The organism is Shewanella sp. 38A_GOM-205m (assembly GCF_000518445.1).
Classification (GTDB): domain Bacteria; phylum Pseudomonadota; class Gammaproteobacteria; order Enterobacterales; family Shewanellaceae; genus Shewanella; species Shewanella algae.
In genome coordinates this window covers 288,358-403,700 of sequence record NZ_JADP01000001.1, presented here as the reverse complement: position 1 = coordinate 403,700, position 115,343 = coordinate 288,358, and the positions used below count along the sequence as shown (strand labels likewise).

The following is a 115,343-nucleotide window of genomic DNA, read 5'->3' as shown; positions in this document are numbered from 1 at the left end:
TGGTCAGACTGACGTTAGGCTCCTGTGATGAAGGCATCACGAATGGGAACATAGCCGCGCCACAGGTCAGGATGATACCGGCAATGGCCAGTGAGCTGAACAGGAAGGCGAAACCGCTACGCCCCATACGGCTGGTCAGCAGCACCAAGGCCGGCGCCAACAGGCCCAAAGCAGGGAACAGCATGGTCACTGGGTACTTGTCGTAGTTGGCCATCCAAGCACCGGAAACAACTTCAACTGTCTTCATGGTTGGGTCAGATACGGCGTTAGTATCCAGAGCCGAAGTCACCACATAGCCATCAATACCGGTAGCCAGCCACACACCGGCTGCACCGAACAGTACAATCAGCAGCAGTGCGGTCAACTGTGAAGCTGCAGCGGCGCGATTGCGCAGCTCACCTTCGGTCTTCATCTGCAACCAGCAAGCACCCTGCATCATGAACATACAGGCACTGACCAGACCGGCCAACAGGCCAAAGCCATTGAGCAGACCGAACAGGCCACCATCATAGTGGGCACGCAGGTACTCGTCGAAGCTGAAAGGCACGCCTTGCAGCAGGTTACCGAAGGCAACACCTATAATCAGCGGAGGAACAAAACCTGCGACAAACAATGCCCAGTCCCAGCTCTTGCGCCAGCGTGGATCTTCTATCTTGGAGCGATAGTCGAAACCTACAGGACGCAGGTACAGCGCCAGCAACACTATGATCATGGCCACGTAAAAGCCGGAAAAAGAAACGGCATATACAGTAGGCCAAGCGGCGAACAGGGCACCGGCACCGGTGATCAACCACACCTGGTTACCATCCCAGTGAGGAGCAACCGTGTTAATCATCACCCGGCGCTCGGTATCGTCCTTACCCAAGATTGGCAGTAAGGCACCTACCCCCATGTCAAAGCCATCAGTAATAGCGAAGCCTATGAGCAAGACGCCAACTAACAACCACCAGATAAATCTTAATATTTCATAATCAAACATAATGAAATCCCTCTGCTCAGGCTTCTAGTTTTTCAAAGTGATAACGGCCGGTCTTGAGACTGCTTGGACCCAGGCGCGCAAACTTGAACATCAGGAAGAGCTCGATAACCAACAGCACAGTGTAGAACAGAGTAATGCTGATGATACTGAACCAGAGATCGGCCGCCGTCAGGCTGGAAGCAGACACAAAGGTCGGGAGAATCTCGGAGATAGTCCATGGCTGACGACCATACTCGGCCACAAACCAACCACACTCGATGGCGATCCAAGGCAGAGGCAAGCTGTAGAGCGCAGCTTTGAGTACCCACTTCTTCTCTTCAATCTGATGACGGGTGCTCTGCCAGAAGGCAGCTGCAAACACTACCAGCATAACGAAACCAAGGCCCACCATGATACGGAAGCTCCAGAACAGTGGTGCTACGCTTGGAATAGAATCCCTGGCGGCCGCCTTAATCTGCTCTTCGGTGGCATCGACCACTTTATCTGTGTAGCGCTTCAGCAACAGACCGTAACCCAGGTCAACTTTCTGCTCTTCGAAAGCCGCGCGAACCGCGGGATCTTCCTCAATAGCAGGGTCAGCCTTGGCAGCACGCAACTGCTCAAGCAGGGCATAAGCCTTCATACCGTTGCGGATGCGAACTTCGTGCTCGGCGATCAGATCCTTGATACCTGTCACTTCTTCATCAATAGAACGAGTAGCTATGATACCCATGGCATATGGGATCTTGATGGCATAGTCGGTATGCATGGTTTCCTGGTTAGGGAAACCTATCGCAGTAAAGGCTGCCGGAGCAGGCTCTGTGTGCCATTCAGCTTCAATCGCCGCCAGTTTCACCCGCTGAGCTTCACCAACTTTATAACCGGATTCGTCACCCAGTACGATAACAGACAGGATAGAGGCCATACCAAAACTCGCCGCAATGGCGAAAGAGCGGCGGGCAAATGGCAGGTCACGCTTCTTGAGGATGTAGTAAGAACTGATAGCCAGAACAAACATGGCACCGGCTACATAACCGGAAGCAACAGTGTGAACAAATTTAACCTGAGCGACTGGGTTAAATACCACTTCCGCGAAGCTGGTCATTTCCATACGCATGGTTTCATAGTTGAACACGCTACCCACAGGGTTTTGCATCCAGCCGTTGGCGACCAGGATCCACAACGCAGACAAATTACTTCCCAATGCAACCAACCAGGTCACAGCCAAGTGTTGACGCTTGGAGAATCTGTCCCAACCGAAGAAGAACATACCCACGAAAGTGGATTCCAGGAAGAAGGCCATCAAGCCCTCAATCGCAAGAGGAGCACCGAAAATGTCACCCACGTAGTGTGAGTAGTAGGACCAGTTGGTACCGAACTGGAACTCCATTGCCAGACCTGTGGTAACCCCCAGGGCAAAGTTAATACCGAAAAGTTTGCCCCAGAATTTAGTCATGTCCTTGTAGATCTGCTTATCTGTCATCACATAGAGTGATTCCATGATTGCCAGCAGGAAGGCCAAACCCAAAGTCAAAGGAACAAACAAGAAGTGATACATGGCTGTCAGCGCGAATTGTATGCGCGATAGCTCAACGACTTCTTCAACTATCATTTGTGACTCCTTACATGGTGCTCCGCCCGTTGTCTTCAGATCCCCATCAAAGACAACAGGTGGTGAGTTGGATAGCTTAGTTCATTAATTTCTTATCTACCCGGAAACCCGGATAAACCACCCAAATGATTCGCGTTGCTGCGCTTTAACTCACCAAAAGCTTAAAAATCGGTTTTTGGCGGCCTTAACGAGAGGCGAATCACGCTTTTGCAGATTTATGCGATCAGCATCAGCATTTGCCAGTGTTCCAATATTTGCAAATTATTTAATATCAGGCACTTGCGTTATTAGTTCAGCTAAGATTTGCCCTGATTTTATACCACTTGAATTTGACGCAAATCAATCAAACTCCGGGCTTTAGCTGGGTTTTGCGGAGGGGCACACAGCCACCAAGGATGAGTATTGACTTTATGGCAAAATCCTGTTAGAGCATTTGCACCAACTATAAATAATCCATCATTTTGGATGCTTTAGGTAAAAACATATACAAACAAGCTAAAATAAACTTTTTAACAATTTTCAAGGTTAAATATGCTAACTCAAATCGTGTGACTTCGATCTCATTATTTTTTAACCTTTTGATTATGGTGAAATAAATAAAAACCAATTAACCAAACATAAAAATCACCAAAAATTCAGATTAATTTTTCTAATCTCATATCATATTATTTCTCGTTTGATAAAGCCGCCAGGGTTGACTAATATGTAGCCTGTGTTAAGGAGACGCTCGGGTCGGCCGACATCAATATCTGCAGACCTTCCTCCGCGCACATTGACTGAACTTTGTGTGGAGATATCGTTATGAAAAAGTTTTTTGAACGTCTGGTTAACTGCTACAAGCCTGTTTTTGTTGAACTTTACAAGTCTCAACTGGTTTACTAATCACAGCTGAGCAACTGCTTGTCTTGAAGTTTTGTTAGCGCAAAACGGCCCCATAGGTATTCCTATGGGGCTTTTTCGTCTCTGCAGCCATTAAAGAGTGATTCCAGCCTTAGTCCGGCTTTAGCCTGTTAAGCGCTGTAAAGCCTGCATTTTGACACTTCAATACATAAGAATATATTGAACAAAGTGCAACCTATTGATGATTTAAAGTTTTTACTGTAGGGCAAAAGTTAAATAAAAAAGGCGGGTTATAAATACCCGCCTTTTTTTACCCTTTATGGGATGATTTTTAACCTTATCCCAACTTCACTCTGGCGTTACGGAACATTCTCATCCAAGGGCTGTCTTCACCCCAGTTTTCCGGATGCCAGGAGTTGGCGACTGTGCGGAACACCCGCTCAGGGTGAGGCATCATGATGGTGACTTTGCCATCCAGGCTACAGATCCCGGACAAGCCGTTGGGCGAGCCGTTGGGGTTCTGTGGATACAAGCTGGCCACCTCACCTTTACCATTGACATAACGCAGCGCCACAGTGCCGCTCTGCTCGGCAGCCGCCATGGCGGCTGCTGAAGCAAACTCGGCACGCCCTTCCCCGTGGGAAACGGCAATCGGCATTCTGGAGCCGGCCATACCGCTGAAGAACAGCGATGGGCTTTGCTGCACTTCCACCAGGCTAAAACGCGCTTCAAAGCGTTCAGAGCGGTTACGGACAAAGTGCGGCCAATGCTCGGTACCCGGAATGATCTCCTTGAGGTTGGAGAGCATCTGGCAACCGTTACAAACACCCAGAGCAAAGCTGTCGGCACGCTCGAAGAAGCGGCTGAAGTCCTCACGGGCACGGCTGTTGAACAGGATGGACTTGGCCCAACCTTCACCGGCGCCCAGTACATCACCGTAAGAGAAGCCACCACAGGCCACCAGTCCCTGGAACTCTTCCAGGCTGATACGGCCACTGAGGATATCCGACATATGCACATCACGGCTTTCAAAACCGGCACGCTCGAAGGCGGCTGCCATCTCAATATGCGAGTTGACCCCTTGCTCACGCAAAATCGCCATCTTGGGCGCAACGCCCTTGAGGATATAAGGCGCGGCAACATCTTCTGCCGGATCAAAGCTTAAGTTAACCGTCAGGCCGGGATCGGTTTCATCCAGCTTGAGGTCAAACTCTTCACGGGCACACTCAGGGTTGTCCCTGAGCGCCTGCATTCTGTAGGTGGTTTCAGACCAGAGCTTACGCAGCTCGGTACGTGAAGCACTGTAGATTTCAGCACCTTGATCCTGGATACGGATGCGGCCATCGTCGCTCAGCTCTGCTATCGGATGACAATCCACACCGGCATCAGTGTAAGCCTTGATAATCTCGGCGGCTTGGTCTTTGCTCACCTGCAGCACGGCGCCCAACTCTTCGTTGAACAGGCGCGCCAGAGCGCTGCCGGCCAGCGCAGAAATATCCACATTCAGGCCAGTGTGACCGGCGAAGGCCATTTCCACCAAGGTGGTGAACAGACCGCCGTCACTCTTGTCGTGGTAAGCCAGCAAACTCCGCTCGGCCACCAACTGCTGAGTCACCTCGAAGAAACCTTTCAATACGGCTGCCTGATCCAGATCCGGCGCGATATCGCCCAGCTCACCGAACACCTGCGCCAGGCAGGAACCGCCCAGACGAGTCTTGCCCTTGGCCAGATCGGCCAGCAGCAATACAGTTTCGCCCTTGTCGGTACGCAGCTCAGGAGTCACGGTATTGCGAATGTCGCGCACCGCACCGAAGGCAGAGATGATCAGCGACATAGGAGCGGTAACCGCCTTCTGCTCGCCCTTGTCTTCCCAGGCGGTCTTCATCGACATCGAGTCTTTGCCCACAGGGATGGTCAGTTCAAGCTCAGGGCACAGCTCTTCACCCACTGCCTTGACCGCCTCATAGAGGCCGGCATCTTCACCTGGGTGACCGGCTGCAGACATCCAGTTGGCCGACAGCTTAATGCGCTTCAGTGAGCCGATATCGGCACCGGCCATGTTCAGCAAGGATTCGGCCACGGCCATCCGCGCCGAGGCGCCAAAATCCAGCAAGGCCAGCGGAGTGCGCTCGCCCATGGACATAGCTTCGCCCACATAGCTGTCGAACGAGGCGGCGGTAACGGCGCAATCCGCCACAGGTACCTGCCAGGGGCCGACCATCTGATCGCGGTTCACCAAGCCGGTTACCGTGCGATCGCCTATGGTGATCAAGAAGCTCTTGTCGGCAACGGTTGGCAGAGTCAGCACCCGCTTAACGGCTTGTGCGAGATCGATGGAAGCTTCATCCAGCGCCGCAGACTGCGCCTTTTGACTCACTACATCACGGCTCATCTTGGGTGGTTTGCCCAGCAAGACTTCCAGCGGCAAGTCGATAGGCTTGTTGTCAAAGTGCTCGTCGCTCAGGCTCAGGTGCTGCTCGGCAACCGCCTCGCCCACCACGGCAAATGGCGCACGCTCGCGCTCACAAATGGCGGCGAAGGTATCCAGGTTTTCGGCTGCCACAGACAGCACATAACGCTCCTGGGATTCGTTACACCAGATCTCCAGCGGGCTCATGCCTGGCTCATCGGAAGGCACGTTACGCAGCTCAAACTTACCGCCGCGACCGGCATCGCTGACCAGCTCAGGGAAGGCGTTGGACAAACCACCGGCGCCCACATCGTGAATAAACTGGATAGGGTTGGCATCGCCCATCTGCCAGCAGCGGTCGATAACCTCCTGACAGCGGCGCTCCATTTCCGGGTTTTCCCGCTGCACCGAGGCAAAGTCCAAATCTTCACTGGACTGGCCGGACGCCATGGAGGAAGCCGCGCCGCCGCCAAGGCCAATGTTCATCGCCGGGCCACCCAGTACAATCAGCTTGGCGCCTAAGGAGATCTCCCCTTTCTGTACGTGCTCTTCACGAATGTTGCCAAGGCCGCCGGCCAGCATAATAGGCTTGTGATAACCGCGCACCTCGACACCGTTGTGGCTGCAAACCTGTTGCTCATAGGTGCGGAAGTAACCCAACAGGGCCGGACGACCGAATTCGTTGTTGAAAGCGGCGCCGCCCAGTGGGCCGTCGATCATGATGTCAAAGGCAGTCACAATCCGGTCCGGCTTGCCGTAGTCACCTTCCCAAGGCTGCACAAAGCCCGGGATCTTGAGGTTGGATACGCTGAAGCCGGTCAAACCCGCCTTGGGCTTGGAGCCGCGGCCGGTAGCGCCTTCGTCACGGATTTCACCGCCCGAGCCTGTGGCAGCACCAGGATAAGGACTGATGGCGGTCGGGTGGTTGTGGGTCTCCACCTTCATCAGAATATGCATCGGCTCTGTGTGATAGCGATAAACGCCGTCACTGTCGGGGAAGAAACGCCCGGCTTCAAAACCTGTCATTACCGCGGCGTTGTCTTTATAGGCCGACAACACATAGTCCGGGGTCTTCTCATAGGTATTCTTGATCATCTTGAACAGCGACTTGGGCTGCACTTCGCCGTCAATGGTCCAATCGGCGTTGAAGATCTTGTGACGACAGTGCTCTGAGTTCGCCTGGGCGAACATCATAAGTTCAATGTCGTTGGGGTTGCGCTCAAGGCGCAGGAAATTGGTGACCAGGTAGTCGATTTCATCATCGGCCAACGCCAGGCCCATTTCGCGGTTGGCGATTTCCAGCGCCCGGCGGCCTTCGCCGAGAATGTTGACGCTGACAAAAGGCTTGGGCTCAGTGCGGGCAAACAGCACATCGGCCGCTTCAAAGCTGTCCAGTACCACTTCCATCATGCGGTCGTGCAGCAGCGCCTTGAGGCTCTTGAGCTGTTCGCTGCTCAGAGCGTCGGATTCCACATAGTAAGCCAGACCGCGTTCCAAACGTTTTACCTGCTTGAGGCCGCAGTTTTGGGCGATGTCGGTGGCTTTGGAAGACCAGGGAGAAATAGTACCGGGACGGGGAGTAACAAAAAGGAGAGTGCCTTGGGGCTCGTGGGATTCGATGGCCGGACCGTAGGTTAGAATCTTACTCAACTGCGCTTGGTCATCGGGGTTGAGCGTTTCGCTCAGATAAGCCAAATGAACATATTCGGCATAGATTTGCTTTACCGGAAGCTGGGCGGCTTCACAGGCCTGCATCAGCTTTTGCACTCTGAATGCCGAGAGTGCGGGGGCTCCGCGGATGATCTCCATCACGTCTTATCACCTTATTATTTATAATTACAGGGTCAGAGGTGGCGCTATTATAGGTAAATGCGCCCTACAAATCACCTCAGACTTTGCTTAAAACAGTGTTTCCTGTGATATAAAGTAATCCTATGGGGTAATATACCCTCCGGTGCCTGACCCCATGGTTCAATCACGGGGATACCAGGCCTGCAACCAAGACGCAATTCATTGAATTTATTTACAAATTAATCAAACAAAAGGAATAACCCCTATCTCAGCGGCAAACCACAGGCTAAGGGCTTTTACCGATAGATAATGAAACGATTCACCGCGACTCTCACCCTGATAATCTTGCTGGCAGGCTGCCGGCAACCTGTCGTGGATGAAGCTCAGGTAACCCCGGCGGTGAATGAGGCCAAGGAACTCAGGGTTGGCACCCTCTATGGCCCACAAATCTATGTTTCTTCCACCCAGGGCAGTGCCGGGTTTGATTATGAGATGGCGGCGCGTTTCGCCGACTTTCTCGGCAAGCCGCTGGAAATGAAGCCCTATGGCAATATCAATGAGCTCTACCAGGCGCTGAAACAAAACGAGATAGATTTGATTGCCGCCGGGCTGTCGGATACCCGGAGCCGCAGACAGCAGTTTCGTCTCGGGCCGCCGCTTTATCGGGTCAATCAGGTGATGGTCTACCGCGCCGGCACCCCTGTCCCCAAAGATCTCAACGCCCTGGATGCGCCTGTTACTGTGATAGCCGACTCGTCGTTTGTGGAAACCCTGAACCGACTCAAGGCAGATAATCCCAACCTTGAGTGGCAACAGGTCGCAGATAAAGATAATGAAGAGCTGCTGAGCATGATAGCCAGCGGCGAACTCAGCTACACCATTTCAGATTCCACCAGCATCAATATCAATCGCCGTTTTATGCCTGAGCTTAGATCCGGCCAGGTGCTGGAGCAGCAACAGGCTGTGGTTTGGCTGTTGCCCCCCAGAGGCAGCGATCAACTGATGAGCCAACTGCTGCGTTTCTGGCACCAGGAACAAAGAGACGGCACGCTGGAACACTTGGTGGAAAAGTACTTCGGCCATGTCAAACGTTTCGACTATGTTGACACCCGCGCCTTCATCCGCGCGGTCGACAGCAAGCTGCCCAAGTACCGCCATCTGTTTGAAACCTATGCCGGTGAACTCGACTGGCGCAAGCTGGCCGCCACCAGTTATCAGGAGTCGCACTGGAACCCCATGGCCCGCTCACCGACCGGCGTGCGCGGCATGATGATGCTGACCCTGGCAACCGCCAAACAGTTGGGAGTGGAGAATCGCCTCGATCCCGAGCAGAGCATCCGCGGCGGTGCCCGCTATTTGAGCGACATTTTGGTGCGCCTGCCTGAGTCTATTCCGGAGGAGGAGCGGATGTGGTTTGCCCTCGCCTCTTATAACATAGGCTATGGCCATGTGGAGGATGCCCGTAAGTTGGCACAGGCCAGAGGCCTTAATCCCAGTGCCTGGAAAGATCTCAAGCAGGTATTACCCTTGCTGCAAAAGCGCAAATACTACCAACACACCCGCTATGGCTATGCCAGAGGCAACGAGGCGGTGCATTATGTCGACAGCATTCGCCGTTACTATGACACTCTGGTGTGGATAGACAATCAGGCCAAACTGGAAGCCCTGGCCAGGGAGCAGGCTCAGGAAGAGGCTGCACAAAGAGAAGCTGAATCCCAGGCCGGGGAAGAAACCGAACTCAGCGGTGCCCAGCCCAACTGAAAACCCCGCACACGACTCATTTTCGCGCCAAACAGTCTGGCTTTGATGCGCAGCCCGCCATTTGGGGCTGGCGCAAGCTTAAATAAGCTGTTAGCTTGTCATTGATGCCAAAAAACTAACAAAGACATCTGAATAAACTAAGGTAAGCTTATGAAAAGAAAGACCATTAACAATGCAATGGCCCGTCGCCGCAGTCTGGTTAAAACCCGTCACAAACGCATTCTCAACCGTCACAAACTCTTCTTCAGTTTTCTGCAGCAGGCGGATTAAGTTTCCTTGCCTGCTTCAATGCTTTCTGCTCCTGTCTGCGTCGCCTGAAAAAGGCGCTCAACTGTTCGCTGCACTCCTGTTCCATCACCCCGGCACTGACCGCCAACTTGTGATTGAACAGGGGATGACGCACCAGATCCAGCACTGAACCGGCCGCGCCTGTCTTGGGATCCGCAGCCCCGTACACCAGTCTCCCCACCCTGGCATGCACCATGGCACCGGCGCACATGGCGCAAGGCTCCAGCGTCACATAGAGGGTAGTATCCAGCAGACGGTAGTTTTCCAGTTGACTGCCCGCCTGCCTGAGGCAGAGAATTTCCGCGTGGGCACAGGGGTCGTTGGCGGCAATAGGCTGGTTCCAGCCGCAGGCAATAAGCTTGTCATCTTTGACCAGCACGGCCCCTACCGGCACTTCCCCGAGGGCCTCAGCCTTTTGCGCCATATCCATGGCCAACTGCATCCAATGTAAGTCGCGATTCTCTGTCATTCTATCCATCCGTTCTCAATGCGGCGCCAGTATAACTGGCATGAATACCAGTACCAAATCCGATACCCGCGGATATCGACTCTTTCGGCGCCTGCATGCGGCATAGACTCAAGGCCGCTCCAGGATCCTCGGGCCTGCTCCTTCCTGACCCAGCACATCATCTGGGTTTCTGAGTGGACATTCGGCCAGCGATAAACAACCGCAGCCTATGCAGCTGTCCAGCTCGTCCCGCAGCCGGGTCAGCTTCTTGATCCTCTCATCCAGCGAGGCCCTTAACTCGGCGGAGATGGTCCGCCACTGCGCCGCCGTCAACTTGGCGTTGGTACCGTATTTGGCCAGTGCCTGCTTTATCTCCTCCAGCGGCACTCCGGTGCGCTGCGCCACCTTGATGATGGCAATCAACCTAAGCACAGTCGAGGGAAAGCGCCGCTGGTTGCCACTGCTGCGCTGGCTGCTAATAAGCCCTTTGGACTCATAAAAGTGAATAGTGGACACCGGTACCCCACTGCGTTTGGCGACCTGGCCTATGGTCAGAGCACCGCGGGATGCCCCTTCGTCATCATTTTCAGGTTCGGCAGTAAATTTTGTGTTCATTGACTATTGACCTCAAGTTAACTTGAGGTTTTATAGTGCCGCCGAAGGAATAAATCAACCCCCGCCAAGGATGGCCCCCTTACATAAACGACAAAAAACACAGGAAACTTGTCGCTATCATGATCAACAAATCCCTATCTCTGATGCTTGGCCTTTCGCTGCTTCTCGGCCTGGGTCTTACCTACGGCCTGAAAGCCGATGATGAGGCAGACAGTGGCGGCCATGGCTATGGCCCTGTGGCTGTGTCATTGGCCAGCGTGCAACAAATCAGCCTGCCACAGCAACTCGACGCCGTCGGCGAACTGGAAGCCGCAGCCCAAATCGCCGTCGCTGCCGAGACATCTGGCCGGGTAACGGCGCTGCACTTCGACTCGGGGCAACAGGTTAAAGCCGGTGAACTCTTGGTGCAGCTCAATGATGCGGTGGAGCAAGCCGAACTGTTGCAGCAAGAGGCGCAGTTACTGGCAGCCGAGAGTGCCTATCGGCGTCTCGTTAGCCTGGCCGCCGATAATCTGGCCTCCAGGGAAGCACTGGACAATGCCCTGGCCGAGCGCGATATGGCCCGCGCCGCTGTCGCCCGAACCCAGGCTCTGATAGCCCAAAAGGCCATCAAGGCCCCCTTCTCCGGCACCTTGGGGATCCGCAAAATTCACTTGGGCCAATACCTTGGCGCCGGTGAAACCATCGCCCAATTGGTGGATGACAGCCAGCTCAAAATCAACTTTGCCATCAGCGAAGCCCAGGCCGATAAACTTGAGCTTGGGCAGACATTGCAACTCTGGACAGATTTACGCCCCGATGAAAGCTGGCCCGCCAAACTGAGCGCCATAGAGCCGATTGTCGGCAGCTCACGAATGCTGCAACTGCAGGCGATATTGCTGCCAAAACCTATTGACGGCGAGTCCGATGATAAAGAGCGAGTCGACGACAAACCTGCCGAAAAGGCGGCCAGCTATCCAAGCCAGGAGAATGGCGCTGCCAAGCTGAGAGCCGGCATGTTTGCCCGGGTAGCATTGGAAAAGTCCAGACGCCAGGCGCTGATGATCCCCGAAAGCGCCATCACCTATAACACCTGGGGCGAAACCGTGTTTCGGGTCGATGCCGGAGAGCAAAGCCTCACGGCCCACAAAGTGGCAGTTAAAACCGGCCAACGTCAGAATGGCTGGGTCGAGGTCATCTCCGGCCTGTCGCTTGATCAACTGGTGGTCACCTCCGGTCAACTCAGGCTGAGCGATGGCGTCCAGGTCAGCAGCACGGGCCAGGACAGCCTCACCGCAGCGCTGCTTTATCAGAGCAAGGGGCAATCACAATGAGATTTACCGACCGTTTTGTCGAGCGTCCGGTGCTGGCACTGGTGGTCAGCAGTCTTATCCTGTTGCTGGGGCTGTTCTCCGTCGGCAAGTTGCCGGTGCGCCAATATCCGCAGCTGGAAAACGCCACTATCAGTGTGACAACCCAATATCCCGGCGCCTCGGCCGAGCTGATGCAGGGCTTTGTGACCCAGGTGCTGACTCAGGCGCTGTCATCGGTGGAGGGCGTCGATTTTATCTCCTCATCCTCCACCCAGGGCCGCAGTCAAATTCAACTCAGGATGACACTCAACAGTGACTCCACCCAGGCTCTGACCGAAGTGATGGCCAAGGTCAGTGCCGTTCGCTACAAATTGCCCAAGGATGCCTTCGATCCTGTTATCGAGCGCTCCTCGGGTGAATCCACCGCCGTGGCTTATGTCGGTTTTGCCAGTGACAGCCTGAGCATTCCGGCCCTGACCGACTATCTGTCGCGGGTGGTCGAGCCCAGATTTGCCAGCATTACCGGTGTGGCCAAGGTCCAGCAGTTTGGCGGTCAACAACTGGCGGTGCGCCTGTGGCTCGACAGCGACAAGCTTGCCGGACGAGGCCTGACGGCCGCCGATGTGGCCGATGCGCTGCGTCGCAACAACTTTCAGGCCGCTCCCGGTGTGATCAAAGGCCAGTTTGTTGTCGCCAATATTAAGGTGAATACCGATATCACTGATGTCGCAGCCTTTCGCGATCTGGTATTGAAAAACGATGGGCGGGACTTGGTACGCCTCGGTGATGTCGGCACTGTGGAGCTGGGCGCCGCTTCCAAAGAAAGCAGCGCCTCCATGGATGGCCAGGCAGCTGTGCATCTGGGGCTATTTGCCACCCCCAAGGGCAATCCTCTGATCATAGTGGATGGCATTCGCAAGCAGTTGCCGGAGATCCGCAAAACCTTGCCGCCGGGTGTTCGGGTGGAACTTGCCTATGAAAACGCCCGCTTTATTCAGGCATCCATAGATGAAGTGCTGCGCACCTTGCTCGAAGCACTGCTGATAGTTGTACTGGTGATCCTCTTGTGTCTCGGGTCGCTGCGCTCCGTGCTGATCCCCATAGCCACCATTCCCCTATCCATGCTCGGCGCCGCTGCACTGATGCTGGCCTTTGGTTTCAGCATTAACCTGCTCACTCTCTTGGCCATGGTGCTGGCCATAGGCCTGGTGGTGGATGACGCCATTGTGGTGGTAGAAAACGTCCACCGCCATATCGAAGAGGGGAAACACCCGGTGGCGGCAGCCCTGATAGGCGCCCGCGAAGTGGCCGGCCCTGTGATAGCCATGACCATTACCCTGGCGGCGGTTTATGCCCCCATAGGCTTGATGGGCGGCCTTACCGGCAGCCTGTTTCGTGAGTTTGCCCTGACCCTGGCCGGTGCTGTACTCGTCTCCGGCATTGTCGCCCTGACCTTATCGCCGGTAATGAGCTCAATGCTGCTGCAACCTAAGCAGAGCGAAGGCCGACTGGCCCGCGCTGCCGAGCATTTTTTCGAGCGCTTGGGCGATAGCTATGGCCGTTTGCTGAAATGGTCACTCGCCCATAGAACCCTTAGCTTGGGCTTCACCCTGCTGGTGATGCTTGCTCTTCCATGGCTCTATTTGCAGCCGCAGCGGGAATTGGCCCCCACGGAAGATCAGGCCGGCGTATTAACCGCCATCAAGGCGCCGCAACATGCCAATCTCGAGTATGCCGAGCACTTCAACCGGCAGTTGGATCAAATATTTACCCGGATCCCGGAAACCCAGGGTACCTGGATAATCAATGGCACCGACGGCCCGGCGGCCAGTTTCGGCGGTATCAATCTCAGTGACTGGAGTGAACGCAGCCGCGACGCCAGTGCTATTCAGGCCGAGCTGCAGCAACTGGCGGGCACTATCCCGGGCAGCAGTATCTTTGCCTTCCAGTTGGCCCCCCTGCCCGGTTCCACCGGCGGGCTGCCGGTGCAGATGGTATTGCGCTCCCCCGGCGCTTACCCCGAGCTTTATCAAATCATGGAGCAAATCAAGCAGGCGGCGCGCCAGAGCGGTTTGTTTGTCGTGGTGGACAGCGATCTGGATTACAACAACCCAGTGGTGCAACTCAGTGTCGACAGGGCCAAGGCCAACAGCTTAGGGGTGAGGATGCAGGATATCGCCGAGTCATTGGCGCTGCTGGTGGGCGAGAACTATGTCAATCGCTTCGCCATGGATGGCCGCGCCTATGATGTGATCCCCCAAAGCCTGAGGGAACAACGCCTCTCGGCCGAAGAGCTTGGCAAACAGTATGTACGCAGCACTGATGGCACTCTGGTGCCCCTCTCCGGCCTGGTCACACTCGATCGCGGAGTCGAGCCAAACCGTCTGAGTCAGTTCGGCCAGCAAAATGCCGCCACCTTACAGGCGATTCCGGCGCCGGGAGTCAGCATGGGGCAAGCTGTGGCCTTCCTTGAGCAGCAGCTTGCAGCACTGCCCGCCGACTACAGCCATGACTGGCAGTCTGACTCGCGCCAGTATGTGCACGAAGGCAACAGTTTGGCCTTTGCCTTTATCGCGGCGCTGCTGATCATCTATCTGGTGCTGGCGGCGCAGTATGAAAGCCTGATTGACCCGCTTATCATTCTGATCACTGTGCCTTTGTCCATCTGCGGCGCCCTGCTGCCACTGGCGCTGGGGTTGACCACTCTCAATATCTACACCCAGATAGGATTGGTCACTCTGATAGGCCTTATCAGTAAACACGGTATTTTAATGGTGGAGTTTGCCAACGAGCTGCAGCAGCAAAAACAGTTGAGCCGTCAACAGGCGATACTGGAAGCCGCCAGGATCCGCCTGCGGCCGGTGCTGATGACCACAGCCGCCATGGTATTTGGGCTTATCCCCATGCTGTTTGCCAGCGGCGCCGGTGCCGCCAGTCGTTTCGGTCTGGGCCTGGTGATCGTTTCCGGCATGTTGATAGGCACGCTGTTTACCCTGTTTATATTGCCGACCATCTACACCCTGCTGGCACGGGACCATACCCGCATAGATGAAAGACAGCAGCAGTTGGCGCCTGTATTGCAGAGCCAGTAACTCGGGCTCGCTATAGAAAGACCAAACTGCCCGCGATTGCGGGCAGTTTATTATTCGCTGCGCTCCTTAAGCGACATGACGATTACTTAGTCTTGTGCTTCCTGAGGCTGGTCCGCTTTATCTTTGGCTTCCCTGCGCCGTTTCAATTCGGCGCGCATCCAGGCGGCCGATTCGGCCATATCCCGCCTGAGCTCGGCTATCTCATCATCCGTGAGCCGCCGAACCAGCGGCTCATCTCGCTGAGATATTGAGTTTGGCTTTGCCGTTTCCTGCTGTTTGCTCATGGTCATTATTCCTTTTCTGGAGCAGGTCCATGTCTCCAAGAGTTTATCTTGCAAGCCAATAAAACCAAAGGGCCCCATTCACTCGGTAAAAGTGAATGGGGCCCTCAATCAGTTCTCTTTATTCCGCTCTCTTTAACAAGCTAAGTTTGCGGCCTGGCACACAAGAGGCTGTTAGCGGAGGATCATCTGCGCCCGCTCCGGGCCGACAGAGATCATTTTTACCGGTACGCCCATCAGCTCTTCAACCCGCTGCACATACTTTTGCGCCGCCAGAGGCAGGCTTTCAAAGGTGCGGCAAGCCGTGATGTCTTCGCTCCAGCCTTCCATCTGCTCATAAACCGGCGCCAAGGCTGAGGTTTGTGGCCAAATCGGGTTTTCGCTGTGATCGCCCAGATAATCGATGCAGATTTTCAGATCCTGCATCCCACTCAAACAATCCAGCTTGGTCAGCGCCACTTCGGTAGCCGCCTGCAGCTCGACACCATTACGGGTGGCCACGGCATCGAAATAGCCCATATCACGGGGACGCCCGGTTACCGCGCCATACTCATTGGCGGCTTCGCGGAAGCTGTCCTGCTCTTCCATGGCGGTGATCAAGGTGCCGGTTCCCACTGATGAGCTGAAGGACTTGGCTACGGCAATCACCCGCTCGGGGCGCAGTGCCGGTAAGCCACTGCCGAGACCGGCATAAGCGGCGGTCACGTTGGAAGATGTGGTCCAAGGGTATTCACCGTAAACCAGGTCACGACCCGCGCCCAACTGGGCTTCAAACAGCAGGTTTTCATCTTTTGCCTGCAGCGCTTTCAGTGGCTCGCTCACGTTGCAGATGGCATCACGCCAAGGGGCGGACACTTCCAGCAACCAGGCAGTCATCTCTTCTGCGGTTTGCGAAAATTCAAAGGAGGGATACAGCGCCTTGAGCTGCGGCAGTTTCCAGTCCAGCATAAACTGGATACGTTCACGCAGTACTTCAGGCTGCTTCAACCAACCCACCAGAATGCCTTTTTTCATTACCCGGTCACCGTAAGCCGGGGCAATGCCTTGGCGGGTAGAACCGTAAGCACCGTCACCGAGACGCTCTTCTTCCAGAGTATCTTCAATGGCGTGGATTGGCAGGCACAGAGTCGCCCGGTCGGAAATGCACAGATTGACATTGACGCCGGCGGCTTTTACCACGGCAATCTCTTCGGAAAGTGGCGCCGGGCTTATCACCATGCCAGGGCCCAATACCGCCAAACAACCAGGATTGAATACGCCGCTAGGCAGTTGATGCAGTTTGAATGTACCAAAGTCATTCACAACTGTGTGGCCGGCATTGTTGCCGCCCTGAAAACGTATACTCGCCGCTGCGCTATCTGCCAGATAGTCCACGATACGGCCTTTACCTTCATCACCCCAGTTTGCACCAACTACAACGATAGACGACATTTCCAGTTCTCCTAAACAAAAACCTGTCTATCCTATGACCACGGCATAAATAAGAAAAATTAATAATCATTATTGGCTTGATAAGAAATCCATATCGGGATACTTTGCATCGAAATCGAAGATAGCGGGCAATTGCCATGACTAAGGCCATGACCAAGCCGCCAACCATAAAGCGCCTGCCCTAAAGCTGCAAAAGTACCGCTAAAAAACTCTTAAAGAGGCTGTTATGCTCGAACTCCACTGGCTTAAAACCTTTGTCACCCTGGCCCGCCTGGAACACTTCGGCAAGGCGGCCAATGAGCTGCATATGACTCAACCCAATGTCAGCTTGCATATCAAACAGTTGGAGCAAACTACCCGAGTAAAGCTGATTGAGCGTAATCCATTTCGGCTGACCCAAGCCGGTGAGCGCTTGCTAAGGAGTGCGCACAACACCCTGATGGAGCTGCAAAGTTGCCAGGCCGATCTCAACGCCATCAATGATCTGTGCCAGGGCACCATGACCATAGCCGCCAGCGATATTATTTCCAGATGGCTGCTGATAGGCCCGTTTCAGTCGTTCAAAACCGAATTCCCCGGCATCGACCTGACTCTGCTGAACACCACCTCCTCGCAGGCGGCAGACCTGGTAAAAAGTGCCAAGGCAGATCTCGGCTTTGTGATGGCGCAAAAAGAGAGTCAGCCGCTGCATTTTACCGAGCTGAAACAAGTGAAATGGTACGCCTTGGGCAATGATCTCAAGGCCTGGCAGAGAGGAAAAGTCCCCAGCCCGCAGGAAGCACCGACCTTGATACTACTGGGGCACGACACCCGCACCCGGGATCTGATTGACCCGGCACTGCCTGAGCTCAAACTGCCGGAATACCGCATCATGGAAGTGGGCAGCGTGGATGCCCAAATCGACTGGGCCGAAGCCGGCTTCGGCATCGCCATAGTGCCGGACTTCGCCCTGCACCCGAAACTCAATTTGCAGTCCAGCATTACCCCACTGCCCAGCTTCCCTTCCGCCAGCCTGGGGTACATAGTGCGTCAGAACCAGGTGCTATCCAAAGCCATCAAGAAACTGCTCCATTGGGTGGATGAAGAGATATTGCAATCGCCGAGTGTGGGTTAACTATTTAAGGATGGAGATGAAAAATCGGCGTCAGAAGGCCAGCCCCTCAATAGGCCTATTGACTATAAAGTTTCTCTGAAACATCATCGTATTGGTTACAGTAGGGATTTAACTAACTCTATAATCTATTCTTGTACCCACTCTAAATTTTAAAAGGTACAACAAGTGAACTATTTTCCCCATTAACTTTATGATTGATAATAACCATTAGGGAATTCAATATAAAAGGATCTTTTTATGAGCTACGAGCTTTCATTCTACAAAACAAATTTAGACAAGATAAAAGAGATTATTGCTTCTGAAGATCACGAAGAAATCTCCAACGGAAAAATTTCAGAAATCATCAACTCAAACTGTGAATATATTGGCGGGATCTGTCATAGTTCAGGTTGCAGTGGCTATTTTGCAGAATATGTAACTACTATTGCCGGCGACTATTTCTCAGAACCCACGTTATATGACATTTTTATGTCCCGTGATGATCTAATGCCATCTTTACCAGACACAAGTATAAGTTATATTAAGCACTCTGAAATAGAGAGATTCATTGCTGCCACCCAAAATAAACATAAAGAAATTTACTTCGAAGATAATGATGACTTTGAAGAAGATCTTGATATATTAGAAGATGTATTTAAAGATGCTCTCAGAGACAATAAAGATATCATCTGCATATATTCTTAACCGTGACAACTTTTTTGCCCTTAAAGCAATATTAAAAATATTCTCGAATCTCAAATTTGTGAATGGTTGATGAATGTGTGTGCCCCAAACATCACTTTGGGCACATACATTTGAGAACACTACCATTTTGCAGTATGGACAGCTTCAAAGCCTTCCCAGAGCGCAATGGGAAAGGTAATATTCGACATTGAGAACGGTTGGGGTTGGTCATTGTTTTTGTTTGGCGACTAAGCAATAACTCTCCAACCGTTTTCATTTCCAGTCCACGCCAATCTGCGATAAACCCAAAAAAGCTCATGATTGTCATGGGCTTATTTCTATTTACTGCGTCTTATTGCGGCTAATTACCTAATGGGCAATTATTCCCACTCGAAGATCAATGAGAAGAAAATATACCTAAATAACAGCCAGTTAGAAAGGTAGCTTTTCTCGATACCATCATCTATACCATGCGCAGATTTTTTTGATTTTTTGCGGCTCGTCGATGTTTTAGTTCGGCTTTGGCCCAGGCTGATGACTCTTGCATATTACGACGAAGCTCTTGTATCTCTTCAACACTAAGCCGCCTCAGACCCGAGGTAATTCTATCCATCTTGTGCCTCCAACTTGTCGCAGTACATTTTTAAAACGCATCAAAAAATGAGTTCCCAGCAAGAAACCTCGAGGAGGTTTACAGATGCACTATTACAATCGGCATCGCCCCCATCAATATAATGGTGGCGATGCTTCTGTTCACGCTGAGAATTGGCTTAACTTACTGTCGGGAATTAGTTGACCACTATAAAGCTCGAGATAAAATCCCCACTATCTCTCATGAGTGGGGGATTTTATGCTGTAGGCTATTTACATCGCAGGTTGAATACCGTTAGGACAGGTACCTGGCGAGCCGGTGCCAGGAATCGTGGCCGGCGCTGTTGGCACTGGGTAATCGCTCTCTGATAACTGTATTGAATTGTGGCTGACTGCCGGTACGGTTTCAACATTACACCCGCGAGCGCCACCTGAATCGAACCCACCACCGACTTTCCCTTTACAGACGAAGGAGCAACTAAAATGCGCGTCTTGTAAATCGTGCACGTTATACTTCTGACAGCCAACAGCGGGGTCAGTGCCAACCGAAGTGAGTTTACCTAGCCAAGCAGGGTTTTTTGCCCGGCTCTCCAGCTCTTTATTCACTGTTTCAGCAGTGGCACAGCGACGTGTCACATAACGTGATCCATCGATGAGGTTTTCGACATCATTGATGCAATATTGATATTTGTAAAACTCAGCGGAAGCCAATGATTCAGGATTACCAGCGGCAACAGAGCCACAGACAGCGGTCTTGTGCGAACGCTCGCAGATAAATTTAGGCCCACGACACACATCGCACGACACCGGTGATGTCGGTGTTGGGTTAACCGCATCACCCCCACGGCTGTTTTTGACAGGCAAGGTGGCGCTCACCGTTTGACCTTTAGCATCAGTGACCGTCAGCGTAATATCCCCTCCGATATAGGTGCATTCGCTCGCAGGTTTGCTAATGGTTGCCGTTGGGTTATCGGTTGTTTCACCGCTTAGCACCACGCCTTTGGCTGGCGGCGTCCAGCGATAGGAGTAGGGTGGCGTGCCGCCGGTAATTGCCGGTGCATGCAAACTCACTAACTTATCGATACCATTTAGTGAAGTCAGATCCGTGTTTATGCTTTTGAGTGCAGCTGTCAATTTGCTACTGTCTATTAGCGGTGGCGTAGTCGGGGTACCTGATTTGATCACCACTGTATAACTTTGACTGCCAGCCTGATAATGATCCGGCGTATCACCCGCGACAATATCAAGTTTATAAGTGCCAGCCGATCCAACTTGTGGGTTAATACCAATGGTAGCGGCATTTAGAGGTCCGAACGTGCCAGCAGGTGCCATATCCGGGGTAACCGACCAAGTGATCGTTGTTGGCGTCACTGGTGCGTTGCCAACGCTACTCACAAAATCGACCGTGATATCTAAAGCGGGATCGCCTTCTGTAAAGCTTAGGTTTGTTGCGCCTTTTGGCCTTACCACAATAGCCGGCTCGTAGACCACAACATTAATCGTGTCTTGTTGTGCAGCGCCACCTGCGATAGGGGTTCCCGTTACGGTAAAGGTAAGCGTGGTATCACTCGTCACATCAGGTGCGGTAAATGAAGGATTATATTTATCCGCATTATTTAACGTAACCGTTGGCGAGCCTGCGGTTTGCGCCCATTGGTAACTCGCAATGCTGATGCCAGTGGCACTTAAGTTCACGGTTTGCCCAGCGCGCACGCGCAGATCAGCCCCTGCACTAATGCTAGGCGCGGCCAATACTTCCACCATCGCCGTTTTCGATACTCTATTTCCCGTGCCTTGAGCCGTAAAGGTAAAGACGTATTGGTTGTTGGTAGCAAAAGCAGGCGCCGTAAAGGTACTGGTTAAACTGCGTACATCGCCCGTTACGCCGCTATTGCTGAGCGTAACGGGACTGGCCGCCGTAGGAAATTGGCTCCACGTTAAACTTTGCACCGTTGCAGGGCTGCTTGAGTCTGCATCGATCACCGTACCGACTAAGCTAACACTTTGTCCTTCATTGACATAAAGAGCAGGAGTAACATGTACCGATAAATCGGGCTGGCCCTGCACTGTAACTGTTACTTGGTCTTTTTTGACTATGCCATTGCTGGTAACCGACAGTTCAAATACCAAGTCTTCGCTGGTGCCCGCCGCTTTCGCAGGAGAGGTAAATGATGCATTCAAAGTGTTTGCATTTATTAAAGGGGTTACATCTATGCCAGAAATCTGTGTCCAAGCATAAACTGGTGCATTGGCATGTTGCACGCTACCGTGCAACTGCACACCACTTAAACTTTCAGCTACAGAAAAATCATTGCCAGCGCTGACTAGTAAAGGCAAAGCGGGTACGGTAACTACAATGCTATCTTTAGCTGTATTACCTAAACTGTCGGTTACCGTGAGATTATAGTTAAGCTGTGCTTCATGGGTCAGAGACGGCGCGATAAATGATGGGTTCGCATCATTGGTACTGCTCAGTACGGCATTCGTATCATCTGTCCAGCTATAGGTGTAGGGTGGTTTCCCCCCTGCAACGTTCGCGTTCAAGTGCCCCGTTTGCATCGGTGGCAAATCAAAGTCAGCACCCAAGTCGACGCTCATATGACGATCTTGAATGGTCACAGCCACCGTGGCGGTAGCCGTATTGACCGAATCCGTTGCCGTGACTTGCAGGTTAATAGTGGTATTGGCATCCACATTGGGCAGGTCCAAGCTTGCATTCGCTGAGGATGCATTGGTAATGTTTTTTGTCGTGAGAAATGTTGTGCTGGCATCTGCAATTGTCCATGCATAGCTTACCGCACCATCGGCATCTTTAACCGATGCCAGTAGTTTGAGAGTATTACCTTCTGCCAATGTACGAGTCGCTGGGCCGGCGGTGACTTGCAAGGCATCGTTAACATGGTAAGTGACACTGTCGGTCGCAGAGCCGTTAGCGGTATCATTTACCGTTACTTTAAGGGTTACAGTTGCAGGGCCACTTGGAGCAATGAAGCTTGGGGTGGCGGTGTTTGCATCTGTTAGGGTAATGCCTGAACTTGTGGTTTCTACCCAGCTATAACTGAGCGTACCAAAAGTATTGCCAACACTGACTCTTGGCTTCACCGTCTGATTTGCTGTAATGGTCGCATCATTAGAGGCGGTTACCGTTAATGGTAGTTTGGGTGGCGCGACCACGGGGTCGACGGTCACCGTCATTTGTGCTTTGGCTACGGCAGAGCCATCACTCACTTCGACTTCTATCACAATATCCTGATGGCCGCTCACGCTAGGAGCAGTAAAACTTGGTGAATCCGTTTTATCGTCTGCAATCGTAATGGTTGGGCCACTTAATTGCGTCCACTGATAGCTTAGGGGACCACTGGCGTTCATCACCGTCGTTTTTGGTTGCACCACATGACCACTATATACGCTTTCATGCCCAGCCATACTAAGCGCAAGAGTGGGTTTGCTTGGCGCATTAGCAGGCACTGCCTGAAACTGAGTATCAGTGGTTTTAGTAATCACTTTACCTTCGGTAGAGGTATAGGTAATGGTTGCCTGAAGCTTGATGTTGGTATTACTGCTTACTGATGGCGCATTGATGATGGGCTGAGCTGTATTGTCACCCACAATTATCAAGTCGCTAGGTTTCGGATTAGGCTCAATCACCGTCCACCGGTAAGAAAGAGATGCGCCGTTGTCTAAACGGGGGACATGGATATCGATACTTGGTTTAAAAGTTTTGCCGGATTCTACCTGAATGGGAGCTGCTGTACTGACTCCCGGGCCTGTTGCCAAGTGACTACCTATTTGGTTTTGGTGAGGCACCAGCTTAAATACGGGTTTAGCGGTGTAAAGTAGCGAATCGGAAACGGTACTGGTGCCATCTGTTACAGTAACATTGACTCTAATACCTGTTTCTGCATTGACATTGGGCACAACAAACGCGGGGTGCTCTGTTGTTGCATCAGTTAAGGTAACATCGCTGCTCTCCCACAATACTGATACACGACCAAGCGCACCGGTAATAGTTGCTGCAGGATACATTGAATCCCCTTCTTCAACTAAACAGTTGGTGGTGCAGCCCTTTGGTTTAATAATCTGTACCGACAAAGACGCAGTTGCCTTCACTTGAATATCGTGTGTAATACTCACTTGGTGACCATTGGCATCAGTTACTTGCACTACCCATTGGAAGTCGGTATCGGTTGCAACCGCTGGCGGCGTAACCTCGGTAGTTTTTTCATTAACACTACTAATCGTAGCGTCTGGACCTTTTGTTTGCGTCCATTTATAGGTAAAAGGCCCCGTGCCACCATTAACCTCTGCAGTCAAACTAACAGAGCCATGACCATTGTACACTTGATACTTAGCGCCTTGCTGAGGCTGAAAAGGTCCAGGCTTTATTTCTACTAGCTGTGTTTGTGATGTGCTTTTCCCGCTACTGACTTCCGTAGCTGTTACTTTAAATTCGAGTTTTCCCGGCTGCTTGGGCGCGACGAAAGACGCGGTTTGGCTGGCGCTGTCTATTAAGTTGACTGTGGTACCGCTCAATTGCTGCCATTCATAGCTGAAGCTTCCACCGCCACCGGATTTTTCGGCTTTTGCCGTTAAGTGAACTGTTTGCCCTGAAGTGCTTTGCTTAACTGTGTGTGACGATTGAGAGTTTGCGTCAACTTTGCCCGTTCCGGTATTAATCTGGTTAACAAAGCTGATGCCCTTGGGCTTAACCGTGAGAACCACAATCGTATCAAACAACAGGCCGCTGGTATCTTCAGTTTGTGCCGAGAAATATAACTCTGTGTCCTGAAAAACATCAGGTGCTGTAAACTCGACTCGATTATCTATTTGTTGCCAAGATACTGTTTGTTCACTGAACAGTTCCCAAATTACTGCCTTGTCGCTATCAACCAACCCATTAACCGTATAGGCCGCATTTAAAATGACCTTGTGTTCCGAAGTAACTTCCGTTGGGCCTGTAACCTCTAATGACTCAACATCTCCAATAACGTCAACCGGTGAGGTGATGTCTATGGTAACATCCTTGCTTACCGAGATACCTGAAAAACTAGCTGTTACACGAATGCTCGCTTGCTCAAGATTTGACGGTGCGACAAAGAAACCCTTATTACTGTTACTACCTAAGCCAATTGGTGATGCACTCTCGTCCATCCAGAGGTAACTTGCACCATCAATATTTTGTCCATTTTGTTGAAACTGAACCTCAACCACCGTAGATTGACCCACTTCAACGGATAAGGGCGCGCGGATCACCTCAATTGTAAACTCTTTATTTGTATCCGAAGACATTGAGGTTCGGTCGCAGGCAACCAGAAAGAATAGCATCAAAAGCAAACCAAAACCTTGGCTAGATAATTTCATAAGTAATAATATCCCTATCATACAAAATATCGAAAAATTTTAAGATTATTTAAACCTAAAAAGCATAATCAAACTTAAAACATCAATAACATAAAGTTATAGTAGACTCAAAATTAAAGCTGTGCAATTTGCTTAATGGGATACTTGTTTTTACTCATTTTTAACGCTCGTGGATAGGCTCCATCCCGCGGTTACCGGTCGAAAAGCTGAACTTATTTTTCTTGGATTACTATTCCCGAATTCAGATAATAAGTGCACCACTCATGGTTAAACGGTGAGGAGAGATCAACTGCCTGTTGGTGATACTCAGTAGTCGCCAAACAAACAAGAGTAGTTACCATGAATTACAAGCAGTTTATCGAGGGACAACGATACCAGATTGAGGCCTATTTACGCGAGGGTTTCAGTTATCGGGAGATAGGAAAACGTCTGAAAGTAAGTCACAGCACAATCAGCCGGGAAGTAAATCGTAATCGAATTCGGGGGAAAGGTCACCAGAAGTCGCTCAGGCGAAGGCATTAAAACGCCGTTGTCAGTCCGCGAAGTCTAGAGTGTCTGGACTGACCATCACCTTTGTTGAGTTCGGTCTCAATGAGAAGTGGAGTCCAGAACAAATAGCCGGTGTTGGTAAAATCATCGGATATAACGTCAGTCACGAGTGGATTTATGGCTATGTCCAGCGTGATAAATTATGCGGCGGCAAGTTGTACAAACAGCTACGCCAGAGTCACTATGCCACTACACTTTCACCTTCAGGCCGTATACGGTGTTGTGCAGCCACTGCCAAAAAAATAGAAAGCCAGCATCAGAATGAACATCAAAGCGAAGAAACCAAATACCTCCGCAAGGTTTTGGGGTAGAAAGCTAAACTCCATTATCAGTGTAATGCCCCAAAAAACCTATAAAAGTATTCACAAATCCCACGATCTAAGGCTGATGTAAGTACCAATAGAAAAAGGCGCCGAAGCGCCTTTTTAAAATCACTATCCCGAGAGGGCTTATTCCCACTCAATCGTTGCCGGTGGCTTGCCTGAGATGTCGTACACCACGCGGGAGATACCGTCGATTTCATTGATGATGCGGTTGGACACCCGGCCGAGGAAGTCGTACGGCAGGTGAGCCCAATGGGCTGTCATAAAGTCGATGGTTTCCACGGCGCGCAGAGACACAACCCAGTCGTACTTACGACCATCGCCCATCACGCCTACGCTGCGAACCGGCAGGAACACAGTAAAGGCCTGGCTGACACGGTCGTACAGTTCGGCTTTGCGCAGCTCTTCGATGAAGATGGCATCGGCGCGGCGCAGCAGATCGCAGTACTCTTTCTTGACTTCGCCGAGTACCCGTACGCCCAGGCCAGGGCCAGGGAATGGGTGGCGATAGAGCATGTCGTAAGGCAGGCCCAGCTCCAGGCCAATCTTGCGTACTTCGTCTTTGAACAGTTCACGCAGCGGCTCAACCAGCCCAAGCTCCATATCTTCCGGCAGGCCGCCGACGTTATGGTGTGACTTGATCACATGGGCCTTGCCTGTGGCGCTGCCGGCAGATTCGATGACATCAGGGTAGATGGTACCCTGGGCCAGCCACTTGGCGTTAACGCACTTACCGGCTTCTTCGTCGAAGATTTCCACAAATACCCGGCCGATGATCTTGCGCTTGGCTTCAGGGTCGTTTTCGCCTTTGAGGGCATTGAGGAATCTGTCTTCGGCTTCCACCTTGATGATGTTGAGACCAAAGTGGTCACCGAACATCTCCATCACTTGCTCGCCTTCGTTCAGACGCAGCAGGCCGTTGTCGACAAACACACAGGTGAGTCTGTCACCGATGGCGCGGTGCAGCAGCATGGCGGTAACAGAGGAGTCAACCCCACCGGAAAGCGCCAGGATCACTTCGTCGTCACCTATCTGCTTTTTCAGGCGCTCAACGGCGTCTTCGATGATGGAAGCGGGTTTCCACTTGGCTTCACAGCCACAGATTTCCAGCGCGAAATGCTCCAGCATACGCTTGCCCTGACGAGTATGGGTCACTTCAGGGTGGAACTGCACGCCGTAGAAACCTTTGGCTTCATTAGCCATGGCGGCGAATGGGCAGGTCTCGGTCTTGGCAACCGCAACAAAACCCTCAGGGATAGCCGAGACTTTGTCACCGTGGCTCATCCATACATCCAGCAATGGACGACCGGCTTCATTAACGGCATCTTCGATGTTTTTGAACAGTGCAGATTCGGCCAGCAGTTCGATTTGCGCATAACCGAACTCGCCCTCGCCTATGCCCTGGATAACCTTGCCGCCCAGCTGTTCGCTCATGGTCTGCATGCCGTAGCAGATACCCAGTACAGGCACGCCTGCGTTAAACACATACTCAGGGGCACGGGGAGAATTGTCGGCGGTGACACTCTCGGGACCACCGGCCAGAATAATGCCCTGAGGGGCAAACTCGCGGATCTGCTCTTCACTGACATCCCAGGCCCAGAGTTCACAGTAGACGCCAATTTCGCGGATACGACGGGCAATCAGCTGGGTATACTGGGATCCGAAATCAAGGATCAGTATCTTGTGCTCATGAATATTGCTCATTGATAACCTTTATCTCTTTAGTTTGATTGCAGTGCCTGCCGTAACAGGCACAGTTTTTATCTGCTTATAAACCAAGGGCGACACTCATGCCGCCCCGAATTTGTTAAACGCCTGAACGGTAGTTCGGCGCTTCTTTGGAGATAGTCACATCGTGAACGTGGGATTCGCCCATACCGGCAGAAGTCACCTTGACGAACTGGGCCTTATCGCCCAATTCCTGAATGGTGGCGCAGCCTGTCAGCCCCATACAGGAACGCAAACCGCCCATGTACTGATGGATAATCTCTTTGATTTTGCCTTTATAGGGAACACGGCCTTCAATACCTTCAGGTACCAGTTTGTCGGCGGCGTTGTCGCTCTGGAAGTAGCGATCGGAAGAGCCCTGAGACATGGCGCCCAGTGAGCCCATACCTCGGTAAGATTTATAAGCGCGGCCCTTGTAGAGTTCAGTTTCACCTGGAGACTCATCGGTACCGGCAAACATGGAACCTGCCATGATGCAAGATGCACCGGCGGCCAGCGCCTTGGCCAGATCGCCTGAAAAACGGATACCGCCATCGGCAATCACTGGGATACCAAGATGCTTAACGGCAGCAGCGGCATCGGAAACCGCAGTGATTTGCGGTACACCCACACCGGTAACGATACGGGTAGTACAGATGGAGCCAGGGCCAATACCGACTTTAACCGCATTCACACCAGCTTCTACCAGCGCCAGGGCGCCTTCGGCGGTCGCCACGTTGCCGCCAACGATTTGCAGATCCGGATACTTGGCACGGGTATCGCGAATACGCTGCAGTACCCCTTCAGAATGGCCGTGGGATGAATCAATCAAGAGTACATCAACACCGGCTTTGACCAGCGCATCAACACGCTCTTCGTTACCTGGACCAGCACCAACAGCGGCGCCAACACGCAGACGGCCCAGCTCATCTTTACAAGCATTGGGCTTACGCTCGGCTTTCTCGAAGTCTTTAACAGTGATCAGGCCCTTAAGCTGGAATTCATCATTCACAACCAGCACTTTTTCAATGCGGTTGGAGTGCATCAGCTTTTGTACTTCATCCAGCTTGGTGCCTTCAGGTACAGTCACCAGACGCTCTTTCGGGGTCATGATTTCAGAAACCAGGCGGTTGGTATCGGTCACGAAGCGCACGTCACGGCCGGTGATGATACCCACCAGTTCGTTGGCGTCATTGATTACCGGATAGCCGGCAAATCCGTTCTTTTCGGTTAATACCTTAAGCTCGGCCAGTGTCGTGGAAGGTGTTACTGTTACAGGCTGTTGAACCACACCTGCTTCATAGATCTTCACTTTACGAACTTCTTCGGCCTGCTGTTCAATACTCATATTCTTATGAATAAAGCCCAAGCCACCTTCTTGCGCCATGGCGATTGCCAAACGGGCTTCGGTCACTGTGTCCATTGCAGCGGACACCAGGGGGATATTCAGTTCGATTTTGTCGGTCAGACGGGTCTTGAGATTGGCGGTATTAGGGAGAACGGTCGAGTGGGCTGGAACCAGCAGCACATCGTCAAAGGTAAGCGCTTCTTTAATTAATCGTAGCATTGCAACATCTCCCCGGGGGTCAGATTTGAAGGTGAAATATTGCGGCGGCATTATACCTTGCAACCCCGGGGTGGTAAATGGGAAAATAGAGAAAAATTCCAATTTGAACGCAAATTCCATGCCAGAGCCCAAAAAACAGGTATATACCGTCTCCCGCCTCAATGCCGAAGTTCGCGCCTTGTTGGAGGGAAACCTCGGCAGAATTTGGCTCAATGGTGAAATTTCCAACTTTGCCAGCCCAAGCTCGGGCCATTGGTATCTGACGCTCAAGGACAACCACTCACAAATTCGCTGCGCCATGTTCCGTGGCCGCAACCAGAATGTGACCTTTCGCCCGACCAACGGCCAGCAAGTGCTGGTGCGGGCAGCCCTAAGTGTGTATGAGCCAAGGGGCGATTACCAACTGCTTATCGAAACCATGCTGCCTGCCGGTGATGGCCTGCTGGCGCAGCAGTATGAAGCGCTGAAGCTGAAGCTCGCGGCCGAAGGCCTGTTTGCCGCCGACACCAAGCGGCCACTGCCGGCCAATATCCAGCGCATTGGGGTGATAACCTCCCCCACAGGCGCCGCCATTCGCGATGTACTGCATGTGCTGAAACGCCGCGATCCTTCCATCGAAGTGGTGATCTACCCCTCACAGGTGCAGGGCGACACTGCCGCCAACCAGCTTATTGAGGCGCTCACCTTGGCCAACCAGAGGCTGGAGGTGGATCTGTTACTGCTGACCCGCGGCGGCGGCAGCCTGGAAGATATGTGGTGTTTCAACGATGAAAATCTAGCCCACGCCATCTACAACAGCGCCCTGCCGGTAATTTCAGCGGTGGGCCATGAAGTGGATACCTGTATCAGTGACTATGTCGCCGATCTGCGTGCCCCTACCCCATCGGCCGCCGCCGAGCTGGTATCCCAGGATGTCGACAACAAGCGGCAGAAGCTGACCACTGCCATGGCCAGGCTGCGCCAGGGCTGGCAACACTGGCACTTGGCCAAGCGCCAACAGCTGTCGCTGCTGGATCACAAGTTGCAGCGCCAGGATCCCAAGCGGAGGCTGGAGCAGCTGATACAACAGTTTGATGAGCAGCAACTGAGAATGACGGCTGCCATCAACAGTCGCCTCCACCGGCTGGAACACAGACAGTTGCAGCTCAAGAGCCGCCTCGAAGCCCAGAGTCCGGCCCACAAGCTGAGCCTGGAAGCCAGCAGGTTGAATTATCTCGGTCAACAGTTACAGGACGCCATGGCCGATAAACTGAAAGAGGCCAAGGCGCGCCTGGGTGCCAGCGCCCATTCGCTGGAGAGCGTCAGCCCGCTGTCGACCCTGTCCAGAGGCTACAGCATCAGCAAGAACGAAGCCGGGAAAGTCCTGGAAAACAGCCAGAACGCCGTGGTTGGCGAGCAGATGCGCACCCAATTGAAACAGGGCGCACTGCTCTCAAGAATAGAAGCCATTATTGAGGAATAGCATCAATCAGATAAATGCTCCTCGCTGGAGAAAGGAACCGAATTGAAAATACCTATGAGTCGTTGACAGATGTTATTCCAGTTCACAGGCCCTTCATTAAACACAACTCACTGAATTAATGTGTAATATTGGTCATCAGAAACAACAAAGCCGGGTTAAACCCGGCTTTGTTTTGCGAAAAACCTATCAGGCTTTCTTGTTCTTGATGTGCGCCATCATCCGCTTGCGGCGTCTTTCCTGGCTCAGGGTCAGTTTCTCCCCCTTGCCTTCAAAGGGGTTGGCACCTTCCTGGAAGCGCAGCTGAATGGGCGTACCCACAACCTTCAGCGAGCGGCGGTAGTAGTTCATCATATAGCGCTTGTAGGAATCCGGCAGCTTGGATACCTGGTTGCCGTGTACCACCACGATAGGCGGGTTGTAACCACCGGCGTGGGCATACTTGAGCTTGACCCGGCGACCATTGACCAGAGGCGGCTGATGGTCGTCCTGCGCCATCTGCATGATCTTGGTCAGCAGCGAAGTGGACACCCGTCTGGTAGCACTGTCGTAAGCTTCTTCGATGGACTCATACAGATGACCCACGCCAGTGCCATGCAGCGCCGAGATAAAGTGGATGCGGGCAAAGTCGATAAAGCCCAGACGACGGTCCAGCTCACTCTTGACCCTTTCCTTGACGTCATTGTCTATGCCGTCCCACTTGTTGACCGCAATCACCAGCGCGCGGCCGGCGTTGAGGGCAAAGCCCAGCAAACCAAGGTCCTGCTCGGCGATACCTTCACGGGCATCGATAACCAAGAGCACCACGTTGGCGTCTTCAACCGCTTTCAGGGTTTTAATCACTGAGAACTTTTCAACGACTTCATGTACCTTGGCGCGGCGACGCACCCCGGCTGTGTCTATGATGACGTACTCGCGGCCTTCACGCTGCATCGGAATATAGATGGAGTCGCGGGTGGTGCCCGGCTCATCATAAACCACTACCCGCTCCTCACCGAGGATACGGTTGGTCAGGGTCGACTTGCCCACGTTGGGCTTGCCGATAATAGCCAGCTTGATAGGCAAGTCCTGCAGTCTGGCCTGTTCGGCTTCGGCTTCCTCTTCTGTGTATTGACGCTCGTCAACCTTCTCTTCCTCGGGCGCATCCGGGTTAATCCCCATCGCCTCGGCAAAAGGAGCCAGCGCATACTCAATCATATTAGTAACGCCGCGGCCGTGAGCCGCCGCCATCTGATACACCTCACCCAGGCCCAGGGCCCAGAATTCGGCGCAGGCGGAGTCGGCATCGATACCGTCAATCTTGTTGGCCACCACGAAGGTGGTCTTTTGCCGGCTACGAAGATGTTGGGCTATGGCCTGATCGGCCGCGGTCAAACCGGCGCGGGCATCTGTCAGAAACAGCACCACATCCGCTTCTTCGATAGCCGCCAGCGATTGCTCGGCCATCTTGGTTTCTATGCCTTCTTCGGTGCCGTCAATACCGCCGGTATCCACCAGGATGAATTCGTAACCTGACAGATAGGCACGACCGTATTTACGATCCCGCGTCAAGCCTGGGTAATCCGCCACCAGTGCATCACGGGTGCGGGTCAGACGATTGAACAGGGTCGACTTACCGACATTGGGTCGCCCTACCAGGGCCACTACAGGAATCATCTTTTTGCCTCTTTAAAACTTCTCAATAAAAAGCCCCCGGAACGCACTCCCAGGGGCTTGGCAGTATCAAAGCCTGGGATCAGGGCAGAGTTACTGTGGCAATTTTGCCATCCCGGGTCTGCAGATAGATCTTGTCGTCAACCACCAGAGGTTGACTGAACAGGCCCGAGCTGTCGACCTGCACCCGACCCACAATTTGGCCGTTGCTGCGATCGATAAAGTGCAGATAACCTTCAAAGTCACCTACCACTACATAGTCCTGGAACACGGCCGGAGCAGTCAGATCCCTATTGGTCAAATCCGAGTTGCTCCACAGCTCCAGACCGTTACGTCTGTCCACTGAGTATACACGGCTGTGATCGTCCACCAGGAACAGGCTCAGGCCCGCAGTGTCCAGCTCATGGAAACTGGAATACTTACGCGACCACACAATACGGCCGCTGCGCATTTCCATGCTGACCAGGTTACCGTTGTAGCTCACCGCATACAGGTTGTCACCCAGCAACAGCGGCGTCATATCGACATCGGCCATACGGCTGAACTCGTTGCCACCTTTAGGGGTGTAAATCGGTTGTTCCCAAGCGGGTTGACCATTGTTCTTGATAACAACAGTGACCTTGCCATCGGCCGTACCGACAAAGAAACCGCCCTGGGCATAAGCCGGAGAGCTGGTACCGCGCAGAGTCAGGTTCGGCAGGGACGCTTCATAACTCCAAAGCTTTTCACCTGTGTCGACATTGAAGGCATCCAGCGAGCCTGAGCTGCTGTTAACCACCACCATGTCTTCGGCCACTGTGGGCAAGGACAACAGCTCGCCGTCGGCTACTGCATGCCAGAGCACTTCACCGGTTTCGGCATCAAGTGCTGCCAGCAGGCCACTTTCACCACCGACAAACACCTTGTTACGGGCCGCCGTTACGCCGGATGCCAAGCGGGCACCCTTGTTCTTTTTCAGGGCGCCATCACGAAACGCCTCGCTGAAGTCTGTGCTCCAGACCTTCTCGCCGCTGGTCTCGTCAAAGGCGGTTACTTCACCGTAACGGTCGGCAACAAAGATTTTGCCGTAACGCACTGCGGGACGCAGACGGGAGTAATAATCGCCAACACCACTGCCAACCGAAGCGCTCCAGCTAACCTGTGGGAATACGCTGGCATTGATCTCCAGCAGCGGGCTCACAGGTTCTTCTTCCACATCGCTGGAAGCACAACCTGTCAGTGCGCCTATGGCCATGCCACAAGCCAAAAGGGTTTTACACCACGACTTCATTGGCCTTCCTTATGCCTGATTCAGGTTATCGAGTTTCATCTGCAGCGCCGGACTGGTTGTCACGCCACCATTTTTAACGGCTTCCTGATAGGCCAGTCTGGCCTTGTCGGTTTCGCCCTGACGCAGCAGCAGATCGCCTTTAAATTCATCTCTTTGGGTAGAAAATGCGCTGTTCTTAACCTGATCCAGCGTGGTCAAAGCGGTAGCAACCTGGCCCTGCTCAGCCTGAATACGTGCCAAACGCAAGGTGGCAACCGCAGTCAGGGCATCGCCCGGCTTGGCGGCAATCACGGTTTTGAGTGCGGCTTCGGCCTTGGGCAGATCGCCTGACTCAACTGCGCTTTTGGCAACAATCAGTTGCATCAGCGCCGAGTAACCGGCTTGGGCGTGCTGTTTGTCAAATTCGGCAGCGGCAGCCATCACCGCGGCTTCATCACCGCTTTGCATCAAGGCCTGATTAAAAGCCTGAGAGGCGGCTTCGGCACGTTCCACTTTGACATCGGAGTAGTAGTTCCAGCCATAGAGGCCACCCAGACCTATTACGACACCTGCGACTATCGAAGTGCCATAGTCTTTCCAGAACTGCTTGATCGCTTCGACTTGTTGTTCTTCTGTAGTGTAGATTTCCATCCGCACTTCCCCTGTAAATTATTTAATCAGTTCTGCCAAATAGTCGGCCAGGGCCTGGCGTTCTACATCCTGCTGAGCCCCATCACCCCGCAGCGGTTTCACCGCCACCTTGTTATTGGCCAGTTCGGTCTCACCGATAATCAGCGCAAAACCCGCGCCGCTCTTATCGGCTCTTTTCATCTGTTTCTTGAAGTTGCCACCACCGCAGTGACTCATCACCTTGAGCTTGGGCAGCTTCTCGCGCAGTTCCTGGGCAATTTTCATCGCCTCGATTACGCAGTCATCGCCCATGGCGGTCACGTAGACATCCACTTCGGCAGCAACATCGGCGTTCAGCTCCAGGGTTTCCAGCAGCAGAACAATCCGCTCCAGTCCCATGGCAAAGCCCACTGCCGGCGTTTCTTTACCGCCAAGCTGGCTCACCAGACCATCGTAACGACCACCGGCCAGTACTGTGCCCTGAGCGCCCAGGCTGTCGGTGACCCACTCAAATACGGTGCGGTTGTAGTAATCCAATCCGCGTACCAGGCGTGGGTTAACCCTGTATTGGATGCCAACGGCCTCCAGGAGTTCACACAAGCGGGCAAAATGTGCCTTTGAGTCTTCACCCAGGTAGTCCATCAGCGCCGGAGCATCGGCCAGAAAGGCCTGAACCTGCTGATCTTTCGAGTCCAGCACCCGCAGTGGGTTGCTGTACATGCGCCGCTGGCTATCTTCGTCCAGCTTGTCTTTATGCTGTTCGAGGAAGGCCACCAACGCCTCACGATAGGCAGCACGCTCGTCGCTGTCACCCAGAGTGTTCAGCTCGAGGGAAACGTGTTCGGTCAATCCAAGCTTCTGCCACAAAGAGGCTGACAACATCAACACTTCGGCGTCAATATCGGCGCTCTTGATACCATAAACTTCAACCCCAAACTGATGGAACTGACGATAGCGCCCTTTCTGTGGCCGCTCGTGGCGGAACATGGGGCCCATATACCACAGACGCTGTTCCTGGTTGTACAGCAGGCCATGTTCGTTACCGGCACGAACTGTCGAGGCGGTGCCTTCCGGGCGCAGGGTGAGGCTGTCACCGTTGCGATCGGCGAAGGTGTACATCTCCTTCTCGACAATATCTGTCACTTCCCCTATCGAACGCTTGAACAGGTCTGTGTTCTCAACGATAGGTGTGCGGATTTCACTGTAACCGAAAGAGGCAACAGAGGCGCGCAATACCGCCTCAACTTTTTGCCATACGGGGCTTTGGGTTGGCAGAATGTCATTCATTCCGCGAATCGCTTGGATCTGTTTTGCCACTATCTCGACTCGTTTTGCTCTGGGGCTAAAAATTCAAAAATGCCAGCCATTATAGGCGCTTCACCGGCAAACGTAAAACTGGCCAGCGCTGGCCAGTTCACATTCACATCATCGGGGATTATTCGGCTTCTTTGACTGAAATACGGTTTTCCATCATTTGCGCCTTGGCGCGAATTTTGGCTTCGAGGGCATCGACCAGATTGTCGTTGTCGAAGCGTTCTTTCTGACGCTCACCTTCGTCATAGTAACCGCTCTTGCGGTTACCGCCGGTGAGGCCAATATGGGACACCAGGGCTTCGCCGGGGCCGTTGACCACACAGCCTATAATGGAGACATCCATGGCTGTGGTCACATCTTCCAGGCGCTGCTCCAGGGCGTTGACCGTGCCTATCACATCAAACTCCTGCCTTGAGCAGGATGGACAGGCGATAAAGTTAATCCCGCGGGAGCGAATGCGCAGCGACTTGAGGATATCGAAACCGACTTTGATCTCCTCTACAGGATCGGCAGCCAGCGATATTCTCAAGGTATCGCCTATGCCTTCTGCAAGCAGCATACCCAGGCCCACTGCCGATTTAACGGCGCCGGCACGGGCGCCACCGGCTTCGGTGATCCCAAGGTGCAGCGGCTGCTTAATCTGTTTCGCCAGCAAACGGTAGGACTCCACCGCCAGGAACACGTCCGATGCTTTCACCGAGACCTTGAACTGGTCGAAGTTGAGCCTATCGAGAATGTCCACATGGCGCATTGCCGATTCCAGCAAGGCTTCCGGGGTGGGCTCTTTGTATTTGTCCATCAAGTCTTTTTCGAGACTGCCGCCGTTTACCCCGATACGGATGGGGATATTTTTGTCACGGGCAGACTCAACCACGGCGCGAATGCGTTCTTCATTGCCTATGTTGCCTGGATTAATACGCAGACAGTCGGCGCCGTATTCCGCCACTTTAAGGGCGATGCGGTAGTCGAAATGGATATCGGCCACCAGCGGCACCTTGACTTGCTGTTTGATAAGCTTGAACGCTTCGGCGGCATCCATGGTAGGCACAGACACCCGCACGATATCGGCGCCTACGGTTTCCAGCGCCCGAACTTGCGCCACTGTGGCTTCTATGTCTGTAGTACGGGTATTGGTCATCGACTGCACTGCGATGGGAGCGCCATCACCAATGGGCACATTGCCAACATAGATGCGGGTGGAAGGACGGCGTTTTATGGGATTTTCACTGTACATCGTATTCTGCTCTGTTGACTCGGCGCCCTGTGGGCGCCACTTCAATTATCCTGCTTGATGCTATTATGCCTGTGGCAGGGTCAGTCTGGCTACCCGACCGTTGGGGAAATCGGCAAGGCTCACTGCCTGGCCGTTAAATGTCAGGCTAACTGTCTGCGGCGCGCCCAAGACCAGTTTAAAAGGCGCTTTACCCTGTACATTGATGCTTTGTCCTGGCGATCTCAGACCATCTATCAGAGTCTTGCCGTTGGCATCTGTGAGTTTTATCCAGCAGTCACCGTTAAGCTCAATACCGACCGAAGCCTGCGCCGGGTCAGTTACCGGCTCCAGCTCTGCCGCCTCAACGCCGGCGATAGCACCGCTGGTGTTGTTCTCGGCACTGTCTGTGTCTGTTTCAGCGCTCTCAGTATCACTCTCGTTTTCCAAGACTGGGTTTGATGCCGCAGCGGCGCCCGGCTCATTATCCGGCAGTACATCAACGGGCTGCTGCAACGCGTCCTGTTGTTCCATTTGTGCCTGACGTGATTCAAACTCTCTGGCCTGCTGCACCTCTTCTGCCGTCGGTTTGGAAAAGTCGACATCGGAAACCACAGAAGGCTTTTGCAGCCACCACACCACCAGCAGAGCCAGCAGCAGAAAACCGATTAGGTAAGTCACCAGCATCAAACGGCTGTCGGTAGCCTGACGGCTGGTCTTGCGCGAAAAGCTCTGCATCGCAGGTTCAGTCACCTTGGGGACCTGCCGCGCCAAACAAGCGTTAATGGCTTCTTTGTCTACATCCAATATGCGGGCATAGTTCTTCACGTAGCCGCGGACATAGGTGGAGGAATCGATATTGCTGAAACAATCGGCTTCAATATCGGCCACAATACAGGGACGCAAATGCAGCCTGGTAGCCGCATCTTCTATAGTGATACCTTTTTGTTCGCGTGCGCTTTTCAGTAATGACCCGAGCGTATCCTCTTGCCCGGGAACCTTTTGGCTCTCGTCTTCATCCTTGTTGACTTGGTTATTCAACTCTGTCATCAGTGCATACTTGCCCGGTATTGTTTGGCCTGGGGAGACGCTGGAAATTTGGCCTGCAGCAGTATTCCGTAACGCTTGGCGGCCGCGTCATCATTTAACCCTTGCTCAATGCTAATGCCCAACGCCAAACTCTCCGCTGTTTCGGGAATCACCCTATGAAGGCGTTCCAACTGCACTCTGGCCGCGGCGTAGTTGTGGGCGTCAAGCTCCAATTCTGTCAGTTCCAGTAATGAGACCTGTCTTCTGGGCTCATACTTTAGCGCCATCTCAAAATAGTGTCGCGCTTTTTCTATTTCCCCGGCATCCCGGCTGCAAATACCCAGGTTTTCATAGCTGGAGGCAGTGCGGGTATATCTGGGGTTGTCGATTGCCTTCAGGAACATCTTCTCTGCCTTGGCATATTTCTTCTGCTGGCAGAGAAATACCCCAAAGTTGTTCATCGAGTCGCCGCTGGCATTGCGGGTATCTATGGCGGCTTCATAGGCTTGCTCAGCCTTCACCGCTTCACCCACGGTTTGATAGTAATAGGCCATGGCAATATGCACTTCCTCAAGATGAGGGGCGTATTCCATGGCCTTGTCGAGATTAAATTTGGCTTGTTGGGAGTTACCCTTCTGCAGATAGGTCAGGCCTAACTGCGTCCGTTCCTTGGCGGCGGCAATTTTATCAAACTGGCGTTCCGAGACCGGAATGTCCGTGCCGGCATAAGTTCGCTCGGTCACACATCCGGGCAACGTGGCCCCGAGCAGTAACGCGAGCGCTAAACCTGGCAATCCGTGCTTCATTGGCAAACCTATAAATCTGGACAAACAAAGAGTTAATCCATTGTGACCGAAATTTGATTAGCTTGCATGCGTTTTTTCGCCAGACGCTTGGTTCTGTCACGTATATCCCCGGCCAACTGGCCACAGGCGGCATCGATATCATCGCCGCGGGTCTTACGCACTATCACGGTAAGGCCGTATTCCATAAGCACTTTGGCAAACCTGTCGATACGGGAATTGGAAGAACGCCCGTAAGGAGAGCCAGGATAAGGATTGAACGGGATAAGGTTGACCTTGCAGGGGGTATCCTTCATCAACTTGGCCAGCTCATGGGCTTGCTCTGTGCTGTCGTTGATATGATCCAGCATCACATATTCCAGCGTGACCCGGCCGCGGTTGGCGTTGGACTTGGCGATATAACGGCGAATAGCGGCCAAGAATTCGTTGAGCGGATACTTCTTGTTGATAGGCACCAGCTCGTTTCGCAGCTCATCATTGGGGGCATGGATACTGACCGCCAGCGCCACATCGAGGGCGTCGCCCAGTTTATCCAGCGCCGGTACTACGCCGGATGTGGAAACCGTTACCCGCCGTTTGGACAGGGCAAAACCAAAGTCATCCAGCATGATATCCATCGCCGGGATCACGTTGGCCAGGTTCAGCAAGGGCTCACCCATGCCCATCATCACCACATTGGTGACCGGGCGCTCACCGGTTTCCTTCTGGAAGCCGAGGAAATGGGATACCCGCCAGATCTGGCCGATAATTTCAGATACTGTCAGGTTACGGTTAAAGCCCTGCTGCGCAGTGGAGCAGAAAGTACATTCCAGCGCACACCCCACCTGAGATGAAATACACAGAGTCGCCCTATCATCTTCCGGAATATAGACGGTTTCCACTTCCTGACCTTCGCCGACATTGATGGCAAACTTGATGGTGCCATCGGCCGATTTCTGATAGCTGGAGATCTCCGGCGCCACCACTTCACAGCGCTCTTTCAGCTTGGCCCGCAGGTGCTTGTTGATGTTGGTCATCTGGTCAAAGTCACTGATCCCGAAGTGATACAACCACTTCATCAGCTGTTCGGCACGAAACGGCTTATCGCCCAACTCGACGAAAAGCTCACGCATTGCCTTACGATCAAGATCCAAAAGATTGATCTTTTTTTCACTCATTTGACTTACCTCAACATCAAAACCTGCAGCAGGGCGGCGAATTATACAGATAGGCCGCCACTATAGCCAGTAATTCAGCGGATCCCCTTATACCCGACTTTCGCTCTACCGAGCAGAAAATTAAGCTTCAGCTCACAAGCTCTATGATAGAATAGCGCTGGGCTAATGTTGGCCTTTGCATCGGAGTGATAATTCCCCCCTTATGCTAACGCTTATCGTTATTGTATTGGTCGCCATCGGCGTCTCTTTTCTCTGTAGTGTGTTTGAAGCCGTGCTGCTTTCGGTGACTCCCAGCTATATTGCGTCGCTGCGCCAGTCCAACCCGGATGCTGCCGAACGTCTTCAAAAACAGAAAGACAATGTCGAATCTCCCCTGGTCGCTATTTTGACACTCAACACCATAGCCCATACCGTAGGTGCGGCCGTGGCCGGTGCTCAGGCTGCCAAAGTGTTTGGCGATGAGATGTTGGGGGTATTCTCCGGGGTACTGACCTTCCTCATTCTGTTCTTTTCCGAAATCATCCCCAAAACCATAGGTGCCAACTACTGGCGAGCCATGGCCCCCAGTGTGTCTGTGGCTCTGGTGTGGATGGAACGCATCACCCTGCCGCTTATCTGGATGTCCAATAAGGTTACCCGTTTGCTCGGCAAAGGTGACTCTGGCCAGTATATCCGTCAGGAAATGAGCGCCATGGCCAAAATAGGCCATGAATCCGGTGAACTGGATGAACAGGAAAGCAAAATTCTGACTCAGATGCTGAGCGTCAAGGAGATGCCGGTTACCGCCATCATGACTCCAAGAACCGTGATGTTCACTCTGCCGGCCGCCCTGACTCAACATGAATTTGTCAGCCAGCATATCAATAAGCCTTTTACCCGGGTGCCTATTTTCGACAAGGATCACGACGACATCATAGGCTATGTGAACCGTACCGATGTGCTGCTGAGTGAGCGGGATAATCCCGATGCGCCCCTTGGGAACCTCAAGCGCAATTTGGTGATAGTGCCGGAAACCGCCCGCATCCTGCCGCTGTTTGAGCTGATGATAAAACGCAACGCTCAGATAGCCATGGTGGTGGACGAGTACGGCAGTGGTCAGGGGCTGGTGACACTGGAAGACATAATCGAATCCTTGCTGGGGCTGGAGATTGTCGATATCAATGACCCGGCCACCGACATGCAGCAACTGGCAAGGCGACTTTGGAAACGCCGCATGAAAGATAAGGGGATCCGACTCTCGGATGACAGAGAGCCGGTCACTGACTCCCAAGGGCTCTGATTTCAGAATATTAATTCAGTGCTTTAATACAGGTGTCATCCAAGTGGGAGATAGTTTGACAGGCTAACGACCCACCCATCAATACAGTCATCATTTTGGGGAAGCTTGAGCTCCCCCTTTTTCATCCGCCTCTGGAGGTGTACAATCCCCGCTCGCAGAATGAGGATGATATGCACACAGATTATGTTTTAAGACTTGCCCATCTCAACGATACTCACTCACACTTGGATCCCAGCCGGGTTCAGTTCAAGATTGACTCTCAGGGACGCGAGTTTGATCTTCACAGCCACAGTGGTGGCTATGCGCGGATCTCGGCTCAGGTCAAGGCCGCAAGAGACGCTGCCCAAGCACAAAACCAGCCTTTTATCCTGCTCCACGGCGGTGATTGTTTCCAGGGCACCTTGTATTACAGCCAGTTCAAAGGCCGGGCCAACGCCAAACTGCTGAAGATGTTGGCACCCGATGCCATGGTCATAGGCAACCATGATATTGACGATGGCAACGCTCTGCTGGCCGGCTTTATCAAAGAGGTCGGCTTCCCTGTGCTGGCGGCCAATATGGATCTCAGCGGCGAAGCTGAAGATAAGCCGGGGCGTCTTCGAGGACTGGTCAACCTCTATGATCTGGATACCGCCTCAGGTATCGGCCGCAGCCTGATAAAGCCTTTCCATGACAAACAACTGGCCATAGTCGGTATTACTCTGGATCAAATGAAAGCCATCGCCAGGCCGGATCCCGATACCGAGTTTGCCGATGCCTTTGCCACTACCAGGAAGACTGTTGAAGCCCTCAGGGCCAAAGGCATAGTGCATATCATAGTGCTTAGTCACTTAGGGTTGGAGCAAGACAGGTTACTGGCCGAAACCATCCCCGGGATCAGCATGATAGTCGGCGGTCATACCCATACCCTGATGGGTGATTTCCGTGGTTTTGGCCTGCCATGCCTGCCCTATGGTGAAAGCGTAAACGGCGTGCCTATCCTCCATGCCGGCAAACATGCCGAAACCCTGGGGCTCGCCGACATTCAGTTCGATGATGCAGGCCGGGTGACCCGGCTCGAAGGCAGTAACATCTTTATGCTGGACAGTCAGTTTCTGCTGAGCGGCCCACAGGCTGCCAGCGAAGCCGACTACCAAGCCGCCAAGGCGATATTGGAACAACACCCAGGGATCCACTGGGATGATAACGATGAAGCCATGGAGCAAGTGATTGCCAACGAGTTCCGCCCGGCGATCAGCAGCATGGAAAATCAGGTGCTGGCTCTGGTACCCAAGGCCCTGGTGCATACCCGTCTGCCAAGCCGCACCCTGCCCCACGGCAGTGAAATTGCCCCTTGGGTCAGCCGCAGCATGTTTCTGGAGTCCAGAGCCAAAGACCAAAGAGTGGACTTTGCGCTGCATAACGCCGGCGGCGTGCGTCAATCTGTGCCCCAGGGACAACTGACCAAAGCCGACGTGCTCGGGCGCCTGTTGCCGTTTGAATTGCCGCTGGTTAAATATGAAATTGCCGGTGAACACCTCTACCAGGCGCTGGAGTCGGCCATCAACGCCGCCACCAACAACGGCGTGCGTGGCACCGGCGCCGGTAGTTTCCCCTATACCTATGGGCTGAGATATTTCTATGATGGCCGCAAAGAGCAGGGAGAAAGGCTATTGCGGCTGGAGCTGTTGCGGGCCAATGGTCTGTGGCAAGCACTGGCGCCGGAGCAGCACTATATCGGGGTTTCCACCTGTTACACCACGGCCGGGAAAGAAGGCTATGAACCCCTGCTGCAAGCCCGCTGGCAGGAGTCGATGCCGTCGCTGACATTGCCGGGCGCCTTTATCAACTTCCTGAAAAAGGCCCCCAAACTGGATGAACTGCTATTGCCCCATGTGCACTATACCAGCCACAGGGCCGAGGCCGCCGGCGAATAGACCGGCCGCCATTCAGAGCGATTATGCCTCGCCCCTTTTGCTGACAAAGCACCATTCAAGGTCATCAGCCTGCATGCTAAACCCAGGTTATAAGCCATTTTATAAACCGCTTTATAAACTGCTTTATAGACCAAAGTCACTGCCTTGCAGGCGCTCGGCAAACCAGCCAAGCGCCTTTCCCATCTCCCCTTTTCGCCAGGCCATGTAGATGGGCAGAGAAGGCCTGGGCAAGGCCACTTCGCGCTGCACCAACTCACCTTTGGCCAAGGCCTCCCGGATCAAATGCAGCGGCAGAAAGCCCACCCCTATTCCCATCTTCTGTGCGGTGATCTTGGCTTCCATCGACGACACCCGGATAAGCTGGCGACTGTCAAACACCCCACTGGAGCGCTGACTCAAGGAGCGCGAGGTATCGGCCACTATGATGGATGGAAATTGCAACAAGGCTTCAGAGGCTATCTCTGTGTCAAATTGCGCCAAGGGATGCTCAGGCGCCACAACAAACACAAACTCCAGCTCACCAAGCTTTTGCAGTTCATACTGACCTCTTGGCAATTCACCCGTGACGCCTATGGCGATATCGGCGCGGTTGGAATAAAGCGCATCCCAGCCGCCGCCAAGGGCCTCATGGGTCACGCTGACGGTGAGCTGTTTACCCAGCTCGGTGAATTCCTTAATTAATGAAAGCAGCGGCGCTTGTGGCAAGACGGTATCCAGCGCCAGTGTCAGTTGAGCCTCCCAGCCGGTTTCCAATTGCCTCACGGCATCCTCAAGCCGGGCGGTGGCCGCCAGGATCTCCCGCCCCTGGGTCAACACCAAACGTCCCACTTCGGTAAGTTGAGCCCGAGTGCCCTTACGTTCAAATAATCTGCTTCCCAGCTCGCTCTCCAGCTTTTGAACCTGATAGGTCAAGGCAGATGGTACCTTGAAAAGCGCTTCGGCCGCTGCCGAAAAACTACCTTTTTTATCTATAGCATCCAATACTTTAAGCGCATCCAGGCTAATGACAGAGTGCATGATAAAACCTATGTTCAATTTTTTTGAAATTCAATATCAAAATGTTCCGATTTTCAGCCACAAAGGTCAAGGATAAACTGCACAGCAACTGGACAGGAAAGCCTATCCTCCCTATTCAAATTCATTGAGGACACCATTATGAAAGACCTGATTATTAAACTGCTCCGCACCGATGCCGGTTTCGCTCCTCTGGCGCTGCGCCTGCCTATAGGTATCACTTTTATGGCTCACGGCGCCCAGAAGCTCTTTGGCTGGTTCGGCGGTTACGGCCTGGAGGGCACAGGACAATGGATGGCCTCTATCGGCCTGACTCCCGGATATTTAATGGCGCTGATGGCCGGCTCCAGTGAATTTTTCGGTGGTCTGCTGCTTATCATAGGTTTGTTGATTCGCCCCACTTCCGCTGTGTTGGCATTCACCATGTTGATGGCGATAGTCACAGTGCACCTGGACAACGGCTTGTTTATGTCCAACAACGGTTACGAGTTTGGTCTGGCATTGCTGGCCGCCACTGTATCCCTGGCGATTTCCGGCGCCGGTAAACTGTCCATCGACAGCATGATAGCCCGCAAGACACATTAAGGAAGGTGCGAACAAGTCCCATGTGTGCTCTGCGTCGGCTTACGGGCTTGGATGCAAGGCGTGGTTCGCAGCAAATGGCCCTAGTCCTTTGCAAGAAGCACAACACAGCAGACAGGTCTGTAAGCCACGCCCTTCGGGGCTTTCACAGCAACCGGCTTTCTGCGTTATCCGACTTCGACAGGCCCCAGCATGCCTTCAGTCAGATGCCTTGAACGCCAATTGCTGTGCAAGCCAGAGTGCCACGAGGACTTATTCGCACCTTCCTTAAGGGGCCCTTCTTGCAAAGCACACATCTTGCTTTAAGCCATTCACTGCTTACAGGCCTTGCATCCTGGCCTGTAAGTCTGTGAAGAGCACACATCTTGCTTTAAGCCATTCACTGCTTACAGGCCTTGCATCCTGGCCTGTAAGTCTGTGAAGAGCACACAAAAGACTTGTCTGCACCTTCCCAGCAGGAGAACTGAATTATGATTTATGTACGTCATGCCGACGAACGCGGCCGGGCCGACTTCGGCTGGCTCAAAAGCCAACACAGTTTTTCATTCGGCAACTATTACGATCCAAGATTTATGGGGGTCTCGGCCCTGAGAGTCATCAATGATGACAGAGTCGCGCCAAGCGCCGGCTTTGATACCCACGGTCACAAGGACATGGAGATCATCAGCTATGTGATTTCCGGCACCATAGCCCATAAAGACAGCTTTGGTCACGTGAAAACCCTGCCGGCCGGTGAGTTCCAACTTATGTCTGCCGGCACGGGGATCTATCACAGTGAGTACAATGCCTCGGCAACTGAACCACTGCATTTCCTGCAGATCTGGATCCAACCTAGCAGGCAGGGTGGCACCCCGGGTTATCAGCAAAAAGCCTTTGCCCAGAGTTCGGCCCTGACCCCGGTCGTCACTCCCGATGGCCGCGATGGCACCCTGTCCATCAAACAGGACGCCAGCGTCTACCGCCTGGAGCTGACCGCAGCCGAGCAGACGAGCTTCAAGCTGGCAAAAGGACGCAACTTCTATGCTCAATTGGTGGAAGGAGAGCTGCAATTGGCAGGTGAAACCCTGCAAAGTGGCGATGGCATTCACATCAACGAACTTGAGGAGTTTGCCATCAAGGCCGGTAACAAGCGTGCCGTCGCCCTGGTGTTTGATTTGCCATAACAAGCAGCATTTCTTGACGTTTGTCCATAGGCTGCCCTTGGAACTTCATTTGGGTGATGTTCCAGGGCGGCTTGGGTTATAACTGCAGTTGCATACTGAAATTGGTCAGCACTTCCCCGTGGCGTTGATGCTGATTGCGCTTCAAGGTTGTAAAGCCCTGCTTGCCGAAAAACGCTTTGGCATAGAAAGAAGCCTCTACCCTCAAACACTGCACCCCGGAATCGACGGCGTATCTCAATAGCTGCCGGTAGAGCTCGGCGGCAACTCCCCGGCGCTGGGCATTGGGGTGAGTAAAAAGGCAGTCTATCTCGGCCTCACCCGGCGCATTCAAAGGCTTTAGGTTAATAAATCCGAGCAAATTGCGACCATCTTCGGCAACCCAGAGCGCCGTCCCCTGCAAACGATTCCGCCACTCATCTTCGCTGCGCTGTGCAGGCGACCAGGCCTGGCATTGCGCCTGGCTGTAATGCTCTGTGCTGGCGTTTACCACCAGATGAAACAGCTCGGCGATGGCCGCGCTGTCCTCGGGGCGACCTTGGCGAACAATAAAGCCGTGCTCGGCTTGAATGGGCGTTGGTGAAATCATAGGCTGCTTAGCTCTTGTGCTCCAAAGGCGGCAGTATCAGCTTCATAAAGTAGCTGCCGAACATTTGGCCGGATTTTTCCTGGTAGCTTTTGTGATGCAAACGAAACCCGGCGCGTTCAAACACAGGTTTGGACAGTGCCGAAGCATCTGTTGTCAGGTGATGATAGCCTTGGGTGAGTGCCCACTTCTTGGCGGCCTCAAGCAAGGATGAGGCAACACCCTGACGCTGGCTATCGGGCGCCACGTAAAGGCAGGCGATGTAACCTCGCTCACGGAAGGTGGTCTCCAGCAACACAAAGCCGACACATTGAGGACTTTGCTCGCTGCCCTTGAGCATCACCCAGGCCTGAGCCCGTTTGAGCCTTAGCTGCCAGTATCGCCCCGAGCGCGGCGCCGCCGACCAAGCCAGACGCTGAGCCGCGCTATAGCGGGCATCATCTATGGCAGTAACGGCACTGTGGTAGAGATTGGCTATCTGCTCCCCCAAGTGCCTGTGACGAGAATGAGAGTAAACCTCTACCCGCAACATGAGAATTGGTACCAACACAGTTGAATTGCAGGCATTTTGCCCGACATTTGTGCTCAGGCAAAGCCCTTAAGCGCAAATAAAAAAGCCGCGAACAGAGTCGCGACTTTAACAGAGAGTGGATGAAATCACTTCTTATCGATTTCACCAACAAACATCAGCTTGTCAAAAGTCCGGTTGAGGGTCTTGCTGGTGAAGTTGGTCATCCACATCTGCTCGGTAACCTGCACCTTATCACCCTTGGCCACCGCTACCTGAGGGCCTGCCGCCCAGAATGTCTTATCGGCTTCTTTAATCTGCACATAGGTATAACCGCCACTGTTCATGGTGTCGACCACTGTGCCTTCATGTACCGCACCTTGCGCCCAGGCTGAAGATATACCCAGAGCCAAAGCCGCGGTCGCCAAGATCTTTGCCAATTTTGCCATTGTCTGTTGCTTCCTGTTGTCGTTGGAAATACTGCGCCATTAAAACATGTGTTATTTCATAAATCGCTAATAGGGTTCACACTTTTGACAGCTTCACGGACGTAGCAAGGGCCGCAGCATAGACTCAAGACCATTGAGCTTCACCTCATAGATAAGCGCCAATTGCTGCCCAAGTTTGCCCTCGGGGAACCCCTTGGAGTGAAACCACACCAGATAAGGCTCGGGAAGCTCCAATAACTTGCGTCCGGCGTACTTGCCAAAGGGCATGGTTTGATTGATGGCTTCCAACAACTGCTGTTCCGGCTGCATCTTCTCTCCGTTTCGGGCTAAAGTTGCCAGTATACTCCGGAAAAGTAAACTTGAGTGGAAAGCCTGCCAATCGGCGCAGCTCATGAAAGCAGGATTAATCAATTTTGGACGAACAAAGATGAAAATTGGTGAACTGGCACAGAAAACCGGCCTGGCTCCCTCGCGGATCCGCTTCTATGAACGTATTGGGTTGCTGAAAACCGTCAACCGTAAAGCCAATGGTTATCGCAGCTATCCTCCCGAGGCCGTGATACTTCTGGATATGATAGCCACAGGCCAACAAGCCGGTTTCAGCCTGGATGAGCTCAAGGCTCTGCTGCCGAGCGAACTCGGTCAATGGGATCACCAGCAACTGCTTGGCTCTCTGCACAGGAAGATAGCCGATCTGGAGGAGATTGAACGCAAAGTGGCCGCCAGCAAGGCCAAACTCTTGCAGGTTCTGGCCGAAATAGAAGCCAAGCCCGATGACCTGGACTGCAGCAGCAATGCCAAAAGAGTCATGTCCCAGTTGGGTTGGCAGATATTGTCCCGCAGCAGTGACAAAAAGTGATTTTCCCATTCTCCAGGCTATATCCAGCAGACACTGCAGAGCCTTGCGGCCAAACCACGCGCCGATTCCAGCAGCCTGCGGCTTTCAGGTCAATCATAAAGATTCCCTCTTGACCTTAAACTTAACTTTAACCTTAGGATAGTCAGGGTAAGAGCAAGTCCAGGCTAAACTGACGCTAAAAGCCCTGCTCTGGATCAGGGGCCAGAGCCCAATAGACCACGACTTGTTCGCACTATCCTTAACCTCACAGCAAAAGGTAAGCTGAATCATGCAAACAATACTGGGTGCCAATGGGCAGATAGGCAGAGAGCTGGCCTTGAGTCTCAAACGCGAATTCACCGACACCATACGCTTGGTCAGCCGCAGACCACAGAAGGTCAATGACAGCGATGAGCTATTTCAAGCCGATCTCCGAGATCCTGAGCAAACACTCAAGGCGGTAGCAGGTTCAGAAATTGTCTATTTTACCGCGGGGTTACCTCTGGATACCCAGATTTGGCTTGAGCAATGGCCTGACATGATGCGGAATGTTATCAACGCCTGCAGTGCCCAAGGCGCCAAGTTGGTGTATTTCGATAACACTTATATGTACCCGCAAACCTCAGTGCCTCAAAGTGAAGATACACCTTTTGTGCCCAACGGTCCCAAGGGGTTAGTCAGAGGCCAAATCACCCAGATGCTGCTGGATGCGATGCAACAGGGAAAGGTAACAGCCATGATCTGCCGCGCGCCTGAATTTTATGGCCCGGGTAAAACCCAGAGCTTTACCAACACCACCGTAATAGACAGACTGATAGCGGCCAAAAGTGCCAAGGTGCTGCTGAATGACAAGGTTAAGCGCAGCCTCATTTACACCCCGGATGCCAGCCGGGCGATGGCGCTGCTGGGTAATACCCCGGATGCCTATGGCCAAACCTGGCATCTTCCCTGCGACGATAACCGTTTGACCTACCGGGAGTTCATCTTTCTGGCGGCAAAGGTTTTCGGCACTCCGGCCAAGTATAAAGTGCTCAAAAGCTGGCAGCTGTGGCTGGGCGCCAAGTTCAACCAAAAGCTCAAAGATACCACCGAACTCTTGCCGCGTTACAAGGTGGATAATCTCTTTGTGTCCGATAAATTCAAGGCGCGCTTCCCGGGCTTTCAAATCACCGGCTACGAACAGGGATTGCGTGAGATTTTCCAGGAGCGAAGCCACCGGGCGGCCAATCCTTAGCGGTCACTCAAGCAGCAACCGAATAACTTGCCTCAGGGCCAGACACAAGCAATTGATTACAAGATCCTTTCGGAGCAGAACCATGACAGACACAGGTTCAAACAAGCAGGGAAACTGGATGATTTACGGTGCCTATGGTTACACCGGTGAACTTATCGCCCGGGAAGCCGCACATCGAGGATTGCGCCCAGTACTCGCCGGGCGCAACCGTGAAAAGACCCGGGCACTGGCCAAGGAGTTGCGGCTCGAGTCAGCTGTGTTCGACTTGGATGATATCCCACGCCATATAGGTGACATGAGCTTGATACTCAACTGCGCCGGGCCTTTTTCGGCAACGGCTGGGCCCATGATGCAAGCCTGCTTGGCTGCCAAGGTGCACTACTTGGATATTACAGGGGAAATTGCGGTGTTCGAGCTGGCGCAATCACTCAAGCAGCAAGCCCAAGACACCGGGATTGTTATCTGTCCGGGTGTCGGTTTCGACGTGATCCCCACAGACTGTCTCGCCGCAGCCCTGAAAAATGCCTTGCCCGATGCCAACCACTTATCACTCGGTTTCGACTCTCGCTCGGGCTTATCTCCCGGCACAGCCAAAACCTCGGTTGAAGGCCTGGCCCAGGGCGGCAAGGTACGTAAACAGGGTAAAATCATCTCTGTGCCGCTTGCCTATAAGGTGAGAAACATAGATTTCGGCGATGGTGAGAAACCGGCTATGACAATTCCCTGGGGCGATGTAGCAACCGCTTTCTACACCACAGGGATCCCCAACATAGAGGTCTTTATCCCGGGCTCGGCCAAGATGATAGCCAACACCAAACGGGCCAACTACATCAGACCCTTGTTGAAATTCCGCTGGCTGCAGAAACTGCTCAAGGCACATATAGGCAAGACGGTGACAGGGCCCGATGGAGCAGCAAGGGCAAAGTTGCCGACCTTTATCTGGGGTGAAGTCAGTAATGCGCAAGGGGAGCGGCGCACAGCGCGGATAAAAACCGCCAATGGTTATAGTCTGACGGTTTTTGGCTCGCTGGCGGTTGTGGATTATCTGCTGCAGCATAATCATGATGGCGGCAGTTATACGCCATCACAACTCATGGGCGCCGACTTGATAACTCGATTACCGCACTCGGGTGAGCTGCAGCTGATTTAGGCTTTCAATTCAACCTACGCTTCTCAGCCAAAGATTTCCCGGCACACTGTGGCCGCCTGGCTTAAACCCCAGGCGCTGCGCCAGGACTTCGTCTCCCGGAAGCACCTCCAGCATCAGTTGCCGCTTAGGCTCTCCCAGAAGCGATAATCGCTCAATAACCGTCTCCAACAAAAAGCTGCCGAGTCCAAGATGGCGAAATTCGGGCAACACCAGAAAGTCCTGCAACAGATAGTGCTCCTGTTCCTGACTGGGTTCAGCTACAGAGCCGCTACGCACCAAAGCCAAGGCCACCAGTTGTCCCTCCTGCAGGTTTTCCCCACCGGACCTTTCCCTGATACATAAGGACAGCAGCGGCTTGGCAGGCAAACAACTGTCATCCAGTCCATGCACCGGCAGTCCTGCCCTGTCCCGGAGCAACAAGAGTTCGTGGGTTGCCAGACAATACTCCATCACTTCAAAGCGACTGGTCTGGTTGAGTACATGGCCCATAAATGCCTCCTTGCATAAATACTGATGGTCGGAACGCCAGGGTATCCCCAGCCAATACGCCAACATGGCAGAGTACTGTGGCAAGCAGATGACAGTTGCAACAACCTGGGTGACAAGATAGAGCTGAAAAAAGCCAGCACCCCAAACGACTTAAAGGCACACCAAGAGTCTGATTAATGGAACAATCGACAAAGATCACATTTATTTATACTTTTTAGGTCTAAAAAAAATATTTTTAATTCCTACAAACGGTATCTGCTGCGTCATAAAAGAAGCTCTGCTGAAACCTACCCTGTGGCAGTGCAGATTTAACAAATAAATGACGCGGAAACATTTTTTTAACAGCATAATTTTATTGATAATTTCCTCGGCCACCTCCCCTCACCGGCAACACTGCCATTATTACGGCAACCCAAGGGGCAACGCCAAAAACATGACGCAACGAAAACAATAAAAACCAATAAAAATCATCAAGTTGACCAAGAACAATTTAGCTTTTACATTTGTTTTACCGTTCACTGTTCACCTCCGTCAGCAACAACTTTTCGGAGTGCAGAAAAGCAGCGACACGGCAAACATCAGGTTGGGAACACTCCCGAACCAAGGAAAGTTGTAAGCCATCAGGGAAAGAGCAAATAACTTAATAACAGGCTTTCAGAGGGCAAGACAATGATCATACTCGTTGGCGGTGAAAAGGGGGGCAGCGGCAAGAGCTGCCTGGCACAAAACATTGCCGTTTTTCTCACGGTGGAATGTGGCGCATCGGTGATCATGGTGGATTGCGACCCTCAGCGAACCACCTCTGATTGGATCCAGGCCCGCAACAACGACAGCAAGCTAGCCGGGATCAACTGTGTTCAACTCTATGGCAAAATCCGCAACGATCTGTTGAGCCTGGAGCAACACTACGATTATGTGATAGTCGATTGCGGCGGCCAGGACAACCTGGCGCTGCGTGCCACCATGTCAGTGGCCTCCCATGTGCTCATGCCCCTCAGGCCCAAGCGCCGCGATCTTAAAACCGTCAGCCATATGGACGACATAGTCGCTACCTGCATGATGATAAACCCCAAGATGCGCGCCTCTTTTGTCATCACCCAGTGCCCTAACCTGCCCAATCAGGCCAGCCGTATTCTAGAGGCCAAGGAAGTCTGCAAAACCTACGATATCAATGTGCTGGACGCCATTACCTACAGCCGTAACATCTATGATGACAGCGAAGAGTCCGGCCGCTCGGTAATTGAATTTGAGCCGAAGGGCAAGGCCGCCGCCGAGATCCGTGCCATCGCCTGCGAAATGCTGCAGGCACAGAATGCCACTGAGATCCGCAGCCGCCTGATGACCAACCAACTCAACAGCATGAGGACTCAGTATGGGACTGGCCGATCTGAAGAAAAACGTTACGCCATCTGAGGTCGATGCCCGTAAGCGTATGTTGGCCATGCAATCCCTGGATGAGTTTATCGACGGTGCCATCTATTACGCCATGGGGCAAACACAGCAATCGGCGGCAACTATGCCGGTTGAGCAGCGGTATTCCAATACAGCTTCCGCCAAGCAGGAAGCCACTCAGCAAAAGCTGATACCCAAACGCCGCCACGAACCTTTTCGCAAGGCAACTTTCACCCTGAGTGAAGCGGCCATCAGCCACCTGGCCGAAATGGCCAGCGACTGTGATATTGCCAAGTCACGCCTGATACGTTTGCTTATCAAGCATCATCACAGCCTGACACCGCAAGAGCGCCGCGAGTTGGAGCAGAAGTTTATGCCGGACTGATTCCTTTCCCTTGAAATGTGTGGACTGTTTGACACTCCCACCCTTTGCTGACAGCCGATAACAGGTTTCAACCTCTTTGCTGTCAGCTTTTTTTTGCTTATTTTTCATGCGCCGAGCTTGAGTTATTCCCACTGAGCCCCCACAGATCTGATTAGACGCTTTAGCCATGGAGCCGGATCATGCTGGCCATTCTGATCACCCTTGCCGCCGGCGCCAGCGCCATAGGTTGGATCCTCAGCCAGTCCTGGCGGGATCGCAGACGCAGAGACAAAATACGTGCCAAGCCTTTCCCCAAGGAATGGCGCACTATCCTGAAAAAACGTATGCCCTATTTCCGTTCCCTGCCCAGTGACCTGCAACTGCAGCTCAAGAAACACATCCAGGTGTTTCTGGCGGAAAAGCAGTTTGTCGGTTGCGATGGGTTGGAGATAGATGATGAAATCCGCCTGACCATAGCCGCGCAGGCCTGTCTCTTATTACTCAATCGCCAAACCGACTATTACCCTAACCTGAGACAAATTTTAGTGTACCCATCGGCCTTTATTGTTCGCCAGCAGCAGCGGGATGCCAATGGCCTGGAATGGCACAGCCAAAGGTTATTGGCAGGAGAATCCTGGGGTCAGGGGAAGGTCGTCCTTTCCTGGCAAAATACCCTGGATGACGCCGCCGACCCGGCAGACGGCCGGAATGTCGTGATCCATGAATTTGCCCATCAACTGGATCAGGAAGCAGGCGATGCCAATGGCGCTCCCAGACTCGGCGAGTTCAACGCCTACCCTGTGTGGTCGCAGGTGCTTGGCCGAGAGTTTGCCAAACTGCAGGCTCAGGCCGCCAGTGGTGAGCCCAGCCTATTCAGTTACTACGGCGCCACCAATCCGGCCGAGTTCTTTGCCGTAATAAGCGAGGTGTTCTTCGAACAGCCGCAGCAGATGAGAGCCGATTATCCGGCACTTTACCAGGAGCTGAGCCGCTTCTATCGTCTCGATCCCCTGAGTTGGCACTAGGCCAGCTTTCAACTGCATAACTGGATAACTGCATACCTGCAAACAGAAAACCCATTTGGCTCACATCTTGTGCCCAATTGGGTTAAGCTGGGGCCGACAATAAAAATTTATAAGAGGAAACATTATGTTGCACCTTAAGCCTCTGTTGCTGACTACAGCGCTGCTGCTACCGATTTACGGCCATTCAACCTTGGCAAATAACCCGCAAGCCGGCAATCAAAACGGCCAGGAGCAAAGCGGCCAGCTCGATGATAGCCAAACTCAGGCCGCTTCGGTATTGGATAAGCTGCACCAAAGTGCTGCCAATGCCGACTGGGACAGCTACTTTAGCCTCTTCAGCCCCGATGCGGGGTTTATCGGTACAGATGCCAGTGAATACTGGAATATGGTTGAATTTGAGCAGTATGCCCGTGCCACCAAGGGCTGGACTTACCAAAGTTCCTCGCGCCGCCTGGTGCAGCACGGCGAGGTGATTGTGTTCGATGAACTGCTGGACAGCCAGTCCTATGGGCTTGGACGGGGCACAGGCACGCTTGTCAAAACCGAACAAGGCTGGCAAATACTGCAGTACAGCCTGAGTTTCCCCATTCCCAACGCCCTGGCGCCCAGAATTACCGATCAGATAAAGCTGTATCGCAAAAAGCAGAAATCAGTGCCTGAAGGCAACTGAGAAACAGATGTTGGCCAGCTGTACGAAGTGGCCAAAGCTGTCAAAATCTTCAGGATGAATGTCCCGTCCCGAACTGGCCTTGTCGGCGTAATAGACGCCAATTACCTTATTGTCCACTTTCAGCGGTGCCAACATAAAACCACTGGCGGGAACTTTTCTCGCCAGCTGTTCTCCTAATACGGCTTTGTCGGCCCCCTCGCCCTGCCAAGCCAGTTTCTGATTTTCAATACAATCCCTCAGCAAGGTGCCGCGGCCTTCCAGCTCGAGAATAAAGTCGTTTTTCATCTCCTCGGCGCCGTCCCCCAGCGCGATTCTCGGCTGCAACATACGCCTACTCGGTGACAGCAAGAGCACGGCGCAGCGGTCAAGACCAATACCCTCGAGTATCCCCTCCAATGCCGTGGTCACGACCTTATTAAAATCAGTCTTCTCGACCGCATAGCCGGTCAGCTCTCTGAGTTTTTTCAGCTGGAACGCAAGATTTGCCTCGCGCACTACAACCTCAGCTACCCTCTCCTGGGGCAGCAACTGATCTGTGTCCGGCAAATACTCGATAAGCACCTTGGCGCCATAGGCTTCGGCTAACTTGACTGTAGCGTTGGAGCAGCGAAGGACCCGGCCACGAAACTCATCTGTATCCAGCTTGAGCATATCGGCGGCTTGTTTAAGGCGCCGCTCCAGCTCCTCGGGTTTGAGTGCGGCGCCGGCCAGCGCTTCGCTGAGTTTATTGGCCAGAAAAATACTGCGAATTTCCGGCGTGCGTTCATCGGGATTGCTGAGCGACTTGCACAATAGTTCACCCAGGCCCCAACTGCGGGCCAGCCCCTGGCTGAGCTGATTGAATGAAGCCCCGAGCGCCTCACGCACCAGATTGAGCCTGTTTACGGCATCACTTTCGGCGCTGAGGGCAGAATCCAGCTCCTCGGCCAGTTCGGCTCCCGTGCTCCAAAAGGCACTCTCACCCAAGTGATAGAGCAGCGCGGCAATAAACGCCTCTTCCTGCAACTCCTCATCGTAGCCATCGAGCATCATCTTGGCCAACATGGCGGCCTGAAACGCCTGAGCCATCAGCTTAAGCAACCTTTGATAAACCGAGGGCGCCAGATTTTTGCTTTCCAGCAAACTGGAGAGGAGTTTGGCGGTAATGCAGATATTGCGGATGGTGTCGAACCCCAGTACCACGGCAGCGCGGCTGACCGTTGTAACAGGGCTTATCCCCTTGTTATAGATGGCGCTGTTGGCCACCCGCAAAATACGGGAAGTGAGCGCATTGTCGTGCATTATGCTGCGCCCCAGAATCGCCATGGAGGACACATCGTCCTTGGCGAGTTTTTCCAATGTCCTTATTGTTGAGCAAAGTGCGGGCATTTCCTGATCACTGATCCTGCGGGTCCAGTAATCCACCCCCTTGTTGGCTGATTTCAAATACGACTCAACTCTTTCAGGTATTGGCCCAGCGGTGGGCTTGAGAATGGAACTCTTGTTATGAATAAAGCACAAACTTCAAAGAAATAACACAATTACAACAAAAAAAGGCGACTCAATGAGTCGCCAAAACACAAGCAACAAGGCTCAAATGACTGGGAAGTCACAAATTACCCCCGAAAATGGCGTAGGTTCATTTCCGGGGAAGTGGCGCCCGAGGACGCCAACACAGGGGATTAAAACTGCTCTTCTTCGGTCGAACCACTCAGAGCCGTGACAGAGGACTGGCCGCCCTGGATAACATTGGTCACCTGATCAAAGTAACCTGTACCCACTTCCTGCTGATGCGCCACAAAAGTGTATCCCTTCTGCGCAGCAGCGAATTCGGCTTCCTGAACCTTCTCAACATAGTGCTTCATGCCTTCGCCGCGGGCGTAGTCGTAGGCGAGATCGAACATGTTGTACCACATGTTGTGAATACCGGCCAAAGTGATGAACTGGTACTTGTAGCCCATGTTGGCAAGCTCCTGCTGGAACTTGGCAATGGTGGCGTCATCCAGGTTCTTCTTCCAGTTGAACGAAGGTGAACAGTTATAGGCCAACAGTTGATCCGGATACTGGGCATGGATGGCTTCGGCAAAGCGGCGCGCCTCTTCCAGATCCGGCTTGGCAGTTTCACACCAGATAAGGTCGGCATAAGGTGCGTAGGCAAGCCCGCGGGAAATGGCTTGATCCAAACCTGCCTTCACCCGGTAGAAACCTTCCTGGGTACGCTCTCCGGTGATGAAGTCGCGATCATAGGGGTCGCAATCTGAGGTCAGCAGATCAGCGGCGTTGGCATCGGTACGGGCAATCACCAGAGTATCCACTCCGGATACGTCGGCTGCCAGACGGGCCGCTACCAGCTTCTGTACCGCTTCCTGAGTCGGCACCAAAACCTTACCGCCCATGTGACCACATTTTTTCACCGAGGCCAGCTGATCTTCGAAGTGCACCCCGGCGGCGCCGGCATCTATCATGGACTTCATCAGCTCATAGGCGTTCAGCACGCCACCGAATCCGGCTTCGGCATCGGCCACAATCGGCAGGAAGTAATCGACATAACCCTCATCTTCCGGGTTTTTGCCCTGATTCCACTGGATCTGATCGGCGCGGCGGAAGGAGTTATTGATCCGCCCCACCACGGCAGGCACGGAGTTGGCCGGATAGAGTGACTGATCCGGATACATGGTGCCCGCCAGGTTGGCATCGGCCGCCACCTGCCAGCCTGAAAGGTAGATGGCCTCGATACCGGCCTTGGCCTGCTGCACGGCCTGACCGCCGGTCAAAGCACCGAGAGAGTTAACATAGCCCTTCTTCGCGCCGCCGTTAACCAGTTCCCACAACTTGGCTGCGCCACGTTTAGCGATGGTGTTTTCAGGAACCACTGAACCGCGCAATGCTACAACTTCTTCTGCGGTAAATGGACGGCGAACGCCCTGCCAACGTGGATTTTCAGCCCAATCCTTTTTCAAAGCTTCTATCTGCGCCTGACGTGAATTCTGTGTTGCCTTGGTCATTTTGACTCTCCTTCGTAGGGTAATTTGGCAGCCACCCAGCCCCCGCGGGCAGCAGCCGTTAATGGTTATGGGGTTATCGGGTAAGCAGCTCGTAGCCCGGCAAGGTCAGGAAGGTCACCAGCTCATCGGCTGTGGTGATCTCTTCCAATAAGCTTGCCGCCTGCTTGAATTGGCCGTTATCGAAACGCTCGCTGCCGAGCTCTTCACGCACATTGGCCAACTCTTCTTTCAACATGGCGCTGAACAGCGCCTTGGTCACCGGCTTGCCGTTGGAAAGCTTTTGCCCGTGCTGGATCCATTGCCAGATAGAGGCGCGGCTGATTTCCGCTGTGGCTGCGTCTTCCATCAAGCCATAGATGGGCACACAACCATTACCGCCAATCCAGGCTTCTATGTACTGCAGTGCAATACGGATATTGAGTCGCATCCCCTCTTCGGTGCGTTCACCATCACAGGGTTTGAGCAGCTCGGCCGCCAGGATGGGTGCGTCCACGTCGCGGGTGATATGCAGCTGGTTGGCGTGCTCTTCACCTATATATTCGTTGAAAATCCCCATGGCGGTATCAGCCAGGCCAGGGTGTGCCACCCAGGTACCGTCATGGCCGTTTCGGGCCTCAAGCTCTTTGTCCTTGCGAACCCGCTCCAGCACCTGGGCATTGGTTTGCGGATCCTTGGCGGGAATAAAGGCTGCCATGCCGCCCATCGCCAGAGCGCCGCGCTTGTGGCAGGTCTTGATCAGCAGGCGTGAATAGGCGCTGAGAAACGGCTTATCCATGGTCACTTGCTGGCGGTCCGGCAAAATACGATCAGGATGCTTCTTCAAGGTCTTGATATAGCTGAAAATGTAATCCCAACGGCCACAATTGAGCGCCACTATGTTGGAGCGCAGCTCATAGAGGATCTCCTCCATCTCAAACACGGCCGGCAGAGTTTCAATCAGACAGGTGCACTTGATGGTGCCGCTCTGCAGGCAGAAACGCTCTTCGGCGAAGGCAAACACCTTGGCCCACCAGCGCGCCTCAAGATGGCTCTCCAACTTGGGAATATAGAAGTAAGGTCCACTGCCCTTGGCAAGCAGTTGGCGATAGTTATGATAAAAGTACAAAGCAAAGTCGAATAAGCAGCCGGGAATAGGCTTACCGTTGAATTCGACATGCGCCTCCGGCAGGTGCAACCCCCGCACTCTGGCAATCAATACCGCGGGGTTGGCCTGCAATTGATAGTGTTTGCCGGTTTCCGGCGCGGTGAAATCAATTTCACCGCGGACGGCGTCACGCAGATTGATTTGACCCTCGACCACCTTCTGCCAGCTGGGTGCCAGTGAATCTTCGAAGTCGGCCATAAAGACTTTTACATTGGCGTTGAGCGCATTGATGATCATCTTGCGATCCACAGGCCCGGTGATCTCGACCCGTCTATCTTTAAGATCCGCCGGTATACCGCGAATTTGCCAATCACCATCTCGAATGGCTCGGGTTTGCGGTAAAAAGTCCGGCAACTCGCCGCCGTCTATCCGCTGCTGACGTTGCTCACGCTTTTCCAGCAAGCTGGCCACTTCCGGAGCAAACTCCCGACACAGAGCCTCGAGGAAGTTGAGCGCACCTTCAGTAAAAAGGCTCTGCTGCTGCGGTATTTCGGCCCCCTTAATACTGAGCCCTTGCTGTGCGACTGTCTCTGCTATCATCTTGCTGTCTCCCTGGAAGGCAGATAAGGCTGCCAAACCCTGCAAATGTTCGTTTCGTACTAAAACCTATCGATAAACATTTGTATTTGCAACAGTCGATATGTCGAAAAAAACACCAAGACCTAGGCTTTAACTTGACTAGCAATTGGTATGACCAAGCCACAAAATAAGAATTAATTACTTGTTTTTAAATTAAAAATTTCTAACCATAAAGACTCGGACTGCAGATTACAGAAAAATGTCAGACAACTTGACCACACAAACGCCAAAGTAATTTATTACGTAATTAAATAACAACGAGGAAAAATTAATTTACACAAAATATCATTAAAACTTAGGTCTAATCCGCGAATATCCGTTTCGAACTCTCGTCAGGGTCAACTTCAAATAACCAACAAAAATAAATAGTTAACAATAATGCAACCATGATGAATATTAAACGAGCGTTTAACTCTAACCTTTACGTAAAGGTTAGAGTTAAATGTGATCGAGATCCGTTTTTCACGACTTGCGTATAGTGATCAACACAGGCCGACTCTTTGGTCAGCAGCAATAAAAAAACGATTTTTTTTAAATTTTTTTCAAAAACTTGCCTATTTTGCTCCCGAAACAGGATCCAAGTGACTTAGTCAAAAAATATCCATTCGGTTGACACAGTTTGAAACTTTTGTTGCAAGACAAATAAAAACCATTATCATTCGCACCCTACTTTAGAGGGGGATGATCTCAAATGCAGCAATCCGCAATATCTCTGGCGGTGACGGCTTGCCTGTCGCTGACCATGGCACAGGCCGCACAGGCAAACGAAGCGACTCAGTCACAACAGGTATCACAGGATGTGGAGCGCATTACCGTTTATGGCAAACAAAACAAGGTGGTAATGAATTCAGGGCTGGCGACAAAATCAGATATGTCGCTGATGGAAACCCCGGCGGCTTTGGTGGTGATAGATAAAGAGCTGTTTGCCGCCCAGGGGGCCGACTCTCTGCAGGATCTGGTGCGTAACATCAGTGGTGTTACCCAAGCCGGCAACAACTACGGCATAGGTGATAACCTGGTGATCCGTGGCCTGGACGCCAACTACACTTATGACGGCATGTACGGCGGCGCAGGACTCGGCAACACTTTTAATCCCACTCGCTCCATGACCAATGTGGAAGCGGTTGAGGTGCTCAAAGGCCCGGCGACCGGACTTTATGGTATGGGCAGCGCCGGCGGGATCATCAACCTTATTGAAAAGAAACCTCAATTTCAGGACAGTACAGAAGTCAGTGCCGAAGTGGGCTCCTGGAACAGTTACAGCCTGGGGCTCGACTCAACCGGAGGCTTGAGCGACACCCTGGCCTATCGTCTGGTGGCCAAACATGCCCGTAGCGATGGCTATCGTGATATCGGCAGCGACAGAGATGAAGTCTATGCCTCGTTGAAAATTCTGCCTTCAAACTCTCAAGATCTGGTGCTGTCGGCCGCCTGGATTAAAGACTCTGTGCAAGTAGACTCTGTAGGCCACCCGATACGTATCTACAACGCCGCCTCTACCGGTGGCCTGAGCGGCGCACAAGTCAGCTGGCAAGATTTGGTTAACGACCCCAATGGCGCCGGCATTCAACTGACTGAGGCGCAGCGGCAACAACTGGCTGACTCTCTGGTGGCGAGCGATGGAATCGAACCCTTCGACATAGGCGATACCAGCCTGGCCTCTCCCATCAGCAGGCCCAATGAAGGCGAAGAGTGGCGCTTCAAGCTGAACCACAACATTGCCCTCAGTGACAATCTGCAGCTCAATCAGCAGTTACAGTATAGAGACTACCAGTCCGGGTTCATCCGCCAGACTGGCGCCTATAACTATGTGTACTGGAAACGCAAGGTCAAATCCGTAGACGTGATCAATGCCGATCCCCGCGCGCCACTGGTGATTGATGATGTCCTGTATCCTTATGCCGCCAGAAGACAGGAATACCGCAAGGTAGATGCCCACGAGAAATCCTGGCAGTACTTTGCCGATATGCGCTACAACTTCAGCCTGGCAGGCATAGACAGTGAGCTGTTGCTGAATGCCAACCTGGAAGACAGAGATATCGCCTACAAGAGTTGGGCACTGTACGACAAAGATGGCGGCGGTGAACTGCCTTATATTCTGGATATCCGCAATCCCAACTGGGGTGACAAAGCCTTTGAGGACTACAACCCGGATCTCAAGGACAACTACAACAAACAAGTCCGCGCCTGGGGGCTGGGCATGCAGTATGTGGGTTACCTGAGTGAAACCTTTACTGCCAGGGTGGGTGTAGCGTTCAATGAGATTGAGCAGAAGTACAGTCATCTGGGCACCCCTAAAAAAGATCCGACCCCGGAGCAAGACACCAAAGATCACGGCATTACCTACAACCTGGGGTTAACTTATATGCCGACGGATAATCTGTCCTTCTTCGTCAATCATGCCAAAGGACGCACGGCCTACAGCGTGCTCGGTGCCGTAACGGGTGCAGAGAGCGGCGGAGCGGCGGACAGGAAGGATTCTGAATCCCTGAGCTATGATCTCGGTATGCGCTTCAAGGGCTTTGACGATCAGCTGCTCGGCTCCTTGGTCCTGTTCCAGAGCGAGCGCACTAACCTGCGCTACGGTAACCCGGAATACAATGACAAAGAAGGTGCACCTGACTACAACATCTCAGTGCCCGAGTTTTTCTATGATGGCAAGGACAAGACCACAGGTGCCGAGCTGGATCTCAACGCCCACCTCAATGAAGAATGGTTGATAAACCTCAATGGTCTGTATCAGGATGCACGCAACAAGAATGACCCCAACTCCAGCAGCTACAACAGCCGCCAGAAAGGGGTTCCTCAGGTCAGTGCCAGTGCCTGGGTCACTTACAGCCATCAGTGGCAGGCGCTGCCGCAACCCTTGTCCGTCAGCCTTGGGGTTCGTTATGTCGACGAGCGCAGCACCAACTCGGATTCCTTCGGGATCCCTGATGGCAAAGTGCCCGCCTACACAGTTTGGGACTCGGCCATTGCCTACAAGGCCGATGACTGGAGTGTGCAGCTGAACCTCAATAACCTGTTCAACACCCGCTACTACGACAAGGCGATGTTCCTTGGCGGCATGCCCGGGGCCGAACGCAACGCCAAGTTGAGTGTCAGCTACCGCTTCTAAACCACAAAAGCGCGCCAATCGGCGCGCTTTTTGTCTCAGGGCAGACCCCTTACAGACCCTGGTCTTTATCCGCCCGCATCAAAGACTCCAGCTCCGCCCTGCCCTTGTTGGACAAACGAATAAGCGCCTTGAGATCGTCCTTATGTTTGGCCCCGGCCTCAACCTGCGCCTTGTCATGCTCGGCAAATATCTTCACTCGCTCATTGGCCTGTACCTGACTCAGACCCAGCGTATGCAACACACTCTCACTGGCACTGATCGCCGAGCCAAAGGTTTCCCGAAATACCGAAGTCACCCCCAGGCTCATCAAACGATAGGCATGGTTACGGTCACGAGCCCTGGCGACTACGGCCACATGGGGGAAGTGAGTCTTCACCTGAGTCACTATTTGCAGTGAGTCTTCCACATTATTAACCGCCACCAGGATCACCCGCGCCTTGGGCAAACCGGCCGAAAACAGCATATCGAGTCGCTTGGCATCACCAAAGTACACCTCACCACCAAACTGGCGCACCACATCCACGTGGCGGGCGTCTTTATCCAGCGCCACAAACGGGATCCCGGAGGATGCCAAAATACGGCCGGTTATCTGCCCCATGCGACCAAAACCGGCGATCACCACTTCACTGTCAGCCGCTTCTATCACATCCGGCAGACGGCTGGTTTCGGCCGGTTTACCGAGTTGCTTGAACAACTTAAGCAGATAAGGGGTTATCGCCATCGACAAACCTATAGCCAACACTAACATCTGGCTGATTTTTTCAGACAAGATCCCCGACAGCTGCGCCTGGGAAAGCAGGACAAAAGCAAATTCACCGCCTTCTGCCAGGATCAAACCCAGCACCATGGCACTGCGCCAGGTATGGTGCCTAAGCTTTCCAAGCAACATCAGCACCAAAGTCTTGACCGCCAACATGCCAAAGAGGATCCCCAGCAACGCCAAAGGCTCCTTCAGCAGCAATCCAAGATCCATGGTCATGCCCACGGCCATAAAGAACAGCCCCAGCAGCAAGCCCTTGAAGGGTTCTATATCGGTTTCAAGCTGATGACGGTACCCAGAGTTGGCCAACATGATACCGGCCAAAAATGCTCCCATACCGGCCGACAGCCCGAGCCAGGCCATCAGCGCCGCACTGCCCATCACGAGTAACAGCGAAAATGCCGTCAGCACTTCACGGACACCACTGGCCGCCACCAGCTGCAATACTTTGGGAAGCAGGTACTTACCTACCAGCAAAAAGCCCAAGAGAGCCACACAGGTCCAATACCAGGGCACGGCATGATGAGCCGGATCGGCGCCGCTCGGCGACAGGTAAGCAATCAGCAGCATCATGGGGATCACCGCCAGGTCCTGCATCAGCAATACCCCAAAGGCATCACGCCCCACTGGAGTGGTAAGCAGCCGTTGTTCATTCATCAACTGCACCGCAAATGCGGTAGAAGACAATGACAGCGCCGCGCCTATAATCACCGCCGCTTCGATGGAAAGTCCGACACCGAATGCCAAGGCGCTGACCGCTGCCCAGGACAGCAGCAACTGACCACTGCCGAGGCCAAATATGGCACTGCGAAGCTCCCAGAGTTTGCCCGGGGTTAACTCCAGCCCCATCACAAACAGCATGAGGATCACCCCAAGTTCGGCAAAATGAAGCACGGCGGCAGGCTCAGACACCACGGCAATACCACCCGGCCCAAGCAAGACGCCGGCGGCGAGGTAAGAAAGAATGGGGCCAATACCAAAGCGTTTGCCCAGTGGGACCAAAACCACGGCAGCGAGCAGAAACATGAGCACTGAGGTAAAGATGCCGGCCTGTTCCATCAAGACTCCTTAACAAATGGCGATAGAGGGCTGTTGTTTGTCACTCTTATATTCCGGGATGCACTTTGCCACTAAGACCAAGTTCAGCCCTAAAAATGCATGGATACTAGAAACGGCCCAAACTAGCTTTTGCTCAGGCCTATCACGGGAGTTTCAGTATAGCCAGCTTTATAGACCTTGATAACCGAAATTTTGCGCAAATATAAAAATAAGTCTTTTAAATACAAATAGTTTTCAATGCTGCAGCAGGCTTATTGCAAGCCGGTAAAGCGATTTCAAATTTCTTGTCAGTCTGTCAATGGTGCGCTTAGCTAAACCAGGAAGAATCAGCCGCCGCCCCCGTTAACTTATTCTATTTGCCAGGTGTTAATTTGAGCCAAGACAACAATTTGGCAACAGAGAGACGAACCAAGTCACTTTTATGTTGTCGAAGCCTCAAGCGCCGAGTCAATAGCCCTTGTCAGCACGGGCTGGGCTTGGGTATTATGGCCGACAGTTTTTCATGAAGTAGCACATTCAATGTCAATTAAAAAGCAAAGTCTTACCCTGCTGAGCGTCAGTGCGCTCACCCTCTCACTCAGTGCCTGCAGTGTCTTTGACTGGCTGGTGTACAAGCCTGATATTCCACAGGGCAACTATATGGAGCCTCAGCAGGTGGAAAAGCTGCGCATCGACATGACCAAGGAACAGGTGGAATTTGTGCTTGGGCGTCCTGTGCTGCGTGACAGCTTCAAGGATGATACCTGGTACTATGTTTACCATTACAAGAGTGGTCGTGATGCCAGTATTACCCATAAGGAACTGATCCTGCATTTTACCGGTGATCAATTGGCCAAAGTCACAGGGGATTATGAACTGAGTAATGAATTCAATACCCCACTGGAGCAAAGCAGCCTGCCAATGGCCAACAGCCCAGAGCTGACGCCGCAGATCCCGCAGCAACGCGGTGATGAAAAGCCTCTGGTTGAAGAGCAAGATCCCGCCAAAATGAATAAGCACCAGCAGGACGGTAAGTAATTCCGAATTCCAAGCTTGCACAGACAAAGATATTAAAAAAGCGCCAACAGGCGCTTTTTTAATATCTTGCTTTTACTCAAGTCACTCAGCTGATTTTGGCGCCGGTCACTTTATTGATCCGCCCTTCCTCGGCTGCTTTTTCGGCGCGCTTGCGGCGCACCTCTTTGGGGTCGGCAATCAAGGGGCGATAGATTTCGATTCTCTGCCCGGGCTCAACTTCTTCATCGTGTTTGACCTGACGGCTGAAGGTGCCGAGTTTCACCGTTTCCAAATCAATCTCTGGGAAAAAGGCCTGGATGTTACTCTGACGCACAGCCTCAATAAAACTGGTACCCGGCGTCACGGAAACACTGATCACCTTCTGTTGTGTCGGTAATGCATAAATGACATCGACACTGAATTTTTCCTGTTCACTTGCCACTGTATACTTCCTTCGCCCGTTGAGTAAAAGCCGTCACCATAGAGGTAACCAACTCTTTGAACACCTTGCCGAATGCCATACCAACCAAGGAGCTGGAGAACTCAAAATTCAACTCAAACTCCACCTTACAGGCATCCTCGGCCAATTCGGTAAAATACCAATGGCCGGTCAAATGCTTGAAAGGACCATTCTCCAGTTGCAGCTCGATACTCTTGCCTTCCACCACCTGATTACGGGTGGTAAAGGTTTTGCTGATCCCGGCCTTACTGATATCCACCGATGCCAGCATGGTTTTGCCATCAAACTCCAGCACCTTACCGCCAACGCAACCGGGAAGAAACTCTTTATAAGACTCGACATCATTGACTAGCTGGTACATCTGCATCGCACTGTAACGCACCAGAACACTGCGGGAAATCTGTGGCATCCGTTGGTTGATACTCTTGGCTGACTCAAAAACAGACCCGGATTTTAGCACGCCGGCCGAAAAACGCATCCTTTGTTCCATCGCAATGGGAGCGGCCACCATAAGCGCTCAAAAAGCCAGCAACAAAACCCTAAGCTACTGCCCACAACTCAAAATATTCTTCCAGGCCAATTCCAAATTGGTGGCTGCGGCGTATAATAGCCAGCCTATGGCTAAGAAGAATGCAAAAAAATCCGCAAACGCTCCGGCAACCATTGCCCGGAACAAGCGTGCGACCTTTGAATATCGCTTCGATGAAAAATTCGAGGCTGGTCTGTCCCTGATGGGATGGGAGGTCAAATCCATCCGCGCCGGCAAGGTGAATCTGTCGGAAAGCTTTGTCATGCTGAAAAATGGTGAAGCCTTCCTGCACAACTGTAATATCACCCCACTCAGCGCGGCATCGACTCATGTGGTCTGCGACCCGACCCGCATGCGTAAACTGCTGCTCAATCGCCGTGAGCTGGACCGTCTGGCCGGCCTGGTTGAAAGACAGGGTTACGCCATAGTGCCCATCTCCATGTACTGGCGCAAAGGTGCCTGGGTCAAGGTTGAGATAGGTTTGGGTAAAGGTAAGAAAGCCCACGATAAGCGCGACGATATTAAACAACGTGACTGGGCTATCGAGAAAGCCCGGGTCATGAAAAGCAAGTAACTGATATTTTGCCGTTATTTCGCACGCAAATTGTGCGGATAACCAGCAAGTGATTGTCCTTTGCCAATTAAAGCCTTGGTAAGTCGGCGGTAAAGGGGTTACAATCAAAACATCACGGGGGCGATTCTGGATTCGACGGGATTCGCGAAACTCCGGGAGCATGCCGAGGGGCGGTTGGCCTCGTAAAAAGCCGCACAGTTATAGTTGCAAACGACGATAACTACGCTCTAGCAGCCTAAGGCCGCTAGCCATCTACCACAGGTCTCGCACATGGGCAGTGGATTTGATGGTCACCTTACATAGTGCTAGCGAGGGAACCTTGTCTGGGGGTGAACCGCGAAACAGTACCAGGCTCACCGTTTGGAATCCTGTCTTTCGGAGTTCAACCGGTTAAACAAAAGAGAGACTAAGCATGTAGCGCCTTGAGCGTAGGTTTTTCGGACGCGGGTTCAAGTCCCGCCGCCTCCACCAAATAAAACAAAGGGTTAGCAGAAATGCTAACCCTTTTTCTTGTCACCCCAAAACCACCTCCTATGGAGGTGGTGATCGTCAAGTCGGGGCTCAGCCCGAAGAGTGCCCATGCTGCATATTGACTCGGTTTGTTACCAGCAAATCAAGGAGTAAGCAGTATGAGCCGATATGAAAGTGCATCGCACGTCTTCTATCGCTGTCAGTATCACATTGTATGGAAGCCAAAGTATAGACACAGGATCTTGAAGGGCCGAGTTGGGCAGGAGGTTTGTCGGAGTATTTATATCTATAGTGGCATGAAGAGGTGTCGGATAGTAGAGCTAAATGTCCAGATAGACCATGTTCACTTACTGGTGAGACTTCCGCCAAGCTTGAGTGTCTTCAGTGGGAGCAAACGAAGAGATCATTCGTCGATATGTAAGGTATCAACAGAAAGTAGAGGCAGAGGAATCAAACGGTCAGATCAAGCTTGGTTTGGATGGGTGATTCTTTTAGCCCCCTTCTAGGGGGCTGTTCAAAGCCACCTGCTATGCAGGTGGATTTTTTACTTGCCGATTTAGTAAAAATGGTAGCAAAGTGGCAGCAGAGAAATCACCATTGTCATTTTCCCAATCTTCTCTAATAAATTAATTCGGGGCATTAATATCGGCGGGATGACCATTCCTCTGCAGGTTAACTACTGCCCAGTTGAGAGCCTCACACCAACAAATGGCCCTAGTGGCAGGATAGATAATGGTGGGAATAAGTTACTCCTGTTCAAACCGGGGATAGGTTTAACTTACTGTCCGGAATTAGTTGACAGCTACAACCGCTTCCAGCTCACGGTTTGGCAGTACTCCCGAAGGTCTGTGACCTTGGCAGTTCAATTTCCAAGTAACAAAAAAGGGCCATCCTTACGGATAGCCCTCAGGGGTTAATTGGCAGATAAGCTTACTTATAAAAAGCTTCGACTGTGCCTTTGATGGTCACCAGCAGGGGCTGGCCGCGGCGGTCGAGCGCTTTGTGAGAGGCGACTTTAATCCAGCCTTCGCTGATGCAGTATTCTTCCACGTCATTGCGCTCTTTGCCATTGATGCGAATACCCACATCGAACTCAAACACTTCGGCCACATGGTGTGGGCTGCGTGGGTTGATAGAAAGGCGATCCGGCAGAGCGGGTGGTACTTTGGTATCGGTCATAATCTTCATCTTGGGTAAATAAAACTCGCGATATTGTAGGCAATCCCCCAATCTGGCTCAATAGCGGCGAATGGCTTTATCCACACGGTTTATGCCCTTTTTATAAATCCAATCAGCCAATTTGGTTGTTTGGCCATGGGCTAAACTTTATCTGACTCGATTGCACGCTAGTTGATATGTGAATCAATAGAGTCTCGTTCCAAACAATTAACGGCGTATGCGACGAGCCGGCAGCTGAAGTTGTTCTAATGGCCGAACAGCTCATCCCCAAATCCAATAGAAATAGTACTTGGGAAAGCCCCAAGAAAAATCGGCACAAAGCCAAAGCCTGCGCCAATTTCATGGGGTGGATTATCCCCTTATCTTACTTGTTTACATCAGCCGTCAACGATTACTGCAAATCGAACCTATCCAGCTCCATCACCTTGGTCCAGGCTCTGGCAAAGTCCTCAACAAAGCGGGTCTTGCCATCGTCTGCGGCATACACTTCAGCGACGGCTCTGAGTTCTGAATGGGAACCAAACACCAAGTCGACCGGCGTAGCCGTCCATTTGAGTTTGCCGGACTGACGATCAAGGCCCTGATAGAGACCTGGCTCCTTGCCCTTTTCCCAACGAGTGGACATATCCAGCAGGTTAACGAAGAAGTCGTTGCTGAGCTTGCCAGGGCTTTGGGTGAACACCCCATGCTTGCTGCCGCCGCTGTTGGCATTCAGCACTCTGAGACCGCCGACCAGTACTGTCATTTCAGGAACCGTCAGGTTAAGGAAGTTCGCCTTTTCAATCAGAGCTTCGGCCGGTGATGCAGGGCTTTGATCACTGAAATAGTTTCTGAAGCCATCGGCCTTGGGCTCAAGCACGGCAAAGGAGTTCACATCGGTTTGGGCCTGAGTCGCGTCCATCCGCCCGGGATGGAAGGCAACATTGACTTTAACCCCGGCATCGGCCGCGGCTTTTTCTATGGCTGCACTGCCGCCCAAGACAATGAGATCGGCCAGCGACACCTTTTTACCGCCCTCGGCTTTCTTGTTGAAATTATTTTGGATTTTCTCAAGTTTACCAATGACTTTCGCCAATGCCTTGGGATCATTTGCCGCCCAATCGCTCTGGGGCTTCAGAGCGATTCTGGCACCATTGGCACCGCCACGCATATCTGTGCCACGGAAAGATGACGCCGCGGCCCAGGCCGTTTTCACCAGCTCAGGCACGCTGAGGCCTGAATCCAAAATGGCCGCTTTCAGCTGTTTGGTATCGGCCGCGTCGATCAAAACATGATCGACGGCTGGGATAGGGTCTTGCCAGATCAGATCTTCAGAAGGCGCATCTTTGCCCAGGTAGCGGGTTTTCGGCCCCATATCTCTGTGGGTCAACTTGAACCAGGCCTTGGCGAAGGCCAGCTCAAACTCGGCCGGGTTGTTGAGGAAACGGGTCGTGATCTCGCGGTAAATCGGGTCTTCCTTCAGCGCGATATCACTGGTGAACATGATGGGAGCATGACGCTTGTCGGGGATATGGGCGTCAGGCACCAAATTGGCAGCCTTGCCATCGGCAGGGATCCACTGAATGTGGCCGGCCGGACTCTTGGTTTGTACCCAATCGAAGGTGTAGAGCCAGGTTAAGTATTCCATGGTCCACTTGGTGGGGTTGGAAGACCAGGCACCTTCAAGGCCGCTGGAAACCGTATCTTCCGAGTGACCTTTACCACAGCGGTTTTTCCAGCCAAGACCCTGCTGCTCTATTCCGGCGGCAGCGGGTTCTGCGCCGACACACTTGGCTGGATCATGGGCGCCGTGAGCCTTACCGAAGGTATGACCACCGGCGATCAGCGCCACGGTTTCTTCATCATTCATGGCCATACGGCCAAAGGTATCGCGGATCTCCTGGGCGGATGCCAAGGGATCGGGCACGCCGTTGGGCCCCTCAGGGTTCACATAGATGAGCCCCATCTGGGTGGCTCCCAAGGGTTTGGCCAACTCACCCTTTTCATTGCGGCGTTTATTGTCGAGCCACTGTTTTTCGGCGCCCCAGTTAACCTTTTCGGCTTCCCAGTCATCAGTGCGGCCACCGGCAAACCCGAAGGTTTTAAAACCCATGGACTCCAGGGATACGTTACCCGCCAGTACCATGAGATCGGCCCAGGAGATCTGGCTGCCATACTTTTGTTTAATTGGCCAAAGTAGGCGGCGAGCCTTGTCGAGACTGACGTTATCGGGCCAACTGTTGAGAGGTTCAAAACGTTGCTGGCCACCACTGGCACCACCGCGACCGTCAAAGATGCGATAAACACCGGCACTGTGCCAGGCCATACGGATAAAGAAAGGGCCATAGTGACCATAATCGGCGGGCCACCAATCCTGGGAAGTGGTCAACGTAGTTTTGATGTCGGCTTTGACGGCGTCCAAATCCAAAGAGGAAAAGGCCTTGGCATAATCATAATCGGCGCCGTAGGGATTGGATTCAGCGCCGTGCTGGCGCAGTGGCGATAGATCCAGTTGCTGCGGCCACCAGTAGGCGTTGGTTGTTGCGGCCTGAGGCTGAGCTGCAGCCGATTGCGACTGCGCCGCTTGGGTGGCGGCTGCGCCAAAAACCATGGCAACAGACAGCGCCACCGCGGTCAGAGATGGGATACTTGATTTCATGTTGGAAGTCCTCTTCCTTGGTGAAGGGCGTGGGATAAGCCACTTTCCCGATTCAAGTGCCGAGAATGCCGGCGCCTTTGGTTAGCGCGCCTTAACAAACGGGCACAGTTAAACAGCGGCGAATACGGCCTGCCGCTGTTCACTCCAAGGTAGTGAGGAAACTTATTCGCGACTAACGATTAAATCAGATTGTCGTAATCTAAAAAGAAGTATTAACTAATTTAGAGAATGGTATTCTGTAGTTACCCAACTATCTCCGGTACATTCCTAACCCGGTGAGATTGACGCCATTTCAGCCATCTCAAAAACACAAACCTGCTATTAAGCCATTCTGCTTAACCATTCTCTAAGCCAAAGATTGGAAGTCAGTAACTACTATCAAGTATTCGTGTTTAAACCCACTTTTGAGCGCAAAAGGGCTTAGCCTGTCTGTCTTTGGCAGAGAGTAATGGCTCACCCTGTGCGATATTCAGCGGCCAGTCTATCGCTAAGTCAGCATCGTTCCAGACAATGGCACCTTCATCGCCGGGCTGATAATAATCGCTGCACTTGTATATCACCTCGGCCGGGCCCTTGGTCACATAAAAACCATGGGCAAACCCTGGTGGGATCCACAGCTGACAGCGGTTCTGTGCCGATAAATACAAACCGTGCCACTTTCCAAAAGTGGGAGATTGGGGACGAATGTCGACGGCGACATCGTAGATCTCACCGCTGATAACCCGAATCAACTTACCCTGGGGATATTGGCGCTGAAAATGAAGCCCCCTAAGCACTCCCGCGCCAGAGCAACTGTGATTTTCCTGCACTAAAGTGACAGCAGCCTGACCGGAATCCATCAAGGCTTTTTCAAAACCGGAGGCTCGAAAGCACTCCATAAAATAACCCCGGGTATCGCTGAAGATCTCGGGCGTAAACAATATCAGGCCGGATAAAGGGAGAGATTGAGCTTTCATCAAGAGACACAAAAAACGGTAATTGGAGGGATTGTAGCAGGAGTCGCAGTCATAGGACGATAGCCTTTCCATTGCATTGCGTAAACAAGCCGGTTACGTGACTGAATATGCTCTGAACCGTAACCCAGATGGTGTGACAAAAGCCTTACTACCGCCAAAAAGGCTGTGCTAGCCTGAAGGCCAACTTAGGTAACTTAAGGGAATAAACCATGAACAAGTCCACTATTTTTGCGTTATTGATGACGAGTGGTATGGCGCTTGGCTTGGCGGCTTGCCAAGACCAGGAGACACAATCTCCGGCCACTAACGGCCAAACAGAAACGGCTACAGCCCCCGCTGAGCAAACAGCGCAAGTACCAATGGGTGATACCAGCCAAAATGCGCTGGATTGGGAAGGAAGTTATAAAGGGCTGCTGCCCTGTGCAGATTGCTCAGGAATAGAAACCACACTGACGCTCAAGGGAGACAACAGCTATCGCCTGCAGCAAGTGTATCAAGGTAAGGACGAAAGCATATTCAGCGAAAGCGGCAAGTTCACCTGGGATGCCAGCGGCGGCAAAATCACCCTGGAGGATGGCAGTAAATATCTGGTAGGGGAAAATCAGCTGTTTATGCTGGATAGAGAAGGCAACCGCATCACCGGCAGCCTGGCAGATAACTACAGGTTGAGTAAAGAGAACTAATCAGCCAAGCCGTTTTCTGGCACCGGAAATAAGAAGAGCGCCCACAAGGCGCTCTTCTTATTCTCAGTAAATCGGCTCACGGTTTGCTTTGAGTCAGTTTACAGGCTTTCCCGCATAATATCGCTAAGGCCAGCAGCAAACGCCTTTCCAAGCTTGGGATCACGTAGCCCATACTCAACAAAGGCTTTCATATAACCAAGTTTGTCACCACAATCGTGGGACTTACCACTCATATGGAAGGCTTCTACCTGCTCCTGGGCGAGCAACATATCAATGGCGTCGGTCAACTGAATTTCACCTCCGGCACCAGCGGGAGTCTTGGCCAGCAATGGCCAGATGTTTTTGGAGAGCACATAACGGCCTACCACAGCCAAATTGGAAGGGGCCTCATCAACAGCGGGCTTTTCGACCATCCGCAGAATGGCTTTGGAATCACCGGGAGATAACTCTGCACCATTACAATCTGCAATGCCGTACTTATCTACATCTTGAGCCGGCACAGGAGCTACCATTATTTGACTCGCTTGGTGCTGCTCAAAATGCGCTTTCATCGCCGCCAGGTTTTCTGTTGTTTGATCTGCCGTATATTCATCCAAAATCACATCTGGAAGCACCACTGCAAACGGATTATCCCCAATAACAGGCTTGGCACAAAGCACTGCATGACCAAGCCCTTTAGCCTCACCTTGGCGCACATGCATTATCGTGACTCCTTTGGGGCAAATGCTCTGAACCTCATCAAGCAGTTGGCGTTTTACCCTTTTCTCGAGTTGTGCTTCCAACTCGTAAGATGTGTCGAAGTGGTTTTCAATCGAATTCTTACTGGCGTGAGTCACCAAAACTATCTCTTTAAAGCCAGCCCTGGCACACTCGTTTACTATGTACTGTATTAGCGGTTTATCAACCAGAGGTAACATCTCTTTGGGAATCGCCTTGGTGGCGGGTAACATCCGGGTTCCCAATCCGGCAACAGGAATCACTGCTTTCATATTCTACTTTTTGTAATAACACTTGAACCAATCAGCAAAAGCCTTCACCCCTTCACTGATCCCAACTTGTGGTTTGTAAGCCACAGCTTTAAATAAATCTTCTGTATCTGCCCAAGTGGCCTGGACATCACCATCTTGCATAGGCAGCATAATTTTTTCAGCCTTTTGCCCGAGCGCTGCTTCAAGCTCGCTGATAAAGTCCAATAAACGAACCGGGCTGCCATTGCCTATGTTGTACACGCGATATGGAGCACTGCTTGTTGCCGGAGTGCCCTGCTCTACCGTCCAATCACTTTGTGCCTTTGGCACTTTATCGGCCACTCTGATAATGCCTTCGACAATATCATCAATAAAGGTGAAGTCACGGCTCATATCCCCCTGATTAAACACCTTGATTGGCCTGCCAGAGGTAATGGCATCGGCAAACAGCATAGGTGCCATATCCGGGCGCCCCCATGGGCCATAGACGGTGAAAAACCTCAGTCCCGTTGTTGGCAATCCATATAGGTGCGCATAGCTATGAGCCATCATCTCATTGGCTTTTTTGGTCGCCGCATAAAAAGAAACTGGATGATCAACCGAATCCGTTGTCGCAAACGGCATCTTCTTGTTGAGGCCATAAACAGAGCTGGAAGAGGCGTACACCAAATGCTCTATGCCATGATGACGACACCCTTCCAACACAGTAAGAGTGCCGGCAAGATTACTGTCTGCATAAGCATATGGATTTTCAATCGAATAACGGACGCCGGCTTGGGCACCCAAGTGGATAACCCGCTTGAAACCACCTTTGGCAAAGAGTTCAGCCATGGCTTCCCTGTCGGCAAGATCAAGCTTTTGGAATTGGAAATGGTTAAAGTCAACCAGCTTTTGCAATCTGGCCTGTTTTAAACTGACATCGTAGTAATCATTGAGATTGTCGATACCAACAACTTCGAACCCCGCTTCACACAAACGTTCGCAAACTCGGGCACCGATAAAACCAGCTGCGCCGGTCACCAGATATTTCATTTTGTTGGTCTCATTCAACTTGCAGCCCTTCTGCGGCGTATTCAATCATTGCCAAACAGGTCCCGGGTATAGACTTTATCGGCTACATCTTTTAGCTCATCGACCATGCGATTGGAAATAATCACATCAGAGATCTGTTTAAACTCAGTAAAGTCGCTTATCACCCGTGAGCGGAAAAACTCATTCTCCTCAAGTACCGGCTCGTAAACCACCACTTCTATCCCTTTGGCCTTGATCCGCTTCATCACGCCTTGCACTGCAGAAGCGCGGAAGTTATCTGAGCCTGACTTCATTATCAACCGATATACGCCAACCAATTTGGGCTTTCTGGCAATAATAGAGTCCGCAATAAAGTCCTTACGAGTTCTATTGGCATCCACTATGGCCGCAATCAGATTGTTGGGAACCTGGTTGTAATTGGCAAGCAGTTGCTTGGTATCTTTCGGTAAACAGTAGCCACCATAACCGAATGATGGGTTGTTATAGTGACTCCCAATCCTGGGGTCCAAACACACACCATCGATTATCTGGCGGGTATCCAGCCCATGGGTTTCAGCGTAAGTATCCAGCTCATTAAAATAAGCCACACGCATGGCCAAGTATGTGTTGGCAAAAAGCTTAATGGCTTCGGCTTCTGTGCTGCCGGTAAAAAGTACCGGGATATCAGGCTTTAGCGCGGCTTCCGCTAGCAGATGAGCAAAGCGCTCTGCCCGCTCAGAACGTTCGCCGACAATGATCCTCGAAGGATAGAGGTTATCGTATAAGGCTTTGCCTTCTCTCAAAAACTCAGGTGAGAATATGATATTGGTCGAGTTGTACTTCTCACGTAATGCTCTGGTGAAACCAACTGGCACAGTTGATTTAATTACAATGCAAGCATAGGGATTTACGGCGACAATGTCCCGCGTCACCTCATCGACGGTACTGGTATCAAAGTAGTTAGTCTTGGGGTCATAATCAGTCGGTGTTGCAATGATGACATAATCTGCACCGCGATAGACTTCTTTGTCCGTTGTGGCAGTTAACTGCAACTTATTGCTCACCAAGTGCTGTTCAATAAGCTCATCGGCGATGGGCGAGCGCCCGGCATTGACCATTGCCCCCCTCTCCGAGGAGACATCCAAAGCCCACACCTGGTTATGTTGTGCCAACAACACAGCATTTGACAAGCCCACATAACCCGTACCAACAACCACTATCTTCATTTTATTCCCCAATGGCTTATGCTGTACGCTAACTTAGCACAGGAGAAAAACTACCGATACAAGACAGAATTCATAAATCGAGTAAAGAGCAAAGATAGGCTGCATATTCATTGCTTCCCATAGATATCGCGTGTTGCCTGAGTTGTTCTTTGGATATCCAATGCTGTCGCAAGGCTATTTCCTCAACACAAGCAATCTTTACTTGCTGCAATGTTTGAATACTCTGAACAAAACATGCAGCCTGGTGGAGCGACTCTACGGTACCGGTATCAAGCCAAGCAAACCCTCGACCCAAGCACTCAACATCCAGGACGTTTTCCATCAAGTAATGATTGATAAGGTCTACTATTTCGAGCTCGCCTCGCGCAGAAGGTTGCAAGCTCTTGGCAATGTCTGATGCTCTTCCATCTAAAAAATACAAACCTGTCTGCGCCCAATTAGATTTAGGCTTCAAAGGTTTTTCTTCAATCGATAGAGGCTTTCCAGAATCATCAAATGTAATGACCCCAAAGCGCTGAGGATTTTTCACTTGGCAAGCAAAAACAGTTGCGCCTTTATCTCGGGCACGTTTAGTCATTACATTATTTAACTGACCGGTGAACCCTTGGCCGTAAAAGATATTGTCGCCAAGGATTAGGCAACAAGGTTGCTGCTTCAAAAAATCATCGGCCAAAATCAGCGCTTGAGCAATCCCTTGGGGCTCATGCTGAACCAAGTACTCAAGTCTAATCCCATAAGCACTGCCATCACCAAGTAAACGCTCAAATGCGGTCCGATCCTGAGGAGTGGTTATGATGAGAACTTCACGAATACCCGCCAACATAAGAACCGATAAAGGATAATAAATCATCGGCTTATCAAATACGGGCAGTAGCTGCTTGGATATCCCACGAGTAGTAGGAAACAAACGGCTACCTGTACCGCCAGCTAATACAATACCTTTCATGGCTACCTTTTATCTGCTGAAACCGTTCCAGCACACTCGTTACGGTCACAATATTACTGTCCACCACTTTTACGACGATTGATATACCAAGCAACTGTTTTACGTAGACCTGATTCAAAAGACTCATAAGGTTGCCAACCTAATTCAGTTTGAATCTTGTTGGCGTCTATAGCGTAGCGCATATCATGACCAGGCCTATCCGCAACATAACTAATCAACTGCTCATATTGTGTCAAACCTTTGGGCTTGTTAGGGGCAAACTCTTCCAAAAGAGTACAGATAGCCCTCACAACATCAATATTTCGCCTCTCACTCTGCCCCCCTATGTTATAGGTTTCACCTATACGCCCTTGAGTTAGAACGCTATACAATGCTCGTACATGATCTTCAACATAAAGCCAATCTCTTACTTGCTCCCCTCTTCCATATATTGGCAAAGGATTACCTTCCAGCGCACAGGATATCATCCGTGGAATTAACTTTTCTGAGTGTTGATAAGGGCCATAGTTATTTGAACAATTGCTGATAACTACAGGTAAGCCGTAGGTTTTATACCACGCACGCACCAAATGATCACTGGAAGCTTTGGATGCAGAATATGGGCTGCTGGGCGCATATCGATTGTTTTCAGTAAATGGTGAATCTAACAAATCTAGCTCACCATAAACTTCATCTGTGGAAACATGAAGAAAACGAAAGTTAGCCTTTTGAACACCACAAAGACCTTGCCAATAGCTACGAGCGGCTTCTAATAAAGTGTAAGTGCCCACTATATTGGTCTGAATGAAAGCAGCTGGGCCATCGATTGAACGGTCGACATGGCTTTCCGCAGCTAGATGGACTACAACATCCGGTTTATGCTCCTCAAACACTCTATCTAATTCCGCTCGGTCACAAACGTCAACTTGCTCAAAAGCGTATCTTTTATCTTTCTCTACACTAACAAGAGACTCTAGATTACCTGCATAAGTTAACTTGTCGACATTAATCACACTATCTTGAGTATTGTTGATAATATAACGAACAACCGTAGAGCCAATGAATCCTGCTCCACCTGTGACTAAAATCTTCATTTTTCACTACCAATATTGATGAATTTGGTCATGCTATATGACTATTTCTGAGTGGTATATTCTAAGAATATTTCATTACACTTCGCTGAATCTCACCTGCTGAAAACGAAAATGCCCACTGTAGAAACGAAAGTGGACATCTATTAGCAGTAAGGTAAAGACCAACAACAGCTTAGTTTGATGGTGCTTCATTAATGGTAGACTTAATAATTGATGATTCTCCAGGGGAGACATCTACTACACCACAATCGGTAATACCATACTTATTCACCTCATCTTTAGGCACTGGATCCACTATGATTTGGCTAGCTTGAGCCACTTTATAGTGTTTGATCATAGCCGCGAAGTTTTCGGAGCTTTGATCGGCGCTATACTCTTCCAAAATCACATCAGGTAACACAACTGCGAAAGGGCTGTTGCCTATGCAAGGTTTACACAAAGCACAGCATGACCAAGCCCCTTAGCCTCCCCTGACATACATGCATAATAGTAACGTCTTTAGGACAGATTGATTGAACTTCATCAAGCAACTGACGCTTTACACGCTTTTCAAGCGTCAACTCGAGCTCATATGAAGTATCAAAGTGGTTTTCGATAGCATTTTTTACTGGCATAAGTCACCAGCACAATCTCTTTAACATCTGCTCCGGCACCTTCATTCACTATTTATTGAATAAGCTATTTATCAACAAGCGGCAACATCTCTTTCGTGATTGCATTGGTAGCCGGAAGTATACGGGCATCTACTCCCGCTATGGGAATAACAGAGTTTTTAAAAATTTGCGCTAAATAAAAAACCTTTAGAAGGATCTACGAAATAGAGAGTAAGTTAAGCTTTTCGAAGCCAAGTCAGTATTTGCCAAACATGAGCCAAAGCCCAGTTATAAGTCGTAAAAATAGCTAAAAAAGCAACAAACATAATCCATTCCGGCACTTCTAACCATTCGCCAGCGATACCAATGGTGGCTAGGACTATAGACACTATGGTTATGCGAACCAAGGTTTGCTTACGACTATAGCCCGCTCTTTCAAATATATGGTGAAGATGATCACGGTCAGGCTTAAAAGGTGACATTCCTTTCTTTACTCGGCGGTACATGATAGCAGCCATGTCCATTAACGGAATACCAATCAAATACAACGCGGTAACAGGTGCAAATACTTGAACCTCTGCTTCAACACCCAACACTAGTAGCCATACTACAGTTAACCCGATAAGCATGCTCCCAGCATCGCCCATAAAGATTTTTTGGACTGTCTCAAAAGGCCATCTCAAATTGAATATCAAGTAGCCAATTATTGCTCCTATAAAAAGTAGAGGGAGAATAAACCAGTGATTACCAGATATGTAAAACAATAATGCTAGAGATGTAAAAGTAACAAGACTCAACATACCAGCTAAACCATCAATACCATCAACCATGTTAAAGGCATTAATAGCACCAATAACTGCCAGTATTGTAACAAGAACACCTAGATAACCTAGCTTAAGCTCAAAAAAGTATGTAATGTTACCTAAAGATTTAAGATAGAAGCCTGCACCAAATATAAGTATCGAAGCAGTGATCACTTGTGCCACAATCCTGACTCGGACAGACAAATCATATTTATCATCCAACACCCCCAAAAATAATATAAGTGCGGCAGAAATCAAATAAAGATTGAAAATCTGACTCTGTTCAAAAATAATACTGGAAACAAGAAAAACACTACAATATATGGATACACCACCGATTAGTGGTATTGCACCAACATGTGTTTTTCTTTCGTTAGGCAAATCTACTAGACCAATTTTGCGCGCAACTGGTTGAAACAACTTAATTACAATACACGTTAAGCAAAAAACCGTAACAAACGGTATAAAGTATTCCATAATACTCATTTCCTTAAGCTATATAGATGATAAGGAAACCATAAAGCTTCCTATCACACTATTACTTTACAATACAACCAAGTATAAAAAGTAATAAACTTCAAATATAAACTGAAATTGAAATCAGTTGTTCTCGATATGGTTTTGCAATCTTTAAAGCATCGATGTATGGAGGCAGAAATACGCAAAACATTGCACTTGGAAAAATAATACAAAGCAAAATGTGCCGAGCACCATCGACATAAATTAAAAAATAATATTAACGGAGTCATAATAGCCACCATCCTAAAATCAATAGCAATTATACTGTAGAAAACACCATTCCTTGGCAAATATGATGTAAATCTTTCCTGTATGAATCAGTCAAAAATAGCACAATCAAACATTACTTAACATAAGACCTACAATATTAAATAACGTGTATTCAGACTAAAAGTCGTAATAAAATCATTGAACATTCAGTTATCACATTTGGACATTCAAAATGAAAATATAAAAGAATGTGTTATTAACCCCTATAAAAAAATCACCTTTTTAACAGTCTCTTCGCAGTAATAAATAGACTTAACTATAAAGAGAGTCACTAGTCTGAGCCGAACAAATCCCGAGTATAGACTTTATCAACCACATCATTGAGCTCCTTAACCATACGATTAGCTACTATCACGTCGCAGCTATACTTAAACTCAGTTAAATTCTTTATCACCTTAGAATGAAAGAACTCTAATTCATCCAAAACAGGCTCATAAACAATCACTTCTACACCTTTAGCCTTCAAACGCTTCATAATCCCCTGAATACTTGATGCTCGAAAGTTATCAGAACCAGATTTCATAATTAATCGATAAATTCCAACGACCTTTGGATCCTTCTTTAAGATAGAATCTGCGATGAAATCCTTACGAGTACGATTTGCATCAACAATAGCTGCTATGATGTTATTGGGGACATTCTGATAATTAGCTAATAATTGCTTAGTATCTTTAGGTAAACAATAACCACCATAACCGAAAGATGGATTATTATAGTGAGCACCAATTCGAGGATCTAAACCAACTCCTTCAATGATTTGGCGAGAGTCTAATCCATGAGCCTCAGCGTATGAGTCTAACTCATTGAAATAGGCTACCCGCATAGCAAGATATGTATTAGAGAACAACTTCACTGCTTCAGCTTCGGTTGATCCCGTGAAAAGTACTGGAACATCTTGCTTTTCAGCTCCTTCGACCAACAAGTCAGCAAATATTTTAGCCCGTTCAGAGCATTCACCAACAATAATTCGTGATGGATTCAGGTTATCAAATAAGGCCTTGCCTTCGCGTAGAAACTCTGGCGAGAAAATAATATTATCACAATTTAAGTCCCGTCTGATACGCTCAGTATAGCCCACAGGCACAGTAGATTTAATCACCATCACCGCACTGGGATTAATAACCATTACATCTTTAATAACTGCCTCGACAGAGGAAGTGTTGAAATAATTGGATTGAACGTCATAATCCGTCGGCGTAGCAATCACTACATAATCAGCATTTTTATAAGCCTCTTGTTTATCCAAGGTCGCCGTGAAGTTAATTTCCTTGTTAGACAAAAAATATTCGATATCAGTATCTACTATTGGGCAACGTTTATTATTAAGCATCACAACCTTCTCAGGAATGATATCAATGGCAACAACCTGGTTATGCTGTGCTAACAACATGGCATTCGAGAGACCCACGTAACCCGTTCCCGCAATGGCTATCTTCATGTAAATATCCAGTTCAAACTATACGATTAAAAAAATAGAAACGTTTCAAAATTAAAACAAACAAGAAAGAAGTAAAGAAAACAAGAAGAGTTATCACGGGAATACCAACAATTCCGTACTCCCCGAAAACCCGACTAAGAATGTCATACTTTTTCAATAAATAAACAAAAAAACTTAAAAATATAGGGTGCACCAAGTAAATTCCAAACGTCGCATCAGATACCACACGATTATAGCCCCCAAATATAATTAAACTATACTTTTTAGCTAAAAGAAAAACAGCTAACGACATGGGAACAACAGTCAAACTCAATCCATTATAAAAATAAGAAAGATTTAAGAAATAGGCTCCAAGCATTGTAAAAAAGACAGAGGTAATATAAACAAGAAGCCACCACCTGACATTTACATCAAAATTGTATAATCGTAAAAAACCACCTAAAACAAAGAAAGGGATATAAATAAGGAACTTAACAAATATAGGTATCAAATCATCCCCACCCCTTACATGAATGAAAAGAGTGTAAAGAATGGATATAGAGAACATACCTAAAACCAATGAAGTAACACTTTGCTTGCTTGAGTATTTAAATATACGAGCTAAATGAGGTGCAAAAAAATACATAAAGAAAATAGCATACAAAAACCACATATGATAGTACGGAATACCAAATACTACACTTGAAAAAAGAGTTTGGTAATCTATTACTGCTACACCTTGAATAAAGCGCAAGTTACAAAATCTAAATAATAGATAAAAAAAACTCCAAAAGAGCAAAGGATAAAATACTCTAGTCAATCTTTTTTTATAAAATTTAAAATCACTGTCGTAATCCTTTGATAACAACAGATAACCACTCAACATAAAGAATACAGGCACCGCCCATCTCACTGATGAGTCGAAAAAATTTGCAAGCCACCAATACAATGAACCTGCAACATTTTCATCAATCGCAACGGCAGAAACATGTATGAGGATTACCGCAAAAATTGATAATATTCTCGAATTATTAATCCAAACCACAATTAGCCTCCGCGAGCATTATCATAATTGACTGATAAAATCGGATATCTCATCAAATTTAAAAAAATTTTCTTTGGCAAACTTATTAGGTTTAAATTCTTTCAAACAATTGTACAAATCGGATAAATCATCCAGACACCAACATACCAACGCATAATTATTACTTTCCATATAGCTAGATATATCAGATTGATGCTTATCTACACGCTCTAAGTTTGGAACTATAATAAACCTCTTTCCCAACTCCAATAACTTGAATATTGAACCTGCACCAGCATGAGTAATAACTAAATCCGATTTCAAATAAACATCATCTATTAAATTGGAATACTCAAAAAAAGTCCCTGATGATGGTTTAAAAATCCCGTTCGATATCTGAAAAGTAAAACAATCTTCTTCGTTTTTTTTTGCAATATCATTTGCAGTGATAATAAGACTATCAAAGCATGTAGTACCAACAGTGACAAGACAATTCATAAAACCCCCGAATAAACAGCGTTCGGATATAACGTTAATAATGATCGATGCTGCACATAGAACTTATCAGCAATAAAATACATCAACTTACCTGTAAATGATCTGGTGGTAAATCTAGACCAAGTTTCGACATGAATAATTTTCGCACCGAAAACCTTAAAAAAAAGAGCAGATATTAACGAAATACCTGGCCCTGTAGAAATGACAGCTACTACTTTATATGACTTTCTAATTTCCAATAGTGACTTTAGTATTTCAATGGGCCCTTTATTGAAAAGCCAGTCTGAGTGCCTACTCTTCGAACGAAATTCACCACTAACAAAGTGTTTAGACGACCAACTTGGGTGCAATTTTGAGTCAGACAAACTTAAGAATATTTTATCGCCTACTTTATCGAAAATAAATGGTGCCAATCTATTCATTTGAGCGGCATGACCACCTTCACCATATACGAATAAAATACAACTACCTTTCAAATACATCAATTAAGTCCCTATTTACTATTTCTGAAGAATACTTATCAATTACCTTTTTAGAGTTTAACATTCTCAAATCAGCTTTTACACCAGGACTCATCGAAAGAAGATATTGAATTTCATTTGCAATATGCCGTTCATCACACTTTTTAATATAACGTGTGTAAATATCAAAGTCTCTTAACTCCAAAAAAGTTGGAATAGAAGAAAGCACAGTAAGGGTTCCACAGCACATTGCTTCTAAAGGAACCAAACCTAAACTCTCAGAATCCGAAGGATAAACAAGAATATCTATAGAACTGTACCATTCAGCCAATTCAATATGATTCTTAAAAGGAAGAATGATTACTCTGTTTGAAAGCCCCAAACTATCAATGACACTAACTAAATTCGACTTCTCGCTTCCATCACCAACGATTTCAAGCTTTACACTTTCATCCAAATACAATAAAGAAGAAATTATTTTGTCAACATTCTTCATCCTCAATAATCTTCCAGCATAACCAATAATTTTTTCGCGATGAGTTATATCGTTTCTAATCCTAAAGTTTCTTTCATCAACACCACCAGAAGGATAAACGAGATAACAAGCATTATCTAAATTGAACCTGCTAACAACCTCTCTTGCAAAAGAATTAGATGGGAAAACTATTTCTTTTGACATATTCAAAACAGACTGAGCAATCAACGTTTTTAAGTAAAAAAATAACTTATTTCGCCCCTTATGATAAACTACATCACCTCCATGCACGTGGGATATAAGCGAAAACTTAAAACCAAATAATTTTAAAATTAAAAACGGTATACCGCAATGAGAAACATAATGAATATATATGTATTCATACTTAGTAAACATACATCTAATTATAATGGAGAAGTAAAAAGTAAGATATGATAGCAATTTTAAAACAACATTCCTCCTGAGTTTATCAATAACAATTTTATCTACACTAATTCCAGCAGATTCTAGTGATACGACTGCATTATAGACGAATATTCCATAATTAGGGTTAGATTGACTGGGATACATATTGCTTACAATTAATATTCTCTTCAACTTTCTTACTCCGGAGAAAACATAACACAGTTACCATCCAAAACCCTAAGTAGAATAGTGACTGAGAAAAACCATAATTAGTTACCATTAAAAAAATTAATAATATTATAAAAACTAATCTACTCGAGAATCCAGCCAGCAACTTTGAAATAGCATAAAAATACAGGATACAAAAAAAACCCTGCTCCACAACTAAATGAGACAATGCACTGTCACTATAATCTAAATATAAGTCAAAATTCTGTAATAATGGATTTATACGCGAAGAGAAATCCCCCCAAACTCCAAAACCATATCCCATTGGTGAGCTTATAAATAACTTTATCGCCAGATACCAGCCCCAGAGACGCCCTTCTATTAGAGATGGCTTTACTTGAGAGGAACTTGCTAGCAAATCAATAAAGTGTAAGTAACTTTGAAATTTATCTGTCACGCCATAAATATTAAAATTAAATAAAACAAAACTCATAAAAATACAAAACAAACCAACAGGAACTAATCTGCGAAAGTTAACTTTCCTTAAAAAGATAAACAAAAGCAAACAAAGCATGGCTGCTTTTGATGTGGATAAAATCACCACTAGGAATGATAAGTAGCAAAGCGATTTTACAATTTTAAACTGCTGATTTCTGATCAGCTCTAGATATGAAACGGAATAAACATAACAGAAAAAGCCAAAAACACCAATTATATTGGCATTTGCAGTCAAACCTGTAGGCCTATCTCTAGACACATAATGACTCAAGTCGTGAAAAACACCGAAATATTTGACAACCCCAACACCAAATATATGCTGCAAAATAAGTGCAACTGCATTCATTGATAAAAACAAAAAAAGCAACCTATTAATATACCTACCATTGTCGCGTTTAAATAACAATAACAAAGGCACAAAGTAAAAAGGTGTCATCAGCTTATAGAGCTCGTACATCACAGAAGGTATATAAATAATACTTTGATAGTTTACAATTGAATTAACTATTACTAGAAAAATCATTGCAAGTAGAATTAAAAAAATTTTTAAATAACAAAGTTTAACTCGGCAACTTCTAAACTGATTACTTGCTACATATATAAATGTATATAATGAGAAACATAGAATCAGTACATTCTCAATATACTGAAGAAAAGGAAAAACTCCTCTTATAATATAAGAAAAAAGAATAAGAAAGAGAAATAACTTTATTATAAGCATTCAATTTACTCGCAATATTTCTTTTTTAGAGGCATATAGCAGAACCAATATACCAGCAATAGAGAAGTTATATTAGAAATAATAACAACGTAAGGCACATATTGTATCCCGTAAGGAGCGATGATATATAATGCACATAAGTGAATAACACTAGCAACTACAGTACAAAATGCCAATGACTTTGTTTTTAAAAAATATAAAACCACTGTTGACAACAGCAAGTAAACTATCTGCAATGAATTGCCAAAAAACAATATTGGAAAAAAATAAGAAGTTTCTTTGAAATCATTTCCGAATAAAAAAACATATATGTCGCTAGGTATTTTAGTAGATATGAAGCTAACTAAAACGCAAGCAATGATAATATAAGGTAGTAAATTACCTATTTTAAAAAAAACAAATTTTGGTCTATTTTTCAAATTCGAATATATCACTGGATACAAAGCCATATTTATGGCTGTAAATACCACTGGCAATATACTTACTAACTGTGCAGATAGCGAATAAACACCAAGTTCTTCAACTGTAAAAAACTTATAAACCACCACTCTATCCAATTGATTTCTGATAAAAAAGCTCAACTTATGCAAAAGCATGGGTGAACCAATAATTAAGAACATGGATAAGTAAATATTAATCCGCTTATAAAAGGATCTTCCAGACCAAAGGCTATCAAACTCTTTCACTATAAAGTAAAGGACAATAATTACATAGGAAATAAAAACTGCTAAAGCCCTAGATTGATAATTTTGCAAGTAAATTTCAAATAACACCAATGTTAATATAGTCGATAATAGCGCATTTAATATCTGCGAGGTTAAATAGTCACTTGATTTAGTTAAACTCTGAAATCTAATCAAAAATATATTATTTATAACAAAAACTAATGCACATATGAAAGAAAATACAAAGAGTTCTCCTCCCCAGTAATATATGGGGGCTATCAGTAAAGTTGAAATTACAAAATATATAATAATTAAAAAAGCAGTAAACTCATTAAAAATAAACTTGCCATACCTAAAAACCACTCGCGTCAATAATGTATCACCACCGACAGTGATTAAAACGATAAAGAGGTTGAAGTATACTTGGAATAAACTAAGCTCTCCATAACCTGATGCCCCCAATTTAGATGTAAAATACGGAATTAATAAAAATGGTAAAGCTTTAGTTATTATCTCCGCCACCAAATACTTTATAGTATGTTCACGCATTTGCTAGACCAATTTTCTAGAAAAAGATACAACAAGGCAATAACTCCCACAAGTCCAATGAAGTATACTTATATTTAAATAGCAGCCTAATGGATTGATTCTTTTATTCTCTTTACAAGGGGATCAGATTCGAACTCATATGAGTTTAGAAGGCAAAATATATCACTCCAGAGTTTCTTCGCTCTAATATCGAAATCATCTACTGGTAATATATCTTCAAAAGGTACAGCACTTGAATAAATTCTAGATGCAATTTCCAAGTATAATAAACAACTTGCGCTTATCATTTTTTCAGAGTCGACACTCTCAATATTTTTCATGGTTGAGATATGATTTATATAATTCTCTTTATTAGTGAATTGCTTCGTGATGCCAAACCCTCCATAATAGCCGGAAGCACAAGTGTATGATGGAACGCCAAAGCTCACAGCCTCTAAGGCTATGGTACCTTGACATGTAATAACCAAATCAGCGACAAACGGCACACTATTGGTATTAAAATCATCAGGTACAATGTAAACATTTGTTATTTTATTTTTCTTTAGAATAGACTCTACAACGCCATCCTCTCCCCAACAATATGATGTTGGATGGGGTTTTATAAATATATTGAAGTTGTTGTTTCTAGAAATAGACTCTAAAGTAGCTACCAACCAATCATAGTAGTCAGAAAAAATCATCTCTGTACCTACATGCGGCGAATCACTAAACGCATGCGGCATAATGAAGCATAACTTCTTCTTATTATTGATACTAAAAAAATCGAGAAGCATCTCTTTTGTGTATGTTTTTTTACCAACAAATGCCGTGAGTACATCTATATCCATATCATTTGCAGCTCCGGAAAATCGATCATTAATATATTTACGAGACTCGGAAATATGTCTTTTATCTTTAATACAGGAACTAAAATCATCTACAGATGGTTTCATTATATGTTCCTCTATATCAATATCCTTCTTATAGTTTTTAAAAAGATTCATATCTTTTAAGATGACATCACATCCCTTAAACTTTGCAACCTTACACAAAATACCATACTGAACGTATGTTTTATGGCTAGTAATAAGATATCTATAATCGCCTAACGACAACACTCTGTCATAATAGAAGTAAAAGCAGAATGACTTAAATACTAGGAAAAAATCTCTAGTCACAGCTAATTTTTCAACGGTATAAACCTTTTCATTCTCCCTTATTATTGAGTCATAAATAAGATCCCCAATACATACACCTTTAACTTTGACATTTAGAATATCATCCTTATTTTTCACGCTTAAGAACAGGTTTATTGTTTTTGCCAATGACAAAAGTATTACAATTGGATTCAAGAATGCATTTTCTAAAGAGAAAAATCTTTTGGCACCTAGAGTACGATAAAAAAAATAATTTCGATCGCTAGGCAAAAAAGAATGTTTAAGAATCACATCAAATCCATCAAATCCATGTAACTTCAAAGCGGCAGCAATAATAATCTTTTCCACATTATTTTTTGGGGTCCGCAACATCCCTTCAATCAGGACTTTAGAGTGGCCATTTGCTTCAAGAGAGGCAAGTTTAGATTTCAACAAGGTAGTTGTAGCTCTCTCACTAGCCTCAGTAACTCGAGGTAGCACCCTCAGCTTTAACAACCCAATTAATCTATTAAAAATAAACATTCAATTAGCACCAATTTCTTTTACTACTTTAGCAGGATTACCAATGGCTACAGAAAAATCAGGAACCGACTTAGTAACAATACTTCCAGCTCCTATAACAGCATTTCGACCTATTGTTACCCCGGGTAAAACTATTGTATTTGCTCCAATCCAAGCTCCAGATCTTACAATTATATCTTCTGACGGATAATAACCTTGTTCAATAAGGGGAACATCGCGCCTTTCGAACTTATGATTATTAACATAAAAATGAACACCAGCTCCCATCATGACGTTATCTTCAAATACTATCGATGCATATTCGTCAGCAAAAATCATTGTAGAAGGTCGAATAATGACATTTCTTCCTATCGAAATATTTGAACAATGTATTGCATATGCTCCTGGCCTAAAATCAGCACCATCACCAAAATATTTGAATTTGCTTTTACACAATTTCAACATTGAAGATTTAAAATGGAGTCGCCAATGATTAAATGGCATATCAGGTCCAATGCGATCAGCACTTTTACCATATGATATCTTCTTGAAAATCTCTTTTAATAACATTACAACTACTTCCATCTGGCCAGGTTTTCACCACTATTTAACATATAGCTGCGTGCATTTGGTAACCCATTACCTATAAAGTTAAATAAGTTAGCAGTGGCTACACCAGACACTCCCTCAATAGATAAACCTGAACTTAAATGGGTTTCATTCCCCGCGCCACCCATTATAACAAAGGGCATATTTACCGACTTAGCATACTTTTCAATATTCTCAATATCATAGCCAAAACCAGTTCCATCTCTATCTATAGAATTAAAGATAACCTCACCAACGCCTAATTCTTCCAAATGTAGTAAGTAATCATCTATACTGGTAGAAATTGCAGTTGTACCATTATGAATATACACAACTACTTTACCATCTATTACCTTGTAATCTACTGACGCTACAAGGCTTTGAGAACCATACCTTTCAACTATTTCTTTCGCTAGAATAGGATCGCTAAAAAGAGGAGTATTTAGAATAACTTTATCTGCGCCACTCCCAAACAAAAGTTCAGCATCTTCTAACTTTCTAATGCCACCACCCGCTGCGACGGGTATAAATACATCTTCTACTAAACTACTAACTACTGCAGAAAACTTTTCTATGTTTCTGCATTCTCTGCTAGCATCAACTACAATCAACTCATCTAATGAGAATGAAATGTCCTGAAATCTATAATTCCTTTCTAGCCAATTGATATCACCAACACGCTGCAAACGAAAATTGCGACTTTGCATAAAGCCGCCACTGTTGTATATCAGTCCAAAAATGAGTCTTTTTCGTAACATTAAAATAGCTCTATATAGTTTCTTAATAACTTAAGACCATTTGTCTGGCTTAATTCGGGATGAAACTGAACTCCAGCAATATTGTCAATTTCAAAACTAGCAACAAATTTTTCTCCATATGTACAAGTAGTTTTACCTATATCTGCGTTTGAACGCATCCTGAAACTATGAGTAAAATAGTAATCTGGCTCAGGATGTATACCAGAATATAGACGACTACCTTCAAACGGATTCACTTGGTTATACCCAACATGGGGGATCTTTAACTTTGTTGAAGCAAATGCCTCAACTATTCCATCAACCAATCCTAACCCTGAATTAAATCCACTCTCTGTACTTGAATGTCCCATAAGTTGCATACCAAGACAAATACCTAGAATTGGCTTTCCTTCCTCTAATACAAGCCTTCTAAGACAAGACTTCAGATCGAGTTCGTTGATTTTATTCATTGCACTGGCGTAGTTTCCTACGCCAGGCAATATAAGTTTATCTGCACTTTTCAATACGGAGACTTCATTAGACAAACTAATATCATTGTAACCAAGATAACGAATAGCACTAGTTACCGACTTTAGATTCCCCATGCCGTAATTGACAATGACTAATTTCATATTTCGAATTCTTCACCTACTTTGAATCGAGGTTGCCAATAACCATCAATTTTTTCAAACAAATCTTTATTTGCATATTTATCTAGTACAGAATCAAACTCTTCTTTTGACATTCCGTAGTAATCTAAATACAAATCAATAAACTCATGAGGGTATTGGTTATCGTATGCCATTACTAAATTCAGAGCTTGATCACGGGTCATTGCTCCGCGTCTAATTTCAATACCTGCATCTTGTGTTGCACGACCAAAACCGAACTTTAAGTACATTAAGTAAGCATGAAGCGAATATAATGCTTGGTCATTTTGAGCAAAATTAGTAAATGTGCCCGCAGTCCCCTCTTCTTTTTCCTTTAAACCACAATATTCTTTAGCCACTACATAATTTCGGTATGAATCCCATGCTTCATAATAAGACCAATGAGTAAATGCAAGATCATGGCTTTTAACTTGTTCATCAGTCGGGAAACGCCAAAAAGCTAAATCACCTTCACTAACATCCCTATCATTAAGTATGATATCAAAAACCTTATCATATCCTCCCTCAAAATATACTCGTTTCATATATTCAATATTGTATAGTGGGTTATTCTTACTTTCTGTAGACCCACCATACTCAACCTCACCATCTTCACCGTAAAAAATTAAAGGTATATTAAAGTTCATCGCAGTCTGAATTACAGCTGTTTTTATAGCAATCAGCCATCCATAATAAGGAAAACCTTTTTCAATAAAACCTAGCTTATTCAACTTCTGCATGACTTTAGCGTTGGGTGAAATATGAATATGATTGAATCCGGAGTTAATAAAATTAGATAAGTTTTCATCACCTAATTCAAGACTCAGAGCTGGGCGAACAGTAATGGCCAATGGGTTCATACCATATTTATGTTTTAATGTATAAGCAACATAAGAACCATCTTTACCACCACTAACCGGAACAACACAGTCAAAACCTGTACCATTAGATGATCTATATTTGTCCAATAGCATTTTTAGTTCTTGTTGTCGCGGCGTCCAATCTATATTCTTTTTCTCTCCAGACCAAACACAAGCATTACAACGCCCTTCATCATTAAATTCAATTCTTGGACGTGTCGACATATTAAGGCAAGTTTTGCACCAAAAAATCTTCTTCATTATTTTAATCTCCAAAATATTTATAATACGAAACCGTCATCGACGATTATATTCTGTCCATTGACATAGCGAGCATAATCAGACAGCAAATAAATTATTGAACCAATTACATCGCTTACATCTAACATTCCTTTGCCTAAAGTTTGGCGTTTGTATGCCACTAAAAAATCATCAGGCTGATAATCAAAGATACCTCCAGGGCTCACACTATTTACCCTGAACCGACTATCCTCAACATAAGCTGTCACATATTTACATAGATGTAATAGTGCTGATTTGATTGCAGCATATTCAACAGGCATAGTCATTTCTGTATTCTCATACACTTCAAATTTTGGTGCTACAACTCCATAAACTGACGAAATATTAACTAAAGAAAAGTTCTTTTTCTCTCGCTTAAAATATGCGGCACATTGTTGCATAAATAAAAATGATGAACCGAGATGTAATGAAAGATTCTCATTAAAGCTATCAAGATTTACATCAAAAAAATGGGCGCCGTAATTCTTATTTCTAGGATAAGTACAATTTACCGCACCTGTAAGTTCAGTTAAATTTTCAAAAAAAGACTTCACAGCTACTTCGTCTGTCACATCAAGTGACTGAAAGCTTAATGAATTACTGTTTACATCAATATTCATCTCTGTCAAGCGGCTTTTTAGTTTTTTAACATCTAAATCAACTGCAAGAACTCTACTATTGTGATGTAACAAAGATTCTACAACTTTAGAACCGAGCAGACCGGATGCACCAACAACTAAGGTATACTTATTATTCAACATGTTTTTTATTTTCCATTAGTATTGCTTCAGCGAGCATGAAATCGTAAATATCATCAATATCCACGGCGCGCTCTTTCGGTACTTCAATACTGGTGACGTTACCAGAAAAAAGACCGTAATGGTTCAAGACAAACTCGGGCGTGGTGGCATAAACAACGGTGGTGATATCAAACACAGCTGGCGCATCTTGACGGCGAGCCACTTCTCCCTGCGGCTTGATGACCAACTCGACCATGCCTGAGTCGGTCTGCTTGACCATATTGAAAAAGGGGCTGCGGCTGGCTGGGGTAACTGAGATACAGATATCTGCGCCCACGGTCATTCGCTGCTGGATGGCATTTTCGATGTCACTGACAGCCCGCAGAGGCGCTGTTGCTGGCAAGCTAATAAAGCCGTCAAAGTCGTCATAGTTCGCACGTACCCATTCAATTGCATGCCGCCAAGAAAGCCACTCTGGACTGGTATCACTCGCCAGTTCAGCAGGACGGTCGATCACGATCGCCCCGCCATTCCTCGCTACTTGCGCAATTTCGGCATCATCGGTGGAGACAAATACCTGCTCAATCGACGGAGCGGCCAACGCACTGTCAATCGAATAGTGCAGTAAGGGTTTGCCAGCAAGTGGTTTAGTGTTTTTTCCTGGCAGCCCTTTTGAGCCGCCACGAGCAAAAATAAATGCATAGTTTTTCATTGGATATGGACCCTTTACGCCATCTAGCTCACTGTGATGGGATAGCGCGTTTTGATTTGTGCAATCAGCTCAAGGCTTTTGGCCGCCTCATCAAGCGACACACACTGACTTGATTGGCGATGGATATGAGCAACGAAATCCAGCACCATCGCCGTGTACATTTGGTTTTTATCCCAAGCGGGTTCGCTGTAGAGTACTTGTGTACCTTGCGCACAAACAAAGCGGATCTCATTGCTAATCAAATCCCACTCTAACGCGCCTTGGCTGCCGACAAAGCGGCATTGGCGATACGCTTTACGCTGCAAAAAATCGAGATGCAGGTGCACAACCGCGTTTTGCTCAGTACTAAGCAGCATATCGGCACTGTCTTCAACTTCCAGACCAAGCTCTTCGCTTTGGCGTAAAATAGCATGCTGCAAAGTCAGTTCGCCCAATAACCATTGGGTATAATCAAACTCATGACTAAGCTCTAAAAGGGCGCCGCCGCCTAACGCCGCTCTGGCTGAAACACTCTCACGGTAATCTTTGCTCGGGCGCCAATCAGGCAGATACTGGCCAATCTCGACATGAGCATGATAGACCTTCCCCAACATTGCAGATGAAAGGTATTTTTTCATCTCGATCGCAGAAGACAAGTAGCGTAAGCAGTATCCTACGGCCACAGGCGTTTGGGATTGCGCGGCCGCCTCTTGCAGCGCTTTTAATTCGTCGAGCGTAGCGGTGACTGGCTTCTCAATCAGTACGGCAATACCCGCTTCAATCAAGGGGATGGCATGCACCGCGTGAAAAGGGGCCGGAGACGCAACAATCACCAGTTGAACCTGTTGCGCGATCAGCGCATCAATCGACTCCACCAGATGATCGGCGTCACTGACTATCTCGTGCGGCATACGTCCACTAGCTGACATGGCATAGAGCTGAGCATGAGGGAAAAGCTGTTTAAGGTTACGACGATGGCGAGTGGCAATATTGCCCAGTCCAACAACGGCAACGCGTTCCATTAGTCCAGCCCCAAGGTATGAATGTCGGCCTGAGCGCGGTTGAAATCGTCCATTCGACCAATATCCAGCCAATATTCGTGGATCGGGAACATCAAAATCTTATCTCGCTCTTGCATATGCTGCTCAAGCAGTGTTGGCATATCAATGCGATAATTTTCTGGTACCGATTGAATCACCCGTGGCGAAACCACATAAATGCCCGCGTTGACAAAAAAGCGCTGAATGGGCTTTTCCACCATACTCGTGATTTTATTGCCTTCGCCATTAATCACCCCATAAGGGATCTGATAGTCGTACTCACGTACGCACATGGTGGCATCGGCGTCATGACTGACGTGAAAATCCAGCAAGCGCCGAAAATCCACTTTGGTCAGTACATCACCATTCATCATGATCAGCGGTAAGCCTTCGGGCAGATCTTTCGGCAATAGACCAAGCGCTCCACCTGTACCCAGCGGGGACTGCTCATGCACGTAAGTAATATTCACCCCAAGCTCAGAGCCATCACCAAAATGCGCTTGAATCAACTCGGGCATGTAATGAGTCGAGATATAGAAATTGACGAAGCCCGCTTTGATAAAACCACGGATCACAGTTTCAAGGATCGGCTTGCTGCCTATCTTTAGCATCGGCTTTGGGCAATTATCAGTTAAAGGTTTTAATCTTGTTCCAAAGCCACCAGCCATAATAAAAACTGGATTTTGATATTTTGGTTTATCAACTAAGGCATCATGAAGAGTTTCCAATCCAACAACGCGTCTATTATCAACAATTGGTACGAATAAGATATCCAAATCTTTCATTTTTTGTAGGACAACTTCTTTACTCGTATTGGAAGAAAGTATAAATGGTTTTCGGTTAATAATCGGTCCTACATTGTCAGTCAAGCCAACCCCATCTATCAAACCTCTTCTCACATCACCATCTGTAATCACACCTATCAAGCTTCTATCTTTATCGACAACGATAGCTACTCTTAACGCTTCTGAATTAATAATCTTGAGAGCATCCAACACTGTTGAATTACTATCTAATATGGTTTTCTCCCAATTATCTGTCATTGTTAATCCGTTTTCTTATTTGACATTTACTATCGATGACCAATTGGCTTTCAGTTATATCTTTAATAATTAAAGCCCCAGCACCTATAACAGAATTATGTTTTATTTTAACATTTGGAACAATATTAACACCACCTCCAATATAAACGTTATTACCGGTGGATACATGACCGCACAGCACTGCACCTGGTGCAACATGATTAAAATCACCAATTTCACAGTCATGCTCTACGATTGCACCGGTATTAATGATGGTGTGAGATCCGATTCTAGCACCAGCTTGAACTATTGCTCCAGTGAGTACTTGACCACCAGATTCGACTTGAGCAAAATCAGAAACGTGTGCAAACTGAGATATGACAGACTCAAACATAAAACCATGACGAGAGTAATACTGGCTCAATTTTTTTCTAAAATCAGATCTAGGTAACGCTCCGATACCATTAACTAAAAGAATTTCATCTCTGGAATAATTCAAAACGTCTTCGTCATTTCGGTAATGTCTCAAACCCTCAAAAGCGGATCTGTTACTTATATCGTCTGGTGAAACAACCCCAAGAATCTCTCTACCCTGAGAACGTAAAAGGTCTACCAACACGCTTGCGTGTCCGCCTCCACCAATAATAATTAGCGGTTTTAATCGCAAATTACTCAACTATTAAATCTCCAACTTGATAACTATTGGTTGCAGACTTGTTTAATAATTCCCAGTAATCATAGGGGGATTTACCTGAACCTGGTCGTTTAACTGTCAAATTATCTTCCGTAAATGCTTCTCCTACTCGAATAGCTTTTTTAGCAACCAAACTTTTTCGTGCTACAGCTTTGTTTCGAACTTCAGAGACAGTTGGGCTTTTTACCGCGGAACCCAGTGCCACTTCCACTTGACGAATCGCTTTCACCATTGCAGCAAGTTCATCGGGTTCAAGTGAGGCTTTGTGATCGGGGCCTTCCATACTTTTATCAAGGGTAAAGTGTTTTTCAATCAACACCGCGCCGCGCGCCACTGCAGCAATGGGGATAGCGATCCCTTCGCTGTGGTCAGAATAGCCCGCAGGCAAATCAAAGGCCTTGCCGAGCGTATCCATTGCTCTAAGGTTGATTTCTGCCATCGGCGCCGGGTATTCAGTGGTACAGTGCAGAATGGTCACTTTTTCTTTAAGGGCTTTTTGCCCCACCTCAGAGGCGTAAGCTTGCTGAAAAGCCAGTACCGAGGGCACTGCGTTGTCCGCCGCCGTGTAACCAAAGGCAATAACCCCGAGCGCCATTTCGATCTCGGCCAGTGTCGCCATCCCGGTGGAGACAATCAAATCACAGCCAGTGCGTGCATGCTCAAGCACCAAAGGCGCATTGGTGAGCTCGCCTGAGGGCAATTTGAGACGCTTTAATCCGAGATCGTTGACGAGGAAGTTGAGGCTTTCAGAGTCAAACGCCGTCGAGAGAAACTCAATGCCTAGCGACTGACAATGTTTGACTAACTGGTGATGAGCGGCATAGGACAGCTCAAGACGGCTGAGCATGGCTAGCTGCGACTCTTGTTTTTGCGTATTGGCCACTTGGTAATCAGCTTGCTTGGCTTGCTCAGTGACTAAGTTCTTCGCTTTAAAGGTTTGAAACTTAACGATGTCGGCGCCGGCTAGATGCGCAACATCAACAAGCTGAAATGCCAGTGCCTCGTCGCCATTATGGTTTACGCCCGCTTCTGCAATGATTAGAGTCATGCTGCCTCACTCAATCGGTTCAAATGGTAAGTCGTAAAATGATTTACAAGGTTCAAAATGAAGTGATTTGATCATCGCAATCACTTGTGCACTGCTGTCACCCTGACCATAAGGGTTGTCGATGATGTCGTCCTCTGCCTTATAGCGTCTTGAGACCGCAATTTCGATCATCTGTTCAATATCGGCTTGGCTCACCTTGCAATGCAACACGCTTTTCGCTGCTAAACGCCCTTGCTGACGTACGCCGATATTGACCGTCGGCACATCAAAAGCGGGCACCTCGATAATACCACTGGATGAGTTGCCAATCACAGCGCTAGCATGTTTCACGGCGCTGAGATAACGCACTTGCCCCAGAGAAGGGATAGCAAGCACACGTTGTGGGTTTGCAGCCGCGTACGCTTCGAGCATTGGAATGATGCGCCTGCCGCCATCATCGGCATTCGGATAAGTGAGGATCACTTGATGCTCAGGGTAGGTGTCGAGTGCATCGAGCAAAGCCTGAAAACTGGCTTCGGGCGCTTCCTCGCCTAAGGTAACGGGATGGTAGGTCACCAAGAAGTACGGCTGAGTCAGAGGGAAGTTGAGAGATTGAGCCAGAGCAGGCACATCCATAAACCGCGCACGCTTAAGGTGGTCAAGCCCGATTGCCCCAATATTTTTTACCCGCTCTGGCGCTTCACCCAGTTGGATGACACGCTGGCGATACGCTTCGGTCGAGGTGCCATGCAGATAACTCAGCTTGGTGATTGCATGACGAATAGCGTCGTCATACGCGCCTTCAGTGATCTCCCCACCATGTAAATGAATCACCGGAATACGCAGAATCATCGCCGTTTGCGCCGCAGCGAGTGCTTCAAAACGATCGCCAAGAATCACCAGAACGTCTGGGTTAAGCCGTGCCAACGCATCGGCAAATCCTAACACACCGAGCCCCATGCTTTTGGCGGTGCCTACTGCCGAATCCGATGAAAGTAAGATTTCGATTTTCTCGTCGATATGAAAGCCATCTCGCTCAATTTGCTGATAGGTTTCGCCAAACTCAGGCGATAGATGCATACCAGAAACCAGCAGTTGAAGCTTCAGCTCCGCATCGGCTTGAATATCCTTTAGAAGCCAAAAGAGCAGACCGTATTCTGCTCTTGTTCCGGTAAAGACGGCGACTTTTTTCTGATGTTCGCTCATGCTTGCTCCCTCACCTAAGCGCCAACGGGCGTACTCGGTAAGTTAATCAGGTGTGCTTCAATAAATTCTGAATGGGTCAAATCCCCGCGCAGGGCTTGTTCGAACATCGGCAAGCGATGCATAAGCTGCCAGATTGGACGAGTCATCACTCCTGCAGCATTGGTCTGCTCCAGCAGTTCATTACGCTGCTGTGCATCAGCGCAAATGATGGCATTGAGCCAGTAGTTGGATTGTGCGTATTCTGGCTCTACTACAAACGTAACATCGCTTCCAGCAAAAAACTCTTGATATTGATGCGCCAATTGGCGTTTTTGCGCTAGATAGCACTCCAGCACTTCCATCTGCGCGCAGCCCAGCGCCGCATTTAAGTTCGGCATACGGTAGTTGAACCCTGGCTCATCGTGGAAGAACTCATACGGGTGCGGCACTTTCGCCGTCGTAGTCACGTGCTTAGTGCGTCTACCCGAATCTTCCGTGCCACACAGCACCATACCGCCGCCACCCGTGGTAATGATTTTGTTGCCGTTGAAGCTCACAGCACCAAACTCACCAAGCGTTCCAGTGTGTTTACCCTTGTAAAACGAGCCTAGACTTTCTGCTGCGTCCTCGACTAACGTGATGTGCCACTTCAAACAAACGGCAATCAGTTCATCAAGTTCGACAGGATGACCGAAGGTGTGCATCGGCACCACCGCTTTGATTCTTCTGCCCGTTTGCTTATGGATGCAACCTGCCTCAGTGACTTGCGCATGCTCTTCCAAGAAAGCACTCACCGCTTTAGGACAAAGGCCCAGACTCACAGGCGACACGTCAACAAAAATCGGCTCGGCCCCCATATGATAAAGCGCATTGCAAGTTGCAACGAACGTAAGCGCTTGGGTGATCACCAAATCGCCCCGCTCAACGCCCGCCATGTACAACGCAGCATGCAGCGCTGCGGTGCCATTAACGGTGGCAACCGCGCGGGCACTGCCAGTAAAGGCTTCCATCTTGCGCTCAAACTCATCAACAAACTTACCGACGCTGGAGACAAACGTGCTTTCAATGGTTTCCATCACATACGCTTTCTCATTGCCCGCAAACGTCGGGGCATGCAATGGAATAAACTCTTGGGTTTGGTATTGGTCGCGAACAAACTCAACCAGCCGTGGTGCTTTCATGCTTCGCCCTTACATCTTGCTATCAAGGTATTTGCCCGTTTCTTTGTGACCGAAATCAGGGATCATGGTAAAGAATAAGTCAACAATTTGCTCTTTCGTCCATTCTCGCGCCGCCTTCATTTGGCCAATCTGCGTTTCAAACAGACTCAACAACTCTGGCTGATACAGAGGGTCGTTTTTGATGATGCCCAAGTTTTCAAAGCGTGCCATATCGAGCACTTCTTTGTCAGTGAAAAACTCTTCAAAGTCTTTCTCACCTGTCGTGTCACTTTCGGTAAAAAGACAAGGCCATTTTCCTTGCACGGGTAGTGTTTTGGCGAGCTCACGCGCTTCATCTTCATTGGCACACAAGTGAGGCTCGTAACCACGTTGCTTGAGGTACTTCACTGCAATATCGGCAAAGGTGATCAGATGCAGCGCTTCACTCAGTTTCGGGAAGAAAATATCGCGGTTTTCGCCAAAAATGCACGACATGAGGCACAGCTCGCCAGATTCTTGCGGCGTTACGAAATAACGCTTGATGTCGTTTGGTGCGACAATCGGCTGATTTTTTTGAATACGTTGGTTAAAGCCGTGCAACAGAGAACCATCAGAAAAGGCCACATTGGCAAAGCGGGCTGTCGAAATAGAAATCTGTTCACTTTTGCGCATCAAAAACATTTCCATAATGCGCTTCGACGCCCCCATCATATTGACTGGGTTGGCCGCTTTATCGGTCGAGACACAGAAGTACTTTTTAACGCCAGCATCAATCGACTGTTGAATCGTCTTGTCAGTGTTGAATACATTGACATCGATCATACGCATTAAGGTAAATGGGTCTTTCTCACTGCGAACATGCTTGAGGGCAGAGAGGTTTAAGACATAATCATACTGACCATCGGCTGTGATAAAGGCATCATACTCAATCGAACCGATGTCCAAAGCGAAGGTTTGGAAGTCTCCATCGATATAACCAAATGAACTGCGAATATCGCGTACCAACTCCACCATGTTGTTTTCACTGATATCGACAACATGCAGCTTTTTAGGATTACGTTTAAAAATCTCTTTTGTTACTGCTTGACCAATCGACCCTGCACCACCTAAAACGAGAAAGCTTGATTGCGAAACAATTCGTTTTAACTGTTCATTATGAGTCGTAATATCATTTAAAAACAACTCTCTTTCACGTCCAACTAAAGGTAATAAATCGATCATTCTCTATCAATTCCCAGTCACTTTCTTTGAATTTAATTACATCTACAACTCAAAAAAATCTAACACAAATAAGACTGTTTCATTCGTTACAAAGCAGTCGATTCTTAACTATCCAATGAAGACATTAAGTTTTCCATTTCCGAAAACGGTCCCAATGGGCTTTTAATATATTAACCTTAACTACCTTTTCTAAAAAAATATCTGACAAGAACAGTCATCATGGCTAATATACCACCTAACATGGTACCCAATACGCAAATCACAGCTCGCCTTGGCTCCGCCTTTTCTTCTGGAACAAAGGCTGGGTCGATTGTTTTAAATACATATTCATCACGTACTTCGGCAAACATTATCGTTTTAGCCTGTTCTTCTACCAACTTATACAAGATAGTACGAATATCGGCGACATTGGTGAGTTCGATCTGTTTATTTAAAAACTCGGTACTACGTGTAGCCTCTACTACATCTCTCTTTTTCATGGTGAGGTTAATATCAGCTATCAGCCAATCTATCCACTGTTTAGCAATGAATGGAGATTGATGTTCAATTGATATTTTCACCATTCCTGTTTCTTTGTCTTTGTTGACAGCAAGAATACTTGAAAATACTTTGTAGGCTTCTTGTTGCGAAGGTTGTGGTTGAAAAGGCAGGTTAATATTACGAACCCATGTCTTACTTTGTTCGTTATATATATTTGAGTCAAATGATAAGCTGTTGTCAGCCATATTCCACTTATCAACTGCCATTAGTTCAGGCAAAATTTGATGTTTTTCAATAAACTCACCGATAAATTGCCTTGACTTGAGTACTTCAATAGCCAATTGCGTCTTGTCTGTGCCACCGTTGCCACCTAAATTGATCCCAGCCATACTGGCAAGGCCACCAAATTGGGAAGCAAGCCCGGCTAGCCCTCCAGCCCCCTGCTCTTCAGATGCCGGAGCTAAAAGTGCTTCCGATTTATAGATATTCGGCAGCATAAGTGCGATAACCACAGAGGCAACGGCAAATACCAGAGTGACTCCGGCAATTAACCATTTCCCTTGCCAGATTACCGAAATGAGCTCACGGATATCTATTTCGTCATCTCTCATCGTGTTCACAGCGAACTGTGCATCTGGATGCTGTTGAGGAGTAATTTGTGAAGTCATATTTATGTCTATTTTTATACTGTATTAATTCTGTTCTAGAGCCTGAAATCACGGCTCTAGAACAAGTTTGTTATTAAGAATTACAACCCTGAAATTGTCGCTACTGCCACAGCCGTGTTGTAAATGATCTGTGTGACTTGACTCCAGAGCGTCAGGTTATCCTTATACTCTGTATCCAGGGGAACTATGATGGTATCTCCTGGTTGCAGATTATCTTCACTGCTAAACCACATGGAACGTTTGGGCATCATCACAGAACCATCTGCTTTAATCACATAAGTTCTATCTTCGTCGGCACGCTTACGGGCTCCACCGGACATATTCAGATACTGGTCTAACGTGAGACCTTCCTTATACCTGTGGGTCGATGCATGTTGAACTTCTCCCATAACAGCTATGGTCTGTTTGGTTGAAGGCACGTAGAGGATATCTTGATCTTCAAGCTGAAGGTCGGCTTGGGTAATGCCCACGGAGATAGCAGGTAAGTCAACAACCAGTCGGCCAACAGCTTTAATGCCTTCAAGATCTTTAAGCATCAACTGAGCATCTGCATAGTTGACCACATTGCCATCTTTGGAAACGCCTCGAGTGGCAATATCACGCCGAAGTTGATCGGCCAGTTTTTTAATTTCCATCTGCTCTTGTTTGCGAACAGACTCACGCACAAACACGGCTGATGGAAGATAAGCGTATTCAGTAAAGCCGCCAGCTCGTTGAATAACATCCTGTAGTGTTTCGCCGCGGCGGATGTTGTATACGCCAGGGAACTTCACTTCACCGCGTATTTCAACAGTTTGATGTTCCTGCCAATCAGGCGTAGTCATTACTGTCAAAATATCCCGCCCTTCGAGAGGCAAATCAGCTGCTTTGTTACCTTGTAGAGCCGTAGTCAAATCAACTGTCTTATGCACTATCGATGAGCCAGTAGCATCTGTAATGGTGCGGGTTAACTCAGCTCTGGCTGTGTAGGCACCTTCCTTTAGGCCGCCAGCGGCTTCAATCAAAGAACTGACTGAAGCATTGACACTTAAAGGATACATACCTTCGTGGCGCACTTGGCCACTGACAGCGACTATTTTAACGCTGCTGCCTGCGCGAGCCTGGGCGTTAAGTTTGCTGATAACCGGATACAAAAGCTCGCTGCGGTTCATCATATAGCTGTACTTAACCAGATCTCTATCATCGAAAAGATTGGTAAGCATCTTGCTAACTTCTGCTGTAACAGCTTCCTGTTCAGCCTTTTGTGCTTCTTCTAATTCTGTATCACCGGTCGCTCCATCATTAACTACGACGCCTGCAAGTTCAGTACGCTTGTTGAGGCGCTTGTTTTGCAGGTCGTTGAAACCCGCCTTGAACAGATCAGAACCCAGCAACGAATCGCCGGTAAGCGAAGTGACTTTAGCAACTCTTTCTTTAACCAGCTTGTTCAGCTCATATCTGTTGATGCTGTCATCGCTAAAGTTAAAGATGATCAACTTATCTCTTGGCTGTAGTGCCAGGTTCTCACCGGCGTCCTGGTGCACTATTGCTTTGCCAGGTGCGAATTGATAGACCTCGATATTGCCATAATCATCCACTTCGCGAAGCAGGATGGCGTAATCTAGATCTGCTGAAATTTGTAAATCGGACCAAATAGACTTGAGGATGTCATTGACTTTTAAGCCTTCATGCCATTGATATTTCCCTGGCCGAACCACAGCACCAACCAAGGTAATTGCATTATCATATTGGCCCGAGGTGCCTTTAACTCGAATAACATCACCGGCCTTGGCAAGCGTTTTTTGCCCTTTAGCAGACGTCAAATCAACCGTGAGCAGCGACTTAAGCCCTTGGTCATTGTAACGCTCAACCACACTGCCTTTAGGATAGGAACCCGGTTTAGCCCCGGCAGCCATATTAACGACATCGCCAAGGGTCTCTCCTCCTTTGAGCTCATAAATTGCCGGACGGCGAACTTCACCGGCCACGCTGACCAGGCCACCTACTGGAGGAATGAAAACCACATCACCAGATTGCAGACGCATATCGCCTGAGGCATCGCCGCGCATCAATAAATCATAAAGGTCAAGAGTACCAACCAGCTTACCACCACGCTTGAGTTGCACTTTACGTAATGAACCAATTTCGTTGACGCCGCCGGAGACAAACAGCGCCTGTGTCATGGTTGACAGGCTGGATACAGTATAAGAGCCTGGTTTATAGGCATCACCGGCCACAAAGATACGGATAGAACGCAACTCTCCCATGGTGATATTGGACTCAATGCCTATCATCTGATGCTTGATGCGCTTTTGCAGCGTGTCTTTGGTTTCCGCAAAGCTCAAACCCGCCACACTAATTGGGCCAAGCTCAGGGAATTGCACTGTACCGTCACGGTTGACAGTAAGAGTAAACTCCCGATTATCTTTACCGAAGAGTTGTACATTCAGAGTGTCTCCAGGCCCCATAAGGTATTCACTGGGAACAGGGACATCTGAAACTGGGGCAAAAGTGCTGGGTTCACCTTCAAACAGAGAATAGCCAAATCGTTCTAGCTCTGCCTTGTCTGCCGCAGCGGTAAAATCCAAGCTGTGCTTATCTTGACTGCGGCGATTATTCAGCTCTCGCCCTTGGCCATTTTGATATTGCCAATTTTCTTGATCATTACCTTGAAAATTCTGCTGTCCTCTGGGGTAAACCAACTGTGGGTTTTCCAGTTTCTGACTGCCGCTGTTACTGCTACCTCTAAGCATGGCGGGATCAATACCATACTGTTTGGCTAACCTTTCCTGCTCAGCACGAGGCAAATTTTTGAATTGTTCAATCATCTGAGGAGATGGCGTAATTGCCTGAGCTTGCGAGCCAAGCAAAGCCAGTGCTCCTATACTCGCTATGATGAGTTTTTTGGTTTTCTGTAACACCAGTTGTCTCCGTAATGGTGAGTAACACTAAAAATCAAATGAACCTTGCAACAACAATAAAAACCGGCTCGGGTGTAGTAGCTCTCCCAACCAGGCCTTCATCTCAGGTCAATGTTCCCCAAAAGTGGATTCTGTATATCAAGCATTGGTAATTAGATAGGACTTGTTGCCAGCTGGAAAGTATGGAAATTGTCCATACTGATAGCTTTCAGACACAACCGTTCCGCGTGGCGCCCAGACGGCTTCGGCGTTCACTAAGAATATGAAATTATTCATATTCTTGTCTTTCAGACACGCTACCGTTCCGCGTGGCGCCCAGAGGGCTTCGGCGTTCACTAAGAATATGAAATTGTTCATATTCTTGTCTTTCAGACACGCTACCGTTCCGCGTGGCGCCCAGAGGGCTTCGGCGTTCACTAAGAATATGAAATTGTTCATATTCTTGTCTTTCAGACACGCTACCGCCCATGGATTTCGGCCTCCAAACTGCCCTTTGCAATGCAAAAATTTATATTTTTTAGTAAGTTAGGAATGCCATTCAAATAAAATAACATTCCTACCCTGTACCGGCTCTTACTTTAACCGGGGATTATACCCCACACCAAGGTGTGACACAGATCGAAAAACGCTCAACTCTCAGAGCACTGAGTAATTATTCAATTTGTATTCTAAAATAGGGATGGCTTGCCCAACCAGAATCCATAACAAGTTGATTTCCATACAAAACGAAATACGGTTTCAAGATTAACAAACGTTGGATTTGTGTAACAATGGCAAATATCTCACATACCAGATGGCTGATTACGCACATACGGCTCTGATTGCACTTTGTTCAACTGTGATGCTCTTATGCTGGCCAAGGAAGGTGAACAATACCTTGCAGCGGGTATCACCACACTTCTCTGCGAAAATTCCATCAAAGTCTGCGAATGGCCCTTCGGTGAACTGTATTTTATCACCAGACTGCAGGGGCTTTTCTGTGATCAAAGGCGTAGCCAATTCACGTTGTTTGAGCTGAATGATCAGTTGTTCATCTATTGGCAGTAGTTTCTCGCGGCAGTTGACTAAATCAGCAACACCACGAGTAGATCTGAGCTGACGAACACTGGTCTGCTCAGGATCAAACTTGATGAATATATAGTTGGGGAACAGAGGTTGCTTACGAACGACAGTCTTGTTTTTCTCTTTTTTTTCGCTCCGCACCATCGGCAAATAAGTCTCCAGCTCTTGGAGCGTTAGATTCTGTTGTGCCCTCACTTCGCTGCGAGGTTTACAGTACAAAAGGTACCAGGCCTTCATGGTGTTCTCACTACTTGGTTTCTGTCGGGTGACGTCCTATCACAGCGGGCAATCATATCAGACATGACTTTGCGATTGAAAGCGAATTTCAGACCACGCCTTCACCCCACTTTAGTCTAATTGAAATTGCGAACTATTCCAGCACAGCTCCGACCACTACTAGCCTAACAATTGTTCACAAAGCAGCCGCCTCGGGGGGCTAAAATTGACTTTGTTGCTGAATCCAGAGTATATAGGGTGGGCTTTGTTGCTTTTGATGAACAAATTACAATACAGAAAACCAAAGCCTCAATCACAGCGCATTAAAAGATATGCCCATAACACTTTACAAAACAGTGTGATGTTAACGGCAATACAGCTGGGATAAAAACAATCGCTTTCTGTGTCGACTTTTGTCACACGGCCAATTAACAATTTAAGGTGGAAGACTTCATGAGCTTAGCAAAACCCAAGGGGACGATGCTCGGGCATCCCAAGGGATTGTTCCTGCTGTTTACAACAGAGCTTTGGGAACGATTCAGTTATTATGCGATGCGAGCCATTCTGGTTCTGTATCTGGTTGATCAGGCCAACTCTCAAGGCGGTGGACTGGGTTGGACTCAGGCCGATGCACTCTCACTCTATGGTACCTTTACCGCGTTGGTTTACCTTACGCCTCTCATCGGCGGCTGGCTCGCGGACAACTACCTCGGGCAACGTAAAGCGATTTATATTGGTGGTGCGCTGATGGCTATAGGTCAGTTTACCCTGGCAACGCCTCACAGCATGACTCCCGGCCTTGAAACCATGGTGTTTTACATAGGTCTTGGCACTCTCATCATAGGTAACGGTCTGTTTAAGCCTAACATTTCAACTATGGTAGGCGATCTGTATGAAGAAGGTGATCATCGTCGCGATGGCGCCTTTACTATCTTCTACATGGGTATCAACTTAGGTGCGGCGCTTTCTGGTTTTGTCGTTGCCTGGGCCTATACCAACTTTGGCCATAAAGAAGTCATCGATGGTGTTGAAACTACCATCAACAACTGGCAAGCAGGTTTCATGTGTGCCGGTATCGGTATGGTACTGTCGCTGATTATTCAATTCCTGTTTGCCCAAAAGTTATTGGGCGACATAGGTACAGTACCTTCTGCCAAGCTTGAACGTGAAAAAGACTTGGCCCGCGGCCAGGTACGTAAAGAACCACTGACCAAGGTAGAACGTGACCGCATTAAAGTGATCATGGTGATGGGTCTGTTTACCATCATCTTCTGGGCGGGTTTTGAACAGGCCGGTGGCTTGATGAACCTATTCACCAATGAGTTTACCGACCGCTTTATCGGTGCCTGGGAAGTGCCGACAACTTACTTCCAGTCGCTGAACGCCATTTTCATCGTGGTTTTTGCCCCGGTTGTTGCTTCTATCTGGATCCGCCTGGGTGATAAGGAACCTAACTCACCGGTGAAATTTGCCCTTGGTCTGGTTCTGTTGGCTATCGGCTTCCTGTTTATGATTGGTGCCGTGCTGGAAATGGGTGGTGACGCCTCAGCCAAGTCCAGCATGTGGTGGCTGGTTGGTGCCTACTTCTTCCACACCATGGGTGAGCTTTGCCTATCCCCTATAGGCCTGTCTATGGTAACCAAACTAGCTCCCTTGCGTATCGTATCTCTGATGATGGGAGCATGGTTCCTGTTTATCGCCATGGCCAATAAGATAGCCGGTGTAGTCGGTTCCTTTATCGGCCACGGCGGCGAGAAAGAAGAACAGCTGGCCAACGCCATGTCTATCTTCTCCGGCATTGCCATCACCGCAGCTATTTCCGGTGTGATCCTTTATTTCATGGCTGACAAGCTGGTTGACTGGATGCACGGCGCTGAAAGCAAAATCCATGATCATTCTGAAGAAGAAGCTCTGGAACAGGAAATGGCTGTAACCGGCGAGCACGAAGCCATTAAACGCTAATTCTGATATATACAAAGAAGGCTGCAAAATCTGCAGCCTTTTTTATTAGAATTTTTCACAGTTTTAAGTTCAAGCCAATTAGTCGGGATTAAGGCCATTAAAAGGCCAGTTGCAGGAATCCACCTTGAGGTATTTTAGGATTAAAAGTCAGCCCCAGGAATTTATCTTGCTGAAGCAGTTGTCTGTGCTCTGCCTCACTGGTAACAATGCAGAGCCTTTCACCTGGCATTAAACTCCGGAACTGAGTCGCCGGCTTGCCCCACTCCAATAACCCCAACTGCAGTGAATCTGCCAACGCCAGAGGTGTAAGACCATCCTGGTTACGAATGTAGCATCTCAGCCCCCTGCCCGCCTGGGCAATAGCCGCGCGATAACTATCAAGCTCAATCGCGATGTAAATCATGTCGCAATAGAGATCCAGCCCCGACTTGACCAAACGATCATTCAAATAGCTGAGCATATTGAAAGGTTCTATCACCACAGAACTGACACCGTTGCGATTCAGTTTCAGCTTTTGATTGACGAAACTACGCATCAACACGCTGGCAAAGGCGGCCCTGTTGTCTTCCGGGTGAAAGTGGGCCATGTACATGATGAGGTGGTTATTCCCAACCATAGCCGAGTCGATGAAGTAAGGGCTTACCTGCTCATGTTTGAACAAGCTATAGTCCAACCTGGCCTTGGGATATTCAATACGGCTTGCGGGGAATAGCTGTTGCTGCACACACCTGGCCGCTTCAGCGTTTTGCTCCAGCAGTGCCAGGTTTTCGTTCAACTCCATAAAGGAGAGCTCTTCCACATCTCGATTAAGAGTATTTTGTTCCTGCTCAGGAGCCGTAAGACACTGATTAATGGCGTGCTCTATGCTATAGAGATCCGATACGGGTTTAACCAGATAGTCACTGGCGCCAATTCGCAGCGCCTCGACAACATCGGCCATAACCTGGTTTCCGGAAATCACAATGGAAGGAATGGCAGGATTGATACGCGACATGGCTTTAAGCATTTCCAATCCCCCCATTCTGGGCATGGAGAGATCGGCTACAACCACATCATACTTTTGGCTTTTAAAGCTTTGCAGTCCTTGTTCACCATCCTCGGCTTCAACAACATTAGCGCCTCTCCCGGTAAGAAAGGCAGCAACGATATTGCGAAAGACGGGATCATCCTCAACCAGCAGTACATTGAGACTGTTCAGCGCCATGGTCAATTCCCCGCAGGTTTCAATCGCCGGTAACGAGTGACCGTATCAACCACCTGCGGGTAAGCAAACAGATGGTGGGTTACTCCAGTTCCTGCATATATTCATCAAGCAACTCGTCTTCGTCCTCATTCGAAGGCACATTGCCATCGTACACCTTATAGTCCATGTGCTGTATATAAGCGTCTTTAACAAAAGTGTATGGATCGAGCGCGTTGTCTACTAATCTTTCTTGATCTATGGCAACAGAACGGGCGTGGAGATTCTTCAGGCCCCACTTGATAACTGACTGCCACATTGTTAATTCTGACAATGGAAAGTATAGACCATCCACCCAATCTGAAGCGAGTTCACGGGTGACGTAGGGGCCGAAGAATGGCGCCATAAAGTAAGGACCATTGGGCACTCCGTAGTAACCGAGCACTTCGTTGAAGTCATCCTGTTTACGGGGCATCCCCATCATATCGGCGACGTCAATCAAACCAAGCAAACCCACGGTCGAGTTAACGGTAAAACGGCCACCGGCATTCAACGCCCAACCCCACTTGCCCTGCAATGTGTTGTTGACCAAGCTGTGGGGCTCTTCCAGGTTGAGAACAAAATTGTTGAGACCTGACTTGACCGGCATAGGCACATAGTCGTTGTAACCATGAGCAACCGGACGATAGAGAAATCTATCCAGATACAGATAGTTGAAGTCCCACATGACACGGTTGAACCCTTCTATCGGATCCCGCGGGTCGTTATAACTGATGCGCACATCCTGTGTATTGTTGCTTTCGCCACTCCCTGCAGCCACTGCCGAATGCGCACTCAGGGCAGCCACAACCATCAGAATCCATTTAAACTTCATATTGCTCTCTTTGTAAAAGTACCGCTGTAATCCAACCGAAAAACAGTTAAAGCTTTGATTACCATAGGCCGATAACCTGAGTATACCTATGGCGACAGTCAAATTTCTGTCTAATGTCGATTTGGACGGATAAGGATACTTCGCTGTGGAAATAGATCAAATTTAAATTTACGATTGCCTACAGATAAAGCAACTTGAGGAGTGGGGTTTGCAACAATGGATCCAGTGAATGGTACAATCCCCCCCTCAGGGTCAAGCCCAACTCCTCAAGCAAATGCATCCATCCCTCTGCTTCCGGTAACCACAGTCGATGTGGGTAGCGAGCTCAGACTACAACTGCAAAATGCACAGTATCAATTGCAGCTTGCCAATCAAGAGTCCAACGCTCAAGCCAAGGCCCTGTTGCATCAGGCCAATACTACACTGCTGGAGCTGACTCGCCCCTTACCGGAAATCGTTCAGGGCAAAACAGCCCAATTGCTGTTGCTGGCCGGTGAAGTCCAAATAAAACTGCCGGACGCTTTGATGCAGCTGGCAGCCAAAAATGGTATCAGTCAAACAGCACTGCAGCAGTTGGCAGCCAGGCCGCAAGGTTATCCCTTACCCATGTTGACTGTCTCCCAGGGTGAAATGCGTTTTGCCAATGGTACAAGCATAGCCTTCCCGCCGCAGTTACAACTACCTGCCGGAGAATACGTTGCCAAAGTTGTCAGCAACAGTCAGGGGCTACAGCTGCAATTAAGCCCCATCAATGCCAGATTGGAAGTAAAACTGACACCAATAGCAAATCTGCAACCCGCTGCCCCAACACAGGAAAGTGAGCAACTGATAACCAAGCCGGAAGTCGCCCAAACCTACGCCAGGTTGATAAAACTCCTTGAGCAGCAACCCCAATCCCAAGCGCAGCAAACCCAAAGTAAAGGGGAATCAGCACCATTGAGGGAAACGGCGGTTGATCTCAAAGCAGGCTTGTCTCAAACAGTTGCCAGCGGCAGTAAGTTGCCCGCTTCTGTCTTATCTCAGTCAACACAAACAGTTGATAATGCCCAGTTGCAGCAGCCGAAAAATGCCCCGCTGCCGGGGACAGAGAAATTCAGTAACCAAGTACTTCAGCAAGCGACTCAAGCCAATGCGGATAAGCCTGTTGGCACAAGTGCATCCAATAAAGTTGCCGGCGAAACAGCCAAAGCGCCCGAGCTGAACTTTCTCCAGCGCGCCTTCAATAAAGCCGGTGCCATGCCAAGGGCCGAGGCTATGACACTGGAGGTCAAACATAACCTGGCCGCTGAACTGCTCAAGCAATTACCGGCACTGTCGCCTGTGCCCCTGAGCGAGCTGGCAGAGCCGTCCCAACTTCGAAGTGAACTGCTTGGGCTCACAGGGTTGCAACTGACCAGTCAGCAAACGCAATCCCAGCCTTCAACTCAAGCCAGTGCCATTACCACCTTGTTTCAGCTGTTGCTTGGCGTTAGGGCCGGTAACCAAAACCTGAGTGTTCCGCAACGCCTGAAGCAATACCTGGAAGGACTTCAGAGCCGGTCCGGCCTGCAAACTCATCAGTTAGCTTCACTGGAGAAGAGCGGCACTCTGGACGCGCTGCAGCAGATGTCCCAGGCTGTCGCCCTATACCAGCAAGCCAATACAGACAATAGTGGTCAATGCTGGTATTTCATGCTGCCCTACTATCTCAACCAAAGAAACGAACAGTTGGAAGGCAAATTCGAACACAACAATCAGGATAAGGACGCAGACAAAGACAAGGCCTGGCAGTTGCAACTCAAGTTTAATCTGGGCATGGGCTCCTTGCTCGTCAAGGCGCAGGTGAAGGATTCCAAGGTCGACCTGCAGTTTATCGGCAGCACCCAGGCGCTGATCAGCAGGGTCAGCAACTTCCTGCCCCCCTTGTCGCAAAAGCTGGTTCAGTTAGGACTCACTCCCAATGAATTGAACGCCCACGTTGCCCCTGTGCCGGCCACACTGCTGCCCGGCGATCACTATCTGGTGCAACTGAAAGCCTGAGGAAAGACTATGTCTATGGATTCAAACGACAAGCAAGCCAAACCTCGTCAGGCAGTGGCCCTGAGTTATGATGGCAAAACTGCGCCCAAGATAACGGCCAAGGGCCAGGATCTGCTTGCGGAAGAGATCATTGCGTTAGCACAGGAGGCCGGGGTTCATATACATCAAGACCCTTACCTGAGTGACTTTCTGCAGATGTTGGAACTGGGGGAAGAGATCCCCAAGGAGCTCTATCAGCTAATCGCCGAACTGATAGCCTTTGTCTATATGTTGGACGGGAAATTTCCCGAGCAGTGGAATAACCTGCATCAGAGAATTGTCGACAAGGTTTAGGAAATCCGACTTCGACAGGCCCCGGCATACCTTCAGCCAGATGCCTTGAGCGCCAATTGTTGTGCAAGCAACTCTCTAAACAAGAGAACCCCACGAGGACTTATTTGCTTTGCACCTTCCTCAAGTAACGGATAACACTGACAAGCCGTTACCCTGAGAGCCAAAACGACTTGAGGTTTCTCGCATTCCTTTCAAATAGAAACAGAAAGAGCGCATCTCAATGCGCTCTTTCTTTACTCAGGCAAAATATCAAGCCCGGACCGTTTTACCGTGCAGACGGATCAAGAGTTCAGCTTCCGCCTTGGGCAACTCGCACTCGCGGATCAGTTCATCGACACCGGCTCCCAACTGCACCATCTTCATGGCCCTGCTGTAAAGCTTGGCCTGAGGGTCCTGCTGCATCGATTCATCGAGACGGGCATTTTGCTGCGCGAGGCGTTTCTCAAGCTCCAACACCCGCCGGCCAACGCCTATGGTGCCACTACGCAGTTCTTGCAACTCCCGCTTGAAGGCATCTCTTTGCCTGTCGCTTTCCTTGACCAGAACAGTTAACGCCTCAACCTTGCTTCTAAGCTTGTTGCTTTGTTTTTGCAGGTACAGCACCAGTCCGAGACAGGCAATGACATATACCAGCGCAGCGATAAAAAAAACATCGCCCATCATCGGTTAAAACTCCTTTTCCCGCAAAAGCCTATCAGATTTGCGCCAACTCGGCCCATTCATCATCTGACAGCAGCTTATCCAAGTCCACCAGGATCAGCAGTTCGTCGCCACGGTTGCTGACACCCTGAATAAACTTGGCACTCTCTTCGGTTCCCACATTCGGGGCGTTATCGATTTCAGAGCGGCGCAGATAAACCACTTCGGCCACACTGTCGACCAGAATACCTATCACCTGCTTTTCTGCTTCAATAATCACGATTCGGGTAGAATCGTCCACTTCAGAGGAGGGCAAACCAAAACGTGAGCGAGTATCAATAACGGTAACCACATTACCGCGCAGATTGATGATCCCCAACACATAATGAGGAGCTCCCGGAACCGGAGCTATTTCGGTATAACGTAATACTTCCTGAACCTGCATCACATTGATGCCATAGGTCTCGTTATCCAGCCTGAAGGTTACCCACTGGAGAACGGCATCGTCCTTGCCTCCGGATACCGCTGCTACATTTCTTGAATCAGTCATATTTACCTCAGTCTATCGGATCCTGACAACCTAACCCGGCATTGAGCATTTCAATCAATGCCTGCACGTGCAAAATGCCACACATTTGTTCTTTCACTACACCGGCCAACCAGGGGCGCTTACCTTCACTGCCACGCCAGTTGACCTGTGACTTGTCAATCTTGACCGCATTGACCAAAGATTCACAAGCCAAACCCCAATTACTGTTCTCTAATACTACAAGATATTGATAATTTACGGATTGCGCCAGTTTATCATCATATTTTTCCGGCATAACCCAAGCGCAGGTATCAACGATATTCAGCTGAGAGTCCCGATAACCCTGAACCCCCATAAACCATCCTGGCCGCCCAAAGATATGATTGATGCGCTCTATTCTGACTATGCCGCCCAGGCTTATCAGAGGCACGGCCAGCGTGAGTCCCGCCACCTTGAAGAACAATACTTGAAATTCATCTTCCAGTTGTTCCTTGAGCGGTTCTATAGGTGCCGCCGGCGCGCCGACTTGTGTCTCGAGCTGAACCTGTTCCAGAACCTCAGGCTCAGTCACCTCTTGGACTTGAATCTGCTCGTGAGCAGCATCGGTCTGAGTATCCAGCTGCCCGGTTATGGCCTCGCTTTGTAGCGAGGCAGCTGTGATGGTTTCCGACAGAGTTTCTGTCGGCACCTCTGTCTGCGTTACCTCGGCAACCTGCTCTTTAAACACCGGCGCCAGTAGCTGTTCCAGCGCATTACGGTCAAGTCTCGGCTTATCTGGCTCTGCCGGGTATTGCTTGGCAGTACCGTCCGCTCGAGAAAGCGGCGCTTTCTTGGGTGCCGTATCAACTGGCACAGCGATATCGTCCCGTAACCTAGACGTTGCCGGCGGAGTCTGCTCAGTTCTTGCCTCAACTACAGCTTGCGCTTTTTGTTCAGGCTTAATCGCAGATTGCGCCTCGGATTTAACCTCGGGTGCCGGCTCAGTCAGCAGAATGCTGAAATAATCAAAAACAGTTTCATCAACCGATTTTGACATGGTCAAACTCCCCCGCCAGCAGATAATCCAGCAAACGCTCGTAGGCCTTCACTCCGCGCGAGCTTGGGGCATAGTGGGACGCCGGCAGATGGGCCAAACTGGCGTCGCGAAACTTGGTATCCACAGGGATCACATCCGGCCAAAGCGTGTCGCCGTAAACCTCACCAAGATGTTGCAGCGCCGCAGGTGAAGCTTTGGTACGTCTGTCATACATGGTTGGCACTATGGAATAACTGTAGCGGGTCTTTTTCGAGCGCCCCATCAGTTCCATGGTTTTAATCATTCTATCCAGGCCTTTAATCGCCAAAAATTCGGTCTGAACCGGGATCACTATGTGTTGGCTGGCCGCCAGTGCATTGACCATCAATACACCCAGCACCGGGGGACAGTCGACCAAGGCAACATCGTAGTCATCCTCAACCGACTTGAGAATATTACGCAGCACCAGCCCCATCCCCTCTTGATGGCCAAGGGCTCGATCCAAAGTGGCCAATGCCATGGTTGCCGCCAAAAGATCGACTCCCTCAACAAATGTGGGAACCGCGTGTTGCTTTACCAAAGAGGTATCAAGATTCTTATGAGCCAGAAAGAGATCATACAATGAGCCGGGCACCTCTTCCGAATCTATGCCCAGGTAATAACCCAGCGAAGCATGGGGATCTGTGTCTATCATCAAAACCCGCTGACCACGCTTGGCCAGTGTGCCCGCCAAACTGGCAACTGTTGTGGTTTTGCCCACTCCGCCTTTTTGGTTTGCAATGGTCCAGACTTTCACTTTCCGCCCCTTATTCTCGCCTTATCGGCCAACTAGTGTAACGAGCCACTATTATTGTCGTTCTTGTCTTGTACGGCTACTCATTACCCTCTTCACGGGTAGTGACACGGATCCCACCGTGAGGTAAACGTATTACTTTTACGCCATTTTCCAGCTCTGTCACCCTGGCATCTTCAATCTGAGCAGGCAACGGCGCTGTGGCCCCAGCCTCGCCCGGGGTTCTTTCCGGTGAAATATCACCCAACGGAACTGACAAGTTGGTTGAAGCCGGAGCCTCTGGCTCCGTCCCGGATGTCACCTTAGGTCGAATCACATCCAATAAGGATGCGGTCTGTTGTGGGTGACGACTCATCCAATCGGCAATAATCGCGGCCTGTTCATCCGGCACCATCAACAGAACCTGGGACGATTCAAGCTGGGCGACTTTCTCACTCAGTTGCCGATTTTTTTGTCGCAAGTCCCAGTAAAGCGCCGCCACTACCACCAAGGCGACCAAAAACAAAAACAGCGCCAACCGGTATCCCAGCAGGCGCGTCTCTTTGTCAGCCACGAGCCGATTCTCTCAATATCGCCTCTGCCATATTATCCAGTGAAATGGACTGGCTGGAGATACCGGCCGCCGTCACTGCCTGTGGCATGCCATAAACAACGCAAGAGGCTTCATCCTGGGCCCAAATGGTGGCGCCAACACCTTTGAGCATGCGCGCGCCTTCTCGGCCATCGGCACCCATCCCCGTCAGAATGACCGCCAGTACATCTCCGCCAAAGGCCTTGGAGGCTGAAGCAAAAGTGATATCGACACAGGGCTTGTAGTTCATCTCTTCATTGCCGGCAAGAATTTTAATCCGGCCACCGGCGCCGG

At 49.2% G+C, this 115,343-nt stretch carries 95 protein-coding genes, 1 other RNA gene and 4 pseudogenes (2 of these 100 only partly in view); 27 read left to right on the top strand and 73 right to left on the bottom strand.

Annotated elements, in window-relative coordinates; all coding sequences use genetic code 11:
• From cydB to purL, 3 genes are all read right to left on the bottom strand, one after another.
• Positions 1 to 979 carry the 5' portion of a cytochrome d ubiquinol oxidase subunit II gene (gene cydB, locus N512_RS0101800; RefSeq protein ID WP_028779211.1) on the bottom strand. It extends 161 nt beyond the left edge of the window, so only the first 979 of its 1,140 coding nucleotides appear in the window; the start codon lies at positions 977 to 979; the stop codon falls past the left edge of the window.
• Between the two features lie 16 nt (positions 980 to 995).
• Complete coding sequence (locus tag N512_RS0101795) at positions 996 to 2,570, bottom strand: cytochrome ubiquinol oxidase subunit I (RefSeq protein WP_025886552.1); 1,575 nt, start codon at positions 2,568 to 2,570, stop codon at positions 996 to 998.
• Between the two features lie 1,177 nt (positions 2,571 to 3,747).
• Positions 3,748 to 7,629: a phosphoribosylformylglycinamidine synthase gene (gene purL / locus N512_RS0101785; RefSeq protein WP_028779210.1), complete on the bottom strand. Its 3,882-nt coding sequence runs from the start codon at positions 7,627 to 7,629 to the stop codon at positions 3,748 to 3,750.
• Positions 7,630 to 7,920: 291 nt separating this feature from the next.
• Between purL and mltF the strand changes: the two genes are divergently transcribed.
• Complete coding sequence (mltF, locus tag N512_RS0101780) at positions 7,921 to 9,372, top strand: membrane-bound lytic murein transglycosylase MltF (protein WP_028779209.1); 1,452 nt, start codon at positions 7,921 to 7,923, stop codon at positions 9,370 to 9,372.
• Between the two features lie 244 nt (positions 9,373 to 9,616).
• On the opposite strand, the gene tadA is transcribed toward mltF, so the two are convergent.
• Together tadA and soxR are read right to left on the bottom strand one after the other, a co-directional pair.
• Positions 9,617 to 10,129: a tRNA adenosine(34) deaminase TadA gene (gene tadA, locus N512_RS0101770; protein WP_028779208.1), complete on the bottom strand. Its 513-nt coding sequence runs from the start codon at positions 10,127 to 10,129 to the stop codon at positions 9,617 to 9,619.
• A gap of 108 nt (positions 10,130 to 10,237) precedes the next feature.
• Positions 10,238 to 10,723, bottom strand: coding sequence for a redox-sensitive transcriptional activator SoxR (gene soxR, locus N512_RS0101765; RefSeq protein ID WP_051472593.1), 486 nt, complete (start codon positions 10,721 to 10,723; stop codon positions 10,238 to 10,240).
• A 119-nt stretch (positions 10,724 to 10,842) separates the two neighbouring features.
• On the opposite strand from soxR, the gene N512_RS0101760 reads away from it, so the two are divergent.
• Complete coding sequence (locus N512_RS0101760; RefSeq protein WP_028779207.1) at positions 10,843 to 12,036, top strand: efflux RND transporter periplasmic adaptor subunit; 1,194 nt, start codon at positions 10,843 to 10,845, stop codon at positions 12,034 to 12,036.
• Positions 12,033 to 15,107 carry a MexW/MexI family multidrug efflux RND transporter permease subunit gene (locus N512_RS0101755; protein ID WP_028779206.1) on the top strand — a complete coding sequence of 1,025 codons (3,075 nt, stop codon included), beginning with the start codon at positions 12,033 to 12,035 and terminating at the stop codon, positions 15,105 to 15,107. Before N512_RS0101760 ends, N512_RS0101755 begins: the two co-directional genes overlap by 4 nt.
• A gap of 86 nt (positions 15,108 to 15,193) precedes the next feature.
• Here the strand turns inward: N512_RS0101755 and N512_RS0101750 are convergent, their stop codons facing one another.
• Together N512_RS0101750 and N512_RS0101745 are read right to left on the bottom strand one after the other, a co-directional pair.
• Positions 15,194 to 15,391 carry a hypothetical protein gene (locus tag N512_RS0101750; RefSeq protein ID WP_028779205.1) on the bottom strand — a complete coding sequence of 66 codons (198 nt, stop codon included), beginning with the start codon at positions 15,389 to 15,391 and terminating at the stop codon, positions 15,194 to 15,196.
• A 171-nt stretch (positions 15,392 to 15,562) separates the two neighbouring features.
• A complete protein-coding gene (locus tag N512_RS0101745; RefSeq protein ID WP_028779204.1) occupies positions 15,563 to 16,819 on the bottom strand; it encodes an adenylosuccinate synthetase in 1,257 nt (418 codons plus the stop codon).
• A gap of 226 nt (positions 16,820 to 17,045) precedes the next feature.
• Between N512_RS0101745 and N512_RS0101740 the strand changes: the two genes are divergently transcribed.
• Together N512_RS0101740 and N512_RS0101735 are read left to right on the top strand one after the other, a co-directional pair.
• A complete protein-coding gene (locus tag N512_RS0101740) occupies positions 17,046 to 17,933 on the top strand; it encodes a LysR family transcriptional regulator (RefSeq protein WP_025009774.1) in 888 nt (295 codons plus the stop codon).
• Between the two features lie 237 nt (positions 17,934 to 18,170).
• Positions 18,171 to 18,617: a hypothetical protein gene (locus tag N512_RS0101735; RefSeq protein WP_028779203.1), complete on the top strand. Its 447-nt coding sequence runs from the start codon at positions 18,171 to 18,173 to the stop codon at positions 18,615 to 18,617.
• Between the two features lie 843 nt (positions 18,618 to 19,460).
• Here N512_RS0101735 and N512_RS0101730 read toward each other — a convergent pair.
• On the bottom strand, positions 19,461 to 24,569 hold the full coding sequence (locus tag N512_RS0101730; protein WP_156029021.1) for a PKD domain-containing protein: 5,109 nt from the start codon (positions 24,567 to 24,569) through the stop codon (positions 19,461 to 19,463).
• Between the two features lie 318 nt (positions 24,570 to 24,887).
• Here N512_RS0101730 and N512_RS24815 point away from each other — a divergent pair.
• A pseudogene (locus N512_RS24815) lies at positions 24,888 to 25,279 on the top strand (transposase); the annotation flags it as partial.
• A gap of 267 nt (positions 25,280 to 25,546) precedes the next feature.
• On the opposite strand, the gene guaA reads toward N512_RS24815, so the two are convergent.
• Together guaA and guaB are read right to left on the bottom strand one after the other, a co-directional pair.
• A complete protein-coding gene (guaA, locus tag N512_RS0101720; RefSeq protein WP_028779200.1) occupies positions 25,547 to 27,124 on the bottom strand; it encodes a glutamine-hydrolyzing GMP synthase in 1,578 nt (525 codons plus the stop codon).
• Between the two features lie 103 nt (positions 27,125 to 27,227).
• Complete coding sequence (gene guaB, locus N512_RS0101715) at positions 27,228 to 28,694, bottom strand: IMP dehydrogenase (protein WP_028779199.1); 1,467 nt, start codon at positions 28,692 to 28,694, stop codon at positions 27,228 to 27,230.
• Positions 28,695 to 28,812: 118 nt separating this feature from the next.
• Between guaB and xseA the strand changes: the two genes are divergently transcribed.
• Entirely contained in the window at positions 28,813 to 30,156 is a 1,344-nt protein-coding gene (gene xseA / locus N512_RS0101710; RefSeq protein WP_028779198.1) for an exodeoxyribonuclease VII large subunit, read from the top strand.
• 186 nt (positions 30,157 to 30,342) lie between these two features.
• Here xseA and der read toward each other — a convergent pair whose 3' ends face one another.
• The 8 genes from der to N512_RS0101670 form a co-directional block, all read right to left on the bottom strand.
• Positions 30,343 to 31,809: a ribosome biogenesis GTPase Der gene (gene der, locus N512_RS0101705; protein WP_025887505.1), complete on the bottom strand. Its 1,467-nt coding sequence runs from the start codon at positions 31,807 to 31,809 to the stop codon at positions 30,343 to 30,345.
• A 79-nt stretch (positions 31,810 to 31,888) separates the two neighbouring features.
• Positions 31,889 to 33,076: an outer membrane protein assembly factor BamB gene (bamB, locus tag N512_RS0101700; RefSeq protein ID WP_028779197.1), complete on the bottom strand. Its 1,188-nt coding sequence runs from the start codon at positions 33,074 to 33,076 to the stop codon at positions 31,889 to 31,891.
• A gap of 9 nt (positions 33,077 to 33,085) precedes the next feature.
• Positions 33,086 to 33,706, bottom strand: a complete 621-nt coding sequence (locus tag N512_RS0101695) for a YfgM family protein (protein ID WP_028779196.1) — start codon at positions 33,704 to 33,706, stop codon at positions 33,086 to 33,088.
• Between the two features lie 18 nt (positions 33,707 to 33,724).
• Positions 33,725 to 35,002, bottom strand: a complete 1,278-nt coding sequence (gene hisS / locus N512_RS0101690) for a histidine--tRNA ligase (protein ID WP_028779195.1) — start codon at positions 35,000 to 35,002, stop codon at positions 33,725 to 33,727.
• Positions 35,003 to 35,120: 118 nt separating this feature from the next.
• Positions 35,121 to 36,233, bottom strand: coding sequence for a flavodoxin-dependent (E)-4-hydroxy-3-methylbut-2-enyl-diphosphate synthase (gene ispG / locus N512_RS0101685; RefSeq protein ID WP_028779194.1), 1,113 nt, complete (start codon positions 36,231 to 36,233; stop codon positions 35,121 to 35,123).
• 63 nt (positions 36,234 to 36,296) lie between these two features.
• Positions 36,297 to 37,259, bottom strand: a complete 963-nt coding sequence (locus N512_RS0101680; RefSeq protein WP_028779193.1) for a RodZ domain-containing protein — start codon at positions 37,257 to 37,259, stop codon at positions 36,297 to 36,299.
• The gene (pilW, locus tag N512_RS0101675; RefSeq protein ID WP_028779192.1) at positions 37,259 to 38,044 is read right to left on the bottom strand and encodes a type IV pilus biogenesis/stability protein PilW; all 786 of its coding nucleotides are present in this window, start codon (positions 38,042 to 38,044) and stop codon (positions 37,259 to 37,261) included. The genes N512_RS0101680 and pilW overlap by 1 nt, the downstream gene beginning before the upstream one ends.
• 32 nt (positions 38,045 to 38,076) lie before the next feature.
• Positions 38,077 to 39,198: a bifunctional tRNA (adenosine(37)-C2)-methyltransferase TrmG/ribosomal RNA large subunit methyltransferase RlmN gene (locus N512_RS0101670; RefSeq protein ID WP_025009762.1), complete on the bottom strand. Its 1,122-nt coding sequence runs from the start codon at positions 39,196 to 39,198 to the stop codon at positions 38,077 to 38,079.
• A gap of 202 nt (positions 39,199 to 39,400) precedes the next feature.
• On the opposite strand from N512_RS0101670, the gene N512_RS0101665 reads away from it, so the two are divergent.
• Both N512_RS0101665 and N512_RS0101660 read left to right on the top strand, forming a co-directional pair.
• Entirely contained in the window at positions 39,401 to 40,477 is a 1,077-nt protein-coding gene (locus N512_RS0101665; RefSeq protein WP_025887502.1) for a CNNM domain-containing protein, read from the top strand.
• 170 nt (positions 40,478 to 40,647) lie between these two features.
• Positions 40,648 to 42,393 (top strand): bifunctional metallophosphatase/5'-nucleotidase, encoded by a 1,746-nt coding sequence (locus N512_RS0101660; RefSeq protein ID WP_028779191.1) that lies wholly within the window; start codon positions 40,648 to 40,650, stop codon positions 42,391 to 42,393.
• A gap of 123 nt (positions 42,394 to 42,516) precedes the next feature.
• Here N512_RS0101660 and N512_RS0101655 read toward each other — a convergent pair whose 3' ends face one another.
• The gene (locus N512_RS0101655; RefSeq protein ID WP_025887500.1) at positions 42,517 to 43,410 is read right to left on the bottom strand and encodes a LysR family transcriptional regulator; all 894 of its coding nucleotides are present in this window, start codon (positions 43,408 to 43,410) and stop codon (positions 42,517 to 42,519) included.
• A gap of 138 nt (positions 43,411 to 43,548) precedes the next feature.
• Here N512_RS0101655 and N512_RS0101650 point away from each other — a divergent pair, with 138 nt between their 5' ends.
• Entirely contained in the window at positions 43,549 to 43,992 is a 444-nt protein-coding gene (locus tag N512_RS0101650; RefSeq protein ID WP_025009758.1) for a DoxX family protein, read from the top strand.
• Between the two features lie 467 nt (positions 43,993 to 44,459).
• Positions 44,460 to 45,152, top strand: a complete 693-nt coding sequence (locus N512_RS0101645; RefSeq protein WP_028779190.1) for a pirin family protein — start codon at positions 44,460 to 44,462, stop codon at positions 45,150 to 45,152.
• A gap of 76 nt (positions 45,153 to 45,228) precedes the next feature.
• Here the strand turns inward: N512_RS0101645 and N512_RS0101640 are convergent, their stop codons facing one another.
• From N512_RS0101640 to N512_RS0101625, 4 genes are all read right to left on the bottom strand, one after another.
• Complete coding sequence (locus N512_RS0101640) at positions 45,229 to 45,738, bottom strand: GNAT family N-acetyltransferase (protein ID WP_051472592.1); 510 nt, start codon at positions 45,736 to 45,738, stop codon at positions 45,229 to 45,231.
• A 7-nt stretch (positions 45,739 to 45,745) separates the two neighbouring features.
• Positions 45,746 to 46,285, bottom strand: a complete 540-nt coding sequence (locus tag N512_RS21960) for a GNAT family N-acetyltransferase (RefSeq protein WP_231473479.1) — start codon at positions 46,283 to 46,285, stop codon at positions 45,746 to 45,748.
• 107 nt (positions 46,286 to 46,392) lie between these two features.
• Positions 46,393 to 46,692 (bottom strand): hypothetical protein, encoded by a 300-nt coding sequence (locus tag N512_RS0101630; protein WP_025009756.1) that lies wholly within the window; start codon positions 46,690 to 46,692, stop codon positions 46,393 to 46,395.
• Between the two features lie 93 nt (positions 46,693 to 46,785).
• On the bottom strand, positions 46,786 to 47,001 hold the full coding sequence (locus tag N512_RS0101625; RefSeq protein ID WP_028779188.1) for a DUF3820 family protein: 216 nt from the start codon (positions 46,999 to 47,001) through the stop codon (positions 46,786 to 46,788).
• A gap of 118 nt (positions 47,002 to 47,119) precedes the next feature.
• On the opposite strand from N512_RS0101625, the gene N512_RS0101620 reads away from it, so the two are divergent.
• From N512_RS0101620 to N512_RS0101610, 3 genes are all read left to right on the top strand, one after another.
• The gene (locus N512_RS0101620; protein WP_028779187.1) at positions 47,120 to 47,551 is read left to right on the top strand and encodes a MerR family transcriptional regulator; all 432 of its coding nucleotides are present in this window, start codon (positions 47,120 to 47,122) and stop codon (positions 47,549 to 47,551) included.
• 268 nt (positions 47,552 to 47,819) lie between these two features.
• On the top strand, positions 47,820 to 48,764 hold the full coding sequence (locus N512_RS0101615) for an NAD-dependent epimerase/dehydratase family protein (protein ID WP_028779186.1): 945 nt from the start codon (positions 47,820 to 47,822) through the stop codon (positions 48,762 to 48,764).
• A gap of 82 nt (positions 48,765 to 48,846) precedes the next feature.
• Complete coding sequence (locus tag N512_RS0101610) at positions 48,847 to 49,914, top strand: saccharopine dehydrogenase family protein (RefSeq protein ID WP_037473816.1); 1,068 nt, start codon at positions 48,847 to 48,849, stop codon at positions 49,912 to 49,914.
• Positions 49,915 to 49,923: 9 nt separating this feature from the next.
• On the opposite strand, the gene N512_RS0101605 is transcribed toward N512_RS0101610, so the two are convergent.
• A complete protein-coding gene (locus N512_RS0101605; RefSeq protein ID WP_028779184.1) occupies positions 49,924 to 50,403 on the bottom strand; it encodes a GNAT family N-acetyltransferase in 480 nt (159 codons plus the stop codon).
• Between the two features lie 669 nt (positions 50,404 to 51,072).
• Between N512_RS0101605 and N512_RS0101600 the strand changes: the two genes are divergently transcribed.
• The 4 genes from N512_RS0101600 (at position 51,073) to N512_RS21955 (ending at position 53,854) form a co-directional block, all read left to right on the top strand.
• The gene (locus N512_RS0101600; RefSeq protein ID WP_025009750.1) at positions 51,073 to 51,816 is read left to right on the top strand and encodes an AAA family ATPase; all 744 of its coding nucleotides are present in this window, start codon (positions 51,073 to 51,075) and stop codon (positions 51,814 to 51,816) included.
• The gene (locus tag N512_RS0101595) at positions 51,776 to 52,180 is read left to right on the top strand and encodes a hypothetical protein (protein WP_028779183.1); all 405 of its coding nucleotides are present in this window, start codon (positions 51,776 to 51,778) and stop codon (positions 52,178 to 52,180) included. Before N512_RS0101600 ends, N512_RS0101595 begins: the two co-directional genes overlap by 41 nt.
• 179 nt (positions 52,181 to 52,359) lie before the next feature.
• Positions 52,360 to 53,184, top strand: a complete 825-nt coding sequence (locus N512_RS0101590) for a zinc-dependent peptidase (RefSeq protein ID WP_025009748.1) — start codon at positions 52,360 to 52,362, stop codon at positions 53,182 to 53,184.
• A gap of 124 nt (positions 53,185 to 53,308) precedes the next feature.
• Positions 53,309 to 53,854 carry a nuclear transport factor 2 family protein gene (locus N512_RS21955; protein ID WP_051472590.1) on the top strand — a complete coding sequence of 182 codons (546 nt, stop codon included), beginning with the start codon at positions 53,309 to 53,311 and terminating at the stop codon, positions 53,852 to 53,854.
• Here the strand turns inward: N512_RS21955 and N512_RS0101580 are convergent.
• The 3 genes from N512_RS0101580 to aceB form a co-directional block, all read right to left on the bottom strand.
• Complete coding sequence (locus N512_RS0101580) at positions 53,834 to 55,222, bottom strand: HDOD domain-containing protein (RefSeq protein WP_156029025.1); 1,389 nt, start codon at positions 55,220 to 55,222, stop codon at positions 53,834 to 53,836. The two genes, N512_RS21955 and N512_RS0101580, sit on opposite strands and share 21 nt — an antisense overlap.
• Before the next feature lie 293 nt (positions 55,223 to 55,515).
• Positions 55,516 to 56,838 (bottom strand): isocitrate lyase, encoded by a 1,323-nt coding sequence (aceA, locus tag N512_RS0101575; RefSeq protein WP_028779181.1) that lies wholly within the window; start codon positions 56,836 to 56,838, stop codon positions 55,516 to 55,518.
• 73 nt (positions 56,839 to 56,911) lie between these two features.
• Positions 56,912 to 58,522: a malate synthase A gene (gene aceB, locus N512_RS0101570; RefSeq protein ID WP_051472589.1), complete on the bottom strand. Its 1,611-nt coding sequence runs from the start codon at positions 58,520 to 58,522 to the stop codon at positions 56,912 to 56,914.
• Positions 58,523 to 59,252: 730 nt separating this feature from the next.
• On the opposite strand from aceB, the gene N512_RS0101565 reads away from it, so the two are divergent.
• On the top strand, positions 59,253 to 61,679 hold the full coding sequence (locus N512_RS0101565) for a TonB-dependent receptor (protein WP_028779179.1): 2,427 nt from the start codon (positions 59,253 to 59,255) through the stop codon (positions 61,677 to 61,679).
• Between the two features lie 49 nt (positions 61,680 to 61,728).
• Here the strand turns inward: N512_RS0101565 and N512_RS0101560 are convergent, their stop codons facing one another.
• The gene (locus N512_RS0101560; RefSeq protein ID WP_028779178.1) at positions 61,729 to 63,498 is read right to left on the bottom strand and encodes a monovalent cation:proton antiporter-2 (CPA2) family protein; all 1,770 of its coding nucleotides are present in this window, start codon (positions 63,496 to 63,498) and stop codon (positions 61,729 to 61,731) included.
• 519 nt (positions 63,499 to 64,017) lie between these two features.
• Here N512_RS0101560 and N512_RS0101555 point away from each other — a divergent pair.
• Positions 64,018 to 64,515, top strand: coding sequence for an outer membrane protein assembly factor BamE (locus tag N512_RS0101555; RefSeq protein WP_028779177.1), 498 nt, complete (start codon positions 64,018 to 64,020; stop codon positions 64,513 to 64,515).
• A gap of 85 nt (positions 64,516 to 64,600) precedes the next feature.
• Here N512_RS0101555 and N512_RS0101550 read toward each other — a convergent pair whose 3' ends face one another.
• Together N512_RS0101550 and N512_RS0101545 are read right to left on the bottom strand one after the other, a co-directional pair.
• Complete coding sequence (locus tag N512_RS0101550) at positions 64,601 to 64,936, bottom strand: RnfH family protein (RefSeq protein ID WP_025009745.1); 336 nt, start codon at positions 64,934 to 64,936, stop codon at positions 64,601 to 64,603.
• Positions 64,926 to 65,363 (bottom strand): SRPBCC family protein, encoded by a 438-nt coding sequence (locus tag N512_RS0101545; RefSeq protein ID WP_025009744.1) that lies wholly within the window; start codon positions 65,361 to 65,363, stop codon positions 64,926 to 64,928. The genes N512_RS0101550 and N512_RS0101545 overlap by 11 nt, the downstream gene beginning before the upstream one ends.
• Positions 65,364 to 65,571: 208 nt before the next feature.
• Between N512_RS0101545 and smpB the strand changes: the two genes are divergently transcribed.
• The 3 genes and pseudogenes from smpB (at position 65,572) to tnpA (ending at position 67,014) form a co-directional block, all read left to right on the top strand.
• Positions 65,572 to 66,057: an SsrA-binding protein SmpB gene (gene smpB, locus N512_RS0101540; protein WP_025009743.1), complete on the top strand. Its 486-nt coding sequence runs from the start codon at positions 65,572 to 65,574 to the stop codon at positions 66,055 to 66,057.
• A 116-nt stretch (positions 66,058 to 66,173) separates the two neighbouring features.
• Positions 66,174 to 66,528: a transfer-messenger RNA gene (gene ssrA, locus N512_RS23920) on the top strand.
• A 158-nt stretch (positions 66,529 to 66,686) separates the two neighbouring features.
• A pseudogene (gene tnpA / locus N512_RS23915) lies at positions 66,687 to 67,014 on the top strand (IS200/IS605 family transposase).
• Between the two features lie 444 nt (positions 67,015 to 67,458).
• On the opposite strand, the gene N512_RS0101535 reads toward tnpA, so the two are convergent.
• From N512_RS0101535 to rfbC, 3 genes are all read right to left on the bottom strand, one after another.
• Entirely contained in the window at positions 67,459 to 67,707 is a 249-nt protein-coding gene (locus N512_RS0101535) for a DUF3297 family protein (protein WP_028779176.1), read from the bottom strand.
• Between the two features lie 391 nt (positions 67,708 to 68,098).
• On the bottom strand, positions 68,099 to 70,345 hold the full coding sequence (gene katG / locus N512_RS0101530; RefSeq protein WP_028779175.1) for a catalase/peroxidase HPI: 2,247 nt from the start codon (positions 70,343 to 70,345) through the stop codon (positions 68,099 to 68,101).
• Positions 70,346 to 70,737: 392 nt separating this feature from the next.
• Positions 70,738 to 71,301, bottom strand: coding sequence for a dTDP-4-dehydrorhamnose 3,5-epimerase (gene rfbC / locus N512_RS0101525; protein ID WP_025011887.1), 564 nt, complete (start codon positions 71,299 to 71,301; stop codon positions 70,738 to 70,740).
• Between the two features lie 209 nt (positions 71,302 to 71,510).
• Between rfbC and N512_RS0101520 the strand changes: the two genes are divergently transcribed.
• On the top strand, positions 71,511 to 71,984 hold the full coding sequence (locus N512_RS0101520; protein ID WP_028779174.1) for a copper resistance protein NlpE: 474 nt from the start codon (positions 71,511 to 71,513) through the stop codon (positions 71,982 to 71,984).
• Between the two features lie 98 nt (positions 71,985 to 72,082).
• Here N512_RS0101520 and galU read toward each other — a convergent pair whose 3' ends face one another.
• From galU to rfaH, 32 genes and pseudogenes are all read right to left on the bottom strand, one after another.
• Complete coding sequence (galU, locus tag N512_RS0101515; RefSeq protein ID WP_028779173.1) at positions 72,083 to 72,973, bottom strand: UTP--glucose-1-phosphate uridylyltransferase GalU; 891 nt, start codon at positions 72,971 to 72,973, stop codon at positions 72,083 to 72,085.
• A 3-nt stretch (positions 72,974 to 72,976) separates the two neighbouring features.
• Complete coding sequence (locus tag N512_RS0101510; RefSeq protein WP_028779172.1) at positions 72,977 to 73,984, bottom strand: NAD-dependent epimerase; 1,008 nt, start codon at positions 73,982 to 73,984, stop codon at positions 72,977 to 72,979.
• A gap of 41 nt (positions 73,985 to 74,025) precedes the next feature.
• Positions 74,026 to 75,189, bottom strand: coding sequence for a nucleotide sugar dehydrogenase (locus N512_RS0101505; protein WP_028779171.1), 1,164 nt, complete (start codon positions 75,187 to 75,189; stop codon positions 74,026 to 74,028).
• 70 nt (positions 75,190 to 75,259) lie between these two features.
• Complete coding sequence (gene rfbA / locus N512_RS0101500; RefSeq protein ID WP_028779170.1) at positions 75,260 to 76,135, bottom strand: glucose-1-phosphate thymidylyltransferase RfbA; 876 nt, start codon at positions 76,133 to 76,135, stop codon at positions 75,260 to 75,262.
• A gap of 45 nt (positions 76,136 to 76,180) precedes the next feature.
• A pseudogene (rfbB, locus tag N512_RS21950) lies at positions 76,181 to 77,208 on the bottom strand (dTDP-glucose 4,6-dehydratase).
• Between the two features lie 175 nt (positions 77,209 to 77,383).
• Positions 77,384 to 77,988, bottom strand: a pseudogene (locus tag N512_RS24585) (sugar phosphate nucleotidyltransferase); the annotation flags it as partial.
• 49 nt (positions 77,989 to 78,037) lie between these two features.
• Positions 78,038 to 79,081 (bottom strand): UDP-N-acetylglucosamine--undecaprenyl-phosphate N-acetylglucosaminephosphotransferase, encoded by a 1,044-nt coding sequence (gene wecA, locus N512_RS0101480; RefSeq protein ID WP_028779168.1) that lies wholly within the window; start codon positions 79,079 to 79,081, stop codon positions 78,038 to 78,040.
• 583 nt (positions 79,082 to 79,664) lie between these two features.
• Positions 79,665 to 80,831, bottom strand: coding sequence for a nucleotide sugar dehydrogenase (locus N512_RS0101475; RefSeq protein ID WP_028779167.1), 1,167 nt, complete (start codon positions 80,829 to 80,831; stop codon positions 79,665 to 79,667).
• A gap of 13 nt (positions 80,832 to 80,844) precedes the next feature.
• Positions 80,845 to 81,855: an acyltransferase gene (locus N512_RS0101470; RefSeq protein ID WP_028779166.1), complete on the bottom strand. Its 1,011-nt coding sequence runs from the start codon at positions 81,853 to 81,855 to the stop codon at positions 80,845 to 80,847.
• 21 nt (positions 81,856 to 81,876) lie between these two features.
• Positions 81,877 to 82,332: a PssE/Cps14G family polysaccharide biosynthesis glycosyltransferase gene (gene pssE, locus N512_RS0101465; RefSeq protein WP_028779165.1), complete on the bottom strand. Its 456-nt coding sequence runs from the start codon at positions 82,330 to 82,332 to the stop codon at positions 81,877 to 81,879.
• Positions 82,329 to 82,814: a PssD/Cps14F family polysaccharide biosynthesis glycosyltransferase gene (gene pssD / locus N512_RS23905; RefSeq protein WP_081737051.1), complete on the bottom strand. Its 486-nt coding sequence runs from the start codon at positions 82,812 to 82,814 to the stop codon at positions 82,329 to 82,331. The genes pssE and pssD overlap by 4 nt, the downstream gene beginning before the upstream one ends.
• Entirely contained in the window at positions 82,798 to 83,865 is a 1,068-nt protein-coding gene (locus tag N512_RS0101460; RefSeq protein WP_028779164.1) for a glycosyltransferase family 4 protein, read from the bottom strand. Before N512_RS0101460 ends, pssD begins: the two co-directional genes overlap by 17 nt.
• Entirely contained in the window at positions 83,819 to 84,775 is a 957-nt protein-coding gene (locus N512_RS0101455; RefSeq protein WP_156029017.1) for a hypothetical protein, read from the bottom strand. The genes N512_RS0101460 and N512_RS0101455 overlap by 47 nt, the downstream gene beginning before the upstream one ends.
• Positions 84,776 to 85,065: 290 nt before the next feature.
• The gene (locus tag N512_RS0101450) at positions 85,066 to 86,274 is read right to left on the bottom strand and encodes an oligosaccharide flippase family protein (protein WP_028779162.1); all 1,209 of its coding nucleotides are present in this window, start codon (positions 86,272 to 86,274) and stop codon (positions 85,066 to 85,068) included.
• Positions 86,275 to 86,360: 86 nt separating this feature from the next.
• Positions 86,361 to 87,932, bottom strand: coding sequence for a capsular polysaccharide export protein, LipB/KpsS family (locus N512_RS0101445; protein WP_028779161.1), 1,572 nt, complete (start codon positions 87,930 to 87,932; stop codon positions 86,361 to 86,363).
• Positions 87,933 to 88,496 carry an acyltransferase gene (locus tag N512_RS0101440; RefSeq protein WP_231473478.1) on the bottom strand — a complete coding sequence of 188 codons (564 nt, stop codon included), beginning with the start codon at positions 88,494 to 88,496 and terminating at the stop codon, positions 87,933 to 87,935. It lies immediately after the preceding gene.
• The gene (locus N512_RS0101435) at positions 88,487 to 89,206 is read right to left on the bottom strand and encodes a HisA/HisF-related TIM barrel protein (RefSeq protein ID WP_231473476.1); all 720 of its coding nucleotides are present in this window, start codon (positions 89,204 to 89,206) and stop codon (positions 88,487 to 88,489) included. Before N512_RS0101435 ends, N512_RS0101440 begins: the two co-directional genes overlap by 10 nt.
• A 50-nt stretch (positions 89,207 to 89,256) precedes the next feature.
• Positions 89,257 to 89,868, bottom strand: coding sequence for an imidazole glycerol phosphate synthase subunit HisH (gene hisH / locus N512_RS0101430; RefSeq protein ID WP_028779158.1), 612 nt, complete (start codon positions 89,866 to 89,868; stop codon positions 89,257 to 89,259).
• Positions 89,865 to 91,007 carry an N-acetyl sugar amidotransferase gene (locus N512_RS0101425; protein WP_037473808.1) on the bottom strand — a complete coding sequence of 381 codons (1,143 nt, stop codon included), beginning with the start codon at positions 91,005 to 91,007 and terminating at the stop codon, positions 89,865 to 89,867. The genes hisH and N512_RS0101425 overlap by 4 nt, the downstream gene beginning before the upstream one ends.
• Before the next feature lie 20 nt (positions 91,008 to 91,027).
• Positions 91,028 to 91,789, bottom strand: a complete 762-nt coding sequence (locus tag N512_RS0101420) for an oxidoreductase (RefSeq protein WP_037473806.1) — start codon at positions 91,787 to 91,789, stop codon at positions 91,028 to 91,030.
• Positions 91,779 to 92,480 carry an acylneuraminate cytidylyltransferase family protein gene (locus tag N512_RS0101415; RefSeq protein WP_028779155.1) on the bottom strand — a complete coding sequence of 234 codons (702 nt, stop codon included), beginning with the start codon at positions 92,478 to 92,480 and terminating at the stop codon, positions 91,779 to 91,781. Before N512_RS0101415 ends, N512_RS0101420 begins: the two co-directional genes overlap by 11 nt.
• A 23-nt stretch (positions 92,481 to 92,503) precedes the next feature.
• Positions 92,504 to 93,481: a Gfo/Idh/MocA family protein gene (locus N512_RS0101410; RefSeq protein ID WP_028779154.1), complete on the bottom strand. Its 978-nt coding sequence runs from the start codon at positions 93,479 to 93,481 to the stop codon at positions 92,504 to 92,506.
• Complete coding sequence (locus N512_RS0101405) at positions 93,481 to 94,542, bottom strand: nucleotidyltransferase family protein (protein WP_028779153.1); 1,062 nt, start codon at positions 94,540 to 94,542, stop codon at positions 93,481 to 93,483. Before N512_RS0101405 ends, N512_RS0101410 begins: the two co-directional genes overlap by 1 nt.
• Complete coding sequence (locus N512_RS21940; RefSeq protein WP_037473803.1) at positions 94,532 to 95,197, bottom strand: acetyltransferase; 666 nt, start codon at positions 95,195 to 95,197, stop codon at positions 94,532 to 94,534. Before N512_RS21940 ends, N512_RS0101405 begins: the two co-directional genes overlap by 11 nt.
• Entirely contained in the window at positions 95,190 to 96,263 is a 1,074-nt protein-coding gene (neuB, locus tag N512_RS0101400; protein WP_028779152.1) for an N-acetylneuraminate synthase, read from the bottom strand. Before neuB ends, N512_RS21940 begins: the two co-directional genes overlap by 8 nt.
• Before the next feature lie 6 nt (positions 96,264 to 96,269).
• Positions 96,270 to 97,448 (bottom strand): UDP-N-acetylglucosamine 2-epimerase, encoded by a 1,179-nt coding sequence (neuC, locus tag N512_RS0101395; RefSeq protein WP_028779151.1) that lies wholly within the window; start codon positions 97,446 to 97,448, stop codon positions 96,270 to 96,272.
• Positions 97,449 to 97,462: 14 nt separating this feature from the next.
• Positions 97,463 to 98,608: a LegC family aminotransferase gene (locus N512_RS0101390; protein WP_028779150.1), complete on the bottom strand. Its 1,146-nt coding sequence runs from the start codon at positions 98,606 to 98,608 to the stop codon at positions 97,463 to 97,465.
• A gap of 9 nt (positions 98,609 to 98,617) precedes the next feature.
• A complete protein-coding gene (locus N512_RS0101385; RefSeq protein WP_028779149.1) occupies positions 98,618 to 99,808 on the bottom strand; it encodes a UDP-N-acetylglucosamine 4,6-dehydratase in 1,191 nt (396 codons plus the stop codon).
• 176 nt (positions 99,809 to 99,984) lie between these two features.
• Entirely contained in the window at positions 99,985 to 100,956 is a 972-nt protein-coding gene (locus N512_RS0101380; protein WP_028779148.1) for a Wzz/FepE/Etk N-terminal domain-containing protein, read from the bottom strand.
• A gap of 80 nt (positions 100,957 to 101,036) precedes the next feature.
• A complete protein-coding gene (locus N512_RS0101375; RefSeq protein ID WP_028779147.1) occupies positions 101,037 to 103,856 on the bottom strand; it encodes an SLBB domain-containing protein in 2,820 nt (939 codons plus the stop codon).
• Positions 103,857 to 103,994: 138 nt separating this feature from the next.
• The gene (locus tag N512_RS0101370) at positions 103,995 to 104,294 is read right to left on the bottom strand and encodes a hypothetical protein (protein WP_028779146.1); all 300 of its coding nucleotides are present in this window, start codon (positions 104,292 to 104,294) and stop codon (positions 103,995 to 103,997) included.
• A gap of 363 nt (positions 104,295 to 104,657) precedes the next feature.
• Positions 104,658 to 105,155 carry a transcription/translation regulatory transformer protein RfaH gene (gene rfaH, locus N512_RS0101365; RefSeq protein ID WP_025011089.1) on the bottom strand — a complete coding sequence of 166 codons (498 nt, stop codon included), beginning with the start codon at positions 105,153 to 105,155 and terminating at the stop codon, positions 104,658 to 104,660.
• Between the two features lie 432 nt (positions 105,156 to 105,587).
• On the opposite strand from rfaH, the gene N512_RS0101360 reads away from it, so the two are divergent.
• Positions 105,588 to 107,096, top strand: coding sequence for a peptide MFS transporter (locus N512_RS0101360; protein ID WP_025011088.1), 1,509 nt, complete (start codon positions 105,588 to 105,590; stop codon positions 107,094 to 107,096).
• Between the two features lie 97 nt (positions 107,097 to 107,193).
• Here the strand turns inward: N512_RS0101360 and N512_RS0101355 are convergent, their stop codons facing one another.
• On the bottom strand, positions 107,194 to 108,300 hold the full coding sequence (locus tag N512_RS0101355) for a response regulator (protein WP_025887451.1): 1,107 nt from the start codon (positions 108,298 to 108,300) through the stop codon (positions 107,194 to 107,196).
• A gap of 79 nt (positions 108,301 to 108,379) precedes the next feature.
• Positions 108,380 to 109,150: an MlaA family lipoprotein gene (locus N512_RS0101350; RefSeq protein WP_025011086.1), complete on the bottom strand. Its 771-nt coding sequence runs from the start codon at positions 109,148 to 109,150 to the stop codon at positions 108,380 to 108,382.
• 216 nt (positions 109,151 to 109,366) lie between these two features.
• Here N512_RS0101350 and N512_RS21935 point away from each other — a divergent pair, with 216 nt between their 5' ends.
• Both N512_RS21935 and N512_RS0101340 read left to right on the top strand, forming a co-directional pair.
• Positions 109,367 to 111,169: a hypothetical protein gene (locus tag N512_RS21935; RefSeq protein ID WP_156029015.1), complete on the top strand. Its 1,803-nt coding sequence runs from the start codon at positions 109,367 to 109,369 to the stop codon at positions 111,167 to 111,169.
• A 9-nt stretch (positions 111,170 to 111,178) separates the two neighbouring features.
• A complete protein-coding gene (locus tag N512_RS0101340) occupies positions 111,179 to 111,502 on the top strand; it encodes an EscU/YscU/HrcU family type III secretion system export apparatus switch protein (RefSeq protein ID WP_231473474.1) in 324 nt (107 codons plus the stop codon).
• Positions 111,503 to 111,751: 249 nt separating this feature from the next.
• Here N512_RS0101340 and N512_RS0101335 read toward each other — a convergent pair whose 3' ends face one another.
• The 6 genes from N512_RS0101335 to N512_RS0101310 form a co-directional block, all read right to left on the bottom strand.
• Positions 111,752 to 112,162, bottom strand: coding sequence for a DUF2802 domain-containing protein (locus N512_RS0101335; RefSeq protein ID WP_028779145.1), 411 nt, complete (start codon positions 112,160 to 112,162; stop codon positions 111,752 to 111,754).
• A 34-nt stretch (positions 112,163 to 112,196) separates the two neighbouring features.
• The gene (locus tag N512_RS0101330; RefSeq protein ID WP_025011081.1) at positions 112,197 to 112,691 is read right to left on the bottom strand and encodes a chemotaxis protein CheW; all 495 of its coding nucleotides are present in this window, start codon (positions 112,689 to 112,691) and stop codon (positions 112,197 to 112,199) included.
• Between the two features lie 7 nt (positions 112,692 to 112,698).
• Complete coding sequence (locus N512_RS0101325; protein WP_028779144.1) at positions 112,699 to 113,706, bottom strand: chemotaxis protein CheW; 1,008 nt, start codon at positions 113,704 to 113,706, stop codon at positions 112,699 to 112,701.
• On the bottom strand, positions 113,690 to 114,481 hold the full coding sequence (locus tag N512_RS0101320) for a ParA family protein (protein WP_028779143.1): 792 nt from the start codon (positions 114,479 to 114,481) through the stop codon (positions 113,690 to 113,692). Before N512_RS0101320 ends, N512_RS0101325 begins: the two co-directional genes overlap by 17 nt.
• 76 nt (positions 114,482 to 114,557) lie before the next feature.
• On the bottom strand, positions 114,558 to 115,031 hold the full coding sequence (locus N512_RS0101315; protein ID WP_051472587.1) for a hypothetical protein: 474 nt from the start codon (positions 115,029 to 115,031) through the stop codon (positions 114,558 to 114,560).
• Positions 115,024 to 115,343, bottom strand: partial view of a protein-glutamate methylesterase/protein-glutamine glutaminase gene (locus tag N512_RS0101310; protein WP_028779141.1) — the 3' portion only. It continues 829 nt past the right edge of the window; the window shows 320 of its 1,149 coding nt (coding positions 830-1,149); its start codon lies off the right edge, out of view; the stop codon is at positions 115,024 to 115,026. Before N512_RS0101310 ends, N512_RS0101315 begins: the two co-directional genes overlap by 8 nt.

What these genes read in the sequence shown, in the direction of transcription:
- neuB (WP_028779152.1), bottom strand. Translation starts at nt 96,263, where the DNA reads ATGACTCTAATCATTGCAGAAGCGGGCGTAAACCATAATGGCGACGAG.
- N512_RS0101360 (WP_025011088.1), top strand. Translation starts at nt 105,588, where the DNA reads ATGAGCTTAGCAAAACCCAAGGGGACGATGCTCGGGCATCCCAAGGGA.
- pilW (WP_028779192.1), bottom strand. Translation starts at nt 38,044, where the DNA reads ATGAAGCACGGATTGCCAGGTTTAGCGCTCGCGTTACTGCTCGGGGCC.
- N512_RS0101445 (WP_028779161.1), bottom strand. Translation starts at nt 87,932, where the DNA reads ATGTTTATTTTTAATAGATTAATTGGGTTGTTAAAGCTGAGGGTGCTA.
- xseA (WP_028779198.1), top strand. Translation starts at nt 28,813, where the DNA reads ATGCCAGAGCCCAAAAAACAGGTATATACCGTCTCCCGCCTCAATGCC.
- N512_RS0101695 (WP_028779196.1), bottom strand. Translation starts at nt 33,706, where the DNA reads ATGGAAATCTACACTACAGAAGAACAACAAGTCGAAGCGATCAAGCAG.
- N512_RS0101755 (WP_028779206.1), top strand. Translation starts at nt 12,033, where the DNA reads ATGAGATTTACCGACCGTTTTGTCGAGCGTCCGGTGCTGGCACTGGTG.
- der (WP_025887505.1), bottom strand. Translation starts at nt 31,809, where the DNA reads ATGATTCCTGTAGTGGCCCTGGTAGGGCGACCCAATGTCGGTAAGTCG.
- N512_RS0101580 (WP_156029025.1), bottom strand. Translation starts at nt 55,222, where the DNA reads ATGCCCGCACTTTGCTCAACAATAAGGACATTGGAAAAACTCGCCAAG.
- pssD (WP_081737051.1), bottom strand. Translation starts at nt 82,814, where the DNA reads ATGTATTTGAAAGGTAGTTGTATTTTATTCGTATATGGTGAAGGTGGT.
- N512_RS0101665 (WP_025887502.1), top strand. Translation starts at nt 39,401, where the DNA reads ATGCTAACGCTTATCGTTATTGTATTGGTCGCCATCGGCGTCTCTTTT.
- rfbC (WP_025011887.1), bottom strand. Translation starts at nt 71,301, where the DNA reads ATGAAAGCTCAATCTCTCCCTTTATCCGGCCTGATATTGTTTACGCCC.
- N512_RS0101545 (WP_025009744.1), bottom strand. Translation starts at nt 65,363, where the DNA reads ATGCCACAGATTTCCCGCAGTGTTCTGGTGCGTTACAGTGCGATGCAG.
- N512_RS0101425 (WP_037473808.1), bottom strand. Translation starts at nt 91,007, where the DNA reads ATGAAGAAGATTTTTTGGTGCAAAACTTGCCTTAATATGTCGACACGT.
- N512_RS0101795 (WP_025886552.1), bottom strand. Translation starts at nt 2,570, where the DNA reads ATGATAGTTGAAGAAGTCGTTGAGCTATCGCGCATACAATTCGCGCTG.
- neuC (WP_028779151.1), bottom strand. Translation starts at nt 97,448, where the DNA reads ATGAGCGAACATCAGAAAAAAGTCGCCGTCTTTACCGGAACAAGAGCA.
- soxR (WP_051472593.1), bottom strand. Translation starts at nt 10,723, where the DNA reads ATGAACACAAAATTTACTGCCGAACCTGAAAATGATGACGAAGGGGCA.
- N512_RS0101450 (WP_028779162.1), bottom strand. Translation starts at nt 86,274, where the DNA reads ATGCGTGAACATACTATAAAGTATTTGGTGGCGGAGATAATAACTAAA.
- N512_RS0101740 (WP_025009774.1), top strand. Translation starts at nt 17,046, where the DNA reads ATGCTCGAACTCCACTGGCTTAAAACCTTTGTCACCCTGGCCCGCCTG.
- hisH (WP_028779158.1), bottom strand. Translation starts at nt 89,868, where the DNA reads ATGAAATTAGTCATTGTCAATTACGGCATGGGGAATCTAAAGTCGGTA.
- N512_RS0101520 (WP_028779174.1), top strand. Translation starts at nt 71,511, where the DNA reads ATGAACAAGTCCACTATTTTTGCGTTATTGATGACGAGTGGTATGGCG.
- N512_RS0101555 (WP_028779177.1), top strand. Translation starts at nt 64,018, where the DNA reads ATGTCAATTAAAAAGCAAAGTCTTACCCTGCTGAGCGTCAGTGCGCTC.
- N512_RS0101505 (WP_028779171.1), bottom strand. Translation starts at nt 75,189, where the DNA reads ATGAAGATAGTGGTTGTTGGTACGGGTTATGTGGGCTTGTCAAATGCT.
- galU (WP_028779173.1), bottom strand. Translation starts at nt 72,973, where the DNA reads ATGAAAGCAGTGATTCCTGTTGCCGGATTGGGAACCCGGATGTTACCC.
- N512_RS0101670 (WP_025009762.1), bottom strand. Translation starts at nt 39,198, where the DNA reads ATGAGTGAAAAAAAGATCAATCTTTTGGATCTTGATCGTAAGGCAATG.
- rfbA (WP_028779170.1), bottom strand. Translation starts at nt 76,135, where the DNA reads ATGAAAGGTATTGTATTAGCTGGCGGTACAGGTAGCCGTTTGTTTCCT.
- N512_RS0101760 (WP_028779207.1), top strand. Translation starts at nt 10,843, where the DNA reads ATGATCAACAAATCCCTATCTCTGATGCTTGGCCTTTCGCTGCTTCTC.
- N512_RS21935 (WP_156029015.1), top strand. Translation starts at nt 109,367, where the DNA reads ATGGATCCAGTGAATGGTACAATCCCCCCCTCAGGGTCAAGCCCAACT.
- N512_RS0101370 (WP_028779146.1), bottom strand. Translation starts at nt 104,294, where the DNA reads ATGAACAATTTCATATTCTTAGTGAACGCCGAAGCCCTCTGGGCGCCA.
- rfaH (WP_025011089.1), bottom strand. Translation starts at nt 105,155, where the DNA reads ATGAAGGCCTGGTACCTTTTGTACTGTAAACCTCGCAGCGAAGTGAGG.
- N512_RS0101620 (WP_028779187.1), top strand. Translation starts at nt 47,120, where the DNA reads ATGAAAATTGGTGAACTGGCACAGAAAACCGGCCTGGCTCCCTCGCGG.
- katG (WP_028779175.1), bottom strand. Translation starts at nt 70,345, where the DNA reads ATGAAATCAAGTATCCCATCTCTGACCGCGGTGGCGCTGTCTGTTGCC.
- N512_RS0101340 (WP_231473474.1), top strand. Translation starts at nt 111,179, where the DNA reads ATGTCTATGGATTCAAACGACAAGCAAGCCAAACCTCGTCAGGCAGTG.
- N512_RS0101455 (WP_156029017.1), bottom strand. Translation starts at nt 84,775, where the DNA reads ATGACACCTTTTTACTTTGTGCCTTTGTTATTGTTATTTAAACGCGAC.
- N512_RS0101390 (WP_028779150.1), bottom strand. Translation starts at nt 98,608, where the DNA reads ATGAAAGCACCACGGCTGGTTGAGTTTGTTCGCGACCAATACCAAACC.
- N512_RS0101565 (WP_028779179.1), top strand. Translation starts at nt 59,253, where the DNA reads ATGCAGCAATCCGCAATATCTCTGGCGGTGACGGCTTGCCTGTCGCTG.
- N512_RS0101600 (WP_025009750.1), top strand. Translation starts at nt 51,073, where the DNA reads ATGATCATACTCGTTGGCGGTGAAAAGGGGGGCAGCGGCAAGAGCTGC.
- N512_RS0101645 (WP_028779190.1), top strand. Translation starts at nt 44,460, where the DNA reads ATGATTTATGTACGTCATGCCGACGAACGCGGCCGGGCCGACTTCGGC.
- N512_RS0101730 (WP_156029021.1), bottom strand. Translation starts at nt 24,569, where the DNA reads ATGATAGGGATATTATTACTTATGAAATTATCTAGCCAAGGTTTTGGT.
- tadA (WP_028779208.1), bottom strand. Translation starts at nt 10,129, where the DNA reads ATGACAGAGAATCGCGACTTACATTGGATGCAGTTGGCCATGGATATG.
- N512_RS0101750 (WP_028779205.1), bottom strand. Translation starts at nt 15,391, where the DNA reads ATGAGCAAACAGCAGGAAACGGCAAAGCCAAACTCAATATCTCAGCGA.
- N512_RS0101410 (WP_028779154.1), bottom strand. Translation starts at nt 93,481, where the DNA reads ATGGAACGCGTTGCCGTTGTTGGACTGGGCAATATTGCCACTCGCCAT.
- N512_RS0101655 (WP_025887500.1), bottom strand. Translation starts at nt 43,410, where the DNA reads ATGCACTCTGTCATTAGCCTGGATGCGCTTAAAGTATTGGATGCTATA.
- bamB (WP_028779197.1), bottom strand. Translation starts at nt 33,076, where the DNA reads ATGAAGTCGTGGTGTAAAACCCTTTTGGCTTGTGGCATGGCCATAGGC.
- smpB (WP_025009743.1), top strand. Translation starts at nt 65,572, where the DNA reads ATGGCTAAGAAGAATGCAAAAAAATCCGCAAACGCTCCGGCAACCATT.
- N512_RS0101745 (WP_028779204.1), bottom strand. Translation starts at nt 16,819, where the DNA reads ATGTCGTCTATCGTTGTAGTTGGTGCAAACTGGGGTGATGAAGGTAAA.
- N512_RS0101630 (WP_025009756.1), bottom strand. Translation starts at nt 46,692, where the DNA reads ATGGCAAAATTGGCAAAGATCTTGGCGACCGCGGCTTTGGCTCTGGGT.
- N512_RS0101660 (WP_028779191.1), top strand. Translation starts at nt 40,648, where the DNA reads ATGCACACAGATTATGTTTTAAGACTTGCCCATCTCAACGATACTCAC.
- N512_RS0101435 (WP_231473476.1), bottom strand. Translation starts at nt 89,206, where the DNA reads ATGCAAAGTCGCAATTTTCGTTTGCAGCGTGTTGGTGATATCAATTGG.
- purL (WP_028779210.1), bottom strand. Translation starts at nt 7,629, where the DNA reads ATGGAGATCATCCGCGGAGCCCCCGCACTCTCGGCATTCAGAGTGCAA.
- N512_RS0101415 (WP_028779155.1), bottom strand. Translation starts at nt 92,480, where the DNA reads ATGAAAAACTATGCATTTATTTTTGCTCGTGGCGGCTCAAAAGGGCTG.
- N512_RS21955 (WP_051472590.1), top strand. Translation starts at nt 53,309, where the DNA reads ATGTTGCACCTTAAGCCTCTGTTGCTGACTACAGCGCTGCTGCTACCG.
- N512_RS0101325 (WP_028779144.1), bottom strand. Translation starts at nt 113,706, where the DNA reads ATGTCAAAATCGGTTGATGAAACTGTTTTTGATTATTTCAGCATTCTG.
- N512_RS0101330 (WP_025011081.1), bottom strand. Translation starts at nt 112,691, where the DNA reads ATGACTGATTCAAGAAATGTAGCAGCGGTATCCGGAGGCAAGGACGAT.
- N512_RS0101650 (WP_025009758.1), top strand. Translation starts at nt 43,549, where the DNA reads ATGAAAGACCTGATTATTAAACTGCTCCGCACCGATGCCGGTTTCGCT.
- aceB (WP_051472589.1), bottom strand. Translation starts at nt 58,522, where the DNA reads ATGATAGCAGAGACAGTCGCACAGCAAGGGCTCAGTATTAAGGGGGCC.
- N512_RS0101350 (WP_025011086.1), bottom strand. Translation starts at nt 109,150, where the DNA reads ATGAAGTTTAAATGGATTCTGATGGTTGTGGCTGCCCTGAGTGCGCAT.
- N512_RS0101440 (WP_231473478.1), bottom strand. Translation starts at nt 88,496, where the DNA reads ATGGAAGTAGTTGTAATGTTATTAAAAGAGATTTTCAAGAAGATATCA.
- N512_RS0101610 (WP_037473816.1), top strand. Translation starts at nt 48,847, where the DNA reads ATGACAGACACAGGTTCAAACAAGCAGGGAAACTGGATGATTTACGGT.
- pssE (WP_028779165.1), bottom strand. Translation starts at nt 82,332, where the DNA reads ATGAATTGTCTTGTCACTGTTGGTACTACATGCTTTGATAGTCTTATT.
- N512_RS0101595 (WP_028779183.1), top strand. Translation starts at nt 51,776, where the DNA reads ATGGGACTGGCCGATCTGAAGAAAAACGTTACGCCATCTGAGGTCGAT.
- N512_RS0101510 (WP_028779172.1), bottom strand. Translation starts at nt 73,984, where the DNA reads ATGAAATATCTGGTGACCGGCGCAGCTGGTTTTATCGGTGCCCGAGTT.
- N512_RS0101735 (WP_028779203.1), top strand. Translation starts at nt 18,171, where the DNA reads ATGAGCTACGAGCTTTCATTCTACAAAACAAATTTAGACAAGATAAAA.
- mltF (WP_028779209.1), top strand. Translation starts at nt 7,921, where the DNA reads ATGAAACGATTCACCGCGACTCTCACCCTGATAATCTTGCTGGCAGGC.
- ispG (WP_028779194.1), bottom strand. Translation starts at nt 36,233, where the DNA reads ATGTACAGTGAAAATCCCATAAAACGCCGTCCTTCCACCCGCATCTAT.
- N512_RS0101405 (WP_028779153.1), bottom strand. Translation starts at nt 94,542, where the DNA reads ATGACAGATAATTGGGAGAAAACCATATTAGATAGTAATTCAACAGTG.
- N512_RS0101680 (WP_028779193.1), bottom strand. Translation starts at nt 37,259, where the DNA reads ATGACAGAGTTGAATAACCAAGTCAACAAGGATGAAGACGAGAGCCAA.
- N512_RS0101380 (WP_028779148.1), bottom strand. Translation starts at nt 100,956, where the DNA reads ATGACTTCACAAATTACTCCTCAACAGCATCCAGATGCACAGTTCGCT.
- N512_RS0101535 (WP_028779176.1), bottom strand. Translation starts at nt 67,707, where the DNA reads ATGACCGATACCAAAGTACCACCCGCTCTGCCGGATCGCCTTTCTATC.
- N512_RS0101335 (WP_028779145.1), bottom strand. Translation starts at nt 112,162, where the DNA reads ATGGGCGATGTTTTTTTTATCGCTGCGCTGGTATATGTCATTGCCTGT.
- N512_RS0101475 (WP_028779167.1), bottom strand. Translation starts at nt 80,831, where the DNA reads ATGAAGATAGCCATTGCGGGAACGGGTTACGTGGGTCTCTCGAATGCC.
- N512_RS0101355 (WP_025887451.1), bottom strand. Translation starts at nt 108,300, where the DNA reads ATGGCGCTGAACAGTCTCAATGTACTGCTGGTTGAGGATGATCCCGTC.
- guaB (WP_028779199.1), bottom strand. Translation starts at nt 28,694, where the DNA reads ATGCTACGATTAATTAAAGAAGCGCTTACCTTTGACGATGTGCTGCTG.
- N512_RS0101590 (WP_025009748.1), top strand. Translation starts at nt 52,360, where the DNA reads ATGCTGGCCATTCTGATCACCCTTGCCGCCGGCGCCAGCGCCATAGGT.
- wecA (WP_028779168.1), bottom strand. Translation starts at nt 79,081, where the DNA reads ATGGAATACTTTATACCGTTTGTTACGGTTTTTTGCTTAACGTGTATT.
- N512_RS0101625 (WP_028779188.1), bottom strand. Translation starts at nt 47,001, where the DNA reads ATGCAGCCGGAACAGCAGTTGTTGGAAGCCATCAATCAAACCATGCCC.
- N512_RS0101605 (WP_028779184.1), bottom strand. Translation starts at nt 50,403, where the DNA reads ATGGGCCATGTACTCAACCAGACCAGTCGCTTTGAAGTGATGGAGTAT.
- N512_RS0101385 (WP_028779149.1), bottom strand. Translation starts at nt 99,808, where the DNA reads ATGATCGATTTATTACCTTTAGTTGGACGTGAAAGAGAGTTGTTTTTA.
- N512_RS0101640 (WP_051472592.1), bottom strand. Translation starts at nt 45,738, where the DNA reads ATGATTTCACCAACGCCCATTCAAGCCGAGCACGGCTTTATTGTTCGC.
- aceA (WP_028779181.1), bottom strand. Translation starts at nt 56,838, where the DNA reads ATGACCAAGGCAACACAGAATTCACGTCAGGCGCAGATAGAAGCTTTG.
- guaA (WP_028779200.1), bottom strand. Translation starts at nt 27,124, where the DNA reads ATGAGCAATATTCATGAGCACAAGATACTGATCCTTGATTTCGGATCC.
- N512_RS0101420 (WP_037473806.1), bottom strand. Translation starts at nt 91,789, where the DNA reads ATGTTGAATAATAAGTATACCTTAGTTGTTGGTGCATCCGGTCTGCTC.
- N512_RS0101615 (WP_028779186.1), top strand. Translation starts at nt 47,820, where the DNA reads ATGCAAACAATACTGGGTGCCAATGGGCAGATAGGCAGAGAGCTGGCC.
- N512_RS0101560 (WP_028779178.1), bottom strand. Translation starts at nt 63,498, where the DNA reads ATGGAACAGGCCGGCATCTTTACCTCAGTGCTCATGTTTCTGCTCGCT.